A 115,343-nucleotide genomic window follows, 5' to 3' on the forward strand; every position below is an offset into this window, starting at 1 on the left:
GGGCCGGCCGTCTCCGTGGCCGTCGCCGTGGCCGGCCGGGTGGACGCCGTGGGGGCCGGGGCCGCCTTCCAGGTCAGCTCGAAGGTGGTCAGGCCGGGCGCGGCGGGCAGCCTCATCGTCCCGGCGGGATGAGTGGTCCCGGCGCAGCGGAACTCCACGGCGCGGACGCCGCCGGGCAGCCCGGACGGGATGAACGCGTGCAGGTCGATGAGCTCCCAGCCGGCCGCTCCCCCGCGCCCCTGCCGTGCTTCGTCCAGCCAGGTCTCCAGTCTCCTGCCCCCGATGCTGATCAGACCGGAGCGGCAAGCCGCCGGATAGCCGTGCAGGTGCACGGTGACCTCGGGTTTTCCCGATGGCCGGTCGCCGCCGGGCGAAGGCGTGGGCTGCGGCGTGATCGTGTCCGTCTTCGGCCGGACGACGATGCTGACGGTCGCCTCGGCCGCGTCGTTCTGCGGGTCCACCGCCCGATAACCGAACGAGTCCGTTCCGGTGAAGCCGGACGGTGGCGCGTAGTCGAAGGAGCCGTCCCGCCGCAGGACGACCCGGCCACCTCGTGCGGTGAAACCGTTGCCCGCCTTGGCTTCCGCCGTCATCGGCTCCCCCGCGGGATGGGTGTCCCCGGTCAGCACACCGGGCGCGGGCACCTTCAGCAGCACCCCCGAGGTCGCCTGGTAGCCGTCGTCCCGCGGATGCGGACCGAGCCGCACCCCCACCGACACGGCCGCGGTGGCGCTCCGGTTCCCCGCCGTGTCGACGATCCGGTAACTCCAGCGCGCGGTCAGTGAAGATCCCCTTCGCCAGCGGAACCCGACCGGCCGCGTCGTCGGCTCGACCACGCCGTCGGTCGGGCCGGACACCAGCTCGACCGCACGGACCTCCGTACCGCGCGGGGTGTCGTTGGCCAGGACGTCGACCGTGAACCAGCCGTTGACCGCCTGGCCACTGGAGAAGACGAAGTTGTCGTCCACCGCGGACGGCGGCGCCGCGGCCAGGGTCAGGAAGACGCCCAGCCCGGTGACGAGCAGCACCAGGGCGCGTTTCATGGGCGCGTCAGAAGTTCCAGATCCGGACGGTGAGGTCCCACCGCCCGCTGTTGTCGACGGTCCGGTCGTCGTTCTGCGCCAGCCACAGCCAGGTCTGCGGGCCGCGGTAGACCACGCACCCGCTGTCGGTCCCGGCCGGGAACGCGGCCCCGGTCGAGTTGAAGAACCCGTAGAGGCCGTACGTCGGCGCCGAGATCCCGCCCCAGAACGTCCTCGTCCGCTCGGTCGGATGGCCCGCCGGGGAGAAGGACGGGCCCCACGGCCAGGAGTCGATCTTGATCGACCCGCTCGCCCGGATCCGCACGACATCCCCGTCCTGGAGCGGGATGCCCGGTCCGATGACCGTCCGGTCCTGGTAGCCGAAGCTCACCGGCCGGCCGTCCACGATCGTCAGGGCCGTGTCGCGGATGGAGCCGATCTGGTTGTTCTGGCACAGCCTCTGGGACAGCTCCGTGCCCGCCTGAGCCGGCGTCGCCAGGCACAGCGCGAGGGTGGCCACACCGGCCGCGATCAGGCCGGTGGACCGGATTCCGGTCATGGTCGGTGAACTCCCGTCGTGACGTCCGTTTCCTCGGTGTACTCCGAGAATCGGGCCACGCACCCGGTCACGTCGAAGTCGTGGTGACTATGCGCCGATCGGCCGGGGCTATAGCGGCAGCTCCGCCGCGACCTGGGCCGCCAGCTCGCAGAACAACCGGGGCAGCGCGCGGCGGTCGTCCCGCCGCCGGGCGACACCGGTGGACGAGCAGGGACCGTCGCGCAGCTCCAGGGCACGGAATCCGTGCACGGCGGCCGTCTTGACGTACAGGTACGGGGCCGGGCAGACCACCTCGTTCAGGACGACGGACAGCGCCAGCTCCGTCACCGTGGTGACCGGCTCGCCCACCGCCTTCGGATACTCGCCGTTGCGCGCTTCGGGCATCAGCCACCACCGTTTCATGGACTCGGGTACCGCGTCCCCCACGTTCGGCATCGGTTCCTCGAGCACGTCGGCGACGTCGACGGAATCGAGTTCCCACAACGGGTGCCCGACCGGCACCGCCAGGCCGCAGGGCTCGTCGATGATGGGTTCCCACAGCACGCGCTCGGCGTCCACGGGCAGCCGCACCAGCGAGACGTCGACCTCGTCGTCGAGCAGCGGGCGTTCCGGATCGGGCAGGGTGGTCTCCTGCCACGTCAGCCGCACATGCGGGTACGCCGCCGAGAACGCGCTCGCGATCGGCACGTGCACCGCGTGCGGGATCGGCGGGCTCCACCCGATCCGCAGCACGCTCGGCTCGGCCGCGGCGCGTCTCGTCGCGCGGGCGGCCTCGTCCACCATCCGCAGCACCGCCTCGGCGTGCCCGTAGAAGACCTCTCCGGCGGCGGTCATCCGGACCCCGTCCGGGGCGCGCAGCAACAACGGCACGCCGAGTTCCCGCTCCAGCGCGCGGATCTGCTGACTCAAGGTCGGCTGGGAGACGTACAGCATGGCCGCGGCCTTGGTGAACCCACCCTGTTCGGCGACGGCCGTGAAATACCGGAAATGACGCAGCTCCATGAATCCCCTCCCGCGTTCCGCCCGCGTTTCCGCGGACGCGTCAACGATTCCGCATCGAGGCCGCGCGAGGACACGCCCAGGAGGATGAAGCCGTCAGGAAAGTTCGGCCGGTGAGTATTTTTCGTAATGCAGTACGGCGTCGAGCGGGAGCCGTTCCCGCCAGCCGTGCCGTTCCAGATCGGGGACGCTCGGCAGCTCTCGCACCGGTCCGAGGCACAACCACGCCACCGGGCGGATGTTTTCCGGCATACCGACCAAGTCGCGCAGGAATTCTTCGCGGTAAAAGCTGACCCAGCCGACACCGAGTCCTTCGGCGGTCGCCGCCAGCCAAAGATTCTGAATGGCAAGGCACACCGAGTACAAACCGGCGTCGGCGATCGAGTGCCTGCCCAGTACCCCGGGCGCACCGCGTGACGGGTCGTAGCCGACCACGATGCCCACCGAAGAATCCACGATTCCTTCGATCTTGATCGGCGCGAAAACCCGTGCTCGTTCGGCGTCCAGCCGACCTTCGAATACCTCGCGCTCGTCCAGCACGTGTTCCCGAAACCTCTTACGAACGTCCATATCGGACACCACGATGAAATCCCAGGGCTGCGACAGGCCGACACTCGGTGCCGCGTGCGCGGCGCTCAGCACGCGGCGCAGGACCTCCGCCGGGATCTGCTCTCCGGTGAATTCACCCCTCGTGTCCCGGCGCCGGAAGATGGTCTCGTACAGCGAAGGCTTGCCTGTCTCACTCGTCATGGCTAGATCGTGCCCCGGCAGGCCGGGATTGCCTCGGCCGGACGCTCCGCTGGATCGAGATCACATCTACTTAGTAGTTAGTAACTGGTAACTTACCGGTATGGCGGAACGGACGAGGAGCGACGTCTCGGGACGGCTGAGCACCGCCCTGATCTGCACGGCGCTGGCGGGAGCGGTGATCGGCAGCGTCGGGGCGCCCCTCATCACCCCGGTCGCCACCGGAATGGACGTCTCGCTCGACGCCGCGCAGTGGACCTTGACGGTGACCCTGTTCAGCGGCGCGATCGCGGGCCCGGTTCTCGGCAGGCTGGGCAGCGGCCCGTACCGCCGCGTCACGATCCTCGCCACGCTGGCCCTGGTCATGGTGGGCGGACTGCTGACGGTGCTCCCCCTCCCCTTCGCGGCGTTGCTGATCGGCCGCGCCCTGCAGGGGCTCGCGGTCGCGGGCGGGGCGCTGTTGATGAGTGTCGCCCGCGCACATCTGCCGCCCGATCGCTCGGCCTCGACGATCGCCACGCTGTCGGTCGCGTCGACGGTCGGCATCGGGTTCGGCTACCCGGCGATCAGCCTTCTCGACCAGCTCGCGGGCCTGCGCGCCGCGTACGGGCTCGGCTTCCTGCTGTCGGGCGTGGCGCTGGTCATCGCCTGGCGGACGCTGCCCGCCGAGGCGCCCGGCGAGGTGCCGCGGATCGACGTCACCGGAGCGCTGCTGCTGGCCGTGGGCACCCTCGGGCTCCTCCTGGTCATCGCCGAACCCGGCATCTGGGCGGCGGTGTGGCCCGCGTGCGGCGTCCTCGCCGGGTCCGCCGTGGTCCTGGCCGTATGGGCGTTCATCGAACTGCGCGCCAAGGCGCCGCTGGTGGACCTCCGGCTGCTCGGCCACGGCCCGGTCCTGCGGGCGAACCTCGCGGTGCTCGTGGCCGGGGCGGGGCTGTATCTGCTGTTCAGCGTGTTCACCCGTTATGTGCAGACGCCCGCCGTCGCCCGCTATGGATTCGCGCTCCCCGGTGTCGCCGCGGGTGCCGCCCTGATCCCGTTCTCCGTGCTCGGCTTCGTCGCGGGGAGGGCGATTCCGCGGCTCATCGCCCGCGTCACCGAACGCTGGACGTACGCGCTCGCGATCATGATCGCCGTCGCCGCCGCACTGCTGTTCGCCGTCGGCAACCGGTCCCTTCTCGCCACCCTCTCCGCGATCTCGCTGCTCGGCTTCGCCGTCGGGGGTGTCTTCGCGGTGATGCCGAAGCTCGTGCTTCCCGTTGTGCCCCAAGGGGAAACGGCCAGCGTGCTCTCGATCAACCAGATCGCCCGCAGCATCGGGATGAGCGTCGGGAGCGCGCTCGCCGGCTTCCTGCTCGCCGCCGCCACACCGGGTGGAAGTATGTTCCCCACCCAGGACGGCTACGTCGCCGCCGCGCTGTGGGCGCTCCCCGCCCTTGTCGGCAGCGGGCTCGTCATCGCGACCGGCCGATCCGCCCCCTGACCGAGCGAGGACGGGTGAGCAACGATGCCGAAAGGTCGCCGCCCCGGCCCCACGGGCTCCGTGATCGGTCGCGCGTTCCGGGTGCTGGACGCGTTCAGCGCGCGGCGGCCGACGCTCAGCCTCAGTGAGATCGCCCGCCGGTCGGAGCTGCCACTGTCCACTGTGCACCGTCTGCTCACCGAGCTGAGCGCGTGGGGAGCGGTCGAACGGGGCGAGGACGGGCTGTTCCGGATCGGCCTCCGGCTCTGGGAGGTCGGCGCGCTGGCACCACGCGGGCAGGGCCTGCGGGAGCGCGCCCTGCCTTTCCTCGAAGACCTTTCCCAGATCACCAAGGAGAACGTGCAACTCGCCGTGCGGGAGGGCGCCGAGGTCGTCTTCATCGAACGTATCGCCGGTTCCGGGGCGGTGCCCGTGCTCACCCGGGTCGGCGGCCGGTTCGCGCTCACCGCGACGGGTGTCGGCCTGGTCCTGCTCGCGCACGCCCCCGCGGAGGTACAGGACGAGGTCCTCGGCGGCCCGATCGAGCGCTACACCCGCCGGACCGTCACCGATCCGGCGGACCTGCGGCGGATGCTCGCCGACGTCCGTGCCAACGGTTTCGCGGTCAGCGACCGGCAGGTCACCATGGACGCCCTCTCGGTCGCCGCGCCGATCGACGACGGCCGTGGACACGTCGTCGCCGCGGTGTCCCTCGTCGTCCACCACGGCGGCACCCGGCCGCACACGCTGGCACCGCTGGTGCGCACCAGCGCGCGGGCGATCTCCCGGGCCCTGCACCCGCCGATCTGACCGCGCCGCCTCTCGGCGAAAGTCTTCCATCTTTTGGAAAGCCTGTTCGGCGCGCCCGGTCGTTCCCCTCAGGCTGGGTCACAGTTTCCGGCCGACCTCAAGGACGAGGGGACATCGACCATGACCACCACCATCCCGCGGGACCAGTGGTACGTCGCCGCGTACGGCTCCGAGATCGGGCAAGAGCTGTTCTCCCGCACGATCTGTGGTGAGCCCATCCTCTTCTGGCGCACCCGCGCCGGCGAGGTCACGGCGATGTCGGATCGCTGTGTGCACCGGCGTTTCCCGCTTTCGCAGGCCCCTTCCCGGCTCGTGGACGATCAGGTGATCTGCGGCTACCACGGGTTCACCTACGGCACCGACGGCAACTGCGTCTTCGTGCCGGGCCAGCACCGCGTCCCGCGCACCGCCCGGCTGCGGTCGTATCCCCTGGCCGAGCAGGATTCCCTGATCTGGGTCTTCATCGGCGACCCGGCCAAGGCGGACACCTCTCGCATCCCGCGAGCGCCTTATCTCGCTTCGCCGGACTACACCACGGTTCGCGGCATGGAGCCGCTGAAGGCGCGCTATTCGCTGCTGGTCGACAATCTCCTCGACCTGTCGCACGAGACGTACTTGCACGGCGGGTACATCGGCACCCCCGAGGTGGCCGCGACGCCGATCACGACGGAGGTCGACGAGGACGCCGGGATCGTCTCCGTCTCGCGCCATATGGACGACGCCGAATGCCCGCCGTTCTACGCGAAATCGACCGGGCTGCGGGGCAGGATCGCGCGCTGGCAGGACATCGAGTACACCCCGCCGTGCCTGTACAAGCTGCACAGCCGCATCGCGGCGCCCGGTTCGGTCCCCCGCCCCGACGGGAGCGACCCGGACGCCTTCCACGTCGAGGTGGTGTACGCGATCACCCCGGAGGCCGAGCACAGCACCCACGATTTCTGGGCCGTCGCCCGCGACTTCGCGCTCGGCGACGACGAGGTGTCGGAATTCCTCGCGGAGAACAACCGCACCGTGGTGCTCCAGGACGTCGTGGCGCTCGATGTCCTGGAGAAGGTCATCGCGAACGAGGCCGAGGGCTATCAGGAGCTGTCGATCAACATCGACACCGGTGGACTCGCGGCGAGGCGGATGCTCCAGCGCATGGTGGCGCCGGAGCGGCACCCCACGGCCACGCCATCCCGCCGGGCATGACACGACACCGGAAAGCGGACGTTCCCGATGAAGACCGCACCCCACACCGAAGACGAACTCGACCTGGTGCTCGACCGCAAGGAAACGCTCGCCGACGACGTCGTCCGGCTGACCTTGCGGCATCCGGACGGGCTCCCGCTGCCTGGCTGGGCACCGGGCGCGCACCTCGACCTCGTCCTCGACGACGGACTCACCCGCCAGTACTCGCTGTGCGGCGATCCGCGGGATTCGTCGGTGCTTCAAGTGGCCGTGCTCCGCGAGGCGGACGGCCGCGGCGGATCGCGGTATGTGCACGACGACCTTCCCGAAGGACGACGGCTCCGGGTCCGCGGTCCCCGCAACCATTTCCCGTTGGTGGAGGCCAAAAGCTTCCTGTTCATCGCAGGCGGGATAGGGATCACGCCGATCCTGCCGATGATCGAGCGGGTGGCCGCGTCCGGCGGCGACTGGCGCCTCGTCTACGGCGGCCGGACCCGCTCCTCCATGGCCTTCCGCGAAGAACTCGAAGCGCGCTACCCCGGTCATGTCGAGATCCAGCCTCAGGACGAGTGTGGACTGCTCGACCTGCCCGGCCTGCTCGCCGAGGACGAGACCGACGCCGACACCGCGATCTACTGCTGCGGACCGGAAGGCCTCCTCACCGCTGTCGAAGGACTGTGCGCGGAACGACCGTCCGGGTCCCTGCACGTCAAACGCTTCGCGCCGAAGGAGGGCGCCGACGCCGGTCCCCGCGCGGCCTTCGAGGTCGAGCTGGCGCGGACCGGCACGGTCCTCGAGGTTCCCGCAGGCCGCTCGATCCTCGACGTTGTCGAGGAATCCGGGGTGTCCGTGCTGTCCTCGTGCCGGGAAGGCACCTGCGGCACGTGTGAGACGCCGGTGCTGTCCGGAACGCCGGATCACCGCGACTCGCTGCTCACCGACGAGGAACAGGACGCGGGCGACACGATGATGATCTGCGTATCCCGCTCGCGCACGCCCCGCCTGGTCCTCGACCTCTGACCGCGCCGATCACCGCCTCCCGGGAGTCGTGAGTGGTAATGACGGTTCTAACCGTCATTACCACTCACGACCAAGAGCACCTGGTGAGGCGCGCCCTTACTGCTCAGACCGGGATGTCGCCCGACGTCCCCCATTGGGTGGTGAACAGGTTGAGCCCGTACCAGGTCCCGTTGGACGGGCGCCACACCACGAAGTCCGCCCGCGGGTCGCCGCCGAAATTGCCGGCCAGGGGAACATCTCCCGCGACACCCCATTGCTGGGTCGCGATACCGAGTACGTACCAGACGCCGTTGCCAGGGCGCCAGACGGCGAAGTCGGCGCGTCCGTCGGCGTTGAAGTCGCCCGCCACCGGAATGTCGCCCGCGGTGCCCCATTGCTGGGTCGCGATTCCCCGCACGTACCAAACACCGTCGCTGGGGCGCCACACCGTGAAATCGGCGCGTCCGTCCGCGTTGAAATCACCCGCCACCGGCACGTCGCCGGCCGTACCCCACTGCACAGTGGCGATTCCGAGCACGTACCAGGTCCCGTTGGACGGGCGCCACACGGTGAAATCCGAGCGGCCGTCGCCGTTGAAATCGCCGGTCAGCGGAACGTCGCCGGGCGTCCCCCACTGCTGGGTCACCACCGCGCCGGTGCTGCTCTGGATGATGTACCAGACGCCGTTGCTCGGACGCCACACGGCGAAGTCCGCCCGGTGGTCGCCGTCGTAGTCCGCGGCCACCGGTACGTCACCCGAGACACCCCATTGCTGCGTGACCACACTGCCGTTGCTGCTGCGGATCACGTACCAGACGCCGTTGCCCGGGCGCCACACCGCCTTGTCGGCGAAACCGTCGCCGTCGAAGTCCGCAGCGGGTTTCTGCGACGCGGGCGAGGCGGTGATCCCGACGTCACCGTCGTCCGCGTTCGCGACCGGCGGCATGACGATCAGACCCGCGAGCAGGCCCGCCATCGCCGTCCCCAGCCGAATGGTTCTTCGCATTTGCCGGAACCTTTCCGTTCGATGGACGCACTCTTCCCAGTTCGGCCGTCTTGACCGAGGATAAGAACCGGGAGGCCCGCAGTCTGGCACCGAAAACCCGCCATTGTCAGCAAGGGTTCCGTCCAGTGGACCGTGCGAGGGGATTTCAATGGACACCAGGAAAAGACCGAGAAGCGTACTCGAAGGCGCCTTCACCCTATTGGATGCCTTGGTACGACATCAAGGTGAAGCAGGATTGACCCAGCTGGCGAATTCCTGCTCATTACCTAAATCGACGGCACACCGGCTACTCGAGCAATTGACCGAGCTGGAGGTTGTCCACCGCAGCGAGAACCGCTATCGCGTCGGCGTGCGCGCATTCCGGCTCGGCCAATCGTGGCAGCCCTACCCGCGGCTGCTGGAACTCGCCGGCAACCGCCTTCCGCGGCTGGCCGCGGCCACGCGTGCGAGTTCGGTCCTCGCGGTGCCCTGTGACGGTCATATCCTCATCGCCGCGGCCAGTCTCACCCGTCCGGAGCACGAACTCCTTCTGCGGCCCGGATCCACCGTGCCGCAGCACATCGGCCGCTTCTCCCCTGGCTGGCAGGCCGCGCACGGTCTCGTCGTCACCGAAGCGCCCATCAGAGTGCCGCCCGGCGAGACGGTCGGTTCGATCGCGGCCGCCGCGCCTCGCTCGTCCACCGCGCTGACCGAGGCCGTCGCCCACACCGCCCGCTCCCTCGGCACGGCACTGGTACCCCAGTCCGTGGCGGGCCCTTGAAAGGAGGGCTGAAGGGCGCTTTCCTCGCATGCGACGCGGGGAAAGCGCCCTTCACCGCGTCAGATGCGGTGAAGGGCCCCTTCAGCCCGTCCCTGGATCGTGACCGATTCGGACGAACGGGTTCGACGGGGACACCATCAGGTGATCCACTCTTTTCTCCGGCGAACCCGGGTTTCCCGAATGGCCGTACGAGTGTCGCGGAGTGTCGTGTTTCGATCGACGAATCGGGGACGGTAAATCGGGCAACCTCCACTCACAAGAGTGAGCAATTCCCGAGAACGCCGCCGCCACTGAGCCGGAAAGGCGAATCGTCGGCGCTACTCCAATGGCGGAATCGGCGGGTATCCCTTTGTCGTAACGTCGAATGAGGAGCACCTCTCCAGTACACATCCCGCACCGAATTCCGCAATCCATGGAGGTTTTCGTGATCCGACGTCCCTTGCGCATCATGACCGCCCTGGTCGGCGCCGCCGCGGCCGTCACCGCCTTCGCGGCACCGGCCTCGGCCGCGGCACCGGCGCTGAACGAAGCGGCGGGCACGGCCGCGCTGGCCGCCGCACGAGAGCACCTCGGTGGCTCGCTCGGCGCCTCGTTCGCCGGCTCCTGGCTGGACACGACGACCGGCACGCTGGTCGTCGGCACTACGGACGCGGGCGGTTCCGCCCGGATCCGCGCCGCGGGCGCGGTGCCGAAGGTGATGCGGCACAGCGTCGCCGAACTGAAGCGCATCCAGTCCATATTGGACGGTAGAACCGGTGACCTGCCCGCTTCGGTCGCCGGCTGGTACGTCGACACGCCCGCGAACGAGGTCGTGGTCAACGTGGTGGGCGGCGACCCCGCCGGGCGGGCCTGGGCGGCGGCCGCCGGGGTCCCGGTCCGGGTGGACCACGTGAAGAGCGCGCCACGGCCGCTGTGGGCGGTGATCGGCGGGCAGGGTCTCTACTTCAACGGCGGCGCCTGTTCCGTCGGGTTCAACGCCTACGACGATGACGACCACTACGTGATCACCGCGGGACACTGCACCGAACTCGGCGGCACGGTACGCGGCGTCGGCGGAACGATCGGCAACGTCGCGAGATCGTCCTTCCCCGGCAACGACTACGGGACCGTCAAGGTGACGCATTCGGACGTCTCGACCCCGCCCCGCGTCGACCGGTACGGGGACGGTTCGGACGTGCGGATCGAAGGCGCCGACGTGGTCGGGGTCGGTGGCCGGATCTGCCGGTCCGGGATCACCACCCACTGGCAGTGCGGGCGGGTCGAAGCCCTGGACCAGACCGTGAACTACGGCAACGGGAACATCGTCAAGGGCCTCACCCAGACCGACGCCTGCGCCGAACCGGGCGACTCCGGCGGTTCGTTCGTCAGCCGCCCCACCGCGGGTTCCGGCACGAAGCTGGTGCAGGCACAGGGAATGACTTCGGGCGGTTCGGGTGACTGCCAGGACGGCGGCACCACCTTCTTCCAGCCCGTCAAGGAGGTGCTGAACCGCTACGACCTGACGCTCGAAAAGGACTGATCCCCCGGCGGGGCGGCCGAATGCCCGGCCGCCCCGCCGTCACGGGCAGGAGGCCGCGGTCTGCCTGCCGAGGAACTCCGTGACCTCCCCGGCGAGGTCACAGGCCTCGCGGACCAGCACCTCGATCTCGGCCCACCGACGGCGGACCCGCTCGTCGTCGGCGACCAGCGTGCCGGAAACCATGCTCAGGAACAGATCCGTGTCCACCGCGACCTCGGCGAGCCGCAGGAAGGGACGGCGGTCCTGTTCGGACCCCGCTCCGCGCGCGGCCGCCCATTCACGGGCACGCATCCCGGCGTCGTGGCAGGCGTCGACGAGGAAGGACCGGATCTCCTCGGGCCGGTTCCCCGGCCGCGCGGGCGGCCTGCCCATCAGCGGGAAAAGGTTCCACGCCACCGAGAGCAGGCAGTCGGCCACGTCATCCATCGACTCCACGTCCACCGCGGGGAGTGTTCCCGCCGGTGCCCGCGACCGGCCGGAATGACTCGCGCGAACGGCGGGATAGACCCGATCGGGTCATGGCGGGCCTCACGACGAAGCGGCCACTGCGGACGGCACAGGGATCCCCCGGCGAAGGAGATCGGCGCCGAAGCGATGGACGAGTGGATCGTTCGGGGTGAGGGTGAGGAGGACGACGTCGCGGCTCAGCGGCGGGTCGAGCCGCCGCAGGCTTCCGGGGAACGACCCGGACAACGCGGTGGCCGGGACGAGCGCGACGCCGAGGCCCGCGGCGGCGAGCTGGGCGGCGGTGGTGGTACTGCGGGTGCGGGTGGTCGCGCTCAGCGTGACGCCGTGTTCGGCCGCGACCGCGTCGAGCCAGCCGCTCAAACCGTTGTCCGGGTGGTAATGCACGACCGGTTCGGCGGCGAGGCGCGCGAAGGGGACCTCGCCGGGCAGCTCGTGGTTCTTCGCCGCCGCGACGACGATCTCCTCCCGGCCGATCAGCTCGGCGGGCCCGGTCCAGCGGGTCGGCCGGGGGCAGATCGCGAGATCGGCCAGCCCGGATTCGACCAGCCCGGCGAGCTCGTCGGCACTGGACAGTTCGGTGAGCGCGATCCCCAGCGCGGGACGGCGCCGCCGCCAGACCCGGAGCACCGGCGCGAGGAGGGCGACGGTCATCGACTCGGCACACGCGACGCGCAACAGTCCGTCGGACCCGTCCGCCACCGCCCGGCCGGTGGCCACGACCCGGTCCGCGGCGGCGAGCGCGGCGCGCGCGTCCGCGGCGACCGCGCGTCCGGCGGTGGTGGGGCGGACCCCGCGCGGAAGCCGTTCGAGCAACGGCGTCCCGATCTCCTTCTCCAGCGCGGCCAGCTGATGCGACAACGCGGGCTGCGACAGATGCAGCCGAGCGGCCGCTTCCGTCACCGAACCGGCGTCGAGGACGGCGACCAGGCACTCGAGCGAGCGCAACGTAGGCATTCGCCAAATCTATCGGTAGACGCGAAAACCTTCATATCGCGACGGGATTGTTCGCGGCCCCCGCCGCGCTGACGTGGATATGACATTCACGATGCGGGACAAGAAGATGGTCATCATCGGCGGCGGCTCGGGCATCGCCAGGCGGCTGGCCGCCGACGCGGCCGAGGCGGGCGCCACCGTGGTGCTGGCAGGGCGCGAACCGCGCACCCTCGACCTGTCGGGGGTGACCACCGCCCGGGTCGACCTGGGCGACGAGGACTCGATCCGCGCGCTCGCCGCGCAGGTCGGTTCCTGGGATCACCTGGTGTCACTGGCCGCGAACCACGCCAACGGCCCGGTGACCGCGTTGGCACGGGAAGCGATCACCAGCGCCTTCGACGCCAAGGTGATCGGGCCGCTGCTGCTCGCGAAGCATTTCGCGCCCGCCGCCCGCGACGGCGGTTCGATCCTGCTGTTCTCCGGCTTCGCGGCCTGGCGGCCGGCGCCCGGCCTCTCCGTGATGGCCACGACGAACGGCGCCGTCGGTCACCTCGCCGAAGCGCTCGCCGTGGAACTCGCGCCGGTGCGGGTCAACGCGCTGTCGCCGGGCATCGTCGACTCCGGATCGTGGGACCGGCTCGGAGCGGACCGGGACGCCTTCTTCGCCGACACCGCCGCGCGTAATCCCGCCCGCCGGGTCGGGCGGCCCGCCGATATCGCCTCGGCCGCGCTACTGACGCTGGCCAATCCCTTCCTGACCGGGAGCACCGTGCACGTCGACGGGGGCGGCCGGCTGGTCTGAGGTGCCGATCGACCGTGCGTCGACCACCCGCAAGCCCGCGAGGAGACCGGACAGTCCCTGGTGGTCTTGAGGCCGGATCGCGAGGACGCCGCTGGCGAAGAACAGCAGGTTCGCCAGCGGCTCGAATCCGCCGTTGACCGTGGAAGCCAGGGTGAGCAAGGTGAAATAGCCGCCGGAGCCGGCGAGGAAACGCACGATCATCCGCCACCCGGCGGGCTTCCCGCCGGATGGCCCGACGGGACGCAACAACACGACCCGCTGGCCGAAGCTGGCGCCGTCGCCCGCGAGCGGGACGGCGAACAGCAGGAGCACCGCGGGCAACAGGGTGCCGACCAGTGCGGTGACCACGGTGCCCGGTTCGCCCACCAGCACCGTCGTCACGATCCCGATGGTGGTGCCGAGCAGGACGACCGAGACGACGTCGACGGCCATCCCGAGCAGACGACGGCGCGCGGTGACCGGTCGCGGGATCCCCGGCGGCGCGGACGGCTCGTTCCCCGGCAGCAGGCGCAGCAAGGGGGCGAGCCCGAAGCCGACCGCGGCACCGAGGGTGTTGGTCAGCAGGTCGTCGACGTCGGCCAGCCGGTACGGGCAGTCGAACAGGAACCAGACCCCGGTCAGCTGGGTGCACTCGATGAACAGCGAGACGGCGAACCCGATCGCGACGGTGGCCGGGAAACCCCGCCGGAAGAGGTGCCGCGCGAACATCCCCAGCGGCACGAACAGGGCGACGTTGAACACCGCCTGCTGGACCGCGGGGTTGCGCAGGAACGCCCGCAGGCCGCCGCCGACCTGCTCGCGGCGGATGTCGGCGAGGAACTGGAAGGGGCGCAGCTGCAGATGACTCGCCGCGTGCTCAGCGCACCACGTCGCCGTCATCCGCGGGATGGGCAGCAGGGTGTACGTCCACAAGGACATGGCGTAGACCAGGAAGCCGAACACCAGAAGGACCCGCCAGAGCCCGAGTTCGCCGCGGCGCCGGTAACTCGCCGCGATGTACGGGATGGCCAGGAGGCCCGCGAGCACGAAACCCGCGAACACCGCGATGACCGCGGAGACGGTCGGATCAGTCACTCGCGGAAGCTAACAACGCTCGCTCCGGGGCACCCGTCACGCCACCTGGCCGGGTGACGGCGTCGGCCGGGGCGAGGGCGCGCTGATGGGCGAGCGCGGCGATGGCGAAGGTCAGATGGACGACGACCCAGTTGCGGTCTTCCCGGTGGACACGCTGCAACAGGTCGAGGGTGGCGTCGCCGGGACTGCGGCCTTGACGGCAGGCGTCGATGAACGCCTGGGTCAGTTCGTCGACGTTGCGGCGGAATTCCGCGAAGGCGTCGGCGGGATGGGAGCTGGAGCAGAGATCCGCGGTCACGTCACTCAGCGTTTCATAACGCGACACAAAGTTACGAATCGGTGGAGCGGGAATCACTCACGTGAGGTAGTCACACGCGCACTCTGTGCTCTGCGTCACGCCGAAGCGAGGCTGCCGGCGGGCATCCGGTGTTCCCGTTCGGCCACCTTCGCCCGGCGGACAGCCGGGAAGCGCTGATCGAGTTCGACCAGCAGCGGGGTCACCGCCATCAGCACCAGAAGGGCGAACCCGGCGTAAGCACCCAGGGTCTCGATGATCGTCATTGCGGCCTCCTCGTTCCTGGCGCCGTCTGTTCCGGCGGCCTGGAACCAGGATCGCTCCCCGGTGGGGTGCGGCGGATCGGTCATCCGGCGGGTACACCTCGACCGGTCGGCCTTTTCGGCACCGGCCTTTCGGCCGACCCGGGACGGCGGTGCAGCAGATCGAACCGCGACCACATCGCTTCGGCCGCCTCGATGGATTCACCGGTCCGGACCGGGTCGACGGCGGCCAGTTGCGCGACGATGGCCTGCACCAGGCTCATTCCCGCGGTCAGCGACGGGAAGAAGGTGACCCCCTCGGCAGGCACCATCAGCACCTGCTCCACGGCCCCCGCGAGCGCAGGGCTGGCCGCGTCGGTGATGGCGAAGGCGCGGGCCCCCCTGGCCTTGGCCTCGTTCGCGGCGAGCACCGTACTTTCGTACAGCCGCCAGAAACTGATCGCGATGAGCACGTCCTCATCGGTGAGTTTCGCCGTGGCGTTGGCGAGTTCGGCGTCGCCCGCGGTGATGGCGTGGACGTCGTAACCGGCGAGCCGCGCGTTGTGCGCGAAGGCGATCCCGACGGCGGCGTAGCTGCCGTCGGCGATGACGACCGTGCGGCGCGCGGCGGCGACGGCCTCGGCGACGTTGCGGATCTCGTCCTCGTCGAACCGCCGGTTGAGCAGAGCGAGGCTGTCGAGGTCCCGGCGCAGCGACGCCGAGCCCGGCGAATCGACGTCACGGTGTTCCTCGGCGACCTGCGGCGCGCTCAGCGACGACAGGTACCGCGCGCGCAGTTCCTGTTGCAGCGCGGGCCACCCGGCGAACCCCAGCGCCTGCGCGGTCCGGGTCACGGTGGCGACGTTGACCCCGGCGAGCTGCGCGAGCTCGGCCGTCGAGCCGAACGACGCCCGGCGAGGCTGGGAGACCAGCACTTCGAGCACGGCCGCCGATTTCGGCCGCAGCCCGCGTTCCGGTGTCCGTTCCCGAAGCCACGCCTCGAAACCGTCGTCGGCCGCCGTCTCTGTCACGCACACCCTCCCTCGATCGCGTCACGGTAACGCATCGTGCCCGGAGAACCACTTGCAACAAGCATTGCAGTTTTGACGAAACGCAGTATACGTTGTCCGCACTCCTCGTCGCCCGAACCACGGAAGGCGTTCCCCATGACGCTTCTGGCCAGGCTGGACCGGCTCCCGTTGAGCCGTCCCCACTACAAACTCCTGCTCATCGGCGGACTCGGCTACACCTTCGACGGGATGGACTCCGCCGTGGTCGCCTTCCTCCTGCCGAGCGCGAAAGCGGCCTGGGGCCTCGACAACGGGCAGCTCGGGCTGATCGGTTCCGCGACGCCGTTCGGTTTCCTCTTCGGCGCGATCGCCGCCGGCCTGCTGGGCGACCGCATCGGCCGCAAGAAGGTCATGATGTACGCGCTGGCCTTCTACGCGGTGTTCTCGGTGCTCGCCGCCTTCTCCCCCGACTACGAGGTCTTCCTGGGCGCCCGGGTGCTGGCCGGAGCGGGCGCGGGCGCCGAAAGCGCGATCATCGCGCCGTTCCTGTCCGAGTTCGTGCCCGCCAAGCGGCGCGGCTGGTTCGTCGGCGCGCTCGCCGGGTTCTTCTCCTTCGGGTTCGTGGCCGCCGCGCTGCTCGGGCGGTTCGTCGTCCCCACCGTGCCGGAGGGCTGGCGGGTCGCCCAGCTGATCACCGCGCTGCCGATCGTGATGCTGCTGTGGTGGCGCCGGTCCCTGCCGGAGTCACCGAGGTTCCTCGTCGCCAACGGGCGGCACGCGGAGGCCGAGAAGATCGTCTCCAAGCTTGAGCGGGACGTCGAAAAGGCGACGGGACAAGCACTTCCGGCGGTCGCCGAGACCGACGCCCAGCCCGCGACGGAGACGCCCAAGGTCAACCTCCTCAGCGCGCTCAAGTTCCTCTGGAGCCCGGCGATGGCCCGCCGTACCGCGGTGATCTGGACCGTCTGGTTCGTGATCACCTTCTCCTACTACGGTTTCTTCTCCTGGATCCCGACGCTGCTCGTCGAGCGGGGGATCACGGTGACCAAGAGCTTCGAGTTCTCGATCATCATCTACCTGGCGCAGATCCCCGGATACTTCTCCGCCGCCTGGCTCTCCGAACGGCTCGACCGCAAGCACACCATCGCGCTGTACCTGGCGGGTTCGGCGGTAAGCGCGTTCTGGCTGAGCCAGATGGACGCGCCGTGGTCGATCACCCTCGCCGGAGCGGTGCTGTCGTTCTTCCTCAACGGCACCTACGCCGGCGTGTACTCCTACACCCCCGAGGTGTTCCCGACCTGGATCCGCGCCAGCGGGACCGGGCTGTCCAGCGCGTTCGGCCGGGTCGGCAGCATCCTGGCCCCGACGATCATCGGCCTGTCCGCCGCGAGCCTCGGGTTCGCCGGTGTCTTCGGCCTCACCACCGCCGTCCTGGCGGCCGGGGTGGTGTGCGTGGTCGTGTTCGGCCTGTCCACCGCCGGCCGCTCACTGGAAGAACTCACCGAACACGGCGCGCCCGTGAAGACCGCGAAGGAGATGACCAAGTGACCGTGTCACTGTCCACTGTGGAGGACAAGACCCGCGCCACCATCGGCGTGCGCTTGTTCACCGTGCTGGCGTGGGTGCCCGAACGGCAGGCGCTGCGCCGGGTGCACAGCAGCCACCCGGCGGAGTACCCGGTGGGCGGCGAGAAGACCGTCGAGGTGGCCGCGGGCTGGCTGGACCGGTGCATCACCGGACAGGAACCCTACTTCGGCCCGGACAGCGCGGCGGTGCGGGAGATCTTCGCCGACCACGAACTCATCGACCGGCTGGGCTGCGGCGCGGTGATCAACGTGCCGGTGGTGGACGACGGCCGCACCCTCGGCGTCCTCAACATCCTCGACGCCGAAGGCAGCTACGACGACGCTTCCGTCGAAGCGGCCCGATCCCTGGCACCGTTGGCCGTCCCGGCCCTGCGCGAACTCCTGGAGACCCGATGACCGGCTCACTGCTGCTGCGCGACGCCCGCCTGCTCGACCCGGTCACGGGCGAGTACACCGAGGGGGACCTCCGGTGCGAGGACGGCCGCGTCGTCGAGGTCGGGACGGGGCTCACCGCCGGCGACGTCCGGACGCTGGACCTGCGGGGCGCGTTCGTCCTGCCCGGCCTCATCGACGCCCACGTCCACGTGACCGCGTCGACCGCGGATCTGGGGTCGCTCCCGGCGTCGTCACCGTCCTATGTGGCCGCGCACAGCGCCCGCACCATGAGCCGGATGCTGGACCGGGGCTTCACCACGGTCCGCGATGCCTCCGGTGCCGACTACGGCCTCGCCGACGCGCAGGCCGAGGGGCTGTTCCGGGGGCCGCGGCTGCTGTTCTGCGGGCGCGCGCTCAGCCAGACCGGCGGGCACGGCGACAGCCGGACCCGCGGCGCCAACGCCAGCGACGACCATCCGTGCTGCGCGGGCCTCGGCCGGGTGGCCGACGGAGTCGACGCGGTCCGTGCGGCGGCGCGCGACGAACTCCGCAAGGGGGCGCACCACATCAAGGTGATGGCCTCCGGCGGCGTCGCCTCCCCCACCGACCGGATCGACTCGACGCAGTACTCCGCCGACGAACTGCGCGCGATCGTCGAGGAGGCGGAGTCGGCCAACCGCTATGTCGCGGCGCACGCCTACACCGCCCGCGCCGTGAACAGGGCGCTGGAGCTGGGCGTGCGGTCGATCGAGCACGGCAACCTGATCGACGACCTGAGTGTCGAGCTGTTCCTCCGCCACGACGCGTATCTCGTGCCCACCCTGGTCACGTACTGGGCGTTGAAGGAGGAGGGGCGCGAGCACGGGCTGCCGGAATCCAGCTGGCGCAAGGTGGACGAGGTGCTCGGCGCGGGTATGGCCGCGCTGGAACGCGCCGCGCGGGGCGGGGTGAAACTGGTGTACGGCAGCGATCTCCTCGGCGGGATGCACCGGCACCAGAACCACGAATTCCGCCTGCGCGGCGAGGTGCAGCCCGCCCTGGACGTCATCCGGTCGGCGACGTCGACCGCCGCGGATCTGCTGAACCTGACCGGCGAGATCGGCACGCTCGCCCCCGGCGCGCACGCGGATCTGCTCGTCGTGGACCGCGACCCGCTGGAGGACATCGGCGTCCTGGCCGAGCCGACGGCGTTCCGGTACGTCGTCCAGGGCGGGACGGTGGTCTCCCCCTGACGCGTTTCGTCCTCTGGTTGCGATGCTTGCGCCCGCAACTACCGCAACCAGAGGACGAAACGCGGGGTCAAAGGACGAAACCCTCGGGGAACGGATCGTCCGGGTCGAGCAGGTAGGTGGCGTTGCCGGTGATCCAGGCGCGCCCCGAGAACTCCGGCACCACCGCCGGAACGCCGCCGACGGTGGTCTCGGCCACCAGCTCGCCGGTGAAGGTGGTGCCGATGAACGAGCTGTTCTCGAACGGCGTGTGCAGCGGCAGCTCACCGCGGGCGTGCAGCTGCGCCATCCGGGCCGAGGTACCGGTGCCGCAGGGCGACCGGTCGAACCAGCCCGGATGGATCGCCATGGCGTTGCGCGAAGCGCGGGCGTCCGACCCCGGGGCGAGGAACTGGACGTGTTTGCAGCCGCCGATCAGCGGATCGGCCGGATGTTCCGGCGGGCGCTGGTCGTTGATCGCCGCCATGATGTCCAGCCCCGCGGCGAGGATCCGGTCCTTTTCGGTCCGCTCGAACGGGATGTCCACTTGGGACAGTTCGAGGATGGCGTAGAAGTTCCCGCCGTAGGCCAGGTCGTAGCGCACCTTCCCGAATCCCGGCACCTCGACGACCGCGTCGCGCTCGGCCAGGAAGGACGCGACGTTGCGGAGCCTGACCCGTTCCGCGCGCCCGTCCCGGACCTCGACCTCGGCGTGCACGAGCCCGGCCGGGGTGTCCAGGCGGACCACGGTCTTCGGCTCGGTCACCTCGACCATGCCGGTCTCCACCAGCACAGTCGCCACCCCGATCGTGCCGTGCCCGCACATCGGCAGGCAGCCCGACACCTCGATGTACACCACGCCCCAGTCGGCGTCGTCGCGCGACGGCGGCTGCAGGATCGCGCCGCTCATCGCGGAATGGCCGCGCGGCTCGTTCATCAGGAACCGCCGCAGATGATCCAGGTGCTCCATGAAATACCGGCGGCGTTCGGCCATGGTGGCGCCGGGAATGAGGCCGACCCCGCCGGTCACCACCCGGGTCGGCATCCCCTCGGTATGCGAGTCGACCGCGGTGATCGAGCGGATCGACTGCACCTACTTCACCCCCAGCGAGGCCAGCGCGCGGCCCATGTCGGCACGGACCTGTTCCTGATGCCCGCCGGTCAGCGGCCCGCGCGGCGGACGGCACGGCCCGCCGTAGCGGCCCACGAGATCCATGCCGAGCTTGATCGCCTGGACGAATTCGGTGCGCGAGTCCCACCGGAACGCGGCCACCAACGGCTCGTAGAGCGCCCTGGCCTCTTCGAGCTTGCCGGACGTCGCCAGTTCGAACAGGCGCACGGATTCGGCGGGGAACACGTTGGGGAAACCGGCGAACCAGCCCGTCGCGCCCATCAGCAGGCTTTCCAGTACGACGTCGTCGGCGCCGCTGATCACGTCGAGGCCCGGCGCCCGCTCGCGGATCTCCAGCACCCGCCGGACATCGCCGGAGAACTCCTTGACCGCCACCACGTTGTCGATCGCCGCGATCTCGGCGAGAAGGCCCGGTGTGAGGTCGACCTTGGTGTCGATGGGGTTGTTGTAGACCATCACCGGCAGGCCGACCGAGGCCACCGCCTCGAAGTGGGCGAGCACCTCGCCGCGGTTGGCACGGTACATCGTGGGCGGCAGGCAGAGCAGGCCGTGGGCGCCGCCCTCAGCCGCGATCTCGGCCCAGTGCCTGGCCTGATGCGACCCGGGTCCGTGCACGCCGACGACGACGATCCCGTCCGCGCCGACGGTTTCGATCGCGGTGCGGGCGACCCGGCGGCGTTCGTCGTCGGTGAGCGAGGAGTACTCGCCGAGGGAGCCGTTCGGGCCGACGCCCCGGCAGCCGTTGTCGATCAGCCACCGGCAGTGCGCGGCGTAGGCGTCGTAGTCCACGGCCAGCCCGGCGGGCGCCGACGCGTCCGCCCGGTACGGGAGAGCGGTCGCGACGACGACGCCACCGAGGTCCGGGGTGCTCATTCAGGTTCTCCTTCGGGTCGGGAGGCGAGTTCGCCCAGCCGGATGGGCTGCGCGATCGGGCGGTGATGCCGTTCGGCACCGCCACAGAGTTCGGCCACGGCGGGGCCGCACATCCGGCCCTGGCACGGACCGAGCCCGGCACGGGTGCCGAGCTTCAGCGCGTGCGGGCCCGGACAGGCGGGGTCGCGGGCGGCGCGGGTCAGTTCGCCGTACGTGGTTTCCTCGCAGCGGCAGACGATCGTGTCCGCACGCAGCCAGCCGGGCCAGGCCGGGCCGATCGGATGCGCGGCGGCGAGCCGTTCGGCGAAGGCCAGCGCCCGGTCTCGGGTGCGGAGCAGGGCCCGCGACGGAGTCCCGCCCGCGGCAGCGCATCCGGCCACCGCACCTTCGGCGGCGGCGGTGCCCGCTCCGCCGATGCCGGTGATCTCGCCCGCGGCGAAGACACCGTCCACTGTGGTCCGTTGTTCGCCGTCGACCCGGACGAAGCCACCGTCGAGGACGCAGCCCGCCGCGACGGCCAGTTCGGGCCGCGGGACGAATCCGTGCCCGACACAGACCGCGTCGACCTCGTACACCCGCTCGGTGCCGGGAACGAGCGACCAGTCCGCACGCACCCCGGCGGTCACGACCTCGCGGACCTTGCCGGCGCCGCGTGCTTCGATCACGGCCCGGCCCGGCCGGTACGGAACGCGGTGGCGGGCGAGAGTGACGGCGTAGCGGGCCAGCTCGCCCGCTTTGCCGGTATGCGCTGCCAGCCGCCACGGACGAGCCGACCATCCTTTTCGGACGGTGGCGAACGGGTTGGCCTCCAGCACGGCGACCACCTCCGCCCCGACGCCCAGCAGCGAGTCCGCGACCGGCAGCAGGAACGGTCCGGCCCCGGCCACGAGCACGCGCTTGCCGATCGCGACCCGCTCCCCCTTGGCCAGTGCCTGCGCCGCGCCCGCGGTGTACACGCCGGGCAGTTCCCAGCCGGGGAACGGCAGGGTGCGGTCATGCGCGCCGGTCGCCAGGATCAGCGCGTCGGGCACCAGGGTCAGCCGCCGTCGTCCACCGCCGTCGGACTGTCCTCTGAGGACATGAACACGGTTCTCCGCGTGATCGAACGCCCACACGGTGGAACCGGGCCACCACCGGCAACGCGGATGCGCCAGCAGACGACGGCGCCGCTCGAAGCCCGCCCGGCCGGAGTTCCGCGCCTGGTAGGCCTCGGGCGGCATGCGGTGGTATTGGCCGCCGGGCGTGTCCGCCTGGTCCAGCACCGTGACCCGGGCGCCCGCCCGCAGCGCGTGCTCGGCCGCCGCCAGCCCGGCCGGTCCGGCACCGACGATCACCACCTGCCTGCTCAAACCCTCTCCTCCCGGGTCTGGGTGCGGATCTCGTCGCCGTCGGCGGCCTGGCGAAGGCACGCGCGGACGTCGGGCACGTCGTTGACCGTGAGCAGGCAGTCGAAACAGACGCCGATACCGCAGAACACGCCGCGGGGCGCGCCGGAACGGGTGGTGCGCCAGGAGTTCCGACCCGCGGCGAGCAGCACGCCCGCCACACTCTGGCCCGCGATCCCGGCCACCGGTTCGCCGTCGACGGTGATCCGGACCGGCCTGCCGCTCATGCCGCCACCTCCGCCAGTACCGCCGGACGGTCCACAGTGAACTCTTCGACTTCCATGGCTGGCTCGGTCCCGGTGAGCAGTTCGCGCAACAGCCGCGCGGTGCCGACGCTCAGTCCGATACCGGCGCCTTCGTGTCCGGTGGCGTGCCACAGGTTCGCCAACCGCGGATCCTCGCCGAGGACCGGGAGGTGATCGTCCACATAGGGCCGGAAACCGCCGTAAGCCCGCATCACCGCGACGTCGGCGAGCGCCGGGAACAGCCGCAGCGCCTTGACGGCGATGGCACTGAGCACCTCGGGGCGGATGGCGTCGTCGAAGCCCACCCGGCGGCGCGACGAACCGATCAGCACGGTGCCGGCCCAGGTCGACTCGACGACAGCGGAAGTTTGCAGGTCACCGGAATCCGCGCCGACCGCGCCGACGTAATCGGCGTCGTAGACCTTGTGCCGGACGACGCCGGGCATCGGGGTGGTCACCAGTACCTCGCCCCGGCGGGGGCGGACCGCGATCGGGGCACCGAGCCGCGCGGACACCTGCCCGGCCCACGGGCCCGCGGCGTTGACGACGACGTCGGCCTCGATCCTCCCGCCCGGCACCCGGACACCGGTGATCCGTCCATTCCGGACGATCGCGCCGACGACCTCGGTCCCGGCGCGCAGCCGGGCGCCGTGGCGCAGCGCGGAACCCAGCAGCGCCAGAGCCGCGCCCGCGGGCTGGACCTGGGCGTCCTCCGGATAGTGGAAGGCGGCGGTCACCGCCCGGGTCAGCGCGGGTTCCGCGATCGCGAGTTCCTTGGGCGACAACGGTTCCGCGCGGATTCCGGCAGCGGCCTGCGCCTCGGCGAACGCGGCGAGGGCGCCGGTACCCTCGCCGGTGGTGGCGACCACGATGCCGCCCTTGGGGTCGTATTCGATCGCCGACGCGGCCGACGCGTCCTCGTCGGCGATCTCGGCGACGACTCGCGGCCACAGAAGGGCCGAAAGCTTGGCGAGTTCGAGTTCGGCGCCGGGTCCCTTGTCCGAGACGAGGACGTTGCCCTCCCCGTGCGACGTGGTCCCGCCCGCGGGGTGGCCACGATCCACGACGACGACGTCGAAGCCCGCCCGGCTCAGCTCACGGGCACACGCGGCGCCGATGATGCCCGCCCCGAGGACGACCACACGCGTTCGGTTCATCGACCCTCCGCCGTTCGGTAAAGCGAACGATCGGAGCGTAGGTTCCACCCCGGAAGGGTGTCAATACCCGGCCCCGGTCAGCTCTTCAGCACGGGATGTGGCTTGCCGTCGAGCCGCTCGTCCGCGCGGTATTGCAGCAGCAGGACCGAATGCACCGGCCCCTCCGGAGCGGTGTAGCGATGCGGCTCACGGGCGTCGAAGGCGACGTAATCGCCCGGGCCGACGTCGACGGTCCGGCCCGCCACCTCGACCCGCAACGAGCCCGACTGCACGATGGTGTGCTCGATCCCGACGTGGCCCTGCGAACGCTGCGGCGCGTCCCCGCGCACCACCTGGTCGTACACCTCGAAGACGCCGTCACCGGTTTCGATCCGGCGCAGCGGCCGGAGATCCACCCCTTCGCCGCGGAGCACTTCGACGTCGGCCCCGCGCACCACGGTGAGCGCGCCGCCGGCCCGGTGGTCGAGCAGATCGGAGATCGCCACCTCCAGCACCCTGGAGAGACTGAACACGGTCTCGATGGTCGGATTGCCGCCGCCGGACTCCAGCTGCGACAGCGTCGCCTTGCCGATACCCGACCGCCGGGCCAGCTCCGACAGCGAAAGCCCCCTCGCCGACCTCGCCGCGCGAAGGTTGACCGCGAGCATGTCCCGGATCGAAGGCGCCTCGTCCTCCACCGCTTCTCCCCTGCGTTCGTCAAACCGTACGATCGGCGGGTGAATCGTTCGCTTTGCCGATCGAGTTCGCGAACATCATGACACGCCTTTCGCCGCGACGGCGGTCCGGTCAAGAAGCCTCGTGAGTGGTAATGACGGTTCTAACCGTCATTACCACTCACGAGGCACGCGGCCCGCCCTGACGAACTCAGCCCCTGGCCGCCCGGACCCAGGCGGTGACCTCGTCGGCGGTCGAGGGGAACCCGCCGGAAAGCAGCTCGTGGCCGGATCCGGTGACCACGACGTTGTCCTCGATCCGGATGCCGAGGCCGCGGAGTTCGGGCGGCACGGTGCGGTCGACGGCGTGGAAGTACAGACCCGGCTCCACCGCGAGCGCCATGCCTTCGGCGAGCGTCCCCTCGCGGTAGGCGCCGGGGCTCGCGGCCGCGCAGTCGTGGACGTCCAGCCCGAGGAAATGGCCGGTACCGCAGACGATGTACCGCCGGTGCTGCTGCCCGTCCGGCGACAGCGCTTCCTCCACCGAGACCGGGAGGAGACCCCAGTCGTGCAACCCCTCCGCGAGCACCCGCAGCGCCGTCGCCTGGAAAACGCCGTAGTCCCGGCCGGGACGGACCTCGGCCAGCGCCGCGAGATGCGCCTTGTGCACGAGGTCGTACACATCGCGCTGCGCCGTCGTGAACTCCCCGCCGACAGGGAAGGTCCGGGTGATGTCGGCCGTGTACAAGGACTCCAGCTCGACTCCGGCGTCGAGCAGCAACAGGCTGTCGTCGGTCACCGGCCCGTCGCAGCGCGTCCAGTGCAGGATCGGCGCGTGCGGCCCGGCCGCGACGATGGAGGTGTAGCCGGGGCCCGTGCCCTCGGTCCGGGCACGCCGGTCGAAGGTGCCCTGCAGCCAGCGTTCCCCGCCGCCGCGGACGGCCTCGGGCAAGGCGGACAGCACGTCGGCGAACCCGAGGGCGGTGGCGTCGACGGCGTCGCGCAACTGGCCGATCTCCCAGTCGTCCTTGATCCGGCGCAACTCGGCGAGGACCGTCCGGAGGCGTTCGCTGTGGCCGAAGCCGAATCCGTCGAGCACGGGGTCGACGCCGGCACCGGTCAGCACACCCGGGTTCCGCCCGCGCAAACCACGCGGAAGGTCTTCCAGGGGACGGCATTCGATGCCGAGCGCCTCGCCGTACGCGGCGGGTCCGGCGGCGGAGCCGACCCACAACGGGCTGGTGTCCGCGTCGCCCACGAAGTCGGGTTCGTGCGCTTCCGCCGGGCGCGGGACGTACAGCGTGGCGTGGTGGCTGTCCCCGGCCGGGGTCAGCACCAGGATCGCGCCTTCGCGCTGGCAGCCGGTCAGCCAGACGAAGTCGCTGTCGGCCCGGAAGCCGTGGAAAGTGTCGTTGGAGCGCACCACGGCACGGCCCGCCGCGAGCGCGATCCGCTGCCCCGGCAGTTCCGCCGACAGCCTGCCGCGATGGGCGGCCGCGGCCTCGGCGGTGCCCGGCGGCACCTCCACCACGTCGTCGACGGGCTCCCAGCCGTCGCTGATCCAGTTCCGGAACCCCTTGGCGGCCAGCAGCGCGCGCAGATCCGGCCGGGTTCGGTCGCCGGTCATCGGCTCCCCCTTCAGATAGTCGGAGTCCTGGCCGTACCTTCACACCGGAAACGGCCCGGCCGTAATGACCGGCGGCGATAGACTCCGGCTATGGCCCTGGAGATCCGGCACCTCCGGGCGATCTGCGCGATCGCCGAAGCGGGCAGCCTCTCGCAGGCGGCCGCCGCGCTGGGCATGTCCCAGCCGTCGCTGACCTCGCTGCTCCAGCGGCTCGAACGGCAGATCGGCGCACCGCTGTTCGTCCGCAGCCACACCGGCGTGACCCCGACACCGGTCGGCGAGCAGACGCTCCGCCGCGCGCTGACCCTGCTCGTCGAGTTCGACCGGTTCGAAAGCGATCTCCTCGGCGCGCTGGGCGACGGCCCGGTCCGGCTCGGATCGTCCCAAATGGACTGTCTGCCCGCGTTCGTCGAGCTGCTGGACGACGCGCTGCCGGGGCTCGACGTGACCGTGTACGTGGAGCCGTCCAGTTCCGTGCTGGCGCAGGGCCTGGCGCGCGCCACCCTCGACATCGCCGTCATCGCCATGTCGGACGACCAGGAAGTACCACTGGCGAAGCATCTGGGGCACCGGGTGCTGTTCTCGTGGGTGCCCGTCTTCGTCGGCCTTCCCGCCCGGCACCGGCTCGCCGGTGCCTCCGAAGTCGACCTGGCCGATCTCGCGGACGAAGCGTGGATCGGGCCCCCGGGCCCCGAAGACGGCTCGCTGACGTCGTTGCGCGCCGCGACGCATCGCGCCGGGTTCACGCCGCGGATCCGCTTCGAATGCCCCAACGGCGGCGGACGGCAGCTGATCGCCGCCGGGCAGGCGGTGCAGCTGGTGGAACCGACCGCGCCCGAGCTGCCGGGGATGGTCGTCCGGCCGCTGAAGGACGATCCCCTGCGGATGCGGCTCGTGCTGGCGTGGCGCAAGGAACGGCTGACCTGGGATCAGGCGGAGAACGTCTATCGCGCGGTGATGACGTCCTACACCCGGCACGCGATGGCGTCCACCCCGTTCCGGACCTGGTGGGACCGGCGGCGCGATGCCCAGGCCTGGGACGGTTTGGCGGACTTCTTCCGGGCGGCCGGCTCGTCCTCGTGAGTGGTAATGACGGTTCTGACCCTCATCGCCCCTCACGAGACCTAGCGTGGGAGCCATGATGATCGATGACCTGGCCGCCGGGCTGCCGCCGGACCGGCTCGTCCGCGACCCGGACGGCCTGCGGAGCTTCGCCCACGACGAAGCCGAGTGGGCGCCTCACGGCCTCCCCCTCGTAGCGGTCCGGCCGCACACCGCCGAAGAGGTCCAGACGGTGGTGCGGCTCTGCCTGCGTCATCGCGTCCCGCTCGTCACCCGCGGCGCGGGCACCGGTCTCTCGGGCGGCGCGAACGCCCTCGACGGCTGCGTCGTCCTGGTCACCGACAAGCTCACCGCGATCAAGGAGATCGACGAACTGGAGCGGATCGCGGTCGTCGAGCCCGGCGTGGTCAACGACGATCTCGGCGCCGCCTGCGCGGAACGCGGGCTCTGGTATCCGCCGGATCCGGCGAGTTCGCCGTGGTCGACGATCGGCGGCAACGTGGCGACCAACGCGGGCGGCGTCTGCTGCGTGAAATACGGCGTCACCCGGGACTACGTACTCGGCCTGCAGGTCGTGACCGGCACCGGCGAACTCGTCCGGCTCGGCCGCCGCACGGCGAAGGGTGTCGCGGGGTACGACCTCGCCGGGCTGATGGTCGGCTCCGAGGGCACGCTCGGCGTGATCACCGAGATCACCGTCCGGCTGCGGCCCGCGCGGGCGGCGGAACGGACCGTCGCCGGCTACTTCGACACCACGGTCGCGGCCGGGGAAGCCGCGGCGGCGGTGGCGGCGCGCGGGGTGGTCCCGTCGGCACTCGAACTCGTCGACAGGCACTGTCTCGCGGCGGTGGACGCGTGGAAGAACATGGGGCTCAGCGCGGACGCCAACGTCGTCCTGCTCGGCCGCACCGACACCCCCGGCGCGCTGGGCGAACACGAAGCCGCCGTGCTGCTCGAATGTTTCGAGAACGCCGGGGCGACCTGGGCCGCCCAGTCCTCCGACGAGACCGAGGCCAACGCGCTGTTCGCCGCACGGCGACTGGCGTACCCGGCGCTCGAACGGCTCGGACCGGTGCTCACCGAGGACGTCTGCGTGCCGACGCGGCGCGTCCCCGAGATGCTCGCGCGGATCGACGCCGCCGCCCGGCGCCACAACGTGGTGATCGCCAACGTCGCGCACGTGGGCGACGGCAACCTGCACCCGCTGCTGGTGACGCCACCCGACGACGAGGACGCCCGGAAAGCGGCGCAAGCGGCCTTCGAGGACATCATCTCCGGCGCGCTCGACCTCGGCGGCACGGTCACCGGCGAGCACGGCGTCGGCCTGCTGAAACAAGCCGGGCTCACCCGCGAACTCGGGCCGGCGGTGCTCGGCCTGCATCGCGCGGTCAAACAGGCGCTCGACCCGCACGGCATCTTCAACCCCGGCAAGGTCTTCCCCGCGAGTGCCGCCTGACGGCCTCCGGCGTTCCGCCAGGAAGACGCCGCTTTCGAACACCCTGTAACCAGAGCCCGCCCCGCCGCGATGGACCCGGTACCTGGGGAACGGAGACGGGAGATGATGACGCAACGGCTGTGGCTGGGTCTGGCGGTCGTCTACGCGTGCACGGCCGTGGTCCAGCTCTATCTGCTGGCCAGTACCGGTGCCGTCTGGGCGGGCACCCTCACCGCGGTCGGCTTCGTGGCGGCGTTCCTGTGCTCGCTCGCCGCCAGGAAGGCCACGAAACGGCGTCCGGACTCGTGAGTGGTAATGACGGTTAGAACCGTCATTACCACTCACGAGGCGGCACCGACCTGGGAAAAGGCGTTGCGTGAGTGACCATGCGCCGTCGTGAATCATGCGGTGTTCACCCGGTGCCGTCTTGCCAGACACGGTGAGCGGCGTACGGTTACGGGTACGTGAGGTTGAGTCCACCAGCCCGCGCGAACGACCCGCATGTCCGCGGCCCCAGAACTTTTCATCGGGCGACGCGGCGGCGCGTTGACTTGCGCAGCAGTTGTGCAGGCTTGCCCGTTGTCCGTCTCGTCCCCGGCCATCCGGGAGACCAGCTCATGACCGACCGAATTTCGTTGTCGAGGGAAAGCCGCGACGGATCCACCGGCCGATCCGTCGCCCGCGCTTCCATCCCCCAGCCACGGCCGTCCGAAGATCATTTGTTGCAGGTCCGGAGAACCCGGTGGAACGACGACGTCCTCGTCGTCTCCGCCGACGGCGAGATCGACCTCGCCACCGCCGGACGGCTCGAACGCGAGCTGTGGCACGACCTTCCCGCCACCACGGTGCTCGACCTCACCGGGGTCACCTTCCTCGGCGTGGCCGGGCTGCGGGTCATCGAATCCGCCGCCGCCCGTGCCCGCGCCGAACGCCGGGCGGTCGGGGTCGTCGCCCGCACCCGGCCGGTGCTGCGGTTGCTGCACCTGTTCGGCGTCGACGCCCACATCCCCGTGTACCAGTACCTCGCCCACGCGATCCGCGAAGTACCGAAGGCCTCACCGGTGCCGCATCGGTGAGCCCGGCTCAGTTGCCGTCGAACGGCAGCAAGGTGGAGAGGCCCGTCTTCAACGCCAGCCGCTTGATCGTCGGTGACGGGAGGAAACTCAAGGGGACTCCCTGGCTTCCGCACCGGTCGTTGATCCCGACCAGGGTGGCCAGCCCGGTGGAATCGCAGAACTCCACGCCTTCGAGGTCGACGACGAGCTTGCCGGGCACGGGTTCGAGTGCTTCCTCGAACGTCTCCTTGAGATCCTCCGACGTCGTCAGGTCGATCTCTCCCGCCACCGCGATGACGACCTGCGCACCGGGCCTGGCCACCGTCACCGAGAACGGAACCTCCTTGGTGTCGCCGTCTCCGCCAGTCACCGTCACCCTCCCTCACGATCGGAACACCGAGAGTTCCGAAGATATCGGATGACGGCCTCCCTCCGCCCGGTACACGCGCCCCGGCCACCGCCTTGCCTTAGCCTTGACGGTGGATCCGGCGGTCGTGGACCGCGGCGGACGACGAGGAGAGCTCCGTGATGCCGATCGACGAGCCGGTGCGCCAGAGCGCGGACGAACTGGTCCACGAAGTCGCCGCCGTCCCGGCCGAGGCCGCCGCCTTGCGGGACGTCCTGGCGGACTGGGCCCTCGAACGGGGTCTCCCCCGCGAACTCGCCGAGGATCTCAAGCTCACCGCCTACGAGGCGATGACCAACGTCGTCAAGCACGCCTACCCCGACGGCACCGACGGCAACGTCATGACGGTCACCGCCGCCCACGCCGACGGCTCGATCATGGTCACCGTCGCCGACGAGGGCCGCTGGCGCGACGGCCGCCGCCCGGACGGCGGACGGGGCCTGCCGATCATCCGCGCCTTCGCGCCGGAAGCCTCCGTGACGAGCACGCCGACCGGCACCGTCGTCCGGCTTTCCTGGCCCTGCCCCGCTGCCTGACCCCGCCCGCGGGCCGCCGGCTCAGCGGACGACGTCGTAGACCAGCTTCTGCACGCCGTTGCCGTAAGCCTCGCTCTCGACGAGCTTGAGGTTCTGCTTGTCCTTGTCGGTGTCACTGAACAGCTTCTTGCCCGCACCGAGCAGGACCGGGAACATCAGCAGGTGATAGCGGTCGACGAGCCGGGCGTCGGCGAGATTCCGGTTCAGCTCCGCACTGCCGTGGACGATGATCGGCCCGCCCTCGGTCTCCTTGAGCTCGGCGACCTCGTCCAGCGAACGCAGGATCGTGGTCTCGCCCCAGTTGCCGACCAGGTCCTCGTCCCGCAGCGTCGTCGAAACGACGTACTTGGGCATCGTGTTGTAGCCGGCGAACTCCTCGGTCATCCCGGGCCACACGGGCGAAAACGCCTGGTAGCTGACCCGGCCCAGCAGCATCGCGGTGGCCTCACCCTGCTCGCGGCCCTTGAGTTCATAGGCCGCTTCGTCGAACTCGATGCCGTTGAAGGTCCAGCCGGAGTTGCGGTAGCCGGGCTCCCCGCCGGGCCCTTCGACGACGCCGTCGAGCGAGACGAACGCGGTGGCGATCAGGGTGCGCATCTGGTTTCTCCTTGGTCGTGCCGATCTGCTTTCGATACCGCGTCGACCGGGAACCGGCGGATTCGACATCGCGCCGGAAAAATATCCCGGCGGAATCCGGCGGCCGGGGTCAGCCCTCGGCGTCGCGGACCAGCAGGGCGATCTGGACCCGGTTCTCCACACCGAGTTTGGCGAGCATGCTGCTGGTGTGGGCCTTCACCGTCGCGACGGTGACGTCGAGCCGCCGCGCGACGTCGGTGTTGGACAGCCCCTCGGCGATGGCGGCAGCCGTCTCGCGTTCACGGTCGGTCAGCGTGGCGAGCAGCTCCCGTGCCGCGGCACGGGACGCCCTGCGCGCGTCGGGCGAATGCGGTCCGGTGGCCGCGGCGATCAGCCGGGCCGTGGCGGCGGGCGAGAGCGCGGGTTCCCCGGCGGCGACCGTCCGGACCGCTTCCAGGATCCGCGGCGGCGGGGTGTCCTTGAGGACGAATCCGAGCGCGCCGACGCGCAACGCGCCCAGCACCAGCTCGTCCGAGTCGAACGTGGTCAGCACCAGGACCCCGGGCGGCTCCGGAAGTCCGAGGATCTCCTCGGTCGCGCTCAGCCCGTCCCGTCCGGGCATCCGGACGTCCATCAGGACGACGTCGGGCCGCTGCTCGCCCACCACGGTGATCGCGGCGTCGCCGTCGGCGGCCTCGCCGACCACGACGAGGTCGGGCTCGCCGTCGACGATGAGGCGCAACGCCATGCGCACCAGGTGCTCGTCGTCGACGAGCACGACCCGCACCCGCTCGCTGTCCATTCACTCGCTCCCTTCGCGGACCGGCCACGGCAGCCGCGCGGCGAGGACGAACCCGCCGCCGGGTTCCGCATGGTGGTCCAGTTCGCCGCCTGCCAGCTCGACCCGCTCGGCGAGGCCGAGCAGTCCGAAGCCCGAGGACGGCGGACCCGCGATCGCCCGCGACGCACCGGAATCCCGGATCGTCACCCGCAGTCCGTCGCCCGCTTCCCCCTCGACGGTGACCGCCACCCGCGCTCCCGGCGCGTGTTTGCCCGCGTTGGTCAGCCCTTCCTGGACGATCCGGTACACGGTCCTCGCGATCGCGTCGGGCGGCTCCCCCGTCGTCGAGGCCGTCAAGGTGACGTCCAGGCCGAGTCCCCGCGCGTTCGTGACGAGCGCGGGCAGGTCGGCGACCGAGGGTTGCGGTGGCTCCAGGCCCTCCGGGCTCGCCCGGAGCACGCCGAGGACGTCCCGCAGTTCCTCGAGCGCCTGATGGGAGCCGTCGGCGATCCCGCGGGCCAGTTCCGTGACCTGCTCGGCGGGCAGGTCACGGCGGTGTCCCAGCACCCCGGCCTGCATGGCGACCAGTGACACCCGGTGCGCGAGGACGTCGTGCATCTCGCGGGCGATCCGGTGCCGCTCCATGATCCGCGCCTCGGCCGCCCGCGCCGTCTGCTCCCGTTCCGCGCTCTCGGCCCGTGCCCGCAGGGAGCGCAGCTCCTCGCGGCGCGCCCCGACCGCGGCCCCCACGGCCACCACGATCCCCACCGTCAGGACGGGGACACTGAGCAGCAGCCACAGCGGTTCCGCCAGGTCGCGGCGAGGGTAGAGCCCCGACGTGAGCAGGCTGGTGACCACGCACAGCACCGCCGCGACCGACGTTTCCACCGGACGCCGCCGGGTGGCCAGCGAGCCGAGGGCGTACGTCGCGGCACCGACGGCCAGCACCGAAGCCGTCGACACGACGATGACCGCCATCGCGACCACGACCGGGAAACGGCGGCGCCACAGGAGCGCGACCAGGCAGGCCACCGCCACCAGTGGGTCGCCGGTGACCAGCCACTCGACTTTCGGCCCCTCGGCTCCCGGCGGCACCTGGGCCGCGGTCAGGACCCAGAGCACCAGCCCCAGCGCGGCCGCCGCCAGCAGCCGCCAGGCCTGCTGCCACGACCGGAGGGGCGGCGGGGCGCCGTCGTCGGTGATCACCGGGCCATCATCGTCGACCCGCGCCCGGCGGCGCAGCCGGACGCGGGACGATTCCGGCCCCGACCTCGGTCGCCGCCGGATTCGACTTTGGTCGAACCCGGGGCGCGACGCGACGCCGATGTGGCCGCCACCCGGCCCGGCGATGCTGGGTTTCACCACGCGACAGGAGGCAGGGAACATGACCAAGGGCGGCTATCTGGCGCACGATCGCGCCAAGCAAGTGTCCCGCTAGCGGAAGACCGGTCCGCTAGGATCCGCAGCCGGGCGTTTTCCCGTCTACATCGGACGGAGATCGCGGGTCTGGTCGAGTGCGGGAGAGTGCATGGCGGACGGAGTTGGCTCGCTTTCGGGATGGTCGGCCGAACCCACCGAAGTGACCAGCTACGTAGGCCGTGACGCCGAGACCGGCGAGGCGCGACGGCTGCTGGAAGCGGCGTCGCTGGTCACGTTGACCGGCCCCGGCGGGGTCGGGAAGACCAGGCTGGCGTGGCGCATCGCGACGGCACACCGCGAAGCCACCGCCGACGAGGTCGCCTTCGTCTCGCTGGCCGAACTACGGGAACCCGCGTTGCTGGTGCCGACCGTCGCGAACGTCCTCGGCTTCGGCGATCGCTCGGCGAAACCGGCCATCGACGTCGTCGTCGAAGCGCTCCAGGCCAGCCGGTTGCTGCTCGTCCTGGACAACTGCGAGCATCTGGTCGACAGCTGCGCCTGGTTCGCCGACACCGTGGTCAGGGCCTGCCCCCAGGTGACCGTGCTCGCCACGAGCAGGCAGTCCCTCGGGGTGGCGGGCGAGCGGATCCTGCCGGTGCCCCCGCTGGCGGTGCCGGAACAGGGCGACTCCTTCGAACGCGCGATGAGCTACGAGTCCGTGCGGCTGTTCGTGGACCGCGCGACCGCCGTCGCGCCGTCCTTCCGGCTCACCGAATCCGACACCGAACCGCTGATCCGGCTGTGCCGCAGGCTCGACGGGCTGCCGCTGGCGATCGAGCTGGCCGCCGTCCGGGCGCGGGCGTTGTCCCCGCACCAGCTCGCCGACCGGCTCGACCGGCAGTTCTCCGTGCTCACGAAGGACCGGCGCGGACGGCCGGAACGGCACGAGACCATGCGGGCGCTGATCGACTGGAGCCATGACCTGTGCACCGGGCCCGAACGGCTGCTGTGGGCGCGCGCGTCGGTGTTCTCGGGCAGTTTCGACCTCGACGCCGCCGAACAGGTCTGTTCCGGCGGGGACCTGCCGCGCGACCAGGTCCTCGAAGTCGTCGACGGGCTGCTCGACAAGTCCATCCTGCTGCGCGAGGAGTACCCGGGCGGTGTGCGGTACCGGATGCTGGAATCGGTCCGCGAGTACGGCGCCGACAGGCTCAGCGAAACCGGCGAAACGGCGGAGTACCGGAAACGGCACCGGGACTGGTTCGCCGAACTCTCCGGCCGGTACGCCGCCGAATGGCTCGAGACCGATCAGCTCGGCTGGATCGGGCGGCTGCGGCGCGAGCACGCGAACCTGCGCGTCGCGCTCGACTACTGCACCGGCGGCCCCGAAGACGCGGTCGTCGGGCTGCGGATGTTGCGCGACATCAAGGAGTTCTGGATCTTCCGGGGGCTGAACACCGAAGGCCGGATGTGGGTCCGCAGGCTCGACGAGGCCGCGGCACCGGGTATCCCGGAACGGGCGCGGGTGCTGTGGCTGTCCGGTTTCCTGGCCGTGGTGCAGGGGGACATGGACGCCTACCGGTCCGTGATGGACAGGGCGGAGGCCGAAGCCGAGGCGAGCGGCGACGAACTCGCCGCCGCGTACGTACTCCATGTCCGTGCCTACGCCGCCCTGATCGGCAACGCCATGACCGAGGCGGCGCGCCTGTTCGGCGCGGCCATCGCACTGTTCCGCGCCAACGGCGACGAGGGCGCGGAACTGTGGGCGAGCTACAACCACGGGCTGGCCGTCTGGCTGGACGGCGACATCGACCGCGGCCGGGCGGTGCTCGCCGAGTCCGTCGAGCGCTGTGAACGGCGGGGCGAGGTCTTCTGGCGCGGCTGGGCGCTGTGGTCGCGCGCCGCCGCCGAGTACCTCCAGGGCGATCTCGCCGTGGCGAGCCGCTGCTGCGAACAGGTCCTGCGGCTGCACGCGAAGGTGGACGACCGGGTCGTCGTCGGGTTCACGCTCACGGTGCTGGCGGGCTGCGCGGCCCGCACCGGACGGCCCAACCGGGCCGCGATCCTGCAGGGCGCCGCGATGAACGTCTGGCGCACGGTGGGCGCGTGGCCGACGCGGTACGAGGCGTTCACCGAACCGCTGCAGGCCGACACCGACGTCGTGACGGCGGCGCTGGGCTGGGAGGTCGCGGTGAAGGAGTTCGCCGACGGCGCCGCGATGCCCACCGGTGACGCCCTCGCGTACGCCCTCGAAGAGCGGGCGCCCGAACCCCGGCGACAGACCGCCGGGGTGCTGACCAGGCGCGAGACCGAGATCGCGCACGTGATCGCCGAGGGACTGACGAACCAGGAGATCGCCGACCGGCTCGGCATCGCCCGGCGGACGGTGGACACGCATATCGACCACATCCTCACCAAGCTCGGCTACTCCAACCGGGTGCAGGTGGCCACCTGGGTGACCCGGAGCGCGGACCAGGCCTGACGTTCACGCCGCCCTGATCGGGGTGGCGGGCCTCGCCGGTCCGGGGTCGGGCGCGAGCAGGTCCGCGCGCAAGGCGATGCGCAGGTCGAGCCGCTCCTGGGGGTCGTCGAGGCGGTCGCCGAACAGCACCCGGAGACGGCGCAGGCGGTTGCGGACCGTCTGGGGATGCACCCCCAGGTTGTTCGCGATCTCGGGGGCGCCGCCACGGGCGGAGAGCATCGCGTCGAGGGTCTCGGCGAGCTTCGTGCGCTCGTTCGACGGCAGTCCGGCGATCGGTTCCAGGCTGCGCCTGACCAGCGCGGTCGTGAGCACCTCATCGGCGAAGAGCCAGTGCGTGGTCAGGTGATCCGACCAGCGGACGAGCGGGCCGTCCTCGATCACCTCACGCCGGACCAGTTCCAGCGTCCGCCGGGCCCACCGCAAGGAGGTCGCGGCGTCGGCGGGCGCCACCGCGGGACCGACCGCCGCCCGCGTCCCCGCCAGCACGCGGCCGATCTCGATGTCGTCGGGCACGAGCAGGTGCGGGTACTCCCCGGTGAGGTCGGCCAGTACCTCCGGGCCGAAGGAGGCGCGGACCGCGCCGGGCTCCGCGGCGATGGCGACCACCTTGGCGGGCGGCACCCAGCCCGCGTCAGCCGCGAGTCCCGCCCACTTCGCGGGCGGGCGGCCGCTCAAGATCTCCTGGAGCAGGTCGCGGCGCAGCTCGGCCATCGACGGCGTGTGCGCGGCGCGGTAGGCGGCGGTGGACAGCCGGATCAGGACATCGACGCAGCGGAGCAGGGCCTCCACCCCGGTGTCCATCAACGCGGGCCCGGCGCCGGGCTGCCGCGACAGCGAGGCCAGGACGGGCAGCGCGCACCGGCCCGCCGAGTGGAAGGCGCGGGAAAGCCGGTCGAGCCCCTTGCCTGCGGCGTACTCCGCGACCCCCATCCGCCGGAAGGCGTCCGCCCCGGCGGCGATCCCGAGCGCGGAGTCCCTCCCGTCGTGCTCCAGGACAGACGCGACGAACTCGGTGGCCCGCGTGTCGAGCAAGGGCGCGTGCTCGGGCAGGAGATGCCGGACACCGTCGACGACGGTGCGGGCGATCACCAGGGCGGCGGAGCGGGCTGGAGCTAAGGACGCGGTCATGTCGACCTCCGGGCAGCGAATCGTCGGGGCGCCGAGTCTGCTGCTCCGAGGTGGCGGGCACATCGGGTGAATTACGTAGTCGGGCCTCCCGGGCCTACGCATCACCCGTTCGTGACGGTTCAGCCGGGCCAGGTGGCTCGTGAGTGGTAATGACGGTTCTAACCGTCATTACCACTCACGAGGCTGGAGCACCTGCCGCGGCGGCTTATTCGCAGACAGCGCCGTGTGCGGCGCTCTGAACGACCTTCGCGTACTTGCCGAGGACACCGCGCGTGTACGCCGGGGCCTTGGGCGTCCACCCTTCCCGCCGCGCCTCGAGGTCGTCGATCTCGACTTCGAGCGTCCGGTTCGCGACGTCCAGCGTGATCGGGTCGCCGTCGCGTACGAACGCGATCGGCCCGGCGTCGACGGCTTCAGGCGCGATGTGACCGACGCAGAGGCCGGTCGTGCCGCCGCTGAACCGGCCGTCGGTGATGAGCAGGACGTCCTTCCCGAGTCCGGCGCCCTTGATCGCGCCGGTGATGGCGAGCATCTCGCGCATCCCCGGTCCGCCCTTGGGGCCTTCGTACCGGATGACGACGACGTCGCCCGCGACGATCCGGCCCTCCGCGAGCGCGTCGAGGGCGGCCCGTTCGCCGTCGAAGACGCGCGCGGTGCCGGTGAACGTCGATTCGTCGAAGCCCGCCGACTTCACGACCGCGCCTTCCGGGGCCAGCGATCCCTTGAGGATGGTCAGCCCGCCGCTCTTGTGGATCGGGCGGTCGAGCGGGCGGATGATCTCGCCGTCGAGCCCGGCGGGCGCGATGCCTTCGAGGTTCTCGGCCATCGTCCTGCCGGTCACGGTCAGCACGTCGCCGTGCATGAGCCCGGCGTCGAGCAGCGCCTTCATCACCACGGGGATGCCGCCGACCTTGTCGACGTCGTTCATCACGTACTTCCCGAACGGTTTGAGGTCGCCCAGGTGCGGGACCTTGTCGCCGATCCGGTTGAAGTCGTCGATGCGCAGGTCGACCTCCGCCTCCCGCGCGATCGCGAGCAGGTGCAGGACGGCGTTGGTCGAACCGCCGAGCGCCATCACGACGGCGATGGCGTTCTCGAACGCCTCCATGGTCATGATCTGCCGCGCGGTGATGCCCTGCCGGAGCATGCCGACGACGGCCTCCCCCGACCGGTGGGCGAAGCCGTCGCGGCGCCGGTCGACGGCGGGCGGGGCGGCCGAACCGGGCAGTGACATCCCGAGCGCCTCGGCCACCGACGCCATCGTGTTGGCGGTGTACATCCCGCCGCAGGCGCCTTCGCCGGGGCAGATCGCGCGCTCGATCCGGTCCACCTCGGCGCGGCTGATCTTGCCGGCCAGGCAGGCGCCGACGGCTTCGAAGGCGTCGATGATCGTGACGTCCCGGCCGTCGACCTGGCCAGGCATGATCGAGCCCGCGTAAAGGAAGACCGAGGCGAGATCGAGCCGAGCGGCGGCCATCAGCATGCCCGGCAGCGATTTGTCGCAGCCCGCCAGCAGCACGGAGCCGTCCAGCCGCTCGGCCATCATCACCGTCTCGACGGAGTCGGCGATCACCTCCCGCGACACCAGCGAGAAGTGCATGCCCTCGTGCCCCATGGAGATTCCGTCGGACACCGAGATCGTGCCGAACTCGAGCGGGTAACCCCCGCCCGCGTGCACACCGTTCTTGACCGCCTTGGCCAGCCGGTCCAGCGACAGGTTGCACGGGGTGATCTCGTTCCACGAGGACGCCACGCCGATCTGCGGTTTGGCGAAGTCGTCGTCGCCCATCCCGACGGCGCGGAGCATCCCGCGGGCCGCCGCGCGCTCCAGACCGTCGGTCACGTCGCGGGAACGGGGTTTCAAATCCGGCTGGTCCTCCGGCATCGGGACACCTTTCCTTCGTGGTGGGACACCGGGCACGCTGCCAACCGAAGCCGCCCGGCGCAACTCACCGCTCCGCGTCCGGCCCACGGTGCGGCGTCCCACGGTGCAGCGCGATCCGCGTGATCGCGTGGTGCTCCACGCCGAGCACTTCGGCCGTCCAGCCGGAGACCACCACCCGGTCGCCCGGTCGCTCCGGGATCCGGCCGAGGAGCACGAGGATCATCCCGGCGATCGTCGCGTACTCCCCCGGCGGCGCGTCCGGCAGTTCGACACCGACGTCGACGAGGTCGTGGACGGGGAAGGTGCCGGGCAGCACCAGGGAACCGTCCTGGTGCTCGCGCACGGCCAGCACGTCCCGGTCGGTCTCGTCGTAGATCTCGCCGACGATCTCCTCCAGCAGATCCTCCAGCGTCACCATCCCCGCGACGGCGCCGTGTTCGTCCACGACCAGCGCCATCTGCTCCCGTTCGGCCTTGAAGCCGCGCAGCGCGTCCGAGACACGCAGCGAATCGGGGAACACCACGGCCGGCCTGGCCACCTCCGCGAGACTCCCGTGGTCGCCGAGCAGATCACGCAGATGCACGACGCCGACGACGTCGTCCAGATGTCCGCCGCGGGCGACCGGTGCCCGCGAATACCCGGCCTCGGCCAGCTGCCTTCGCGCCGATTCGAGGTCCTGTTCCAACGAGAGCGTCAGCACCGCCCGCCGCGGGACGAGCACTTCACGCAGCCGTCGTTCGTGGATCTCCAAGGCGCCGTTCATGATCATGCGCTGTTCGGCGTTCAGTCCCCGTTGCGCCGACACCAGTTCCCGCAGCTCCTCGGGCGACATCTGATCCGGATCGGCCTCCGCCCGGCCGCCCAGCATCCGGACGATGAGGTTCGTCGCCGCGCTCAGCGTCCACACCGCGGGCCTCGAGATCGCCGACAGCAGGTTCAGCGGGCGCGCCACCAGCAACGCCCACCGCAGCGCGTTCTGCATGGCCAGCCGCTTCGGCGCCAGTTCGCCGAACACCAGGGTCAGGAACGTGAGGACGACGGTCACCAGCGCGACGGCCACCGCCCCGGCGGCGTCGCCGAGGAAGCTCAGCAACGGCACCACGGGTTCGGCGAGTGCCACCGCCGCGGTCGCCGAGGCCAGGAACCCGGCGAGCGTGATGCCGATCTGGATCGTCGCAAGGAAGCGGTTCGGGTCGCGCGCCAGCCGCACCAGTGTCCGCGCCGAGGCGCGGCCGTCCCGTTCCAAGGCCCGCAACTGCCCCTCGCGCAACGAGATCAGCGCCATCTCGCTGCCCGCGAACACCGCGTTGAGCACCACCAGCACCGCGACCAGCGCGATGTCGAACCCGTAGTCGCCCACAAGCACTCCCCCGGCCCGCCGGAAGAGCAGAACTTTACCGAGGCCGAAGCGGGTCCGCAGAGGTCGGACGGGTCGATACTGACACGTCGTTCCGCTACCTTCGAAGGACCCGCACGGACGGAGTCCTGATGTTCACACTCAAGACCGCTCCCGCACGGACGTTTCTGCGCCGGGCGGAGGAGATCGCCAAACCGGTCGCCCGCTGGAGCATCGGCCACGCGCTCCCCCGCGTCGCCTTGCGGGCCGCGGCGCGCCGGGGCGATCTCCAGGGCAGGCTCTCCGTCGAGGCGAGCGGCGGCGCGGACCTGACCGGGCTCTTCGACGAGATCCGCGCGCACGGCGCCATCGCCACCACCCGGGTCGGGCATGTCACCACGCGGCACTCGGCCTGCAAGGAGATCCTGACCAGCGACGCGTTCAAATCCGTCCGGTTCGTTCCGGACAACCCGCTGCTCAACCGGCTCGTCACCTGGTCGGCGTCCGGTCTGATCCATCCGATCGAACCGCCGTCGCTGCTCGCCAGCGAACCGCCCGACCACACGCGCTACCGGAAACTCGTCACGCGCGTTTTCACCGCCCGCGCTGTCGAGCAGCTGCGGGAACGCACGCAGGCGATCACCGACGAACTGCTCGACGGCCTCGACCCGGCGAACCCCGTCGACCTCATCGAGTCCTACTGCGGCCTCCTGCCGGTCACCGTGATCAGCCAGATCCTCGGTGTCCCACCGGAAGAGCGCGACAAGGTGCTCGCGCTCGGCGGTGCCGCGGCCCCCAGTCTCGATCTGGGCCTGCCGTGGCGGACCTTCCGGACCGTCGAAGCGACACTGGCCGAGTTCGACACCTGGCTCACCGAGCATCTGGAGAAACTGCGCGCGAACCCCGGCGACAACCTCCTCAGCAAACTGATCGCCGCCCGCGAGGACGGCGTCGGGCTGACCGAACGGGAACTCAAGGCCACCGCGGGACTGGTGCTGGCAGCCGGGTTCGAGACGACCGTCAACCTCCTCGGCAACGGCATCGCCCTGCTCACCGCGCATCCGGACCAGCTCCGGAAACTGCGTGAGGATCCGGGTTTGTGGAGCAACGCCACCGACGAGATCCTCCGGTACGACCCGCCGGTCCTGCTCACCGGCCGATTGTGCGCACGCGACACCGAAGTCGGCGGAACGCCGGTCGCCCGCGGGGCGATCGTCAGCACGGTCCTCGCCGGCGCCAACCGGGATCCGGAGATCTTCGAAGACCCGGGCGCGTTCGACGTCACGCGCGCGAACGCGCGGGACCACGTGTCGTTCGGAGCCGGGCGGCACTACTGTCTCGGCGCGTCGCTGGCGCGGATGGAAGGGGAGATCGGGCTGCGCTCGATCTTCGAACGGTTCCCCGGGCTGCGGCTCCGGGACGGGGCGCGGCGGCGGCAGACGCGGATACTGCGCGGTTTCGAACGGCTTCCCGCCACCCTCACCTGAGTGCCTCGTGAGTGGTAATGAGGGTTAGAACCGTCATTACCACTCACGAGGCGACCGGGGACTCGCCGCAAGCGGGCATTTTTACCGGACCGGGCTCCCGGGGCGGTCACTACTGTCGCGCCGGTGACGACCACTCCGGACCGCACCGGCAAGGAAGCCCCGGAGCTGCCCGTCTTCACCGGCATCGGGTGCCTGATGGGATTCTTCATGACCGTGCTGGCCCTGATCGGCCCGGCCATGCTGTGGCTCAGCACCCGGTTCGATCCCGCCGACGACGATCGCCTGGTCGTCATCGCGATGGGCGCCGTGTTCACGATCGGCGGCCTGGCGACCATCGGCTCGCATCTGTGGCAGAACGCCAGGGCGCGGGAGACCCACCGGGAACTCGACCGGACCGGCGTCCGCGCGGCCGCCGAAGTCGTCTCCAGCAGGCGGATCTGGGTCGGCGAGGTGACCACTCCGGCGGACGACGTCGATCTCGTCGTCACCGGGCCGGGGGTGACGCCGTTCAGCGCACGGCTCCTCACCGAGGACGTCGGCCGTTACGCGACGGGCAAGGTGGTACCCGTCGACGTGGACCCGGGAACCCTGCTGTTCCGCCTCGCCGACTGACCTCGCCGCGATCATTGCCCGGCAGCATCGTATCGCTTATCGTATATGAAATTCACCCCCCGATGCTGCGAGGTGACGTCTTGACCACCGCCACCGCCGACCCGACCACCACCACGGTCGCGCGAGATTTCACCGATTTCCGCACGGTGGTGTCGCATTCCTTCGTGCCGTTGCACGTGACGAGCGAACACCGCGACCAGTTCCGCGGCCGCATCCGCTCGTGCGGCGCCGACGACGTCCAGCTGACCGAGGTGACCGCCTCGGCCCACAAGGTCGAACGGACGCCCGAACTCATCGCCAGGGCGGACAGGCACTACTACAAGCTGAGCCTCATCCTGTCCGGGACCGGGCTGCTGGTGCAGGACAACCGCGAGGCGATGCTCCGTCCAGGGGACGTGGCGCTGTACGACACGCACCGGCCGTATTCACTGGTGTTCGAAGAGGATTTCCGCACGCTCGTGGTGATGTTCCCGCAGCGGCTCATCGACCTCCCCCGCGACCTGGTCGGCCAGCTGACCGCGGTCCCGATGTCGGGCAAACGGGGCATGGGCAACGTGGTGGTGCCGTTCCTCGCGCAACTCGGCAGCAACCTCGACCAGCTCGGCGGGCCGGCGGGCGTCCGGCTCGCGCATACCGCGGTCGACCTGCTCGCCACGCTGTTCGCGAGCGAACTCGACCTCGCCCGCGCCACGGCCGGACCTCATCACGAACTGATGCGCCGCGTCCTCGCCTACATCGACACGAACCTGTCCTCCACCGACCTCGGCCCGGCGCAGATCGCCGCCGAGCACTACATCTCCACCCGGCATCTGCACGGCCTCTTCCACGAACAGGGAACGACCGTCTCGGGCTGGATCCGCACGCGGCGCCTCGAACACTGCCGCCGTGAACTGCTCGACCCGGTGCACGCCTCCCGTCCCGTCGCCGCCATCGCGGCGAAGTGGGGTTTCGTCGACGCGCCGCATTTCAGCCGGGTGTTCAAGACGGAATTCGGCCGCTCGCCGAGCGAACTGCGCCGTGGCTTGACCGTGAGCGAGCGGTTGTTGCCACCCAGCGCGTGACAGCTGGCCCTCCTCCTGGCCTCGCCCCGACGATGACCGCATGTCCGAAGCACCCGAGGAACAATGGCGTACCTATGACGAGTTCGCCGCCGGAATCGCCACCTACCGCCTGCCGAACGCGGACCTGTCGGGCCGCGCACTAGCCGTCACCCTCGACGACGGGACGACGCTCGCGTTGCGGTTCGAGGACGCGGAAACCGTCACCTGCAACGGCATCAAGGATCCCTACGACGCGGTGGCCGTCCGGGAAGACGTCATCTTCGTCAATCTCCCCCACACCAGCGTGGACGGTGAAGCACTCACCGTCGTCTTCTCCACGACGACCCATCGCGCGCTGGCCGTGCGCTCGGTGATCGGCGCGGAGGACGTCGAGGGCGTTCCCCGTGTCTCCCAGACCTTCTGGTCCGGCACCACCGACGGTGGCACGCCGACCGGCGAGGTGCCGGGCCCGTCGCGCGACCTGATCGGCAAGCGCAACATCTACCGCTACAGCCCGGAACACCTCTACGAACACGTGTACGTGTCCTCCCAGCGCTATGCCTGGCAATGCCTCGAAGGCGTGCAGCGGGGCCACGGGGACATGGACCTGTCGACGGTGTGGAAGTTCCAGGACGGGCTCTACCTGTTCTGCTTCCGCGAATTCCGCATCGCCGTGGCGAGTGTGTGGCTGCACGACCTCGGCTACGCGTTGAAGACCACCGGCGTCTTCCTCGGCCTGACCGGCGACGGCCGGTCGGAGCATTCCCGCGCGGGCGGGCACATCTACCCACTCGGCGCCGTCGCCTATCCCGACGCGCAACCGGTTTAGAGGAGATCGAATGTCCCATGTAGACGTCATCGCCGCGCATTACGCCGCGAGCGACCGGGGTGACCTGGCGGGCATGCTGGCCCCGCTCGGTCCCGACACCACCTGGACGGAGGCGGCCGGTTTCCCTTACGCCGGTACCTACACCGGTCCCGAAGAGGTACGGGACAACGTCTTCGGCGCGATCGCGAAGGATTGGGAGGGCTACTCCTTCACCCTCGGCGACCTCCTCGACGCGGGTGACACGGTGGTCGGCGTCGGCACCTACCAGGGCAAGCACCGCGAGACCGGTCGTTCCTTCACCGCCCGCGTCGCGCATGTCTGGCGGTTCGAGGGCGGCAAGCTCGCCTCCTTCGAGCAGATCGTCGACTCCGTGCCCGTCGTGAACGCCGCGGAAGACCGGTGAAGCGCGCCCGGCGCGTCCTCGCGCTCTCCGCCGCCGTCCTGCTCGCGACCGCGGGCTGCGCGGGCGCAGGCAGCGGTGCCGGCGGGCCGATCGTGGTCGGCTCGGTCAACGCGCTCAGCGGCGCGGCCACCTTCCCCGAAGCCTCCCAGGCGGCCAAGGCTGTGTTCGACGCGGCCAACGCGAGCGGCGGCGTGAACGGAAGACAGATCCAGTACAAGGCCCTCGACGACAAGGGCGACCCGGCGGCAGCGGCGGCGGCCGCCCGCGAGGTCGTCGGCCGCGACGAGGCCGTGGCGCTGGTCGGCTCGTCCAGCCTCATCGAATGCGAGATCAACAACAAGTACTACGAGCAGCAGAAGATCCTGTCCATGCAGGGCATCGGCGTGGACCCGGCGTGTTTCTCCAGCCCCAACATCGCCCCGGTCAACGTCGGCCCGTACCACGACATGACGCTGACCCTGCTCTACGGCTCGGAAACGCTGAAACTGAACGACATCTGCGCGCTGCTGGAGATCGCGGGCAACACACTGCCGTCGTACCAGGCGGCCATCGACGAGTGGTCGGCCATCACCGGCAAGAAGCTCAAGTACCTCGACGCGACCGTGCCCTACGGCGGTTCCGACTACACCTCCTACATCGTCAAGGCCCGCAACGCCGGCTGCAAGGCGATCACGGTGAACCCGGTCGAGCCCGATTCCATCGGGCAGCTCAAGGCCGCCGCGGCGCAGGGCTGGAACGACGTCACGTGGCTGCTGCTGACCAGTGTCTACAGCGAGAACTACGCCAAGGCCATCACCAACGCCGGTGCCGGCGTGTACGTGCCGGCCGAGTTCTACCCGTTCACCGACGCGACCAGCCCGCAGAACAAGGACTGGCGTGACCTGATGACGAAGAACGGCATCCCGCTGACGTCGTTCAGCCAGGGCGGCTACCTGGCGGCGAAGTACTTCCTCGACGTCGTGCGCGGGATCGGCGGCGACATCACCCGCGAGTCGGTGACCAAGGCGTTGCGTGAGATGAAGCCGGTCAGCGACCCGATGGTCGGCACGCCGTACGTCTTCGGCCCCGGCGAAACCCACCACGACAACACCTCGGGCTGGCCGATCAAGCTCGCCTCGGGCACCAACAAGTGGGAGCTGGTCGCGAACGACTGGCTGCGTATCCCGAAGAAGTAGGAGGAAGCGATGCTGCAGGGAGCGCTGGCAGGCCTGGCCGCCGGCGGACTGTACGCGGTGTTGGCGGTGTGCCTGACGCTGATGTCGCGGCTGGTGCGGGTGGTGAACTTCGCGCAGGCGGCCACCGGGATGTTCGGGTGCTACGTGGCGGTGTTCCTGTCCGTCCACCTGGGACTGCCGACGTGGCTCGCCACGGTGGCGGGGATCCTGCTCGGCGGGCTGCTCAGCGCGCTGCTCGGCTGGATCGTGTCGACCTGGCTCGCCGAAGCGGACACCGGCACCCGCTCGGCGGTCACGGTGGCGGTGCTGCTCCTGCTGATCTCGCTGTCGTTCATCCTGTTCGGCAACAAACCGCAGCCGTTCCACCCTCTCCTCGACGGTCCGGCGCTCACCGTCGCGGGTGTGGTGATCAGCCAGGTCACCGTGGTCACCGTCGCACTGGCGGTGCTCGTCGCGGTGGCCAGCCGGATGGTGCTGAGCCGGACCCCGGCCGGAGTCCGGCTCAGGGCGCTGTCGGAACGCCCGACGACGGCGGAACTGCTGGGCATCCCGGCGAAACGGCTCAGCATCGCGGTGTGGGCGGCCACCGGGGTGGTCAGCACGCTGGTCATCTCGATCGTCGCGCCGTCGCAGTCGAACGACGCGACGTCGCTGGCGATGCTGGTGGTCCCGGCGGCCGCGGCGGCCCTGCTCGGCGGGTTCCGCCGTCTCGACCTCGCGGTCGCGGGCGGGCTGGCGCTCGGTCTGGTGCAGGGCGCGGCCGCCCAGGTCGACGGCCTTTCGGTGGTGCGGTACTTCCTGCCGTTCGCGGTGATCGTCGCGCTGCTGCTGTGGTCGCAGCGCAAGGAGGTGTGGGATGCGGCTCGCTGAACGAGGGATCCCGTTCGCGGTGGCGCTGGTGGCGGTCGCGGCGGGGTACGGCCTGAGCGTCGGGCTCGACGGGTATTTCGTCTACCTCGGCATGAGTGCCGTCGTCGCCGGGATCTCGCTGCTCGGGCTGGGCGTGGTCACCGGCAGCGCGGGGATGATCTCCCTGTGCCAGCTGACCTTCGGCGCCGTCGGCGCCTGGACGGTGTCCGCGCTCAACGAGGCGGGGGCGCCCGGCGGGTTCCTGACCTGGCTGCTGCTCGGCGGGCTCGCGGCCGGGGTGGTCGGGATCCTCGTCGGGCTCCCGGCGTTGCGGCTGCGCGGGATCAACCTCGCCGTCGTCACGCTGGGACTCGCGGCCGCGGCCGATCTCGCGCTGGTGCAGCTCCAGTTCCCCGGTGTCTCCGGCGGGATCTCGGTCGAACGGCCGGACGCCTTCTCCGACGACCGGTCGTATTTCCTGCTCGCGGTGGTGGTGCTGGTGCTGTGCTGCCTGGCCGTGTACTTCCTGCGCCGCGGGCGCTGGGGCAGCGCGTGGCAGGCGGTGGCGTTCTCCGAACGCGGGACGGCGGCCGCGGGGACGAGCGTGCGGACGTCGAAGCTGACCGCGTTCGCGGTGAGCGCGACCCTGGGCGGGATCAGCGGCGGCCTGCTCACCGGGCAGGTCGGGCTCGCCTTCCCGGCCAGTTTCACCGCGATCCAGTCCCTGGCGCTGTACGTGCTGGCGATCATGTCCGGCGCGCACCTGATCGACATGGCGGTGTTCGGCGCGGTGCTGTGGGTCGGTGTGCCGGAACTGCTGAAGCGCTGGGGAGTCCCGCAGGACTGGGGTTTCGTGGTCTTCGGGGTGCTCGGGGTCCAGGCGCTGGCCAGTGGCGGGAACCTGGGCACCACGGTGCGGCAGATCTGGTACCGGCGGTCCCGGAAGGAACCGGCGAAACTCGCTCTAACTTCCGGGGCTGGGGACGTCGACCCCGTCGCCCCCGGCCCGCCGGTGCTGACCGTGCGCGGGCTGAGCATGAACTTCGGCCACGTGGCCGCACTGTCCTCTGTGGACATCACGGTGCCGGAACACGGCGTGCTCGGCGTGATCGGGCCCAACGGGGCGGGCAAGTCGACCCTGGTCGACGCGATCAGCGGGTTCCTGCCGGACGCGGACGGCGTGGTCGAACTCGGCGGGAAGCCGTTGACCGGATCACCGTCGGACCGGGCCCGCGCGGGACTGCGCCGGACCTTCCAGCAGGACCGCGTCCCACCGGGACTGACGGTCGGCGCGTACGTCAAGTTCCTCGCGAGGCGCCGCCTCACCATCGGCGAGATCGGCGACGCGCTGGACTTCTTCGGCTGCCCCGCCGCCCGCACCCCACTGTCGCAAGTGGACGTCGGCGCGCGCAGGCTGGTCGAGGTCGTCGGGCATCTGCTGGCCGGACCGCGGGTCCTGCTCCTCGACGAGCCGGCCGCGGGACTGCCGCACGAAGAGCATGTCGCGTTCGGGGAGCGGCTGCGGCAGGTTCCCGCCCGGTTCGGGGTGTCGGTGCTGCTCATCGAGCACGACCTCGACCTGGTGCGCTCGGTCTGCGACACGATCACCGTCCTCGACTTCGGCCGTGTGCTGGCCTCCGGCCCCCAGGCCGAAGTGCTCGCCGATCCGGCCGTGCTCAAGGCGTACATGGGCGAAACGGAGCTGCTGTGAACGCTTTGCGGATAGCGGGGCTGACAGTCACCCGCGGTGCCGGGCCGGTGATCTCCGGCGTCGACCTCACCCTCGAACCGGGCCGGATCACCGCGCTCGTCGGCCCCAATGGTGCCGGGAAGACCAGCCTGCTGGAGGCCGTCTCCGGCGTGGTCGCCGCTTCGGCCGGAACCATCCACATCGGACCGGACGAGATCACGAAGCAGTCGAGGGTCTCCCGTGCCCGGCGCGGGCTGGCGCATATCGAGCAGGGGCGCGCGGTGTTCGGCGGCCTGACCGTGCTGGAGAACCTGATGCTGACCGCCCGCACCCGCGCGCGGGCCGACGAGCTGTTCGAGTTGTTCCCCGAACTGGAGAAACGCCGCGACTCACCGGCGGCGCTGCTCAGCGGCGGCGAACAGCAGATGGTGGTGCTGGCCCGCGCGTTCGCCGCGCGGCCGTCGTTCCTGCTGATCGACGAGATGTCGCTGGGCCTCGCTCCGGTGGTGTTCACCCGGCTGCTGCCGCTGGTGACCCGGTTCGCCGAGGAGGGCGCGGCGATCCTGCTCGTCGAGCAGTTCACGCATCTCGCCCTCGGCGTGGCGAGCGACGCGCTGGTGGTGTCCTCGGGCCGCGTCACCTACTCCGGCGACGCCCGGAGCCTGCTGGACTCGCCCGGCACCCTGCACACCGCCTACCTCGGCGAATCCTGACGCTCCCAGGATAGTCGTGAGTGGTAATGACGGTTTATTGAGGAGCAAGGGCAAAGGTGGCGCGGTTCTGGGCTGAACGACGGGAATCAGCCGCGCACTGGAGTGCCTCGTCGAGGAGTCTCTCACCAGCGGCCGGGTAGTGAAGTACATGATGGCCCCCTTCCTTGCGCCTGGCGCAAGGAAGGGGGCCATCATGTACTTGGGGAAGGTGTGTGAAGGTCGAGTTTCCTCGGCTCAGTCGAGGGAAGGGGCCTTCACGCGCGGCGGGCTAAGAGCCCATGCCGGCGCGTTCGAAGGCCAGCGTCGGCAGATCGACGGCGTGCGCGCCGCCGTCGGCCACGATCACCGCACCGGTGATGTACGACGACTCCGCAGAACCCAGGAACCGCACGATCGACGCGATCTCCTCGGGTTCGGCCGGACGGCGCAGCGGCACCTCGGCGGTGACCCGGCGGTAGCCCTCGTCGTGGCCGCCGTCGAAGCCCGCGGCCTCGGCGAACTGGTCCATCTCGCCGTCCGCCATCGGGGTCCGCACCCAGCCGGGGCAGACGGCGTTCGCCCGGACACCCTTCGGCCCGTAGTCGCGGGCGATCGAGCGGGTCAGCCCGATGAGCGCGTGTTTCGCGACGGTGTAGCCGGCGACGTTCGGCCCGGCGAACAGCCCGGCCAGCGACGACACGACGACCACCTGACCGCCGGTTTCGATCAGCGAGGGCAGCATGGCCCGGCAGAACACGAAGGCGCTGGACAGGTTCGAGCGCAGGGCGAGTTCCCATTCCTCGTCGCCGGTGTCGACGACCGAGGAGAGGCCGTGCCCGCCCGCGTTGGCCACCACGACGTCCAGCCTGCCGAACTTACCCGCGATCTCCGCCGCGGCCGCTTCCGCGGCCTCGCGATCGCTGGCGTCACAGGCGATGACGTGCGCGCCGGTTTCGGCGGCCACCTTCTCCAGCGGTTCGCGCCGCCGTCCGAGTACCACCACCTGGGCGCCCTCGTCGGCGTACCGGCGGGCCACCGCCGCGCCGATACCGGTACCGCCACCCGTGATCGCGATGACCTTCTTCACTTGCGGAGTCCTTTCTAAGCGGGAAAACCGGAGCGGGCCGAGACGCCGAAGTCGGCGAGGACGGCCTGGCCGTTGACGGCCCGCGAACGCGCGGACGCGAGGTGGAGCACCTGCCAGGCGACTTCCTCGGGATCCTGCACGGGGAACGCGGGATCGTCGAGCGTCTCGCCGAGGTCGCCGCGCGCCATCGGGGTGTCGACCACCGACGGGCAGACGCAGTTCACCCGGACACCGGGGAGGTCGACGGCGAGCGCCCTGGTCATCGCGACCACGGCACCCTTCGAGGCGCAGTAGGGCACCATCCCGGGCGCGCTGGTGAACGCCGAGTCACTGGCCAGCAGGACGACCGAGCCGTGCGCCGCGGTGAGCCAGGGCGCGGCGTGTTTGACCAGCAGGAACTGGCCGGTGACGTTGACCGCCATCAGCGCGGCGAAGTCGGCCGCCGAGGTTTCGGTGACCGGTGTCCCCACCGGTCCGGAGATCCCGGCGCAGCCGACGACGACGTCAAGCCCGCCGAACCGGTCCGCGACGGCGGCGACCGCGGCGGCCACCGAACCCTCGTCGGTCACGTCGGCGTGCACCGCCAGGACGTCGTCGCCCAGCGGCGGCACAGGTGCCCGGTCGAGGGCGCCGACCCGGGCGCCTTCGGCCAGGAACGCCCGGGCGCAGGCAAGGCCGATACCGGACGCCGCGCCGGTCACCAGCACGGCCTTGCCCGCGAGATCCAGTCGCATGGCGCCATCCTGCGGTCCGGCGCTCGCGAGGGGGTTGGCCGTCAGCGCAGCCTTCTTGTCCGCAGCCGCATGGCGGCCGCGTGGTCTTTCCACCCGCGGGCGGACCGGCAAGACTGCGAAGCATGACCAGGCCGCACGCACTCGATCCGCTGACCGCCGACGAACTCACCGCAGGCCGGGCGATCCTGGCCGCCGAGGGCCTGCTCACCGCGACCACCCGGTTCCCGGCGGTGCTGCCGGTGGAGCCGGACAAGGGCGACGCCGCTCCCGACCGCCGCGTCCAGTACACGCTCCTGGACACCGCGACCGGCCGTGCCCGCGACGTGGTCGTTTCGCTGGCGAAACGCGAGGTCGTCTCCGACGACGACTGCGGTGACGGCCAGCCCGCCTACCTGTTCGAGGAGTACGACCTCGCCGCGTCGATCACCAAGGCCTCGCCGGAGTGGCAGGCCGCGATGGAGCGGCGCGGGCTCGGCGACCGGATCGGGCACGCCTTCTGCGCTCCCCTGGCGCCTGGCTTCTTCGGCAGGCCGGACGAGACCGGCCGGGTCATCCGTTCGCTGACGTTCCTGCGCGACGACGAGTCCGACAGCCCGTGGGCGCATCCGGTCGAGGGCCTGATCGTGCACATCGACCTCACCGGGCAGCGCGTCATCCGGGTCGAGGACGAGGGCGACGTCCCGGTCCCGCCGGAGCACGGCCGCTACGGCGGCGTCAAGGCCCGCACCACGCTCAAACCCATCGAGATCACCCAGCCCGAGGGGCCGAGCTTCACCGTCGAGGGCAACGAGGTCACCTGGGAGGGCTGGCGGCTGCGGGTCGGCTTCAACGCCCGCGAAGGCCTGACGCTGCACCAGATCTCGTTCCAAGACCGCTCGGTGCTCTACCGGGCCTCGGTCCCGGAGATGGTGGTGCCCTACGGCGACACCGCGCCCGGCCGGTTCTGGATCAGCTACTTCGACGCGGGCGAATACCTGCTCGGCAAGAACGGCAACGACCTGCGGCTGGGCTGCGACTGCCTCGGCGTCATCCACTACTTCCCCGCGTTCGTCGCCGACGACCACGGCCACCCGGTCGAGATCCCGCGCGCGATCTGCATGCACGAAGAGGATTACGGGATCCTCTGGAAGCACACCGATCTCGACGGCCGCGCCGAGGTCCGCCGCTCACGGCGGCTGGTGATCTCGTCCATCTCCACCATCGGCAACTACGACTACGGTTTCTTCTGGTATCTCTACCTCGACGGCACCGTCGAACTCGAGGCGAAGGCCACCGGCATCGTGTTCGCCGGCGCCGCGCACACCGGGACGAAGCACCCGCACGCCAACGAGATCGCGCCCGGTCTGTTCGCCCCGGTGCACCAGCACCTGTTCTGCGCGCGGCTGGACGTGGCCATCGACGGCGAACGCAACTCGCTCGTCGAGATCGACGTCGAGGGCGTGCCGACGGGTGAGCGCAACCCGTACGGCAACGCCTTCACCTGGAAGGAAACCCCGCTGCGGACCGAACGGGAGGCGCAGCGGCACGCGGATCCGGCGAAGGCGCGGGTCTGGGAGATCCGCAGCGCGGAGCGGACCAACCGGCTGGGCGCGCCCACGGCGTACCAGCTCGTGCCGCGGCCGTCCGCGACCCTGATGGCGCAACCGGAGTCGACCGTCCACAAGCGGGCGACGTTCGCCACCCGGCATCTGTGGGCCACGCCGTACCGGGCGGACGAACGCTTCCCGGCTGGAGACCGGCCGAACGCGCATCCCGGCGGGGCAGGCCTGCCGGCCTGGACCGCCGCCGACCGCGACCTCACCGACACCGATCTCGTGCTGTGGCACGTCTTCGGCCCGACGCACATCCCGCGGCCGGAGGACTGGCCGGTCATGCCGGTCGACTACTCGGGGTTCTCCTTGCGCCCCTATGGCTTCCTGGACCGCAACCCGGCGCTGGACCTGCCTTCCGGCGCCACCGACGAGCACTGTTCCGCCCACGAGCACTAGGACCCCTCCATGCCCGAACTGACCCTGTCCGACACCTCCACCTGGCTTCCCCTGGACGGTCTCGCTCCCGGTTTCGACGCGAACAAGGCGCCCACGGTCGGCGACCTGCACGGCCGCGCCTTCGAACTCGCCTGCGAAGACGGCACGACGTTCAGGGTCGCCTTCACCGGCACCCGGATCGAGTGGACGTACCACGGCTCCGGCATGGACCGGTGCGAGACCTTCCTGGTCGACGACGACCTGTACTACGTCCAGTTCCATCCGCAGGCGCGGCGGGAAGAGGCCTTCACGCTGCTGCTCGACCTGCGGCGCGGCCGCGCGCTCCTGGTGCTGAGCCGGATCGGCGACACCTCGCCGCGGGTCACGCAGACCTTCCTGGCCGCCACGATCGGCGGTATCGAACCCCGCGGCGAGTCACTGGCGCCCAGCACCTCGCTGGTCGGACGGCGGGTGCTGTGGGTGTACAGCACGGCGCACGCCTACGAGCACGTGTACCTCAGCCCGCACTGGTACACCTGGCAGTGCCTGGCCGGGCCGGAGAAGGGGCTCGCCGACACCGACGAGAACTCGGTCTACGAGGTGCGGCCCGGCATCTACGTGTTCGCCTGGCGCGAGAAGGTGATCCCGTGCGCGTCGGTGACCGTCGCCGACCACCGCGACGCGAAGCGGCTGCGTTCGCACGGTGTCCTTTTCGGACTGGACGCCACCGGGACCACCCCGACCCACTTCACCTTCGGCGCGCACGGCAAGCTGCTGAGCACCACCGTGCACCCCGAGGCTTACGACCCCGCCGGGAGCTGAGCCTTGACCGCGGACCTCATCCTCACCAACGCCACGGTGTACACAGTGGACGGTGTCCGGCCGTGGGCGTCGTCACTGGCGATCAAGGACGGCCGCGTGCTGTCGCTGGAGGACATCGAACGCGGCCCGGCCACCGAGATCGTCGATCTCGAAGGCGCGTTCGTGATGCCCGGCCTGGTCGACGTGCACAACCATCACGCCCTCGCCGGGCGCGCCGCCCTGTTCGAACTGAACTTCGGCCTCGACGCGGGTCTGGACGACATCCTCGCGGCGGTCCGTTCGCGGGCCGAGGGGCTCGGACCGGACGAGTGGGTGGTCGGCGGCGCCTGGGCGTCCACTTTGGTCGGTACCCTCTCACGGTCTTCGGCGCGGCACGCGCTCGACGAGGCCGCGGGCGGGCGGCCGGTCATGCTCGCCGACGACAGCAGGCACAACCGCTGGGTGAGCAGCCGGGCGCTGGAACTGGCGGGCATCACCGCCTCGACCCCCGATCCGGAGGGCGGGGAGATCGTCCGCGACCCTTCGACCGGCGAGCCGGTCGGCGTCCTGCTCGAAGCGGCAGGCGTCGCCGTCGAACGGGCGCTCAGCGAGACGCGGATCCTCACCGCCGAGCAGCATGTGGCGGCGTCGCGGCACGGGATCGGCACGCTGCATTCGTTCGGGGTCACCGCGTTCCAGGACGCCGGCGTCTCCGCGGACATCCTGCGCGCGCTGAAGTCGCTCGACGACGCGGGCGAACTGCACGCGTGGGTCGTGTCGTCGCTGCTGATCAACGACCCGATCTTCGGCTTCGACCCGATCGGCGCGCCGCTGCTGGAGATCGCCGGGCAGTACCGCGGCGAGCACCACCGGCCCGACTTCGTGAAGATCTTCCTCGACGGCGTCCCGCCGACCCGGACGGCCGCCTTCCTGGAGCCGTACCTGCCGGACGACGTCCACGGCGCCTGTCACCACGGCGCCACCACCATGCCGGGCGACGAACTCGTGGGCTGGCTGCGCACCGCGGCCGCGGCCGGGCTCTCGGCCAAGGTCCACTGCACCGGCGACGCGTCGGTGCGCGCGACGCTGGACGCCGTCGAGAAGGTGCGTGCCGAAGGCTTCGGCGAAGCGCGTTTCCAGGTCGCGCACGGCCAGTTCGTGCACCCGGACGACCTCTCGCGGTTCACCGCGCTCGGCGTCGCCGCGGACATCTCGCCGTTCCTGTGGGTCCCCGGGGTCATCCCGGCGGCCATCGCGGAGGTCCTGCCCGGCGAACGGGCCGGGCGGATGCAGCCGAACCGGTCGCTGCTGGACGAGGGCGCGCTGGTCGCGGGCGGTTCCGACTGGCCGGTCAGCGAGTCCCCGAACGCGTGGGAGGGCATCCACGGTCTCGTCACCCGGCAGGACCCGACCGGCGCGTTCCCGGGAGCGCTGTGGCCGGAGCAGGCGATCACGCTGGCCGAGGCGGTCGAGGTCTTCACCCTCTCCGCCGCCCGCGCGATGGGCGTCGACGACGTCACCGGCTCGCTGGTGCCGGGGAAGTCGGCCGATTTCGTCGTCCTGGACCGGGATCCGTTCAAGACAGACCCGTCGGCGCTCGTCAAGACCAAGGTGACGGAAACGTGGTTCGCCGGGCACCGCGTGTATCGGCGCGACTGATCTCCTACACTGGTAGAAGAACCAGTGCGGGAGGTCTGCCGATGCCGAAGATCATCGACCACGACGAGCGGCGCAGCCATATCGTCGACGTCACCTGGGAGCTGATCACCCAGGGCGGGATCGAGGCCGCCACCATGCGCGAGATCGCGGCCGCCGCCGGTTTCGCCAACGGCGCGCTCAAGCTGTACTTCCCGAGCAAGGAAGACATCATCCAGGCCACCTACGAACGCGCGCTGGGGATGATGCGCGAGTACGTCGAGCTGGACGAACTACGTGGGCTGACCGCGCTCCGCGAGCTGTGCGTCTCGTCGATGCCGATCGACGAGGACCGCATCGCCGCGGGGCGGGTCCTGCTCACCTTCTGGCAGCTTTCGCTGACCAACCCGAAGCTGCAGGACAAGTACCTCGAGCACATCCGCTCGTGGCGCGGGCTGCTGCACCGGTATCTCGCCGAGGGCCGCGAGGACGGCGACATCGTCACCGAGACCCCCGACGAGCAGCTGGTCGACGAGGTCGTGCTGATCAACGCCGGGGCGAACGTGATGAGCCTGGTCGCCGGCGAGTTCTCGACGATCGCCTTGCAGCGCCAGCACCTCGAGTCGTTCTTCGCCCGCCTGACCCGCCCCTGACCCCCTACCACCGCATTTCGTCCTCTGAACGCGATCGTTCGCGCCCCGCACTAAAGCATCCAGAGGACTAAATGCGGTGGTCGTACGCATTTAGTCCTCTGGATGCGTGGTCAGGGGGTGAAGACGCGGGTGAGGAAGCTGGCCACGTGCTGGTGAGAGCGCGGCGAAGCGGGAAGATCCGTGTAGAGGCCATAGAAGCCATGGATCTGGCCTGAGTACCGCGTCATCTCCACCCTGGTCCCGGCGTCGGTCAGGCGGCGCGCGAACTCCTCCCCCTCGTCCCGCAGGACGTCGTATTCGGCCGTCAGCACCAGCGCGGGCGGAAGTCCCGTCAGGTCCGAGGCCCGCAGCGGCAGCAGGTACGGATCGTTCAGCTGCGCCGGATCCGAGACGTACTGGTCGAAGAAGAACCGCATCGCCCCGGCCGTCATGCCGAACCCCTCGGCGAAGTCCACATAGGACCGGAAGCCGTCGTCCGGATGACCGTAGACCGGGCAGATCAGCACCTGCGCGGCCAGCGTCGGCCCGCCCCGGTCGCGGGACATCATCGACACCACGGTGGACAGATTGCCGCCGGCGCTCTCCCCGCCGATCGCGATCCGCCCCGGGTCCACCGCCGACCCGGCACCGCCCGCGGCGAGCCATTCGACGACGGCGTAGCAGTCGTCCGGTGCCGCCGGGAAGGGATGCTCGGGCGCGAGCCGGTAGTCCACGGCGACGACGGCGACGTTCGCCGCGTTGCACACCGCGCGCGAAGCGACCTCGTTCTCGTCGATCGAGCCGATCGTCCACCCGCCGCCGTGGATCCACACGAAGGCGGGCACCGGCGTGGTCACGTCGGGCAGGTAGATCCGCACGCGCACCCCGGACGGGAGTACGTGGTCGGTGACCGAGGCGACCTCCTCGACCGTGTCGGGACGTCGCCACGAGGCGGCGAACGCGGCCCGCAACTCGGCGGCCGTCGGAGGCATGGCCGGCGCTTCCGGCGCGACGCTGCGGGCGAGCAGCTCCTTGACCGCGGGATCGAGGGTCACCGTCACACCGCTTCCGCGACGAGCACCCGCGGGCTGCCCGGCAGCGTGAGCCGGTCGGTGACCCGCCAGCCCGCCCCGCTCAGCCACTCCCGGACCTCGGCCTCGGGGTAGACGACCGTCCCGTCGATCACCAGGTACTCCCCCGCGTGCAGGGCGTCGATCGGCCGCTGGGCCGCGTCGTCGTCGAGGAAGAAGTCAAGCAGGAGCAGGCACGCTCCCGGCGCCGCGGCCGCGCGGGCGTTGCCCAGGATCCGCGCGTTCTGCTCCGCGTCGAACCGGTGGACGACGTGGTTGACCATCACCAGGTCGAACTCGCCTTCGGGACGGGCGGAAGGCGTCTCCGCGCCGACGACCGTCGCGCGGTCCGCGAATCCCGCCTCGGCCGCCGCGGTGGTGACCGACCCGGTGAAGCCCGGGTCGAAGACGAACGTCGTGTGCAGCCCTTCGTTCGCCTTCATCGCTTCGATCGCGAACGCGCTGGAGAGCCCGCCGAGGTCGAGCAGCTTCCGGTAGGACCCGAAATCGAACGCGCCGGCCAGCATCCTCGCGTGCAGGGCGTTATACGTCATCACGCCGGACATGAAGGTGCCCCAGCGCGTGTCGTCCATCTCCAGCTTCCCCGGCTCGCCGCTGTCGGCCGTCTGCCCGAACTGTAGCCAATGCGGGTAGCTGATCGAGTCCAGGAAGGTCAGGAACGGCGCCAGGTCGAGGTCGCCGCCGCCGAGGTACTCCGCCGCGTCGGCGGCCAGCCCGTACCGTCCGTCCACACGGGACAGGAGACCGAGTGATGACATGGCGTCACCGAGGATGCGGGTGATCTTCTCCGGCTTGCCGGTCTTCCCCGCCAGTTCCACGGCCGTCAGCGGGCCGTCGGCGAGCGCGGTGAACAGGCCGATCCGGCTCGCCGCGAAGAGTTGCTTGGCCGCCATGTACCCCACGGCGATGTCCACGATGCGCTCGGGACCGGCTGTCTTGGTCGACCCGCTCACGGGTGCCCTCCTTAGCTCGTTTCCGCCGAGAGTCTACAGATGTAGATAAAAGAATCCAGTGCGAATTTTCGCCCACTGCCAGGCAAAACCGGCCGGATATCAACTTCCTACATTCGTAGAATATACCCATTGACAGGCCACTCCCCCAGTGTCAACATGCGTAGAACTACCCCCGCCGGCGGCCCGTTCCCCGGCAGTGCGGTCCGCTTCGGGCGGGCTCGGGAAAGGGGATTCATGACCCTGCTCGAATTACGAGAACTGACCGTCGGCGTGATCGCCGACGAGACCGAACGCGAACTGGTCCGCGAACTCTCGTTCGACCTCGACCAAGGCCGGACACTCTGCGTGGTCGGCGAATCCGGCAGCGGTAAAACGGTGACGGCCTTGTCGATCATCCGGTTGCTGGAGTTCGTCGCCCCGGTGTTCACCCGCGGTGCGATCACCGTCGACGGCGTGGACGTGACGCGGCTGTCCGCCGACGAGATGCGCGCGTACCGCGGCCCGCGGATCGGCATGATCTTCCAGGAGGCCTTGGATTCACTGAACCCGAGTCAGCGGGTCGGCAAGCAGCTGATCGAGGCCTACCGGAAACCCGGTTCACTGCCGCGCCAGGCCGCGCGCAAGGGCACGCCGTTGCACCGCGAGGCCGAAACCAAGGCTCGTGGCCTGCTGGAAGAGGTCGGCCTCACCGACACGGACAGGGTGCTTTCGCTGTACCCGCACCAGATGTCCGGCGGGATGCAGCAGCGTGTGATGATCGCGCTGGCCCTGATGGCCGACCCGGCCCTGCTGATCGCCGACGAACCGACCACGGCACTGGACGTGACCACGCAGGCGGAGATCCTCACCCTGTTCGACCGGGTCCGCCGCGACCACGGCACCGCGTGCGTCTTCATCACGCACGACATGGGCGTGGCCGCCCAGGTGGCCGACCGGATCGCGGTGATGTACCGCGGCGAACTGGTCGAACTCGGGTCCAAAGAGGACATCCTGGGCGCGCCGAAGCATCCCTACACCAAGGCGTTGCTCGACTGCGTGCCGAGGCTCGGGGTGAGCAGGCGCGACGGCTTCCCCACCATTTCCGAGGCACTGCTCGAAGCCGCGATGAACGGCGAATCGCCGGTCGCGACGGAGACCAGGACCTTGAGCCGCGTCACCCGCGACGACACGGGCGAGGGCACCGCGCTCGTCATCGACTCGGTGTCCAAAGTGTACGGACGCTCGCGCCGGTTCTCCCTGAGCCGCACCCCCGAGGTGCACGCGGTCAAGGACGTCTCGCTGGAGATCGCACCCGGCGAGTTCTTCGGCCTGGTTGGGGAATCCGGCTCGGGCAAGACCACGCTCGGCCGTCTGGTCAGCGCGCTCGAACCGCCCACCGAAGGCAGCATCACCTTCGGAGAGCACCGGTGCACGCCGTCCGGTCTCGACGGCGACGAGCGGGCGTTCCGCCGTCGCGCGCAGCTCATCTTCCAGGACCCGCAGAGTTCGCTCGATCCCCGGCACACCGCCGCCAGGATCATCGCCGAACCGCTGCGGGAACTCACCGGTCTCCGCGGCGCCGAACTGGACCGCCGGGTCACCGAACTGATCGACGAGGTCGGCCTCCCCTCGGACACCGCGAAGAAACTGCCCTCGCAGCTCTCCGGCGGACAGCGGCAGCGCGTGTCGATCGCCCGCGCGATCGCCGCCGAACCCGACCTCATCGTCGCCGACGAACCCACCTCCGCCCTCGACGTCTCGGTACAGGGCCAGGTGATGAACCTGCTGCTCGACCTGCGGCGCACCCGCGCGCTCAGCTTTCTCTTCATCACGCACAACCTCAGCCTGGTGCTTTCGGTCGCCGACCGCGTCGGCGTGATGTACCGGGGCGAACTGATCGAAATCGGCGACCCGGACGAGATCCGGCTCCGTCCCCGGCACGACTACACGCGCCGCCTGCTCGCGGCGAACCCCGACACAGGAGTGCGGAACCCATGAGACGAACCCTGACCACGGCCGCGCTCGGCCTGGCGACCGTCCTGCTGCTCGGCTCCTGCATGGGCGGGCAGGCGGGCGGCGGAGCGGCGGACGGCCCGCCGGTCCGCGGCGGCAACCTGAACGTCGCCGTGCCCACCGACCCGCAGTCCCTCGACATGGTCGCGAATCCCGGCCAGGTGACCGCGCATATCGGCAACATGATGTACGAGAAGCTGTTCGAGGTGGACCGCGGTTTCACCGCCCGGCCGATGCTGGTCGAGGACTACACCACCAGCCCGGACAGGCTCATCTACACCTTCAAGCTGCGTCAGGGTGTCACCTTCCACGACGGCAACCCGCTGACCGCCGAGGACGTCGTCGCGAGCCTCAAACGCTGGCAGCAGGTCCACCGCACCGGGCAGCTGGTCACCCCGGACATCGAGGCGATCACCCCGGCCGATCCGGCGACGGTGACCATCAAGCTCAAGCAGCCGCGCTATCCGCTGATCAACGAACTCGCCGGCGCCGGCACGGAGATCTACGAGGCGAAGAACCTCGCCGGTGTCCCGCCGACCGGCTTCGGCAAGGACAAGGCGATCGGGACCGGGCCGTACAAGCTGAAGAGCTGGGACATCGGCCGCGAACTGGTGCTGGAGCGCCACTCCGGCTACAAGTCCCGGTCCGAAGAGGACTGGGGCGGCCAGGCGGGTGCCAAGCACGCCTACCTCGACACGGTGACCTACAAGGTGGTCTCCGATCAGGACGCGCTGATCAACGGCCTGCAGACCGGGCAGTGGGACCACATCATGCCCACCAACGACCAGTACGAGACGTTGCGCGCCAACCCGGCCGTCGTGGTGCACAACCTCCCCGGCGGCAACGAGAACGTCGTCATCCCCAACTTCAACACCGGCTCGAAGTTCGCCGACCCCCGGGCCCGCGAGGCGCTGAACCTGGTGCTGGACAAGGCCGCGATCAACGCGGCCACCGGCGGCAGCAAGGACCTCACGCTCGAGACCGGTGCCTTCGCCTCCCCGGACAACAAGCAGTTCTATTCCACCGCGGGCGAAGAGGTCTACAAGAGGCACGATCCCGAGAAGGCCAAGCAGCTGCTCGCCGAGGCCGGGATCCCCGCCGGCGCGACCATCCGCATCGTCACCACCAACTCCTATCCCGAGTTCGGCAAATGGGCCGTGCTGATCCAGGACGGGCTGTCGAAGATCGGCATCAACACCAAGATCGACACGTTCGACTTCGCCACCATGCTCGGCACGCTCACCAAGGAACCGGGTGGCTGGGACATCACCACCCTGTTCTTCGACTCGGCGCTGACCTCGCCCGCGCAGATGCCCGCGCTCACCCTGGGCACGCTGAACGGCTCCTCTTCGCCCGAACTGGACGGGCTCATGGCGGAGTTCAACGCCTCGACGACCCCCGAGCAGGCCAAGGCGGTGGTGGACCGGATGCAGGCGTTCACCTGGAAGCAGCTGTCGGTCATCACCCTGAGCCAGTCCAGGCTGTACGCGGCCTACTCCCCCAAGCTCAAGGGCTACGGCGACTTCTACCGCGTCTTCTGGAACACCTGGCTGGCGTCATGACGGGTCTGCTGCTGCGCAGGCTGCGCGATCTGCTGATCATCCTGGTGATCGTCGGGACGATGATGTTCTTCGTCATCCGGCTCATCCCCGGCGATCCGGCGCAGGCCATCCTCGGCCCGACCGCACGTCCGTCCGATGTGGACGCGCTGCGGGAGAGCATGGGACTGAACGGAACACTGTGGGAGCAGTACCTCGGCTGGGCCGGGAACGTGCTTCAGGGCGATTTCGGTACCTCGATCACCTACCACGCTCCGGTGCTCGGCGTGGTCGCCGACCACATCCTGCCGACGCTGACCTTGGCCGTGCTGTCCACGGTGATCAGCTTCTTCCTTTCGGTCGCGATCACCTCCTGGCAGGCGGTGTCGCCGCGCAATCCGGTGGCGCGGGCGCTCAACCGGCTCTCCGCGCTCGGGATGGCGATGCCGGACTTCTGGATCTCGCTGGTGCTGGTGCTGGTGTTCTCGGTGACGCTGCGCTGGTTCCCCTCGAGCGGCTACGAGAACCTGTTCACCGATCCGGCGACGGCGGTCCCCGCGCTGGTGCTGCCGCTGACCGTGCTGGTCATCGGGCAGACGGCGTTGTTCGTGCTCACCCTGCGCGAAAGCCTGCTGGGTGAGCTGCCGCTGGCGTATCTGCGCACCGCGCGGGTCAAGGGGCTCTCCGAGCGTCAGGTCATGACCAAACATGTCCTGCCGAACGCGCTGATGCCGCTGATCACCCAGCTGGGCAGCAACTTCGCCATGCTGGTCGGCGGGATCGTGATCATCGAGTCCATCTTCGTCGTCCCCGGTCTCGGCCATCTGCTGATGGGCGCGGTGTCCACTCGCGACTTCCCGCTGATCCAAGGGGTGACCCTGTTCGTCGCGGTGCTGTTCGTACTGGTCAACCTGCTGGTGGACCTGTCGTACGCGCTGCTCGACCCGAAGGTGCGTGTTTCGTGAGCGTGGCCCTGGTGGAAAAGACGTCGCCGGTGCGGGAAACGCCGTCGGCCGGGCGTGCGGCGCGGGTGTTCCGGCGCAACCGGATGCTGGTGATCACCTCCGCGTTGCTGGCGCTGATCGTGCTGGCCGTGCTCGTGCTGCCGTTCTTCCTGCCCAGCGTGAGCGCGACCGACCCGGTCAACCGGCTGCTGCCGCCGTCGGCCGCGCATCCGCTCGGCACCGACTCGTTCGGCCGGGACGTGCTCGCCCGGCTGGTCTCCGGCGGACGGGCGTCGCTCGGGCTGTCGGCGCTGATCACCCTGTGCGCGGCCTTCACCGGCCTGGTGATCGGGCTGATCAGCGGGTTCTTCCGCGCGGCCGACGCGGTGCTGATGCGGGTCATGGACGCGTGGATGTCGTTCCCGGCGATCATCCTGGCGATGGCGCTGGCGATCTCGCTCGGCGCGAGCATCTGGACCGAGCTGATCGCGCTGACGGTGATCTTCACCCCATTCACCGCCCGCGTCATCCGCAGCCGGGTGCTCGGTATCGCCGGCCGCGCCTACATCGGCGCGGCGCGGGTTTCCGGCATGAGCAAGGGGAAGATCCTCGTCGTGCACGTGTTCCCGAACGTGCTGCCGCTGGCGCTCGTGCAGGTGGTGATCCTGTCCGCCGCGGCGATGCTGGTCGACGGCGCGATGAGCTTCCTCGGTCTCGGCATCGCTCCCCCGACCCCGACCTGGGGCAACATGATCGCCGAGGGGCGGTCGTATCTGGTGCAGGCGCCCTGGCTGGTGATCGCGCCCGGCGTGACGATCATGGCGTGCGTGTTCCTGCTGAACCTCATCGGCTCGTCGCTGCGGATCGCCGTCGACGCCCGCGCGCGGACGCTGAGCGAACTGCAGCGCCTGCGCACCCGCCGTCCCTCCGGCAGCTGAGAAAGGATCTCCTTGTCTGTCAACACTTCCTTGACCGTGCGCCGTTTCTCCCCCGAAACCGTCTCCGGGCCACCGGTACTGCTGGTGCACGGATTCGCCTCCGACGGGCACACCGACTGGATCACCACCGGCTGGCCGACCGCGCTCACCGCCGCGGGCCGCGAAGTGCTCGTGCCCGACCTGCCCGGCCATGGCTCGAGCCCGGCGAACGGCGGCTCGCAGGGCGCCAAGGCGATCACCGCCGAACTGACACGGCTCGTCTCGGGTCTGTCCGAAGTGGACGTCGTCGGCTATTCGCTGGGCGCCCGGCTCGCCTGGGAACTCCCCGCACAGGCCCCGGTGCGGCGGCTGGTGCTGGCCGGGGTGAGCCCGTTCGAACCGTTCGGCGCCGTCGACGTCGTGGCCGCGATGGCCTTCGCGGAAGGCGGGAAAACTCCTGCCGACCCGCTGACCGCCATGATCGCGCACATGATCACCGCGCCGGGCCGGAATCCCGCCGCGCTGGCGCGGTGCATCGAGGACCTGCGCCAGGAGCCGTTCGCGCCCGTGGCCGGTGCCGTCTCGGTGCCGACCCTGTTCGTGGCGGGGGTGGACGATCCGGTGAGCCAGGGCATCGAGACGCTGGCCGGACTGGTCCCGGGGGCAGGCCTCGTGCGGGTGCCCGGTGACCACGGCGGGGCTTTGCGGAGCCCGGAGTTCAAAGCGGCCGTGCTGGACTTCCTGCGGTAAAGCCTCGTGAGTGGTAATGACGGTTAGAACCGTCATTACCACTCACGAGGCTGGGCGGGTGTCAGAGCGTCCCATCGGCGGCGACACCGCGGTCCAGCCAGAGGTCCTCCAGCGCGGCCCGCACCTCCGCGCCGTGCTCGGAAGCCAACGTGACGGCGCCCAGGTTGTCCTCCAGTTGCCCGAGGCGGCTCACCCCGAACAGCACGTTCGCCACCGGCCCGTACGCGAGGCAAAAAGCGATCGCCAGCCGGGACGGGCTCACTCCGAACTCCCCGGCCACCCGGGCGACATCCGAGGCGGCGTCTCGGATCGCGTCGCGGATGCCGCCCGGGTCCGCGCCGATCTTCCGGTCCGGCGTCTTGCCGAGCAGCACGCCGCCCTCGAACACGTCCGAAGCCTGCAAGGCCAGCCGTCCGGCCGCGAAATGCGGTCCGTAGAAGGGACCTTCGGCCATCGAGCGCCGCGCCACGCTGTATTTCAGTTGCGCGAACGCCGGCGCCGGGAGGCCTTCGCGGGCCGCGAAGTCCAGCGCTTGGTCGAGGTCCGAGGCGATCCAGTTGTTGACGCCCCAGACGTCGAAGCGGCCGAGCCGGATCTGCTCGGCCACCTCGGTGACGATCCGCGGGATGTCCGGCCGCCCGAAATAGTCGCCGACGACGACCGCTTCCGCGCGGTCGACGCCGACACGGTCGAAAGACGTCGCCAGCTGCTCGGCGAAACCGGTGTTCGGGTAGTCCCAGAGCCAGAGCTTCCCGCACAGCTGGTACTCGTCGCGCTTGATCCCGGCGGCCCGGACGGCTTCACCGAACAGGAGATCCGTGCGCGACTGCTCGGAATGCGGACCCATGTTGTAGTGAGCCACGTCGAACAGCGTCACCCCGGCGTCGATCGCGCGCCGGATCAGGCGCACCGCGTCGTCGAAATCCATGCGGTCCCAGGTGTTCCAGGATCCGAGGCTCAGCGCCGAGGTGGCGAAGCCCAATCCGTTCTGCTTCTCGTCCACGAGATTTCCTTTCGCTGGCAACGGAAACCAGTTTTAGTCTACGATCGTAGAATGAACAAGAGACTTGTCATGGTGACCGGCGGTGCCAGCGGCATCGGCCGTGGCGTCGCCGAAGCCTTCCAGTCCGCGGGCGATCGCGTGGTCATCGCCGACGTCGACGCCCGCGCGGCCCACGACCTGGCGCGCGAACTCGGTGCGGAGCACGTCGAACTCGACATCTCCGACCCGGGCTCGGTCGACGCGGCGCTGGCGCTGGTCACCGACCGGTTCGGCCCGGTGGAGGTCCTGGTCAACAACGCCGGGCTCGCGGGAGGCGGCGGACCGTTGGTGGGACTGGACATCGGCGTCTTCGACCTGTGCATGCGGGTCAACTTCCGGGGCACCTTCCTGATGACCCGCGCGGTCGGCGCGCGGATGGTCGAGACGGGCACCCGCGGCGCGATCGTCAACATCACCTCCATCGGCGCCCGGCAGCCGACGCCGGGACTCGGCCATTACGAGGCCACCAAGGCCGCGGTCGAGGCGCTCACCCGCTCGGCCGCGCTCGAACTCGCGCCGCACGGCATCCGGGTCAACGCCGTCGCACCCGGCCCGGTCCTCACCCCGATGACCGCGGGATTCGCCTCGGACACCGCCGCCCGCGCGGCGTGGGAAGCGAGGATCCCGCTGGGGACCATCGCTTCCGTCGCCGACGTGGTGCCGTCAGTCCTGTTCCTCGCCTCCGCCGACGCCGGCCATCTCACCGGGGTGAGCCTGCAGGTCGACGGCGGGCAGCTGCTCACCTGAGTAGACGACGCGGCCGCCGGACACGGTGAGTTCGACACCGACGCCCGGCAGGTCCGCGAACGCGACTTCGCGCGGATTCTCCGCCAGCACGCAGAAGTCGGCGACGTGCCCCACGGTCAGCGATCCCTTCCAGCCCGCCGCTCCGTCCTGCTCCGCGGCCGCGGTCGTGTAGCAGCGCAGCAGCCGGTCCATCAGCCGTGCGTCCACTTCGGACACTTCCAGCATCCGCGCGGCCGCCGCGACGTGCACCCGCCAGTCCGGGGTGACCACCGGCGCGTCACTGCTCAAGGTCAGCGGGACACCGGAGTCGAGCATCTCCGCCAAGGGCCACGCACGCGCGGCGATCCCGGCGCCGAGGGCTTCGGCCAGCATCCCCCGCATCGCCACCGCGATCGCGGGTTGGGTCGTCAGACCGACACCCGCCGAAGCCATCCGCGCCAGCTGCTCCGTGGTCACCAGGTCGCCGTGCACCACATGGTCACCCCGGCGCAGCGTCCCGAGCGCGGCCTCGATACTGCGATCCCCCGTGGCGTGCACGGCGACGACCATCCCGGCGTCGTGGGCGAGGCGGATCATCGCGGCGAGGTTGCCCGCCCGGTCCGGATCGTCGTCGCCGTCGACGAGCAGCGCGCCGTGCGAACCGTCGGCGTAGCAGTGATGCGTCCACGCGGACCGCATCGGCGGGATCCCGTCGGCGAAGATCTTCACGCCGGGCACGGTCAGCCACAAGGGATCCGCGAGCGGCACCGGCGTGGCCAGTCCGCGTTCGAAGTCCGCCAGCGAACTGACACCGTCGAGCAGACCGAACAGCCGCAGCACCGTCACCCGGGCACGCAGGAGACCTTCCGCGGCCAGTGCCGCGTAGTCATCCAGCACCTCGGCCCCGAAGCAGCCCGTCTCCCCCGGGCCCAGGCCGGGCTCGGTGTAACTCGTGATGCCGAGCGACGCGCACAGGTCCCCCGCGCGCAGGATGGCGGCACGCCGCTCCGCCGAGGTGCGCACGGTCTTCTCCTCGCCGCCGGTGAAACCCGCGCCACCGATGAGCGTGTCCGGCCACCGGGCGCCGAGCCAGGTCGCGTGGAGGTGCGCGTCGTTGATACCGGGCAAGACGGTCCGGCCCGCGAGGTCGACCACCTCGGTGTCCGGGCCGATGTGGTCCAAGGCGACATCGCCGAGGGCGACGATCCGGCCCTCGCGCACCGCCATCGCCCGCACGACGGTTCCCGCCGGGTCGAAGGTGAGCACGGGACCGTCGCGAACCACGAGCGATGCGGGACGAATACGGTGCGACGCCATGGTTTCCTCCAGGATCTGGACTTTTTCTCCTACGACTGTAGACTAAAAAGATGGTCGACAGAACCGAAGCGGCGGTGCTCACCGAACACGGCTCCCCGCTCACCTTGCGGGAACTACCGCTGCCGGAAGAACCGGAACCCGGTGCCGCACTGGTCCGGATCACCTGCACCACGTTGTGCGGCACCGATGTGCACCTCTGGTCGGGTCAGATGACCTTCCCCGGCATGCTGCCGATGGTGCTGGGACACGAAATGGTCGGCGAGGTGGTGGCCGTCGGCCCGGGCACCACCGACGCTCTCGGCCGTGAGATCGCCGAGGGCGACCGGATCGGCTGGTCCGAGTCGACGTGCGGGAAGTGTCACGGCTGCACGATCCTGCGAGAACCGGTCGCCTGCGAGAAACGCGGGTACGGCTTCCTCCAGCGTTCGGACGTCTTCCCTTACGCCACCGGCGGTCTCGTCCGGTACTGCTACGTAACCCCGGGCGCGGCCAAGCTCCTGCTCCCCGACGACGTCAAGGACACCTGGGCCTCGATGTCGGGCTGTGCGGGCAAAACCGTGCTGCGGGCCGTCGCCCGCTCGGGCGGGATCCGTCCCGGTGCGACGGTCGTGGTCCAGGGCGCCGGCGCGCTCGGCGTGTTCGCCACCGCCGTCGCGCGGATCTCCGGCGCGGGCGCGGTGATCACCCTCGGCGGACCCGCCGACCGGCTGAAGACGGCCGTCCGGTTCGGGGCCACCGCGACGATCCCGGTCGACGGCAGCGTCGAAGACCGCGTCGAACGGGTCAAGGAACTCACCGATGGCCGCGGCGCGGATCACGTCTTCGATTTCGCGGGCGGCCCCACCGTCGGCGAAGAGGCGGTCGCCTTCGCCGCGCAGCGCGGCACGATCGCGATCGTCGGTTCCACCGGGCCCGCGCCCTCCCCGATGGCGCTGGGCACGGTGATGGGCAAGGAACTCACGGTCGTCGGGTCACTCAACGGCGACATCGCCGACTACCACCGCTCGGTGGACTTCTTCCGCACCTTCGCCGACCGGCTGCCCTGGGACGAACTGTTCAGCGCGCCCGTCGGCCTTTCCCAAGCGTCGCGCAGCGTCGAGTCGATGTCGCGGCTCGGCGAACTCAAGGCCGTCATCGATCCCCGCCTCCCCTAGGAGTCCTCATGCCCGTCATCCCCCAGCGCCGCATCGGCCGGGACGGCCCGCTCACCGGCGTGCTCTCGCTCGGTTCCTGGCACACCTACGACCGGATGGACTTCCGCGAGGCGGTGACCCTGGTCCGCACCGCGGTCGACTCCGGGATCACGCTCTTCGACGTCGGCGTCTACGGTTTCCCCGGCAGCACACCGGTCTTCACCGACGTGCTGTTCTCCGCGATGGTCCGCGCGGCCGGGCTCAAACGCGAGGACTACCTGCTCTCGGCCAAGCTCTGGCTGGAAGGTTACCCGGAGCACAACCTCCGCGGTCAGCTGGACAACGCGCTGTTCCGCGCGGGAGTCGAGCACGCCGATCTGGTGGTACTGGGCGATCTCCGGCGTGACGACACCGATCTGCACCGGCTGGTCCTGGACCTGAACGAACTCCGTGAGGCCGGGCTCATCCGTCACTGGGGCGTGAACAACTGGTCCGCCACCACGATCCGCGCCCTGCACGACTTCGCCGCGGCGGAGAACGTACCCGGACCCGCCATCGCGCAACTGAAGTACAGCGTCGCACGACGGTCCATTCCGGACGGTGAGCCGTTCGGGAAGGTGTTCGGCGAACTCGGTGTGACACTCCAGTCCTCGGACATCTTCGAGGGCGGGATCCTGCTGGGCAAGAACAGCGGCGCCCGCCAGGTCGGGCGCGACCCCGGCGACATCCGTGAGCGCATCGCCGCCTCGGCTCCGGAACTGGCGAAGATCGCGACCGAACTGGGTGCGACACCGGCGCAGCTGTGCCTGGCCTTCACGCTCACCCATCCGGCCAACACGACCACGCTCTTCGGCGCGACCAGCACCGAGCAGCTCGAGGACAATCTCGGCGCGGTCGACCTCGTCGAGCGCGTGGGCACGGAGAAGCTGCGCGAACTGGTCGAGCCGTACTGGGCGGACCGGGGCGTCGTCGATCCGGAGGGACCGTGACGGACTTCGACCCCGAACTCGCCGAGGCCCTGACCGGGCTGCCCGCCGGGCCTCCGTTGAGCGCCGAATCACTGCCGGCCGTCCGGCGGGCGATGGCCGACGGGAACCTGACCTGTGCCGAGGCGATCGGCGACCGGGATCTCGTCTGGGAAGACCACGAGGTCCCCGGCACCGACGTGGTCGTCACCGTGGTCAAGCCTCGGAACGCCCGGGACGCGCCGGGGTTCTACAACATCCACGGCGGCGGCATGGTGCTGGACGACCGGTTCGCCGACCTGCCCCGGATGGTCGCCCTGGTCGAGGAGTTCGGCTTCGTCGCGGTCACCGTGGACTACCGGCTCGCACCCGAACACCCGCATCCGGCACCGATCGAAGACTGCTACGCGGGTTTGACCTGGATGGCCGGGAACGCCGGTGCACTCGGTTTCGACCCGGCGAAACTGATCGTCGGCGGCGGCAGCGCGGGCGGTGGGCTCAGCGCGGGAATCGCCTTGCTGGCCAGGGATCGCGGCGGTCCGGCGCTGGCCGGTCAGCTGCTGCTGTGCCCGATGATCGACAGCGGCAACGATTCGGCGTCCACGGTGGAATTCGCCGAACGCGGAGTCTGGGGGCGGGAAGCCAACGAGTTCGGCTGGCGATCGCTCCTCAATGGACAGACCTCGCCCTACGCGGCCCCGGCCACCGCGGAGGATCTCACCGGGCTGCCACCCGCCTTCATCGAGGTCGGCGCGGCCGAGATCTTCCGTGACGAGGACGTCGACTACGCCCGCCGCCTCTGGCGCGCGGGCGTGCCCACCGAACTGCACGTGTGGGCGGGCGCATACCACGGTTTCGACCGGATCGCGCCGGACAGCGAGGTGACCCGGGCCGCGCTCGCCGCCCGGGCCTCCTGGCTGCGCCGCGTCATCGGCCGAGCATGAACCGGGCGGCCTGCTCGCCGACGAGCACCGCCGGCGCGTTGGTGTTGCCCGTGGTCACCCGCGGCAGCACCGACGCGTCGGCGATCCGGAGCCCGCCGATCCCGTGCACGGCGAGCTCCGGGTCGACCACCGAGTTCTCGTCGGTGCCCATCCGGCAGGTCCCGACCTGGTGGTGGTAGGTGATCGCGGTCCGCCGGACGTACTCGCGGACATCCGCCTCCGGCCCCGGATACAGCTCGCGGGCACCCCAGTCGTCGGCCAGCGCGGACGCGCGGCCGATCTCCCGGCACTGCTCCACCGACGCGACCAGGCTCTCGAAATCGGCCGGATCCTCCAGCGCGGCGAGGTCGATCAGCGGCTCGTCGAGCGGGCTCGGCCCGGAAAGCCGCAGGCTCCCCCGGCTGCGGGGCGTGACCATGCCCGCCATCAGCGAGAACCCGGTCTCCGGACCGGTCATCCACGCTTCGTACATCGGCACGCTGAAGTGGATCGGCTGGGTGTCGGGCACCGGCAGACCGGGACGGCTGCGCCAGAACAGATGGGTCTGCGTGACCGAGCGGCCGGGCGCGGGCGGGTCGACCTGACGGCGATCGGTCGCGAAGATGACCGGGGAGAGCAGATGGTCGTGCAGGTTCTTCCCGACTCCCGGCAGCTCCGCGACCACGTCGATGCCGTGCACCTCCAGCTCGTCGACCGGGCCGACCCCGCTGCGCAGCAGGATCGCCGGTGACGCCAGCGCGCCGGCGGCGAGGACGACCTCGTCGGCGAAGACCTTGCGCAGTTCACCGTCCACCTCGGCCAGCACACCGGTCACCTTGTCGCCCTCGAAGAGCAGCCGGTGGACGAGCGCTCCCGTGTGGATGGTCATCCGCTCGGCGGCGGGCCGCCCGTAGGCGAGCCAGGTGTTGAGCCGTTTGCCATCCCGGGTGGTGACCCGCTGCACCGAGACGCCGTCGAGTTCGCCGCTGTTGTAGTCCGGGTTGAACGGCAGCCCGATCTGGGTCGCAGCATCCACAATGGACCGCTGGATCGGATGCAGCGGCTCGTTCGGCACGACGTCGAGCAGATCCTTCTCGATCCGCTCGAACACCGGGCGCACGTCGTCCCACCGCCAGCCGGGCAGCTCCCAGCCGTCGTAGTCGGCGGGGGCGCCGCGCACCCAGATCATCGCGTTGAGCGAATGCGACCCGCCGAGCACCTTCCCACGGGGCAGGTGCAGCCGCCGGTTCGCCGCGTGCGGCTGCGGCACGGTGTAGTAGTCCCAGTCCTCCGGGCCGTGCCACAGCTCCCCGGCCCGCGACGGGTCGTGGATGGCCGGATTGCCGTCCGGCCCGCCCGCTTCGAGCAGGGTGACCCACACCCCGGCGTCGGCCAGTCTCCTGGCGACCACCGATCCGGCCGAACCCGCTCCCACCACGATGACGTCCATGTCCCCCACCCTCGCAAGGCGAGCGGACCTCCGGCGGATTCGGTTCGCTGGCCGACAATCGGCGTGCCCTGGCGGGCAAGACCGGGGACCGCGTGGCGCCCGATACTCGATCACACACCGGTCGAGGAGGAGCTAGCCATGGCCACACGCCTGTTCATCGACGGACAGTGGACCGCCGCCGGAGGCGGATCCCTGCCGACGTACGATCCGGCCACCGGCCAGGTGATCGAGGAGGTCGGCACCGCGTCGGCCGCCGACGTCGACGCCGCCGTCGGTGCCGCCCGGAGGGCACTGGACGACCCCGCCTGGGCGGGACTGCTCCCGGTCCAGCGGGCCGCGCTGCTGTTCAAGCTGGCGTCGCTGGTCGACGAGCACCACGAGGAACTGGCCACCCTCGAAACCCGCGACCAGGGTCAGCCGATCGGCATCTCCCGCCAGGTCAGCGTCACCGGCGCGGCCGAGCATCTGCGGTACTTCGCGGGCTGGGTGACCAAGATCCAGGGCACCACCAACCCGGTGTCCTTCCCGGACACGCTGCACTACACCCGCCGCGAACCGGTCGGGGTCAACGCGCTGATCACGCCGTGGAACTTCCCGCTGATGATCCTGGTGTGGAAGCTCGCGCCCGCACTGGCCACCGGGAACACCGTGGTGATCAAGCCCAGCGAGGTCACGCCGCTGACCAGCATCCGGCTGGTGGAACTGGTGCACGAGGCCGGGTTCCCGCCGGGCGTGGTCAACCTGGTCACCGGCGACGGGGCGGTGGGCGCGCTCCTGAGCGGGCACCACGACGTCGACCACCTGTCCTACACCGGGTCGACCGCGGTCGGGAAGCTGATCACCGCGGCCAGCGCGGAGTCGAACCTCAAACGCCTGACCCTCGAACTCGGCGGCAAGGCGCCCAGCATCATCGCCGGTGACGCCGACATCGACGCCGCCGTCGCAGGCAACCTCGCGGGCGCGACGCTGAACAGCGGGCAGGTCTGTGCCGCGTACACCCGGTTCTTCGTGGACCGCAAGCGCGAACAGGAGTTCGTCGCGAAACTGGCTGCCGGGCTCGACGGCCTCAAGCTCGGGCCGGGCCTGGACGAGACGACCCAGCTCGGGCCGCTCGTGTCCGCGAAGCACCGCGAGCACGTGGACTTCCTCGTCTCGACCGGTCGCGAGCAAGGCGCGGACCTGGTCACCGGCGGCGAGGCCGTCGATCGCGACGGCTACTTCTACACGCCGACGCTGTTCGCCGGGGTCGCCGACGACATGACGATCATGCGCGAAGAGATCTTCGGGCCGGTCCTCGCCGTCACCGCCTACGACGATCAGGACGAACTGCTGGCCCGCGCGAACGACACCGAATACGGGCTCGCGGCCACCGTGTGGACCCGCGACCTCGGTGTCGCGCACCGGTTCGCCAACGGCATCCGGGCGGGCGCGGTGTTCGTCAACATGCCGTCGATCCCCGACATGGCCGCGCCGTGGGGCGGGTACAAGGCGTCGGGCTGGGGCCGCGAGATGGGACCGTGGGCGATCGACGCGTACACCGAGATCAAATCCGTCTGGCTGCACTACTCGTGACCGCGGGCGACGCGGTCAACTCGACCGCGATGAGCAAGTCGCAGATCGCCTACCACTGGATCAAGGCGCGGATCGACGACGGCACCTTCTCCCCCGGCTACCGTCTCGTGTTCGGGCAGATCGCGCAGGAACTCGGGGTCAGCACCGTGCCGGTACGCGAGGCGGTGCGGCGGCTGGAGGCCGAGGGGCTGGTGACCTACGAGCACAACATCGGCGCGCAGGTCGCGATGGCCGACGAGAGCGACTACCAGCACACCATGCAGACGCTCGCCCTGGTCGAGGGCTACGCCGCCGCGCTGGCGGCGCCGTCCCTGCCCGGCGCGGCACTCGAAGAGGCCAAGGGGCTCAACGCGGAACTGACCGCCTGCCTGGACAACTTCGAGCCGTCGCGGTTCACCGCGCTGAACCGCGACTTCCACCGCGTCCTGTTCGGCACCTGTCCCAACCCCCAGGTGCTCGACCTGGTCAACCGCGGCTGGAACCGGCTGGCCGGACTGCGCACGTCGACGTTCAGCTTCGTGCCCGGCCGCGCGCACGAATCCGTGCTGGAGCACCAGAAGATCCTCGACCTGTTCGACCGGAGCGCGCCGGCCGGGGAGATCGAGCTGGCCGTGCGGGAGCACCGGCTGACGACGCTGGAGACCTTCCTGGCCTGGCGGTCCTCGTGAGTGGTGATGACGGTTCTAACCGTCATCACCACTCACGAGGACGCCGCAATCAAGCGGGGACGGCCTCGGGCGGCGGGAAGGCGTAAAAGCGCACGGAAAGTTCCTGCTCGCCCGCCGCCGGGCGCCGTCGGCGTTGGCAGTACCGCGCGATCAGCTCGCGATATTCGGCGTCCAGTTCGCGGAACTCCTCTTCGGTCAGCCGTGTCGACGTGCGCTGGGCCGTCGCCCACGGGCCGAATTCCTCGCGATGCGTCGCGGCCCAGGACAGCAGGGCGACCTCGTTCTCGTACTTCGCGTCGAGGAACGCGGCGATCCGCTCCCGCTCCTCGCCGTCGTAGTCCTCGGGCCTCGGCTCACGCAGGTCCTGCGGGAGCGAGATCCACTTTCCTTTTCGGTCACGGCGTACGAAGCCGTTGTCCTGCAAGGTTTTCAGGCACCCCTCGACTTCCGCCTGCTGGAGACCGGTGGTCCGCGCCGCCTGCTCGGCGGTGGCCGGGAGCGCGCGCGTCACCCGCTGGTATCGCGGGTCCTCCCGCAGCGCGATGTCCCGCAACGTCACCGTCCGCTGGGGTGTCGTGTCGCTCAACAGCCGCCGTGCGGCGAGGGCCAGGACGACGGCGACCGGGATCTCGACCAGGGCGGCGAGCGCGACACTGGCCCATCGCTCGTCCGACGTCCAGCCGAGCATGACGTCGAACCACGCGTCGCAGCACAACAGCGCGGCGGTGGCCGACAGCAGCGGGACGGCCGCGCGGCGGCGGCGCATCCCGAGCCACGCTCCGGCCGCGAAACAGAGCAGGAGGGCGATGTCGAATCCGACCCAGGCCGCGCGCCACTGCCCGGTGTCGTACCGGTCGGGCAGAGTGTGCGCGAGGTAGACGGTCCACGGCACGAGGCAGACCGCCGCCCCCGCGAGGAGGGCTAGGAGTATCCGTCGGATCATGATCACGAGGCTAGGAGCGGGCGGCGCCGCCGACATCCGGGCTTTTCCCTGGTCCGGTCTCAGGGTCGGTCCAGCGGCCTCGTGAGTGGTAATGAGGGTTAGAACCGTCATCACCACTCACGAGACCGGTGTCTTCTAGGACTCGCGGCGCCTCGACCGGATGGTGACCGCGACCAGCGCGCCACCGAGGAGCAGCAGGAACAGACCGGGGGCGAGCAGGCCCCGGACCTCGCTGCCCGTCGAGGCCAGCGGACCGCTGTCGGACGGCCCGCCGCCCGGCGTGGTCGCGCCCGGCTGCCCCGGGGTGGCATTGGTCGTCCCCCCGGGGACCGCGGCGGTGCTCGAACTGCTGCTGGTCGACGTACTACTCGAAACCGCACTGCTGGTGGCGGTCGTACTCGAAGATGTCCTGCTCGAAGTGGTGCTCGTCTGACCGGACGAAGTGGTCGTGGTCGGACTGCTGCTCGTCGGGCTCGACGAAGTGGTCGTGGTGCTGCTGGACGTGGCACTGCTGCTGGTCGTCGTCGAGCTGCTGGTAGTCGTCGAACTGCTGGTCGGGCTGGTGGAACTGGACGAAGACGATGAAGAAGACGAAGAGGTCGAGCTGCTCGGCGTCGTGGTCGGCGCGGTCCCGCATTCGGGCAGGTCGCCGGTGAACGGATAGGCGTGGAACTCCTGCCCGCCACCACCGGTCGCCTCCGATGTGTGCACCAGCGAGCCCGTGGTGAAGAAGCGGCCGTTCATCCCGGACGCGGTGACCGTCGCGGTGCTCCCCGGCTCGCCGATCAGCACACTTCCCTGGAACTGGGCACCGCCCGCGATCTTGACCTTGGTGGCGTCCGGGAAGTTCCACAGGAGCCGTTCGCGCAGTTTGTTCAGCGGGTCCTGGTCGCCGAGGTCGCCGGTGTAGGTGTTGATCGTCCGGGTGGCGCCCACCATGTTGACCAGGATCGTCGCCCCGGCCGGGATGCCCTGGAACTCGATTCCCTGCATGCCGCCGTTGCGGGCGGTCAGGTCGAAGTCCACGGTGAACACCTGCAGCGCGGACTTCCCGTCCCCGGTGAACAGGGTGCGGAATCCCTCGTTGACCGCCGTGCCGGTCGTGGGCCGCGGGGTGGCGTTCTCCCGTGCGTAACACTGGCTCGCCACCCGGAGATCCTCACGCAGGCTCAGATAGGGCTTCGCCGCGTCGGGATCCTTCTTGAGCGTGCCGATCACCGTCCCGGTGGCGGTTCCCGCGTGCCGGACGACCCCGCCCTCGGCGAGCAGCCGCTGCTCCGCCGCGATGCTCACGTCCCCGCCGGTGGTCAGGAAGTCCGCGCCGTCCGGCGGCGGGACCCGCGAACCGACGCCGGCGACACCGACGTTGTACACAGAGGACGCACCGGCTCGTTTCGCCATGTCGAAATCACCGAGGACGACGACGCGTCCTTCGGCTTCCGCCGCCGCTTCGCGTACCTGGAATTCGCCGCCGACAAAGACATTGATGCCGTTGTCCCGGCCCGCGTAGTCCTGGTTGTTCACCGGCGGGTATTTGTCCGGGCAGGCCGGGCCGACACACGGCCCGAGTCCACCCGGTAAGGGAGCGGCGACCGCTCCATCGGTGACCACCAGGGCCGCCACGCACACCGCCGCGGCGGCACCGGCCGAAATCGAGGCGAACCGCCTTGCACGCATGGGGCGATTCTTGTGCCCACCGGAGCGCCGGACACAATCGAAATCCCGAAATACCCCCGACCGGGCGAGGCGGGTAACCCACCCCCGATCGTGGTCGTCCAGCGTTGTCCAGAGAAGGAAATTCCTGGTGGAACGCGGAAACCCTAGAGTCGGTCCGGTGCAGACCGAAGTGGACAGGCGCATCGGTTCGGTGGAAGTGCTCGCGGGCCTTCTCGTTGTCGTTCTGCTCGTCCGAGGTCCGCTCGATGACGTTCTCAGGACGCCGATCGTGCAGACCTGGACCACGGTCTTCGTTTCGGTCGTGCTCCAGGCCGTTCCCTTCCTCGTCTTCGGTGTGACCCTTTCCGCCGCGATCGCGGTCTTCGTCCCGCGGGAATTCTTCGCGAAGGCCCTTCCGGAACATCCCGCCCTCGCGGTCCCGGCCGCCGCGGCGACCGGAATGGTGCTGCCGGGCTGCGAATGCGGTTCGGTCCCGGTCGCCGGCGCCCTGGTGCGCAAGGGGATCACGCCCGCCGCGGCGCTGGCGTTCCTGCTCGCCGCCCCGGCCCTCAACCCGGTCGTGCTGGCCGCCACGGCGATCGCCTTCCCGGATCGGCCGTCGATGGTCTTCGCCAGGGCGGCGGCGGGCCTCGCCGCCTCGGTCCTCATGGGCTGGCTGTGGCTCGCCCTCAGCCGCACCGAATGGATCAAGCTGCCCGAGCACTCCCCCGGCGACCCGCGGTGGCGGGCGTTCACCGGCGCGGCGGGGCACGATCTGGTGCACGCGGGCGGGTTCCTGGTCGTCGGCGCCCTGGCGGCCGCGACGCTCAACGTCCTGATCCCCGGCCGCTGGCTCCAGGCGGTCGCGGACGACCCGGTCCTCAGCGTCCTCGCGCTCGCCGTGCTCGCGGTCCTGCTGTCGATCTGCTCCGAGGCGGACGCCTTCGTGGCGGCGTCGCTGACCCAGTTCTCCCTCACCGCCCGCCTGGCGTTCCTGGTGGTCGGACCGATGGTCGACCTGAAACTGTTCGCCATGCAGGCCGGAACCTTCGGCAGGCGGTTCGCCGTCCGGTTCGCCCCGGCCACTTTCGTCGTCGCGCTCGGCTGCGCGGCCGTCACCGGCACGGTGCTCTGGTGAACCGCACCGCGGCGACCGTCGTCCTGCTCCTGCTGGGCGTGGCCGTGGTCAAGGTCTGCCTGACCGGCCACTACCTGCGTTACGTCAAGGAAGGGCTGTGGCCGTTCCTGCTCGCCTCGGGCGTCCTCGTACTGGTGCTGGCGGCCACGAACCGCCACCGGCATCCGAAGGTGGCCTGGCTGCTGCCGCTCCCGGTGCTGGCACTGCTGCTGGTCGCCCCGCAACCCCTCGGCAGTTACGCGGCGGGCAACGCGGGCACGGCGCTGACCCGGTCCGACGAGTACCCGCCGCTGCCCGACGGCGACCCGGTGAAGGTGACCGTCCTGGACTACGCCTCGCGCGCGGTGTTCGACGAGGGCCGTTCCCTCGGTGCGCGGCGGGTGGTGCTCACGGGTTTCACCGCCACCGGCCCGGACGGCGCGGCTCTGCTGGTCCGGATGATCCTGACCTGCTGCGCCGCCGACGGGCGGCCGGTGAAGATCGTCCTGGACGGCCGCGTCCCGGCCGAACCCGACACCTGGATCGAGGTCACCGGCACCTTCCGGCCGGGTTCCGTGGTGGACGCCGTCAACGGCGAACGCATCCCGTACCTCAAGGTCGAAGCCGTCACGCCGGTGGCCGCGCCCGAACGCCCCTACGAATAGGCCAGCTCCACTGGATCCCGTACTGGCCGGGCTGCGGGTCGAGGGTGATGAACTGGAACGTACTGGTGTCATGGTCGAACGTCGCCTCGCAGCGCTCCTCGGGTGGCTGCGAACCGCGCGGCCGGAAGAACCCGGCACACCGCTCCGGCAGGCGCCCCGGATCGAAGGTGACCTGCACCGCGACATCGCGGGCCGGCCGGTAGAGCGCGATCTGCACGTGCTTCTTGGCCTGACCCGGCGGGAAACGCACCCCGAATTCCACGACGGCGAGTTCTCCCGCGGCCAGTGTGCGGTCGAGGGCGAATTCGAAGACGCACGTCGACGACGGGACGTCCGCGCGGAACCGTGCCGGACGGCAGCCTTCGGTGAACAGCACCACGGGCGGCCGCGTGATACTGCTGCACCGGTTCACGAACACGAAGCGCGAGGTGCCGTCGTGATCGGCGCGGATCAGCCGCCGGACCCGGATCGATTCCTGATGCCCGTCACCGTCGACGCGGTAGGAAAGGAATTGCGAGAGCCGGTGCGGGGTGTCCAGCTCGTCCGGGGTCACCTCCATTTTGGCCAGTGCGCGCGCCACCTCCTCGGGCCGCCGCCAAACCTGGTCGTAGGGCAGGGCCGCGCCGCCACGAAGGGTCCAGCGGCCGCGGGGCCGCCGGGGACCGAGCAATCCGGTCAGGGTTTCCGGCCGCTGGCCGAGAATGGTTTCCAGCGCGGTGAGCGCGGCGAGTGAACTGGCCCGTTCCGGCCGGTTTTCGCCATTCTGCCAATAACTCAGCGCGCTGACGCTCACCGGTGTCTCCTGGTCGCGCAATCGGCGGCTGATCTCGTTGAGACTCAGCCCGCTGCGTTCGATCGCGGCGCGCAGGGCGGCGCCGAATTCCGCCGGAGCGAGACTCGTCATGAAGGCGCAGCGTACCGTCCGCAACGCCCGACTTTCGTCGGTGAACCGGGCCTCGTTCAGAGTTATCCAGCGTCCCTCGCGACTTTTCGTTGACCCTCCCCCGGCCGTGATTAGGGTCGAAATCGAATTCCGAATCGCACCTCCTCCCGTCAATGACCGAAGAGGGTTCCCCATGCGTTCAACGACAAGACGATGGCGCCGCCGGACGCTCGCCGTCGCGACCTCCACCCTGGCGGCCGGGGCCTTCCTGGTCGCCGCGGACCCCCAGGCGGGCGGGACCCCGCCGCCCGCCGTACCCGCGCTGGCCGACGAGGTCCCGCAACTGACCGAAACGGGCGTCACCGCCGGTCCCTCCTCGGTGTCCGCCGGCGGCACCTCCACCATGGCCGCGTCCGCCCGGTCGGTCTGCGCCTCCGGCGCACAGTGGCTCCGCGTGCGGTTCACCGAACTTTCCCTACGCGGCAACGATTCGGTGACGCTCACCGGCAGTAGGGCCGGTTCGTTCACGCTCACCGCGCGGCATTGGCCCGGCAAGGCGTTCCACACCCGCGCCTTCGAAGGCGACTGTGTCCGGGTCTCGGCCGCCCTCGCCGATCCCGCCAGCCGCTTCGTCATCGACGCCTACCAGGCGGGCGACCGGCCGCTCGCCGCGGCGACCACGACCGTCGCCGCGGTCGGCGACGTCTGCGGATCCTCGTGCAACCAGACCGCGCCGCTGGTCAAGAACATGAACCCGCAGGCGCTGATCCTGGCCGGGGACAACGCCTACAGCTCCGGCACGCTGACCGAGTACAAGAACAACTACGACCCGAACTACGGCCAGTTCAAGGCGATCACCTACCCGACGCCCGGCAACCACGAATACAACACCTCGGGCGCCTCCGGGTACTTCGACTACTTCGGCGCGCGAGCCGGTGAACGCGGCAAGGGCTATTACAGCTTCGACGTCGGTGACTGGCATTTCGTCGCGCTCAACTCCAACATCACCCGCACCGCCGGATCGGCGCAGGTGACCTGGCTGAAGAACGATCTCGCGGCGAGCACCAAACCCTGCACGGCCGCGTTCTTCCACCACCCGCGGTTCAGCCGCGGCACCCACGGCGACGATTCGTCGGTGACGCCGTTCTTCCAGACGCTCTACGACGCGAAGGCGGACCTGGTCATCGTCGGCCACGACCACAACTACCAGCGGTACGCGCCGTCGCGGCCGGACGGCACCCGCGACGACGTGAACGGCGTCCGTGAGGTGCTGATCGGCACCGGCGGCCGGGGTTACTACAACTTCGACCAGTCTTCGGCCGCCGTGCAGGAAGCGGGCAACACCAACACCTTCGGCGTCGGCAAGCTGACGCTGACCGCAACCGACTACCGCAGCGACTTCGTGCCCGTCTCGGGCCGCACCTTCACCGACACGGCGACCGGGAAATGCAAGAAGGGCGTCTCCTCCCCCGGTTTCTCGGTCGGCGCCGACCCGGCGTCGGTCTCGGTGAAACCGGGCGGGACGGCGTCGGTGACGGTGACCGTCGGCAGCACGGGCGGTTTCTCCTCGGCCACCGCGCTTTCGGTGTCGGGCCTGCCTTCGGGCGTGACCGGGACGATCTCCCCGTCGACGGTCACGCCGCCCGCCAACGGCAGTGCGACGGCGACGCTGACCCTGTCCGCGTCGGAGGCCGCGGCCGGTACGGCGACCGCGACGATCACCGGGTCCTCCGGTTCGGCCACCCACACCGCTGCTCTCTCGGTGAGTGTGGGCGCGGCGGGTGGTGAAGCCTTCGCCGACGACTTCGAGACCGACAAGGGCTGGCGGCTCGACGCGGCCGGATCCGACACCGCCACCGCGGGCCGGTGGGAACGCGGCGATCCCGAGCAGACCACATCGACCTACAGCAACCAGGTCAAACAGCGCGGCGACACCACCAGCGGCGCGAACTGCCTGGTCACCGGGCGGCTGGCCGGGTCGGAATACGGCGTCAACGACCTCGACGGCGGTGTCTCGTCGATGACCTCGCCGCTGTTCACCGTTCCCGCGGGCGGGAAGCTGACCTTCTCCTACACCTTCGCGCACGGGGACAACGCGACCTCCGCCGACTACCTGCGGGTCCGCGTACTCGACGGCACGACGCCGACGACGGTGTTCGAGAAGACCGGCTCGGCCACCGAGGTCGCGGGCGTCTGGCAGACCGCGACGGCCGATCTGTCGTCGTTCGCCGGGCGCGGTGTCCGGCTGCTGGTCGAGGCCGCCGACGCGAGCACCGCGTCGCTGTGGGAATCCGCGGTCGACGACATCCGTGTCACCGCGTAGCCCGGAAGGCCGCCATGTACGTCTCCACCGTCCGCTCCGCCGATCCCGCCCGGCCCGCCGGGCGGGCGAAACACCCGGTGCCCGCCACCGTCCTCGGGCTGGGCGTGGTCAGCCTGATCACGGACCTGTCCGCCGAGATGGTCACGGCCGTGCTTCCCCTGTACCTCGTCTACGGGCTCGGCGTCGGTTACCTGCAACTCGGGGCGATCGACGGGCTCTACACCGGCGCGACGGCGCTCTTGCGGCTGGCGGGCGGCTACTTCGCCGACCGTCTCGGCAGGCCGAAGGCGGTCGCCCTGGTGGGCTACGGCGTGTCGGCGGCGACGAAACTCGCGTTCCCGGCGGCCGGGTCCTCGCTCGGCGCGATCGGCCTGGTGATCGGGGCCGATCGCGCGGGCAAGGGCATCCGGACCGCGCCGCGGGACGCGATGATCACCCTCGCCACCCCCGCCGCCGGTCTCGGCCGCGCGTTCGGCGTGCATCGCGCGATGGACACCGCGGGCGCGCTGCTCGGGCCGCTCGTCGCGTTCGGCCTGCTGACCGTGCTCGCCGGCGACTATCCGGCGGTGTTCGGGGTGAGCTTCTGCCTGGCCGTGATCGCGGTGATCGTGCTGGCGGTGTTCGTCCGTGCCCCCGCCGGGGCCGTCGAGCGCTCGCGAGTGCGGCTGCGGGCGGGATTCGCCCTCGTGCGGCGGCCCGGGCTGCGCGGAACCTGCCTGGCCGCGGCCCTTCTCGGTGTCTGCACCGTCGGCGACATGTTCCTCTTCGTGGGCGTGCAGCGGTCCGCGGGGCTGCCGCCGGGCGCGCTTCCCCTGCTGCCCTTGGCGACGGCGCTGGCGTTCATGGCGCTGGCGTCCCCGATCGGACGGCTCGCCGACCGCGTCGGACGCTGGAAGGTGTTCCTCGCGGGCCACGTCGTCCTCCTCGCCGCCTATGCCGTCCTGGCGGTCTCCGTGAGCGGATGGCCGGTCGCGGCGGTCGTCCTGGCGGCGCACGGCGTGTTCTACGCGTGCACCGACGGCGTCCTGATGGCGCACGCGTCACCGCTGGTGCCGGAGTCCTTGCGCGCCACCGGTCTCGCTTTCGTCCAAACAGGACAGTCGGTGGCCAGGGCGGCGGGCGCGGTGCTGTTCGGCGCGCTGGCGGCCGGGACGGCGTTGCGGCCCGCGTTCGCGGTCTTCGCCGTCGTGCTGCTGGTGTCGGTGCTGGCCGGAACGAGGGTGAAATGATCGCGAGGCGGACACTGGCGGGTATCGCGGCGATCGTGGTCACGGTGGTGGCCGGGGCGGTCTTCGTCGGGCTGCGCACCGGCGACGCGGTGGCGGAACAGAGGCTGGACCTCGCCCACGGCGGCCTGCTGTACGTGGACGACGCGGGCCGGGTACGGCAGGACGACCGTGTCGGCCCGTCCTGTCAGCGGGTCGACGTCGCCGCGGGTGTGCTGGCCTGCCTGCGTGCCACGGCGGTGCCCGACCAGGCCGAACTGGTGGTCACGAAACCGGGGGCCGAACCGCGGCGGATCTCCGAATGGGGCATGCCGTCGCGGGTCCGGGTCTCGCCGTCCGGCCGTCTCGTGGGCTGGACGGTGTTCCGCTCCGGTGACTCCTATCTCGGCGGGGTGGGCACGTTCTCCACCACGGCCGGGATCTTCGACCTGGACACCGGCAGCCACTACGGCTCCCTGGAGGATTTCGCCCTCATCATGGACGGAAAGCCTTACCCCGCCAAGGATCTGAACTACTGGGGAGTGACCTTCGCCAGGGACGACCTGACGTTCTACGCCACCGTCAGGTCGGCGGGCGGGACCTGGCTGGTGCGAGGTGATCTGCGCGCCCGCACGCTGACCACGCTGCGGCGCAACGTCGAATGCCCGTCGCTGTCACCGGACGGCACCCGCGTCGCCTACAAGTTCCGCGACGGCGATCGCTGGCGGCTGCACGTGCTCTCCCTCGCGGACGACCGGGACGTCCCGCTCGCCGACCCCGCCCATCTCGACGACCAGCCGCAGTGGCTGGACGACAGGACCGTCGCCTACGGCCGGGACAAGGCGATCTACGCGGTGCCCGCCGACGGGACCGGCGCGCCCACGCTCCTCCGCGCGGCCGCCTCCTCACCGGCGGTGGTGCGGTGATCCCGCGCGACTGCACACCGCTCGGCCTGGCGCTGGCGGTGCTGGCGGCCGTCGCGGTCGTGGTCCTGCCCGGACAGTCCCCCACCCCCGCCTCTCCGGCCGTCCCGTCGCTCACCGACGTCTGGCCGGGGGCGCGGATCACCGAGCATGCCGTCTCCGGAGCGCCTTACACGCCGTTGGCGTACCTCGATTCCGCCGTCTCCGCCGGTGTCACGCGAGCGAGCGACTCGATCCGGCTGACGGTGGGAGATCGCGTGCTCCGCGAGGTCCCGTCGTCGGGTTCACCCCGGTTCGTCGTCGCCACCGCGCCGGACGCGCTGGTGTGGCTCGAACTGTCCGACATCGCCGGCACCGGCTCACTGTGGCGCGCCGGGCCACGCGGCGAGAACCCCGTCCTCGTCACCGCCGACACCGGGCGGGTCGTGCTCCTGGACTCCCAGTACGACCTCGTCGTGCACGACGGGCAGGCCGGGTGGGTGGCCACGCGGGGTGACGCCACCGAGGTGCGGACGGTGGCGTTGTCCGGCGGCCCGGTGACCGCCACGCCGCTGCCCGGCGACTTCGCGCTGACCGCGTGGCCGTTCGCGACGTCGGCGGCGGTCGAGCAGGCCGGACCTTCGGACCTCGTGGACGTCCGCGACGGCCGGGTCACGAAGGTCGGCGGGCAGAGCGCCGAACTGGTCGACTGCACACCGTCCTGGTGCCGGGTCCAGGTACTGCGCCAGAGCGGGACAGCGCGCTTCGACCTGATGAGACCCGACGGCTCCGAGCGCAGGCGGGTCGGCGGGAAGGGGATCCGGCCGGCGTTCGGCGACGTCGTCGTGCTCGACCGGTTCGCCGTCGTGGTCGACGACGACCGCGGCGCGCTCGTCCTCTACGACACCGCCACCGGGCGGACGGCGGACCTGGCGGCGGAGTTCGGCACCGTGCTGGCGCGGGGGCCGTTCGTCTGGTGGTCGGCGGGCGGGAACGAGGCGCTGACCTGGCGGGTGCTGGACCTGCGCACACTTGAGGCATCTGCTTGACTGCTGCCCGTGCCGCCCGATCGTGAGACCTCCGTCGAAGCGGAGTTCTTGACGGTGGTCGGCCGGTTCGCCGGACCCGCCCGGGGCGCGGGGCTGGTGGTGATCAGCGTTTTCGGGGTGCTCGCGACGCCGCCGGACGCGCTCCCGCTGGGTTTGGGGCTGCTCGCGCTGGCGCTGGGCACCGCCGTGGCCGAGCACCTGGCGGGGAAGACGGGCCGGGGCAGGCCGGTGGCGTTCGCGCTGACCCTGGTGCGCGCCGCCGCGATCTGCGGCACCCAGTTCCTGACCGCGCCCGAAGCGGGCGAGCTGAACCAGTGGGCGCTGAACGTCCTCACCATCACCGCGATCACCCTGCAATGGGAATGGCCGCCGAAGATCACCGTGCCCGCCGTCGCCTGCCTGCTGGCGATCGAGGTACCGCCGCTCGGGTTCGAGGACGGCCTTCCGGTGGTGCTGCGGGTGGTGCTCGAAGCCGCGCTCGCCAGGGGCGCCTTCCTCCTGCTGTTGCGCACGACGCGCCGGATCGACGACCTGCGCGAGCGGCGCGCCCGGCTGGCCCGCGAGGAATCCCTTGCCGTGGAACGACGACGGCAGGAACGGGAGTATCTGGCGGTCCTGCACGACACGGCGGCGGCAACCTTCCTCACGGTGGCCCAGCGCGGCGAAAGCACGGAACCGGCCGAGGTCGCCGAGTACGCCCGCCGGGATCTCGCGATCCTGACCGGTGAATCCGGCCCCGGCGGGATGGTCGATCTCGAAACGTCGCTGCGCGGCGTGCTCGCGGAAAGCCCGGTGAAGGTCGAGACGCGGTGGTCGCCGCTTCCGCCGATGCCGGCGTCGGCCGCGCTCGCCCTGGTCCGGGCCGTCCGCGAGGCGCTGGTGAACGTCGACCGCCACGCGGGTGTCGGCGAAGCCCGGCTGACGGTCGAAGACGGCGTCCGGGTGACCGTCCGGGACGAGGGCCGCGGGTTCGATCCGGCCGCGACCCCGGCACAGCGGCGGGGTGTCCGGGGCTCGCTCGTCGAACGGATGGCCGCGGTGGGCGGCCGCGCGCGGGTGACCTCCGCACCCGGCGCGGGGACCACGGTGGAACTGGTGTGGCCCGATGGATGAGACCGCGGACCGGGTCCTCGGTGGCTGCCGGATCGCGATCCTGGGCATCACCGTGGTGATCCAGCTCGGTCTCAGCCTGCCCCGGGTGGCCGGGGCCGAAAGCCGGGCCGCGTTCACGGCGCTGGGTGTCGTCCTCGTGATCGCGTCGTGGTGGGTGCTGCGGGGCAGGCCGGTTCCGTGGCCCACCGGGGTGATCGGCACCGTCGTCGCACTGACCGCCTCGGCGGTGGCGAGCTGGGCGGTACCGCCGGGTGAACTGTTCGGCGAACAGCACTGGGTCTTCGGCCTGGTCGGCTGGCATCTGCTGGTCCTGCTGCTCGACCGGCCGGTGGCCGCGGTGGCCGCGCTCGGCGCGCAACTGGTGCTGGACGTCGTCCGGCTGGTCACCGCCGCCCCCGCCGACCGGGCCGAGATCAGCGGTGTGGTGATCGGCGGGCTCAGCGTGATCACCTTCCAGCTCGCCACGCTGGCGCTGGTGCGGGTCGTGTACCGGCGGGCGGGGGAAGCCGCGGCGGCGTCGGCCGAGCGGGACCGGCTGCTCCACCGCAGGGCACTGGCCGAGCAGCGCGAGGCCGATCAGCGGAGCCGGTTCGCCGGTCAGCTGGGCACCACGCTGCCGTTGCTCGCCGGACTGGCCGACCGCACATTGGATCCGCGTGACGAGGCCGTGCGGCGGCGGTGCGCGCTCGCGGCGACGCAGTTGCGGCGGTTGTTCGCGGAGAACGACGATGTCCCCGATCCGCTGGTGCACGAGGTGTCGGCGTGTGTCGATCTCGCCGAACGGCGGGGGCTGACGGTGGCCTTGGCGGTCAGCGGCGAACCGGCGCCGGTGCCGACGGAGGTCCGCCGGGAACTGACCGGACCGCTCATGGCCGCGCTGGTCGCCGCCCGGTCACAGGCGCGGGTCAGCGTGCTGCGTGCCGGTGACGAGATCCGGGTCGCGGCGATCACCGACGGTGAACCGGAGCCGCCGGTGAACGGATCGGGCTCCGTCGACGTCGAATGGCACACGCTGGGAGAACGATCGTGGATGGAGGCGAAATGGCGTTCGCGACCGAACTGACCGCGGTGGTCGTCGACGACCATCCGGCCGTGCGGGCCGGGGTCGTGCACTGGTTGTCCTCGGGGACCCCGCCGGTCACGGTGGTGGCCGAGGGTGAGGACGTGCGGGCCGCCTGGATCGGCGAGGGCGCGGAGGCCGACGTCGTCATCCTCGACCTGCACCTGAACAGCACCACCCCGGCGATGGGCGATCTGCGCCGGCTCACCGAGGTGGGCAGGCGGGTCGTCGTCTACTCGATGCGGGCCGACGACGAGACCGTGCTGCGGTGCCTCGAACTCGGCGCACTGAGCTATCTCACCAAGGCCGAAGGCGCGGAGCACCTCCTCGAAGCCGTGCGCGCGGCCGCCGCGGACCGGCCGTACACGCCGCCGTCGCTGGCGGGGGCGCTGGCCGGGGACCGCTCGGACCGGCGTCCCGCCCTCTCGGCGCGGGAGACCGAAGTGCTCATCGAGTGGTTCCAGTCGGAGTCGAAGGAGTTCGTCGCGCACCGGCTGGGGATCTCGCCGAACACGGTCAACTCGCATCTCGAGCGGATCCGGGTCAAATACGCCCAGATCGGCCGGGAGGCCCCGACGAAGGCCGCGCTCGTCGCGCGGGCGATCCAGGATGGACTGATCGGCTTAAGCGACTTGTGATCGACTGTGGTGCGAATGGCCCACACCGCGCTACTCCCGTATGGACTACGGTGCGTGGCGAGAACGCCGGTACCGGTCCGGCGGAAGTCCGAGGAGATCCATGAAGACCGCCCGCATCGCCCTGTCCGCCACCGGCTGCGCCGCCGCGCTGCTGCTGTCCGCCTGCGGCGGTGAACAGGGCGGCTCCCCGGCGCCCGCCCCCGCTCCGGCGCCGACGTCGGCTCCCGCGTCCTCACCCGCGACCAGCGGCACCGTCCCGGTCTCGAACGCCGACGCGACGGCTCCCGGCTCCGAACTCAAGGTCGGCGACCGCGCCGTCGTCCCGTTCAAGTACGGCAACGACAAGGCCGGCACCATCGCGATCACCGTCAAGTCGATCGAGCTGGGACCGAAGGACGACCTCGCGGCCTACGGCGACAAGGCCAAGGGCATGACGCCGGTATACATCCGGATGACGGTGGAGAACGTGGGCGGCACGGACCTCACCTACAGCACGGTGCGGCTGCGCGCGGTGGGCCCGGACGGCAAGGGCACCGGCGTGATCATCACCGGCGAGACCCCGAAGTGCCAGTCCGAGACGGCGAAGAAGGACTTCAAGACCGTCGGCGCCACCTACGAGACCTGCGAACTCCAGGCCGTGCGCGACGGCGGCGAGGTCGGCGGCGCGACCTACGGCGACGGTGACGGCTACAAGGACGACCCGATCATGTGGAAGAAGTAGGGAGCTGAAGGGCGCTTTCCCCGCATGCGATGCGGGGAAAGCGCCCTTCACCGCGTCAGATGCGGGGAAAGGGCCCTTCAGCTCCGCACCACACTGCGGGTACCGGGAAGCCTGCGTACCGTTGGGCAGGTGGTTGACGTGCACCGGACGATCACCGTCCGCACCCCTGTCCAGACCGTGGTCGAGTACCTGCGCGACTTCGCGCACGCCGAGGAGTGGGACCCCGGCACCGTGTCCTGCACCCGGGCGGACACCGGCCCGATCGCCGTCGGGGCGCAGTGGCGCAACGTGTCCGAGTTCCGCGGCAAGAAGACCGAGCTGACCTATCGCCTCGACCGGCTGGACCCGGGGCGGATCGTGTTCGTCGGCAGCAACAAGACCGCCACCTCCACCGACGATCTGACGGTGACCGAAGAAGACGGCACCACGACCATCAGCTACCACGCCACCATCAAGTTCCACGGGCTGGCGAAACTCGCGGATCCCTTCCTCAAGCGGGAATTCGAGAAGATGGGCGACGACCTCGTGCCGACGATGACCAAGGTGCTGGAAGGCCTCCGCACCTGAAGGTCTTCGCGCTTGAAGGTCTTCGCATTCAGAGGACTGAACGCGAAGAGCGCCGAGGGGCGCTGATCCGCCGCACCGCGTTCGCGCAGGCCAGCGTCTCCAGAAGCGGCACCGTCCGCTCCCAGCCCAGGCAAGCGTCCGTGATGCTGAGGTCCGGCCGGGGCGGCAGGGAACCGACGTCCTGCCTGCCGTCGGACAGGTACGACTCGATCATCACCCCGGCCAGCGCGTCGTTGCCCGCCGAGATCTGGTCCGCCAGATCCGCGACGACCACGGGCTGCCGGTTGTGGTCCTTGCCGCTGTTGCCGTGCGAGGCGTCGACCACGAGCCGGTGCGGCAGGCCGGCGGCCGTCAGCGCGTCGAGGGCGTCCGCGACCGCGTGCGCGTGATGGTTCGGTTTCGGGCCACCGCGGAGGACGAGGTGGGCGTCGGAGTTCCCGGCGCTGCGCAGGATCCGCGGACGGCCATCCGCCGCGGCCCCCGGGAAGACGTGGGGCAGCCCGGCCGCCCGGACCGCGGCGACCGCCGTGTCGAGCCGTCCGGAGACGCAGTTCTTCATGCCCACAGGCATCGGCAGCCACGACGACAGGTGCCGGTGCGGCTGGCTGGCCACGGTCCTCGCCCCGATCGCGCCCCAGCTGACGGTGTCGGCGAAGTAGGGCGCCAGGAACGGGTCGACGAACTCGTACGCCAGCGGCAGCCCGGTCGCGGCGGCGTCGACCAGGAACCGCCGTCCGATCCGGACTCCGGCCGCGAGATCGCCCTTGCCGTCCAGGGTGGGGTCGGGCACCAGGCCGGTCCAGCCCGCGATCGTCCGCGGTTTCTCCAGGTACGCGCGCAGGACGACGACGAGGTCGTCGGCGAACCGGCGCGACGCCTCGGCGAGCCGGTGCGCGTAGTCGAGCGCACCGTCGGTGTCGTGCACCGAACAGGGTCCGACGACGACGAGCAGCCGGGAGTCGCGACGGGCGAGGACGTTCGCGACGGTTTCGCGATGCCGGGCGATCTCCGCCGCGACGACGTTGTCCGTGCCCACCTCGGCTGGGCTGGGCAAGGTGTCCTGGTCAGGCATCCGCGTGACCTCTCTTCTTGTCGGGGGCGGCCGCCCCGGCCCGGGGCAGCCGCGTCGCACCGGCCACCGCCACGACGGCGAGGCCGAGCACACACCAGAAAGCGTCGGCGAAGGCCGTGGCGACGTCCTGGCCGCGCGCGGCCAACCGGGCCTGCAGCACCACGGCCAGCACCGCGGTACCGATCGAGCCGCCGAGTGTGTTGAGCAGGTTCAGTGCCCCGGCCGCGCGGGGCAGCCGGGCGGGTTCGACGCGGCGGTAGACGATCGTCATCACCGGCGCGCCGATCATCGCCGCGCCGAAACCGCGCAGCAGCAGGGAAACCACGATCACCCAGTCCGGGAGACCGTGGCCCAGTTGTGTGAAGGGTGCGGTACCGAGGGCGACCAGTCCGATGCCGCTCAGTACCAAGGTGCGCGGTGCGAGGCGGTCGACGAGCCGGTTCACCAGCACCGAACCGGCCGCCGCGCCGATGCCCTGTGGCACCAGCAGCAAACCGGTGTCCCAAGTGGACAGTCCGGCGCCGCGCTGCAGATAGAGCGGGAGCAGGAACATCGTGCCGAACACCGACGCGCCGAGCAGCACCAGCGCGAGCGCGGCCACCCCGAACGGCGGCTGGGTGACCAGCCGCGGATCGAGCAGCGGCGCTTCGGCCCGCAGACCGTGCCGGAGGAACGCCGCGAGCATGACGACCCCCACCGCGACGGCCGTTCCGGCGACCACCGGCGCCCCCTGCTCGAACCACGTCAGCCCGAACACCAGGACCGCGAGTCCCGGGGACAGCAACAGCGCGCCCCGGAAATCGAACCGGTCACCCCGCCCGCCCGGTTCGCCTGCCGGGACCCAGCGCCGCGCCAGGAGCACGGCCACCACCCCGACCGGGAGGTTGACGTAGAACAGCCACGGCCAGTCGGCGACCGCGAGGATCGTGCCGCTCGCCAGCGGTCCGAGTACCGGCGACAACAGCGGCACGAGACCGACGACGCTGATCACGCGGCCGATCCGGTCCGGTCCGGCCGCCCGCGCCAGCAACGCCTGCCCGGTCGGCGGCAGCAGGCCGCCCGCGAGTCCTTGCAGGACACGGAAGGCGATCAGCGCGGGCAGGCTCGGCGCCAGCGCGCACAGCAGCGACGCCAGCAGGAACACGACGACGGCGGTGAGCCAGACGCGGCGGCCGCCGAACCGGTCGGCGAGCCAGCCGGACGCGGGCACCGCGGTGACCACGGCCAGCAGATAGGCCGTGGTCACCCATTGGACGCCGGTGACGGGCGCGCCGAACTCCTCGGCGAGCGTGTCGACCCCGACCGAGACGATCGTGCTGTCCAGCGTCGCCATGAAGGTGCCGAGTACCAGCACCGCCGCCGTGCGCCACAGCGCGGCGTCGACCGGACGCGCGGTCATCGCTTGCCCACGAACCCGGCGGCGTCGCCGTCCAGCCAGGACGGCAGCTCCCGGAGGAACCGGACCAGCTCGTCGGCCAAGGCGCGGGCGTCGGTGTCCCGCGCGTACAGAACGCCTTCCCAGCCGTGTCCGCCGGGGATCACGGTGACGCTCACCGGATGGTGCGTCCGTTCCCGGAACCGCGTGCCGGTGACGGTCAGGCCGGGCGCGGGTTCGCGTAGCTTCGCCGGATCCACCGGGTAGTTCTCGAACACGAGCAGGCTGTCGAACAGCCGGTCGCGTCCGGCGAACGACGCGAGTTCGGGCAGGCCGATCCGGTGGTGGCCGGCCATCGCCTGCTGCCGGGCCTGCAGGTCGGCCAGCGTCCCGGCGACCGTGCCGGTGAACCGGGTGCGGACCGGGACGCTGTTGGCCAGCAGGCCGATGATCTCCTCGACACCGTCCACTTCGGATGCCCGGTTCGAGGTCATGATCCCGAAGCAGACGTCCGGCCGCCCGGCGCGGGCCGCGAGCACCGCCGCCCAGGCACCCTGCAGCAGGGTGTTGACGGTGAGTCCGCGTGACGTGCCCAGCCGGGTCATTTCCGCGACGAGCGCGCCGTCCACAGTGAACAGGGCGGGTGCGGCGCTCCCGCCGGTACGCGGCAGGTGGTCGCCTTCGGGCAGGCCGTCGAGTTCCGCCCGCCACGCCCTGACGTCCGCGGCGTGATCGGCCGCGGCGAGCAGGCGGGTGTACCGGCTCAACGGGACCGGATCGGGTAACGGTTTCCCCGCGTACAGCGCGAACAACTCGCCGAGGATCCTCGGCGCGGACCAGCCGTCGGAGAGCAAGTGGTGACTGGTCAGCACGAGGGTCTGCCTGCCGGGCCCGCCGCGCAGCACCGTGACCCGCCACAGTGGACCGTTCGCCAAGTCGAACGGTTCCGCGAGTTCTTCGTCCAGCGCGGTGTCCACTTCGGACACCTCACGGACACGGAATCCGGCCTCCGGTTCCGCCGGGATCACCTGGACCTCGTGGGACGGCGGGAAGACCGCGCCCAGGTTCGGATGCCGTCGCACCAGTGCGGCCGCCGCCGTCCGCAGTGCCTCGACGTCGAGGTCGCCGGACAGCGTGAACGCGGCCTGCACCGGGTACGGATCTTCTTCCGCGGTCCGGGACTCGCGCAGGATCACCTCCTGGAGCGGCGTCAGCGGCAGGACCTCGCCCGGCCCCGGCACGTCGGCGGCGAGCGCGTCCAGCTCACGACGGAAATGCTCGCCCAGCACCGCGATCTCGTCCTCGGTGAACAACGCGGACGGCCAGGTGAAGCGGACGCCGAGCGTGCCGCCGTCCGGGACCATCGCGTTCACCGTGAGCGCGTACGGCAGCGGCAGTTCCGCGCCGCCGCCCGAACCGAGCGGATCGGCGTCCGGCGGTCGCTCCCACAGGGTTTCCCCTGCCGGGGGCGCGGGAAAGCGGCCGAGGTAGTTCCAGGCGACGTCGGGCCGCGGGCCGCCGGCGCCGAGGATTCCGTGGCCGAGGCCGTCGCCCGCGGCGCGCAGGTGGTCGCGCACGGCCCGCAGCGCGTCCGGCAGCGGCCCGGCGGGCGGGGCGATCCGCGCCGGATGCACGGCGGTGAACCAGCCCGCGGTCTGGGCCAGATCGACCCTGCCCGCGAAGTCCGGGGTGTGCCCCGGACGCCCGTGGCTCTCGACGGCGACGAGCAGATCGGCCGGTGTCCCGCGCCAGGCCGCGACCGCGCGGGCGAGCGCGGTCAGGAGCACCGTGTCCGGCCCGGTGCGGTAGGCCGAGGGCAGCGCGGTGAGCACGGCGTGGGTGGTGTCCTCGCCGACGTCGATCCGGTGATGCCGGGCGGTCGCCACGGTGTCGCGCACCGGATCGAGCGGGGCGCGGCCGAGCGGGGCCACCGGCGCCGCCGCGATCCCCCGCCAGTACGGCATTTCGTCCTCTCGATGCGGTGCGGCGGCACGCAGCGACCGCGCCCAGCCCAGGAACGACTGCCCGCGCCGGGGCAGGGTGGTGCCGTGGAAGGCCTGTTCGAGGTCGTCGACCAGCACGCGCCAGGTCACCGCGTCGGCGACGAGATGGTGTGCCACCAGCAGCAACCGTCCCGGTCGGTCCTCCCCCGCGTCCAGCAGCACCGCGCGCAGCAGCGGTCCGGTCCGCGGGTCCATCTGTGCCACGATCTGCTCGACCTGCGCGTCCAGCACCGAGCGCGGATCACCGGCCGTGCGGACGGAGGTGAGCACGTCGGCACCGGTCACCGCGCCGATGTCCGGGATGCGCAGCGCGTCCTCGATCAGGTGCGCGCGCAGGACGTCGTGACGGGCGAGGACGGCGTCGAGCACCGACAGCCAGCGCGGCACGTCGTCCGCCGAGGGCACGCAGATCTCGACCCACTGGCAGAACCCGTCCGCCGCCTTTCCCGCGCGCCGCAGGAGATCGCGCATGATCGGCGTCAGCGGGGCGTCCCCGACCGCGTGGGCCTCCTCGGCCCGTTCCGGTTCGCCGCAGCGCGCGGCGATCCCGGCGACCGTGCCGCCTTCGAGCACGTCACGCGCGGTCAGGTGCAGTCCCTCACGACGGGCGCGGGAGACCACCCGCAGCGAGGCGATGCTGTCGCCGCCCGCGTCCAGGAAACCGTCGTCCAGTCCGACGCCGGGACCGAGCAGCTCGCGGACCACCCGCAGCAGCACGGCTTCCGCCGGGGTCGCGGGTTCCCGGCCGCCGCCGGAGCGGGCTTCCGGCGCGGGCAGCGCGGCCCGGTCCAGCTTGCCGCTCGGGCCGAGCGGCAACCGGTCCAGCGCGACGAACGCGGTGGGCACCATGTACGCGGGCAGTTCCGCGGCGAGGTGCTCGCGCAGCACCGCCGGATCGGGCTCGGCCCCGTCCACGGGGACGACGTAGGCGACCAGCCGCTCCTCCCGGACGATCACCGCGGCGGCGCGGACGTCGTCGTGCGCGGTCAGCGCGGTCTCGATCTCGCCGAGCTCGATCCGGAACCCACGCAGTTTCACCTGGTGATCGGCCCGGCCGAGGAACACGATCTGGCCGTCCGGGCGCCAGCGGACCAGGTCACCGGTCCGGTACATCCGCTCCCCCGGCTCGCCGAACGGATCCGCGACGAAGCGTTCGGCCGTCAGCGCCGCCCGGCCGACATAGCCTTGGGCCAGCTTCGGCCCGGCCAGGTACAGCTCACCGGTGACGTTCGTGCCGACCGGCAGCAGCCCGCCGTCGAGCACGTACGCGCGGACCTCGGGGTCCGGGCGGCCGATCGGCAGCGGACCGGGATCGGCCGGGTCGTAGTGCCAGGTGACCGAGTTGATGGTGACCTCGGTCGGGCCGTAGGCGTTGAACAGCGCCCGCCGGTCCCCCCAGCGCCGGGCCAGTTCCGGGTCGAGCCGTTCGGCGCCGACGACGAAGAACACGTCCGGATCGACGGTCGCGTCGTCGGGCATCGCGGAGAGGAACGACGGCAGCAGGTTGAGCCCGGTGACGCGGTGTTCGGCGGCGTAGGCCAGCAGGTCGTCGCCAGAGACCCGCACTTCTTCCGGCGCGATGACCGAGGTGCCGCCGGACAGCAGCGGCAGCATGAACTGCCAGAAGGCGACGTCGAAACCGGTCGAGGCGAAGTGCAGGTACCGCTCGGCGGTGCCGATCCCGACGATGTCCTCCTGCAGCGCGATCAGGCTCGGGACGCCGCGGTGCGGCACCGCCACGCCCTTGGGCTTGCCGGTGGTCCCGGAGGTGTAGATGACGTACGCGAGCGCGTCCTCGCACGACGGCACGGCCGGATCGGTGTCCTCAGTGGACAGTTCCGCCGGGTCGATCACCGGAAGACCGCCGACGTCCGAAGTGGACACTACGACCGCGGGCCTGATGTCGCCGAGCATGTAGGCCAGCCGGTCGGCCGGGTAGTCCGGGTCCATCGGCACGTGCACCGCGCCCGCCTTGATCACGCCGAACAGCGCGACCACGAGGTCGACGTCGCGGCGCAGCAGGACCGCGACCGGGTCCTGGGGTTTCACGCCGGCGTCGATCAGGGTGTTCGCGAGCCGGTTGGCCCGCCGGTCCAGTTCGGCGTAGGTCAGGCTCCGGTCCCGGCAGACGACGGCTTCGGCGTCCGGGGTCTCCCGGACCCAGCGGCCGAACTCCGCCAGCATGCCACCGCGTTCCCGTTTCGGTTCCGGGCCTTCGCCGAGGCGCAGCATCTCCCGTTCCTCATCGGCGTCGAGCGCACGGAGCCGGGCCACCGGCCGCGCCGGATCGGTGACGATCTCGTGCACCAGCGCGCGCAGCCACCGGCCGAAGGACTCGGCCTCGTCGCGGGTGAACGCCTGCGGCTGGTAGCCGAGCCCGACGGTGAACTCGTCGCCGGGCAGCACGATCACCGTGAGCGGATAGTGCGTGGCGTCGGTGATGTCGACGCCGACGAGATCCAGTCCCGGTGCCAGGGTGGTGCGGGCACGGCTGGAGAGCGGGAAGTTCTCCATCACCAGCATCGTGTCGAACAGGTCGCCGACACCGATCGCGCGCTGGATGTCCGGCAGCCCGGCGTGGTGGTGCTCGGTGAGCCGGACGCTTTCGGTGTGCACGCGGTCCAGCACGGTCACCGCGGTGTCGGCGGGATCGAAGCGCACCCGCACCGGGATCGTGCCGCCCAGCTGCCCGATCATCCGCTCGACGCCGGGGACCTCGGCCGGGCGGCCCGAGACCGGGCAGCCGAAGACGACGTCGCGGCGGCCGGTCAGCCTGGCGAGCAGGACACCCCAGGCGGTCTGGAACACCGTCGTCGGGGTGACCCCGCGTTCGCGGGCGAAGGCGCGCAGCCGTTCGCTGAACTCCCCTCCCAGTTCCACGGTGACGCGCTCCGGACGCTCCACAGTGGACTCGACGCTCGCCGGGGCGAGCCGGGTACCCTCGTCGAGCCCGGCCAGCGCCTCACGCCATGCCGCCAGCGCCGCGTCCGGGTCGCGTTCGCCGAGCACACGGTGGTACTCCGAAAGCGGAGGCGCGACCGGCGCCGCCGGGCCGCCGCCGAGTTCGGCGTAGGTGGCCAGGAGCGTCCTGCCGACGAGTGGCATCGACCAGCCGTCGAGGAGCGCGTGGTGGTTGGTGAGCACCAGGCGGTGCTCGTCCGGGCCGAGGGTGAGCAGCAGGAACCGGATCAGCGGCGGGGTCGCCGGATCGAACGGCCGCGCGAGTTCGGCACGGCATTCCTCGTCGACCCGCTCCGGTGACACGTTCGCGAACCGCCAGTCGAGCGTGACCTCGGCGGGCACCACCTGGACGACTTCGCCCGCGTCGGTGGTGTGCAGGTGGACGCGCAACGCGGGATGCCGTCGCAGCACCTCCGCCGCCGCCTCGCGCATGCGCCCGGCGTCGAGCGCGCCGCTGAGCAGGGTGACGGCCTGCACCACGTAGACGTCGGTGTCGTCGTCGCCGCGCGCCAGGGTGTGGAACGCGAGCCCGGTCTGCAACGGGGTCGCGGGCAGGACGTCCTCGACCCGGCCCTGGCGTTCGAGCGTGTCGATGTCGGCCTGGCCGAGGCCGACCAGCGGCAGATCCGACGGCGTGAGTCCCCCGCCGTCCGGTCCGATCCGGGCCGCGTGCGCGGCCATGGCGTCCAGCGCTCGCGACCACGCTTCTTGGAGTGCCGCGACGCTTTCCTCCGGCAGGACCTCGCCTGCCGCGGTCCACTCGACGGCGAGCCGGGGACGGCCGTCCTCGCGGACGAAGCAGTTCAAGGCCAGGACCTGCTCCAGTGACTTGTCCTCGGGTTCGGTCACCGCGAACGGATCTTCTTCGGGCAGCCGCCAGCCGGTGCCGGGCAGTGCCGCGAACCGGCCCAGATAGTTGAGGACGACGTCCGGCGGCGGGACGGCGGCGAGTTCGTCCCGGGTGAGCGGGTCGAGGTACCGGAGGACGCCGAAGCCGACGCCGTTGTCCGGGACGGCGCGTTTGGCCTCCTTGGCGGCCCGCAGCAGCTTTCCGGCCGCGTCGCCGCCCGCGAGCGCGCTCTCGAAGTCCATCGTCGTGGCCACCGCGGTGGCCGGTACGCGCAGCGGATGCTCGGTGGTGAACCAGCCGATGGTGCGCGACAGGTCCAAGCCGTCCTGGTCCCGGCCATGTCCTTCGAGGGACACGGTTTCAGCCTCGACCGGGGCGGCTCGCCACGCTCGGAGGGTGAGCACGAGCGCGGCGAGCAGGACGTCGTCCGGTCCGGCGCGGTAGGCCGCTGGCAGGCTGGTGAGGACCGCCTCGGTCTGGTCCGGCGAGGCGACGGTGACCGAGCGCCGCGCAGTCGCGACCGTGTCGACGGCCCGGTCGAGCGGCCGGTCGCCGAGCCGCGGACCGGCGAGCGCGCCACGCCAGTGCTCGAGTTCGCTGCGCCGAGCACCCGAAGTCCCTTGTCCGGCAAGGCGGAGCGCGTGCCGCCGCCACGACGTCGTAACCGGTTCGAGCTGTTCCCCGGCGCAAGCCGCGTGGAGGTCCGGAAGGAGGACGCGCCAGGAAACGCCGTCGATCGCCAGGTGGTGCACGACGATGACGAGGTGTTCCGGCAGCAGGGCGACCTTGAGCACGCCGGTCCGGAGATCGAGTGAGTCCGCGAGACCCGCGGCGACCTCCGCCGGATCGCCCGTCGTTTCGATGACGACGTCGGCCGCCTTCACCGCACCCCGTTCGCGCACCCGCATTTCGTCCTCTGAATGCAGCCGGAAGACGTCGTGGTGGTCCAAGATCGTCTGGACGCCGGTGAGGAGCCGGTCGAGCGGAAGGTCCTCGTCGAGCCGGAGTGCGGTCCACTGGGTGTACCCGGCGATGGCCGCGACGTCCGGATGCGGGTCGAGCAGGGCGCGGACGATCGGCGGGGCGGGCACCTCGCCCATGGGCTCGTCGGGCGGATCCGCCGGGCCGCCGAGTTCCGCGCTCGCCGCCGCCAGCGCCTCGAAACTGCGACGGGCCAGCAGATCGCGCGGCCGCAGGTCGAGGCCGTGCGCGCGCAGCCTGCTGCTGACGCTGATCGCGGTGATGCTGTCGCCGCCCAGCGCGAAGAAGTCGTCGTCGACGGCGACCTCCTCGACGCCGATCACCTCGGCGATGGTCGCGCACAGCAGCCGTTCGCGTTCGGTGGCGGCGACGCGCCCGGCCGCCGCGCGCGGGGCGGGCAGCGCCGCCCGGTCGATCTTCCCGTTGACGGTCAACGGAAGCGTGTCGAGCACGACCACCGCGGCGGGTACGAGGTGCTCGGGCACCCGTCCGGCGAGGTCCGCGCGGACGGCATCCGGGACGACCTCGCCGACGACGTAGCCGACGAGCCTCGGCCCGCGCACCGCGGCGGCCGCCGCACGGACGCCGGGCACGGCGGCCAGCGCGGCCTCGACCTCGCCGAGTTCGACGCGGTGGCCACGCACCTTCACCTGGCCGTCGCGGCGGCCCAGGTACACCAGCCCGCGACCGGGCACCCAGCGCGCGAGGTCGCCGGTGCGGTACATCCGGTCGCCGGGCGCGCCGAACGGATCGGCGACGAAGCGTTCGGCGGTCGCGCCGGGCCGTCCGAGATAGCCGCGCGCCAGATGCGGTCCGGCGAGGTACAGCTCACCCGGCGTTCCCACGGGAACCGGACACAGCGCGGCGTCCAGCACCCGGACCGCCGTACCCGGTACCGCGGTCCCGATCGTCGGTCCCCCGGCGTCCAGCCAGGATCCGGCACCATCCACAGTGGCCTCGGTCGGCCCGTACATGTTGCGGGCACGGACACCGGACTCCGCCACGCGGCGCCACAGCGCGGGCGGTGTCGCCTCGCCGCCGAGGACGAGCAGCGACGGCGGATGCGGACCGTCGAGCAGTCCGGCCTCGATCAGGGGCGCGGCCATCGACGGCGTGGTGTCGACGACGTCGATCCGGTCGCGGGCGAACGCCGCGAGCAGCGCGTCGGCGTCCCGCGCCACCTCGGTGCCGTAGACGTGGAGTTCGTGCCCGAACAACAGCCACATCAGCTGGTCGAGCGCGGAGTCGAAGGCGAACGAGTAGGTGTGCGCGACCCGGAGCCGCCTGCCCGCGGCGCGTTCGGTCTCGGCGACCGTGGTCGCGCGGTGGTGGCGCAGCAGCGTCGCCAGTCCGCCGACCCGGCCGAGGACGCCCTTGGGACGTCCGGTGGAGCCGGAGGTGAAGATGACGTACGCGAGCTGTTCCGGGTGACGCGGCACCGGAAGCGGCGATAGATCCACTGTGGACAGATCGGTTTCGCCGAGCAGCAGATGCGGTCCCGGCAGGATTTCCGGGTCGTGGGTGACCGTGAGCACCGCGCCGGCTTCGGCGGCGAGTTCACGCAGCCGTTCGACGGGATGGGACAGCTCCAGCGGCAGGAACGCGGCACCCGCGTCGAGGACCGCCAGGAGGGCGACGACCAGATCGGCCGAGCGCGGCAGGGCCAGCGCGACGACGTCGTCGGGCCCGATTCCACGCGCACGTAACACCCGCGCCAGCCGGTGCACCCGTTCGACGAGTTCGCCGCCGGTCAGCCGTTCGTCACCGAAGACCAGTGCGGTCTGTTCAGGATCGAGCCGAGCGAGAAGTTCCGGTACATCAAGGAGTTCGGCGTCCGGGGCGGGCGTGGACCACGACCGCAGCAACGCGTCCCGCTCCCCCGCCGGGACCAGGTCCGCACCGGCGACCGCCGGACCGTCCCGTTCGGTCAGCGCGGTGATCAAGCAGCGCAGCGCGGTCAGCTTGGCGTCGACGGCGGCCTGGTCGTGGGTCCGCGCGTCGACCTCGAAGCCGAGCAGCAGCCCGCCGTCCGAGGTCGGGAGCACGGACAGGCCCATGTCCTCGGGCGGGCCGCCCGCGACGTTGCGCATGGTGCCGGGCGAGCCCGCGAAGTCGAGCTTCAGGTCGAACGCCTTGAGATTGATGCCGCGGCCGTGCAGCAACGCGCCCGCCCCGGGCACCGCCAGATCCTGCGGCAGGTCCTCGCCGCGATAACGCTGATGCGCGCGCATCTCCTTCAGCGCGCCCGCGACCCGCGCGGTCAGTTCGGCGCCGGAGTCCTCCGGCAGCACCGTGACCCGCAGCGGCAGCACGTTGACCGCCATCGCCGGGGTCCGCAGCGCGGCGCCCTCGCGGCACATCAACGGCATCGCGAACACGACGTCGGACCGGCCGAGCACGCGGTACAGGAAGGCGGCGTAACAGGCGATCAGCGCGTCGCCCCAGGTCGTTCCCGCGCGTTTCCCCAGTTCGCGCAGGCGAGCCACGTCCGAAGCGGGCAAGACCGCCCTCGCGGTGACGGTGTGCTCGGGTGGGCCCGAAGCGCTGCCGCCGTCGTCGAGATCCGGCAACGGCGTGAACCGCTCGCGCCAGTAGTCGCGGTCTTGGTCGAACCGGTCACTCTCGCGATAGGAGCGATCGGCCTCGACGAGATCGGCGAAGCGCGCGAACGTCGAGGGCGGTGTCTCCTTGCCCAGTGCCGAAGCGGTGTAGCGGGCGGCGGTGCGGCGCGCGAGCATCGCCGCGGTGTAGCCGTCGAACACCAGGTGGTGCCCGAGCTGGGTGAACCACACGTGCGACTCCGAAAGCCGCAGGACGAGGTGGGCGAACAACGGCCGGTCCACCATTTCGCGGCACGCTTCGGCGACCCGGCGGCGCTCCGCGTCCACCCGCTCGTGCGCGGCCGCGACCGGATCGACCTCCCCGCGCAGATCCACCACCCTCGGCGGCGGCACCGGCTCGTCCGACACCAGCTGGCGGGGCCCGTCCGGCGTGTCGAAGACGCGCAACCGCAGGCTGTCGGCCTCCTCGGTGGTGGCCCGGATCGCGTCGATCAGGGCGCCGAGGTCGACCGGCCGGTCGCCGTCGATCTCGATCACGTCACCGACGACGTAGTACGGCGAGTCGGGTTCGAGCCGCTGCGCGGTCCAGATACCCCGCTGGGCTCCGGTGAGGTTCAGCATGAGGGCACCACCATCGGGGTTCCGGTCACCGGGTCGGGTACGACGACACTGGGGAGATCGAAGACCTCCTTCATCAGCTCCGCGTCGACGATGTCGGCGGGCGCGCCTTCCGCGACGATCCGGCCGTTCCGCAACGCGACGAGATGATCGGCGTACCGGCAGGCCTGGTTGATGTCGTGCAGGACCGCGATCACCGTGCGGCCTTCGTCGCGCAGCCGCGCCAGCAGGTTCAGCAGCTGGTACTGGTGCGCGATGTCGAGGAACGACGTCGGTTCGTCGAGCAGCAGGTACGGCGTCTTCTGCGCCAGCACCAGCGCCACCCACACGCGCTGCCGCTGGCCGCCCGAGAGTTCCTGCACCGGCCGGTCGGCCAGTCCCGCCACCCCGGCCGCGGTCATCGCGTCGAGCACCGCCCGTTCGTCCTCTTCGGACCACGACGCGAACAGCGACTGGTGCGGGAACCGGCCGCGCGCGACCAGCTGCCGGACGCGGACGTCCTCCGGTGCCACCGGATCCTGCGGCAGGAAACCGAGTTCCCGCGCCAAACCCTTGCCGGGGAAGGAACCGACGTCCTCGCCGTCGAGCAGGACCGCGCCCTCCGCGGGGCGCAGCAGCCGGACGAACGCGCGCAGCAAGGTCGACTTGCCGCAGGCGTTCGGTCCGACGACGGCGGTGAACGCGCGGTCGGGCACGTCGAGGCTCAGCCGGGTCGACACGATCCGGTCGCCGTAGCGCAGGGTCAGTTCCCGCGCGGTCAAACGGGCACTCATGTGCGCCGCACCTCCTTGGTGAGCAGCCAGATCAGGTAGCCGCCGCCGATCACGGTGCTGACCACACCGACCGGCAGCGCTTCCGGCGCGAGCAGCATCTGGGCGGCCAGGTCGGCGGCGGTCAGCAGGACGGCGCCGGTGAGCGCGGCGGGCAGCAAACCGATCCCGGGCGTGCGGGCCAGCCGCCGCCCGATCTGCGGGGCCGCCAGCGCGATGAACGCGATCGGCCCGGCGACGGCGGTGACCGTGGCCGTGCAGCCGACGCCGATCAGCACCAGCTGCAGCCGCAGCCGGTCCCACCGGACGCCGGTGGTGACCGCGAGCGCGCCGCCGAGCGCGGCCTGGTGCAGCGACGGCGCCCGGGTGGCCAGCACGGCGAACAGCATCGCCAGTACCGCGAACGGGATGGCGACGTCGTCCCAGCCGACCCCGTTGAGCGAACCGGCGTTCCAGCCGACGGCCGCGATCGCGATCTCCAGTTCGGCGCGCAGCACGATCCACGAGTTGAACGCGGTCAGCATCGCGTTGATCGCGATCCCGATGACGATCAGCCGCAATCCGGACAGGCCGCCGCCGAGCGACAACGCGTACACGATCGCGGCCGTGACCACGCCGCCCGCCACCGAGCCGATGGTCAGCTGCGTCGAAGTCCCCGACAGCACGGTGATCGCGAACAGGGCGCCGGTGTAGGCGCCGGCGTCGAGGCCGATGACGTCCGGGCTGCCGAGCGGGTTACGGGTGACATTCTGGAAGATCGCGCCCGCCAGCCCGAGCGCGGCGCCGAACACCAGCCCGGCCAGCACCCTGGGCAGCCGCCATTCCCGGATGACGACCCCGGGGCCGCCGCCGGATCCGGTGAGCGCGGCGAACACGCGGGCGGGACTCGCCCACGCCGCGCCGTAACAGAGCCCGAGCAGCGTCAGGCAGGCGATGACCGCGACCATCGCCACGAGGAAGAAGAGGGTGCGGCGTTCCAGCCGGGCGGAGAACCGCCCGCGCCGCACGACGAAGGCGCTCGCTTTGTTCATGGTGTTCACAGCGGCGCCGCCCCGTATCTGCGGACGGCCCAGATCAGCACCGGGCCGCCGAGGAACGCGGTCACGATGGCGACCGGCACCTCCCCGGTCGGCAGCAGGACCCGGGAACCGACGTCCGCGGCCAGCATCAGGACCGGGCCGAGCAGCGCGGCGAACGCGATCAGCCACGGGATCGACGCACCGGCCACCCGCCGCGCCAGATGCGGCACGATCAGCCCGACGAACAGGATCGGCCCGGCCAGCGCGGTGGCCGCGCCCGCCATCAGCGTGATCAGCAGCAGGGTGACCGCCCGGACGCGGGCGACGTTCGCGCCGAGGGTGTGCGCGACCGTCTCGCCGAGCGCGATGGCGTTCAGCTGACGGCTCACCGCGAACGCGCCCAGCAGGGACAGGCCGATGATGACCAGTGGCACGGTGGTCGGGGCCTGTTCGCGCCCGGCCAGCGAACCCACCGACCAGAACCGGTAGACGTCGAAGGTCTCCGGGAACAGCAGCCGCAGGCCGAGGGTGAGCCCCAGCAGCACGGCGCTCAACGCGGTCCCGGCGAGCACCAGGCGCAGCGGCGACCGGCGGCCGACCGCGTACACCAGCACCGAAGCCCCGGCCGCGCCCAGCACCGCCAGGCCCAGTTCGGCGGGCGCCGAGGCGGCGACGCCGAACGCCGAACCCACCGCGATGGCGAACCCGGCGCCCGCGGTCACGCCGAGCACCCCGGGTTCGGCCAAAGCGTTGCGGGACAAGGCCTGCACGAGCACTCCCCCGACCGCCAGTGCCGCGCCGACCCCGATCGCCAGCACCGCCCTCGGCGCCCGGATGTCCAGGACCACCGCCCGGTCACCCGGATTCCCCTCGCCCAGCAGGGCGCGCACGACCTCGCCGGGGGCGATGGCGTGCGCGCCGATGCCGACGCTCAGCACGGCGACCACGAGGAGCCCGAGCAGTGCGGCGCCGAGCAGCGCGGACCGCCCGGTGGTGGTCACTGCTTGAGCAGCGGCGCGAACGCCTGGTCGACGGCGTCCAAAGTGGACGTCGCGGCCCGGTAGGTGGCGGCCTCGGTGTAGCGGAACGGGTAGACCTTGCCCGCCTTCACCGCGGGGAGTTCCTTCCACAGCGGCGAGTCGAGGACGTACTTGACCGGCGCGGGCACCGCACCGTCGGCGCTGACCGAGTAGGTGATCGCGTCGGCCTGGGCGAACGCGGTCGACAGCTCTTCGATCGACGGGTACTCACTGACGTCCTTGGAGCCGCCGCCCTTGACCTTGACCTGGCCGTAGTAGGTGGCGCCGATGTCCTGCGCGACGTTGGTGCCCCAGGAACCGTTGAACTCGCGCTGGAAGTTGCCCTTGGCGACCTCGCCGTACGCGCCGACGTGGCCGAGCTTCAGCTGCGGCAGCACGGCCTTGTACTTCTCGGCGAGTCCCTTGGCCTTGGTCTCGTAGGCGGTCTTGATCGCGTCGAACCCGGCGGCCGCACCGGCGGCGTCGGCCTGCTTGCGGGACAGCTCACGCCACATCGACGGCACCGACGGGCCGATCGCCACGACCGGCGCGATGGCTTCGAGCCGCTTGAGGTCGATGTCGGCGAGCACCGGCTTCGGCACACCGATGACGATGAGGTCCGGATCGGCCTGCGCGATCGCCTCGTAGTTGGTCTCGGACGCGGATTCGCCCGCGACCTTCGCCAGCTCGTCGTACTTCTTGCGCTCCTGCTCGTTGAACAGCGGGATCCCGCGCTTCCAGCTGGACACCCCGACCAGCGGCGCCCCCGCTTCGAGCAGGGCGGGCACGGCGTAGCCGGTGGCGATGACCCGCTTCGGCGAGACCGGGATGGTGATCTGGCCGTTGTCGGCGGCGAACACGCGGGTCTGGCCGCCGTCGGCGGCCTTGCCGTCTTCGCCGGAACCGCAGGCGGTCGCCGCGGTGACGACGGTGAGGGCGAGCGCTATCGCTCCGGTGAGACGGCGGGTTCTGGTGGTGCGCATGGATTTCCTCGTTCTTCGGGGGTGGGTCAGTGGGAGTGGTCGTGGTCGTCGTCGAAGTCCGCGACTCCGCGTTTCCAGTAGCCGGTCACGTCGTGGTCGTCCTTGCCGAGACCGAGCTCGTTCTTGAGCCAGCGGCGCAAGGGTTTGATCTGCCCGGCTTCCCCGGCGACCCAGGCGTAGAGCCGTTGTCCCGCCGGGACTTCGATCGTCTGGACCGCGCGGGCGAGGACGTCGGAGGAGCCCGCCGGGACGTCGCCACGGTGCAGCCAGTGCACGTCGACGTCTTCGGGCGCGGACAGCTCGATCTCCTCGCTCGCGCCGGTGACCTCGATGAACGCCCAGCCCGCGGCGGTGCGGGGCAGTTCTTCGAGCCAGCGCGCGATCGCGGGCAGCGCGGTGAGGTCGCCGGCGAGCAGGTAGCGGTCGTAGGTGTGCGGCACGATCAGCCCGCCCGGCGGACCGGCGACGTGCACCGGCGTACCCGGCGTGACGGCCTGGGCCCAGCCGGAACCGAGCCCGCCGTCATGCAGCGCGACGTCGAGGTCGAGCTCCCCGGAAACCGGGTCGTAGCGGCGGACCGTGTACTCGCGCGACGTCGGCGACGGCTTCGGCCACCGCAGCATGTCGCCGTCCTGTACCGGCAGCCTCGGCTCGGGATCCAGCTCGGGGAACAGGACCTTCACGTGCTCGTCCGGGGAATGCGCCTCGAATCCGGCCGTGCCGTCCCCGCCGAGCGTGACGCGGAGCAGTCCGGAGCCGATCATCGTGGTGCGCACGACCTCGGCCCGGCGGACGCGGATCGGGTAGGGCACCTTCTCCGCGTGCTCGCCGCCGCGGACCTCGGCGATGCGTTCGAGGTGCCGGTGCCGGTGGTCGGCGCGGCTCACGGGGTGTTCCCGGACAGGATCTTCGTCCAGTGGCCCAGATTCGGCTGCTCGGCGAGGTCGGCGTACTCGAGGGTGTCCGCGCCTTCGGAGCGCCACTGCTCGACCAGGCCCATGATCCGCATCGAATCGAGGCCGAGGTCGGTCAGCTCGGTCTCCGGCGTCAGCTCGGCCGGATCGCAGCCGAGCAGTTCCGCGATGTCCGACCGGATCTTCGCTGGGGTGAGACTCATTACCGCGCTCCGGCGTGGATCGGGGCCAGCGCGGCGAGCGCGGCGGCCGTGGTGGTCAGTGCGCCGCAGCGCTGGGCGACGTACTCGCAGGCCTGGTCGTGGCGTTCGCGGGAGAAGTCCGCGACCGCGTCGCCGACCAGGAACGGCTGGATGTCGCGCATGAACGCCTCGACGGCGGTGGCCTGGCAGCCGATATGCGCGTAGACGCCGGTGATCAGCAGCTGATCGCGGCCGGCCTCGGCGAGCTGTTCGGTGAAGGTGCTGCGCTGGAACGCGCTGTAGCGCCACTTCGTCAGCACGGTGTCACCCGGTTTCGGGGCGAGTTCGCCGACGACGTCGGCGGCGGCGGGGTCGTCGTCGATGACCGCGCCGATGCCGTCGCCCCAGAACTCGGTGAGCAGCCCGCGGTCCTCGGCGGCCTGGTAGCCGGGCTGCGCCGTGTAGAACACCGGCACTCCCGCCGCGCGGGCGGCGTCGGCCAGTGCGGCGATGTTCGCGACCATCTCCGGGACCGGCGCCCCCTCGTACGGCGCGAGGAAGTACCGCTGCGCGTCGTGCACCAGCAGCGCGGCGCGGGCGGGGTCGGGTTTCCAGCCGACCCGTCCGGCGGGCAGCTCGGCCTCCGTCGGCAGGGGGTACGGCTGGATCTTGGGCAGTGACACGTTCACTTCTCCTTCGCCAGGGCGGCCAGTGCCGCCCGCAGCTCGCGTTTGCTGGTCTTTCCGACGCCGGTCACCGGGAACTGGCGCACCACTTGGACCAGATCGGGCACCTTGAACGCCGCCACCCCGCGTTCGCGCACGAACCGGCGCAGTTCCGCCGCGCCGGGTTCGGCACCGGCCGCGGGTACGACGTAGGCGCAGGTGCGCTCGCCCAGGTACGGGTCCGGCACCGCGACGACGGCGGCGTCGAGCACGCCGGGGTGGGCCATCAGGTGGTTCTCGACCTCTTCGGCGGCCACCTTCTCGCCGCCGCGGTTGATCTGCTCCTTGGCCCGGCCGACCACTTCCAGATGTCCCGACGGGTGCTGCCGCACCAGGTCGCCCGTGCGGTAGAAGCCGTCTTCGGTGAACGCGGTCCGGTTGTGCTCGGCGGCGCGGTAGTAGCCGCGGATCGTGTACGGGCCGCGGGTCAGCAGCGCGCCGACCTCCCCCGGCGCGACGACGTCGTCCGAAGTGGACAGTGGATCGCCGGGGTCCACGACGCGGATCTCGTCGTCCGGCGAGATCGGCCGTCCCTGGGTGGCGAGGACGTACTCGTCCGGATCGTCGAGCCGGGTGTAGCAGACCAGGCCCTCGGCCATGCCGAACACCTGCTGCAGACGGCAGCCCAGCGCGGGGCCGATCTTCTCCGCCAGCTCGCGGGCGCATTTGGCGCCGCCGACCAGCAGGATGTCCAAAGAGGACAGATCGCGGGTGGTCCTCACGGCGGCCTGCGCCCACGCGGCGGCCAGCGGCGGCACGAGTCCGGTGATCGTCACGCCTTCGGCCTCGATCAGCCGGAACGCGGTGTCTGCGTCCGGACGCGGCGCGAACACCGTGGCCGCGCCCGCGTGCAGCGCGCCGAGCAGGCCCGGCGAGCTGAGCGGGAAGTTGTGCGCGACCGGCAACGCGGCCAGGTACACGCTTTCCGGGCGCAGTCCGCAGATCCGCGCGCTCTCCCGGACGCTGTAGAGGTAGTCGTCGTGGGTGCGCGGGATCAGCTTGGGCAGGCCGGTGCTCCCGCCGGAGAGCTGGAGGAACGCGACACCGGCGGGATCCGGATCCGGCAGGGCGCGAGGCGTGGTCGCTTCGAGGGCGGCGAACTCATCCGTGCCGACGACGAAGACCTCTCGTACCGACGGGACTTCGGCCGCGACCGCGTGCGCCATGGCCGCGTGGTCGAACCGTTCGTGCTCGCCGACGGTCAGGATCGCCGCGGCCTCGCTCTGTTCGGCGAAATGCCGCAGCTCGCTGGCCCGGTGCGCGGGCAGCGCGAACACCGGCAGCGCGCCGGCCCGCCACAGTCCGAAGACGACCGACGCGAACTCCGGCACGTTCGGCAGTTGCACGACGATCCGGTCGCCCGCCTGGATCCCGGCTCCGGCGAACCCGGCGGCGAGCCGGTGTGCCCGCTCGTCCAGTTCGGCGAAGGTCCAGCGCGCGGTCTCGCCGATCACGGCGGGACGTTCGGCGTAGGCCTCGGCGAGACTGGTCAGCAGCGCGCCGAAGGTCTGGCCGCGCCAGTATCCCGATGCCCGGTACCGCGCGGCGGTTTCCGGCGGCCAGGGCACATGGTCGGGGTTCACGCCGCTCCCTCCAGCCCGAGCGCCCGCAGGAGCGTGCCGAACTTCGCGCCGGTTTCGGCGAGTTCGGCCTCGGGATCGGAACCGGCCACCACCCCGGCTCCGGCGAACAGCCGCACGGTCCGGTCGCGCACCTCGGCGCAGCGGATGGTGACCACCCATTCGCCGTCCCCGCTCGGATCGGTCCAGCCGACCAGCCCCGCGTAGTAGCCCCGGTCCTCCGGTTCGAGGGCCGCGATGGTGTCGCGGGCCAGCCCGGTCGGCACCCCGCAGACGGCGGGCGTGGGGTGCAGGGCTTCGGCCAGCGCGAGCGCGGACGAACCGGCGTCATCCGCGTCGGCGAGCCGTCCGCTGATCCGGGTCGACAGATGCCACATCGTGGGCGTGCCGATCACTGCGGGTTCGGCGGGTACGTCGAGGTCGGTACAGAACCGGCCCAGCACCTCGGCCACCTGCGCGGCGACATGGGCGTGTTCGGCACGGTCCTTTTCGGACTCCAGCAGCTCGCTGATCCGGCGGGCGTTCTCGGCGTCGTCCCCGGCACGCGGCCGGGATCCGGCCAGGGGATTGGCCGTGACGATCCGGCCGCGCCGGGAGACCAGCAGTTCGGGACTCGCGCCGAGCAGGGTGCGCGTCGCGGGATCGCCGGGCGCGCTGACGTCGACGGCGAAGGCGTGCGCCGCCGGGTCGGCGTGGACGAGGCGGGCCAGCAACCGCGGCACGGCGACGGGATCTCCGCCGGTGACGTCGAGACAGCGGGCCAGCACGATCTTGCGCAGGTCACCGCCGCGGATCTCGTCCAGTGCCCTGGCGACGGCGGTGGTGTAGACCTCCGGCGCGGGTCGCGGCGCCACCGACCACGTCTCGCCGAGCGGGGGCACCGGACCACTCGCCTTCGGTGGTCCTGCCCGGCGCACCACCGCGGGGACCACCAGGCTGCTCGGCGCGTCGGGCCGGAACCCGATCGCACCGGCGACTACGGGCTCCGCCACTCCCGCCACGAGGGCGGCGTCGAGGATTTCGGCGGCGGCGCGGGCACGTCCATCCGGTGCCGCGTGGACCGGCGAGTACACCCCGTCGGCGAGCAGCGAACCTCGGGCCGAGGAGTAGTAGAACGAGCCGGGCAGATATGCCGCCAGCAGATCGGCCGCCTGGTGGACCGGTCTCGGCCGGGGCGGTGCGGGTGAGGACACGACAGTATTCCCTTTCGCAAATATGCCTGACCAGGCGAGCGAGTCGACCCTAACTTCGGTTAGCCTAACCTAATCATACGGGTCCGAAAAGTCTTCGTTGCGTCATCGAGATCACCCGCGGAGCGTGGCGCCCCCGTCGACATAGAGGTTCTGCATGGTGATGTGCCGCGCGCGATCGGAGGCCAGAAACAGGACGGCGTCGGCGATGTCGGCGGGATCGGCTATCCGGCCCAGTGGTATGCCGACCCGGTATTGCTCCGGATTTCCCGCTATGACTTGGTCCGCGCCGTTCTCGTCCGTCCACAGTAGACGTTGCATCTCGGTGTCGGTCGAACCGGGCGACACGATGTTGCAGCGGATGCCGGAGCCCGCGAGTTCGAGACCGAGACAGCGGGTCAGCATCGTCGCGGCGGCCTTGGAAGCGGCGTAGGCGGCCATCCCGGTCCTCGGGACACCCGCGGCGTTCGACCCGACCGTCACCAGCACCCCGCTCCGGCGGGGCAGCATGCGGCGGGAGATCTCCCGAAGCACCGTGAACACGCCGGTGGAGTTGACCGCGAAGGTCGCCGCCCAGTCCTCGTCACTGGTCTCGCACACCGACCCCGGTTTCAGCACGCCCGCGACGGACGCCCCGATGCCGATCGGCCCGAGTTCCCGTTCGACCTCGCCGACCACCCGCGCCACGGCCGCCGGATCCCCGACGTCCGCGACGAACGGGGTCACCCCGTCACGGGAAGGCCCTTCCGCCAGGTCCACCGCCGCCACGATCGCGCCCGCCTCGGCGAGCCCGGCCACGACGGCCGCCCCGATCCCGCGCGCGCCTCCGGTGACGAGCGCGACCTTGCCCTCGATCCCTTCCACGCCACAACCACCCCACGTCTCATTGCTTAGCCTTACCTAAGCTAGCGGGACGTTCCGGGCAAAGCGAGGGACCGACACCGGTGATTCAGACCACTCAGCGCTGACCTGCCACGGGACAGGACAGCGGACCGCGTTCGGACCCGCCGCCCCGCAAGGTGATCCTCGCGGTGCCGTCGAGCGCGTCCCGCACGGTGCACACGAGCTGCTCGGTGGCGCCCACCGACAGCCCGGCGACGTCGACCGAGAGGGTCACGGTGACGCCGTCCCCCGCCGCGGTCTGGCCGAGGACCGCGGTACCGGCGGGGACTTCGGTGGTGTAGCCCTGCCGTCCTTCGTTCCCGTCCGGGCCGGCGGCGAGCAGATCGATCGTGCGCGCCAGGGTCACGCCACCGGGATGCGGGCGCTGCGGCACCCGCACCGGTTCCCCGCCGGACAGGAAGTAGAGCACCACTCCGGCGGCCGGGCCCTCCGGCGCGGGCGCCCCGAGGATCACGCCGCTGGGCCGGACACCGCATCCGGCGGCCACCGGAGCGAACAGGGCCAGGGCGACCAGGCGCGGGACGAGCCGGGGGTTTCTCATCCCGTCACCCCCTGACGCGGCAGGCGCAGCGTGAACACCGCGCCGCCGTCCGTGCCGTTCGCGGCGATCAGCGTTCCCCGGTGCAGCCGGGCGTTCTCCCAGGCGATCGCGAGACCGAGCCCGCTGCCACCGGACCGGCCTCTGGCCGAATCCGCCTTGTAGAACCGGTCGAACACGTGCGGCAGCACCTCGTCCGACAGCCCGGGTCCGCGATCCGAGACCTCCAGCGTGATCCACTCCCCCGCTTCGGAAAGCCGGAGCGTCACCGGTTTTTCCCCGTGCCGCACCGCGTTCCCGACCAGATTCGCCACGATGACGTCGAGGCGCCGCGGGTCCAGCGTGGCGAAGATCCCGGTGGGCAGGTCCTTCTCCACCTCGGCGGACCAGCCGCGGATCCGCAAACTCGCCGTGACCACTTCGGCGACGTCGACCTCCTCCGGCGCGAGAGCGGCGGCACCGGCGTCGAACCGCGACACCTCGATGAGGTCGTTCACCAGCCGGGTCAGATGGTGCGTCTCGTCGATGCTCATCCGCACCGCGCGGCCGGCGTCGCCGGACAGCCGCGGCGCCTCCTGTTCCAGCACGTCCGCGACCGCGGTCATCGCGGCCAGCGGGGTGCGCAGTTCGTGGGAGACGTCGGCGACGAAACGCCGCGCGTCGGCTTCCATCCGTTCCAGCTCCCCGACGTGACGTTGCAGTGCTTCGGCCGTCTCATTGAACGTCCGCGCGACCCCGGCCAGTTCGTCGGACCCGCGAACGCCGATCCGCGTGCGCAGGTCGCCCTCACCCAGCCGCTGCGCCGCCTGCCCCAGTTCCCGCACCGGCCGCAGGACGCCGCGCGCGGCCAGCAAGGCCAGCCCGACGGCGAAGACGAGCGCCACACCGCCGATCAGCCAGGCCCGGGTGGCGAGTTCGCCGATGCTCTGTTCCTCGGCGAGCATGTTCCGGGCGACGTAGGCTTCGATGCCCGACGCCTGCCGCTGCCCGTCCGCGAGGGTGAGGGTGAACCTGGTACCCAGCACCAGCATCGGTGTTCCCCGGACGACGACCCGTTGCCAGGCCACGTTTCCCGACCGCACCTGCTCGCGGAGTTCGGGCGTGATCAGCGATCGGAGCTGCTCGTTGCCGCTCGTCCTGTCCGCGTAAAGGACCAGGGAACTGAGGTTCCGGTCGGACAGCTCGCCGCTGATCCGGCTCAGCGTCCCGTCGCTCGGCGGCATCGGCCCGAGCGGGTACAGCGCACTGGCCTTGTCGACCAGGACGCGGGCGGTGGCGTCCTGCGCCTGCTGGAGGATCAGGGTGCGGGACAGGACATAGGTGCCGCCCGCCACCGTCGCCGCGGTGACCACGACGAGCAGGCTGAACGCCAGCAGCAGCCGGGTACGCAGACCCCAGAGCTTCACAGGGGCCCGAACCGGTAACCGAATCCGCGGACCGTCTGGACGTACACCGGCGCGGAGGAGTCGTCCTCGATCTTCGCCCGCAGCCGCTGCACGCAGGCGTCCACCACCCGGGAGTCACCGAAATAGCCGTGCTCCCACACGCTTTCCAGCAGATACTGACGGCTGAGCACCCGGCCGGCGACCTGCGACAGTTCCAGCAGCAGCCGCAGTTCGGTCGGGGCGAGGCCGACGGGCTCGCCGCCCTTGGTCACCGTCAGCCCGGCGCGGTCGATGCCGATGTCGCCGTGCTGCTCGATCCCGGGCGGCGCGGGGCCGGGGCGCGACGGCTGACCGCTGCGGCGCAGGACCGCGCGGATCCGCGCCTCGATCACCTGTGCCCTGGCGGGTTTGACCACGTAGTCGTCCGCGCCGGCGGCGAGCCCCGCCACCACGTCGATGTCGTCGTTGCGCGCGGTGAGCATGATGATCGGCAGATCACCCGCGGCCCGGATGCGGCGGCAGACCTCGAATCCGTCGAGTCCGGGCAGCATCAGGTCCAGCACGACGACGTCCGTCGTCCGCGACGAGAGCCTGGCCAGCCCTTCCTCCCCGGTGGCCACCGCGTCGACCACGAGCCCGCGGCCGCCGAGCGCCATGCTCAACCCGTCGCGCACGGCCACGTCGTCCTCGATGAGCAGCACCCTGGGCATCCCGGCGGCCGGTCCGGCGCCGGGCGGAATCCGCTCGTCCATGACTGATCATCATGCCCGCCCGGTTTCCGCGGGAGGTCCGCGGAATGTCATTGTTTCGTCACAGTGTGCTCCGTGCGGAACGGTGACATATTCGTCGGCGTCCGCGCACGTGGCCGCGATCGGGCCAGGACAAGCGGCGCCGACCGTGAACGGTATGAAGGAACTCGTTCTCGCCGCGATCACCCGCGTCCTCGCGGTACTGCTGCTGATCCCGGCGTGGCTGCGGTCCCCCGGCCACGCCCGGCGGCTCGCCTGCGGATGGGCGCTGTCGCTGCGGTTCCCGGCCGAGGACCTCGCCGGGCTCACCGGCGGGACGCGCGCCGCGTTCACCGCCGCCAGGACCGAGGCGTTCTGGCGGCACCGCACGCTGCTCGGCCTCACCTCGGGCCACCGCGACGCCGCCGAGCAGCATCGCCTCTTCCTCGACGAGGCCGCCAAGGCGGGCCCGGACCGCAAGCGGGTCCTCCCGGCCGGGGAATCCGCGCACGTCCGCGGTACCGCACTGGACATCCGGCCGCGCGAAGGTGCGCAGTGGCTGGAGGACCACGGGGCCCGCTTCGCGCTTTACCGGATCTACGACAACGAGTGGTGGCATTTCGAGTACCGGCCCGGTGAGGCACCGCCCGCGCGGCTGCCGTACCCCGGCTGGCGGGCGACCGGCCAGGCCCCCTCGCTCACGCGACCGTTTCCACGGTGACGTGCGGGGCCAGCGCCGCCAGGAAGCCCGGCGCGTCGAAGACCTCCCCCGCCGAGACGACCCCGGTCGCCTTGGTCCGCCCGTCGAGCACCCGCTGGACCGCCTCCACCACCAGCGGTGCCGTGACCGCGTAGATGTCCTGCCCGCGAGCGACGATCCGCCGCTCCTCCCCGCCGGACCGCACGACGACGTCGACCACGAACTCCTGTGAGGACGGGCCGTCCGCGGGCGGTGCGGGCGTCTCCGGCGTCACCACCTCGCGCGCCGCGTCCACCGTCATGTACGTGGTCACTTCGGGAATCGCGAGATGGCTCGGGACGGTGACGACGTCGGCCATCGTGAACTCGCCGAGCACCGCACGCGTCCCGAGCGGCGCGGGGAAGTCCCAGTCCAAGGTGGGCAGCGCGTCTTCGCGGTGCTCGATCCGCCCGCCGGAGAACCGGATCCGTTGCCCGTTCCGGCGTTCCCGCGAGACCTTGCCGGCCGCACGGGTCCCGCCCGTCGGATGCCAGCTACTCAGCGCGTAGGCGACGTGCGCCTCGTCGGCCGAGGTCCAGTCGCCCATCGCGGCGGTGACCATCAGGTCGCCGAGACCGCCGAAGAACGCCATCGCCGGGATCACCGTCGCCCCCTCGGCCCGGTCACCGAAGTGCGCGAAGGTGTCGATGTTCGCTTCGATCTCCGCGGCCACGTCCAGGTACGGCAGGCCGGCCCGCAGCGCCGCTTCGATCACCGGCGCGGCGGTGCCGGCGAACGGACCGGCGGCGTTGATCACCGCGTCCGCGCCCTCGAAGGCGCGGTCGAGCGAGGCCGGATCGTCGACCGAGGCCTGCCGGATGTCGAGGCCCTGCCAAGGCAGGCCACGCAGTTTGGCCTCGTCGCGGCCCACGGCCAGCACACCGAATCCCCGCTCGCGCAACTCCGCCACGACGAACCGGCCGGTGTGCCCGTAAGCCCCGAACACCGCGACGTCAAATCCCTTGCCCATGGGGTTCTCCTGCCCTCGTTGATCCACTGTGGACCATCCTGCCGACGGGGGCCGCCCGCCGAAAGTGTCCGGAACGCCATCATGCGTACACTTTCGGACATGACCACGGTCGCCCTCGCCGCCACGGACGGAATGCTGCAGTTCGAGCTGGCCATCGCCCAGGAGGTCTTCGGCACGGGCCTGCCGGGATTCCCCGGTTCCTGGTACGCACTGTCCGTCTGCGGCCCGGCGCCGGTGAAGGTCGGCCGGTTCCTCCTCGAACCGGACCATGACCTCGGCCGGCTCGCGCGCGCCGACACGGTCATCGTCCCCGGCTGGGCCGATCTCGACGTCGCCCCGCCCGCGGACCTCGTCGACGCCGTGCGCGCCGCCCACGAAGCGGGCGCGCGGGTCGCGTCCCTCTGCACGGGCGCGTTCGTGCTGGCCGCCGCCGGGCTCCTCGACGGCCGCCGCGCGACGACACACTGGGCGCACACCGACCTGCTCGCCGCCCGGTATCCCCTGGTGGAGGTCGATCCGGACGTGCTCTACGTGGACAACGGCAGTGTGCTCACCTCGGCGGGCAAGGCGGCGGCGATGGACCTGTGCCTGCACCTGGTCCGTTCAGATCATGGTTCGGCGGTCGCGAACACCGTCGCCCGCCGCCTGGTCGTCCCGCCCCA

Annotated in this window: 105 protein-coding genes (2 of these 105 running past the window's edge); 53 read left to right on the forward strand and 52 right to left on the reverse strand. The window is 71.0% G+C overall.

Features of this window, described 5'->3' with window-relative positions:
- The 4 genes from L324_RS42700 to bluB form a co-directional block, all read right to left on the reverse strand.
- Window positions 1-1,043, reverse strand: partial view of an Ig-like domain-containing protein gene (locus L324_RS42700; RefSeq protein ID WP_037305231.1) — the 5' portion only. 1,069 nt of this gene lie to the left of the window's left edge; only the first 1,043 of its 2,112 coding nucleotides appear in the window; the start codon lies at window positions 1,041-1,043; its stop codon lies beyond the left edge, outside the window.
- 7 nt (window positions 1,044-1,050) lie between these two features.
- Entirely contained in the window at window positions 1,051-1,581 is a 531-nt protein-coding gene (locus L324_RS07265) for a hypothetical protein (RefSeq protein WP_037305232.1), read from the reverse strand.
- Between the two features lie 108 nt (window positions 1,582-1,689).
- Window positions 1,690-2,583, reverse strand: coding sequence for a LysR family transcriptional regulator (locus L324_RS07270; protein WP_051173722.1), 894 nt, complete (start codon window positions 2,581-2,583; stop codon window positions 1,690-1,692).
- A gap of 93 nt (window positions 2,584-2,676) precedes the next feature.
- Window positions 2,677-3,330 (reverse strand): 5,6-dimethylbenzimidazole synthase, encoded by a 654-nt coding sequence (bluB, locus tag L324_RS07275; RefSeq protein WP_037305235.1) that lies wholly within the window; start codon window positions 3,328-3,330, stop codon window positions 2,677-2,679.
- 100 nt (window positions 3,331-3,430) lie between these two features.
- Here bluB and L324_RS07280 point away from each other — a divergent pair, with 100 nt between their 5' ends.
- The 4 genes from L324_RS07280 to L324_RS07295 all read left to right on the forward strand — a co-directional run bounded on the left by L324_RS07280 (window position 3,431) and on the right by L324_RS07295 (window position 7,789).
- A complete protein-coding gene (locus L324_RS07280) occupies window positions 3,431-4,810 on the forward strand; it encodes an MFS transporter (RefSeq protein ID WP_037305236.1) in 1,380 nt (459 codons plus the stop codon).
- A gap of 24 nt (window positions 4,811-4,834) precedes the next feature.
- Entirely contained in the window at window positions 4,835-5,599 is a 765-nt protein-coding gene (locus tag L324_RS07285) for an IclR family transcriptional regulator (protein WP_081736225.1), read from the forward strand.
- A gap of 120 nt (window positions 5,600-5,719) precedes the next feature.
- Window positions 5,720-6,790, forward strand: a complete 1,071-nt coding sequence (locus L324_RS07290) for a Rieske 2Fe-2S domain-containing protein (RefSeq protein ID WP_037305237.1) — start codon at window positions 5,720-5,722, stop codon at window positions 6,788-6,790.
- A 27-nt stretch (window positions 6,791-6,817) separates the two neighbouring features.
- Window positions 6,818-7,789: a PDR/VanB family oxidoreductase gene (locus L324_RS07295; protein ID WP_037305238.1), complete on the forward strand. Its 972-nt coding sequence runs from the start codon at window positions 6,818-6,820 to the stop codon at window positions 7,787-7,789.
- Between the two features lie 103 nt (window positions 7,790-7,892).
- On the opposite strand, the gene L324_RS07300 is transcribed toward L324_RS07295, so the two are convergent.
- Complete coding sequence (locus tag L324_RS07300; RefSeq protein WP_037305240.1) at window positions 7,893-8,774, reverse strand: FG-GAP-like repeat-containing protein; 882 nt, start codon at window positions 8,772-8,774, stop codon at window positions 7,893-7,895.
- 148 nt (window positions 8,775-8,922) lie between these two features.
- Here L324_RS07300 and L324_RS40825 point away from each other — a divergent pair, with 148 nt between their 5' ends.
- Both L324_RS40825 and L324_RS07310 read left to right on the forward strand, forming a co-directional pair.
- Complete coding sequence (locus L324_RS40825; RefSeq protein WP_081736226.1) at window positions 8,923-9,534, forward strand: helix-turn-helix domain-containing protein; 612 nt, start codon at window positions 8,923-8,925, stop codon at window positions 9,532-9,534.
- A 424-nt stretch (window positions 9,535-9,958) separates the two neighbouring features.
- Window positions 9,959-11,053 carry a S1 family peptidase gene (locus L324_RS07310; RefSeq protein ID WP_037305462.1) on the forward strand — a complete coding sequence of 365 codons (1,095 nt, stop codon included), beginning with the start codon at window positions 9,959-9,961 and terminating at the stop codon, window positions 11,051-11,053.
- Between the two features lie 39 nt (window positions 11,054-11,092).
- Here the strand turns inward: L324_RS07310 and L324_RS07315 are convergent, their stop codons facing one another.
- Window positions 11,093-11,479, reverse strand: coding sequence for a hypothetical protein (locus L324_RS07315; RefSeq protein WP_037305463.1), 387 nt, complete (start codon window positions 11,477-11,479; stop codon window positions 11,093-11,095).
- Between the two features lie 102 nt (window positions 11,480-11,581).
- Window positions 11,582-12,475, reverse strand: a complete 894-nt coding sequence (locus L324_RS07320) for a LysR family transcriptional regulator (RefSeq protein ID WP_037305242.1) — start codon at window positions 12,473-12,475, stop codon at window positions 11,582-11,584.
- 91 nt (window positions 12,476-12,566) lie between these two features.
- Here L324_RS07320 and L324_RS07325 point away from each other — a divergent pair, with 91 nt between their 5' ends.
- Window positions 12,567-13,256, forward strand: coding sequence for an SDR family oxidoreductase (locus tag L324_RS07325; RefSeq protein WP_235783432.1), 690 nt, complete (start codon window positions 12,567-12,569; stop codon window positions 13,254-13,256).
- On the opposite strand, the gene L324_RS07330 is transcribed toward L324_RS07325, so the two are convergent.
- The 4 genes from L324_RS07330 to L324_RS07340 form a co-directional block, all read right to left on the reverse strand.
- On the reverse strand, window positions 13,185-14,330 hold the full coding sequence (locus tag L324_RS07330; protein ID WP_037305245.1) for a VanZ family protein: 1,146 nt from the start codon (window positions 14,328-14,330) through the stop codon (window positions 13,185-13,187). The genes L324_RS07325 and L324_RS07330 overlap by 72 nt on opposite strands.
- Complete coding sequence (locus L324_RS07335) at window positions 14,323-14,628, reverse strand: hypothetical protein (protein WP_037305247.1); 306 nt, start codon at window positions 14,626-14,628, stop codon at window positions 14,323-14,325. Before L324_RS07335 ends, L324_RS07330 begins: the two co-directional genes overlap by 8 nt.
- Window positions 14,629-14,723: 95 nt before the next feature.
- Window positions 14,724-14,975, reverse strand: coding sequence for a hypothetical protein (locus tag L324_RS42965; RefSeq protein WP_152546722.1), 252 nt, complete (start codon window positions 14,973-14,975; stop codon window positions 14,724-14,726).
- Window positions 14,972-15,898 (reverse strand): MurR/RpiR family transcriptional regulator, encoded by a 927-nt coding sequence (locus L324_RS07340; protein ID WP_037305248.1) that lies wholly within the window; start codon window positions 15,896-15,898, stop codon window positions 14,972-14,974. Before L324_RS07340 ends, L324_RS42965 begins: the two co-directional genes overlap by 4 nt.
- Before the next feature lie 135 nt (window positions 15,899-16,033).
- On the opposite strand from L324_RS07340, the gene L324_RS07345 reads away from it, so the two are divergent.
- From L324_RS07345 to L324_RS07355, 3 genes are read left to right on the forward strand one after another with little or no spacing between them, the layout of a single operon-like run.
- Window positions 16,034-17,425 carry an MFS transporter gene (locus L324_RS07345; protein ID WP_037305250.1) on the forward strand — a complete coding sequence of 464 codons (1,392 nt, stop codon included), beginning with the start codon at window positions 16,034-16,036 and terminating at the stop codon, window positions 17,423-17,425.
- Entirely contained in the window at window positions 17,422-17,859 is a 438-nt protein-coding gene (locus L324_RS07350) for a GAF domain-containing protein (RefSeq protein WP_037305251.1), read from the forward strand. The genes L324_RS07345 and L324_RS07350 overlap by 4 nt, the downstream gene beginning before the upstream one ends.
- The gene (locus L324_RS07355; RefSeq protein ID WP_037305252.1) at window positions 17,856-19,070 is read left to right on the forward strand and encodes a metal-dependent hydrolase family protein; all 1,215 of its coding nucleotides are present in this window, start codon (window positions 17,856-17,858) and stop codon (window positions 19,068-19,070) included. The genes L324_RS07350 and L324_RS07355 overlap by 4 nt, the downstream gene beginning before the upstream one ends.
- A gap of 67 nt (window positions 19,071-19,137) precedes the next feature.
- Here L324_RS07355 and L324_RS07360 read toward each other — a convergent pair whose 3' ends face one another.
- The 7 genes from L324_RS07360 to L324_RS07390 form a co-directional block, all read right to left on the reverse strand.
- A complete protein-coding gene (locus L324_RS07360; protein WP_037305253.1) occupies window positions 19,138-20,139 on the reverse strand; it encodes a proline racemase family protein in 1,002 nt (333 codons plus the stop codon).
- The gene (locus tag L324_RS07365; protein ID WP_037305255.1) at window positions 20,140-21,051 is read right to left on the reverse strand and encodes a dihydrodipicolinate synthase family protein; all 912 of its coding nucleotides are present in this window, start codon (window positions 21,049-21,051) and stop codon (window positions 20,140-20,142) included. It abuts the gene before it with no gap.
- Window positions 21,048-22,400, reverse strand: a complete 1,353-nt coding sequence (locus L324_RS07370) for an FAD/NAD(P)-dependent oxidoreductase (protein ID WP_037305256.1) — start codon at window positions 22,398-22,400, stop codon at window positions 21,048-21,050. Before L324_RS07370 ends, L324_RS07365 begins: the two co-directional genes overlap by 4 nt.
- Window positions 22,397-22,663: a (2Fe-2S)-binding protein gene (locus L324_RS07375; protein WP_037305258.1), complete on the reverse strand. Its 267-nt coding sequence runs from the start codon at window positions 22,661-22,663 to the stop codon at window positions 22,397-22,399. The genes L324_RS07370 and L324_RS07375 overlap by 4 nt, the downstream gene beginning before the upstream one ends.
- Complete coding sequence (locus L324_RS07380; protein WP_037305260.1) at window positions 22,660-23,838, reverse strand: NAD(P)/FAD-dependent oxidoreductase; 1,179 nt, start codon at window positions 23,836-23,838, stop codon at window positions 22,660-22,662. The genes L324_RS07375 and L324_RS07380 overlap by 4 nt, the downstream gene beginning before the upstream one ends.
- A 77-nt stretch (window positions 23,839-23,915) precedes the next feature.
- Window positions 23,916-24,515, reverse strand: coding sequence for a helix-turn-helix domain-containing protein (locus L324_RS07385; protein WP_037305262.1), 600 nt, complete (start codon window positions 24,513-24,515; stop codon window positions 23,916-23,918).
- Between the two features lie 187 nt (window positions 24,516-24,702).
- Window positions 24,703-26,118 (reverse strand): aminopeptidase P family protein, encoded by a 1,416-nt coding sequence (locus L324_RS07390; RefSeq protein WP_037305264.1) that lies wholly within the window; start codon window positions 26,116-26,118, stop codon window positions 24,703-24,705.
- Between the two features lie 90 nt (window positions 26,119-26,208).
- Here L324_RS07390 and L324_RS07395 point away from each other — a divergent pair, with 90 nt between their 5' ends.
- The 4 genes from L324_RS07395 to L324_RS07410 all read left to right on the forward strand — a co-directional run bounded on the left by L324_RS07395 (window position 26,209) and on the right by L324_RS07410 (window position 29,691).
- Window positions 26,209-27,201, forward strand: coding sequence for a LysR family transcriptional regulator (locus L324_RS07395; protein WP_037305265.1), 993 nt, complete (start codon window positions 26,209-26,211; stop codon window positions 27,199-27,201).
- 55 nt (window positions 27,202-27,256) lie between these two features.
- The gene (locus L324_RS07400) at window positions 27,257-28,636 is read left to right on the forward strand and encodes an FAD-binding oxidoreductase (RefSeq protein WP_037305266.1); all 1,380 of its coding nucleotides are present in this window, start codon (window positions 27,257-27,259) and stop codon (window positions 28,634-28,636) included.
- Window positions 28,637-28,738: 102 nt separating this feature from the next.
- Window positions 28,739-28,924, forward strand: coding sequence for a hypothetical protein (locus L324_RS07405; protein ID WP_037305268.1), 186 nt, complete (start codon window positions 28,739-28,741; stop codon window positions 28,922-28,924).
- A 308-nt stretch (window positions 28,925-29,232) separates the two neighbouring features.
- Complete coding sequence (locus tag L324_RS07410) at window positions 29,233-29,691, forward strand: STAS domain-containing protein (protein WP_037305269.1); 459 nt, start codon at window positions 29,233-29,235, stop codon at window positions 29,689-29,691.
- 7 nt (window positions 29,692-29,698) lie between these two features.
- On the opposite strand, the gene L324_RS07415 is transcribed toward L324_RS07410, so the two are convergent.
- Entirely contained in the window at window positions 29,699-30,040 is a 342-nt protein-coding gene (locus L324_RS07415; RefSeq protein WP_235783433.1) for an STAS domain-containing protein, read from the reverse strand.
- A 158-nt stretch (window positions 30,041-30,198) separates the two neighbouring features.
- Here L324_RS07415 and L324_RS07420 point away from each other — a divergent pair, with 158 nt between their 5' ends.
- Complete coding sequence (locus L324_RS07420) at window positions 30,199-30,612, forward strand: ATP-binding protein (protein WP_037305272.1); 414 nt, start codon at window positions 30,199-30,201, stop codon at window positions 30,610-30,612.
- A 21-nt stretch (window positions 30,613-30,633) separates the two neighbouring features.
- On the opposite strand, the gene L324_RS07425 is transcribed toward L324_RS07420, so the two are convergent.
- From L324_RS07425 to L324_RS07435, 3 genes are all read right to left on the reverse strand, one after another.
- Window positions 30,634-31,209: a dihydrofolate reductase family protein gene (locus tag L324_RS07425; RefSeq protein WP_037305274.1), complete on the reverse strand. Its 576-nt coding sequence runs from the start codon at window positions 31,207-31,209 to the stop codon at window positions 30,634-30,636.
- Between the two features lie 109 nt (window positions 31,210-31,318).
- Window positions 31,319-31,990 (reverse strand): response regulator transcription factor, encoded by a 672-nt coding sequence (locus L324_RS07430; RefSeq protein ID WP_037305276.1) that lies wholly within the window; start codon window positions 31,988-31,990, stop codon window positions 31,319-31,321.
- Window positions 31,991-33,334 (reverse strand): sensor histidine kinase, encoded by a 1,344-nt coding sequence (locus L324_RS07435; protein WP_235783434.1) that lies wholly within the window; start codon window positions 33,332-33,334, stop codon window positions 31,991-31,993. It abuts the gene before it with no gap.
- A gap of 163 nt (window positions 33,335-33,497) precedes the next feature.
- On the opposite strand from L324_RS07435, the gene L324_RS07440 reads away from it, so the two are divergent.
- Window positions 33,498-35,810, forward strand: coding sequence for an ATP-binding protein (locus L324_RS07440; protein WP_037305280.1), 2,313 nt, complete (start codon window positions 33,498-33,500; stop codon window positions 35,808-35,810).
- Window positions 35,811-35,813: 3 nt separating this feature from the next.
- Here the strand turns inward: L324_RS07440 and L324_RS07445 are convergent, their stop codons facing one another.
- From L324_RS07445 to L324_RS07455, 3 genes are all read right to left on the reverse strand, one after another.
- The gene (locus L324_RS07445; protein WP_037305282.1) at window positions 35,814-36,938 is read right to left on the reverse strand and encodes a PucR family transcriptional regulator; all 1,125 of its coding nucleotides are present in this window, start codon (window positions 36,936-36,938) and stop codon (window positions 35,814-35,816) included.
- Window positions 36,939-37,143: 205 nt separating this feature from the next.
- The gene (gene ilvD, locus L324_RS07450) at window positions 37,144-38,823 is read right to left on the reverse strand and encodes a dihydroxy-acid dehydratase (protein ID WP_037305285.1); all 1,680 of its coding nucleotides are present in this window, start codon (window positions 38,821-38,823) and stop codon (window positions 37,144-37,146) included.
- A 64-nt stretch (window positions 38,824-38,887) separates the two neighbouring features.
- A complete protein-coding gene (locus tag L324_RS07455) occupies window positions 38,888-40,183 on the reverse strand; it encodes a hemolysin family protein (RefSeq protein ID WP_037305286.1) in 1,296 nt (431 codons plus the stop codon).
- A 128-nt stretch (window positions 40,184-40,311) separates the two neighbouring features.
- Here L324_RS07455 and L324_RS07460 point away from each other — a divergent pair, with 128 nt between their 5' ends.
- From L324_RS07460 to L324_RS07500, 9 genes are all read left to right on the forward strand, one after another.
- Entirely contained in the window at window positions 40,312-41,646 is a 1,335-nt protein-coding gene (locus L324_RS07460) for a cytochrome P450 (RefSeq protein ID WP_051173726.1), read from the forward strand.
- Window positions 41,647-41,769: 123 nt separating this feature from the next.
- On the forward strand, window positions 41,770-42,258 hold the full coding sequence (locus L324_RS07465; protein WP_037305287.1) for a phosphoheptose isomerase family protein: 489 nt from the start codon (window positions 41,770-41,772) through the stop codon (window positions 42,256-42,258).
- 62 nt (window positions 42,259-42,320) lie between these two features.
- Entirely contained in the window at window positions 42,321-43,319 is a 999-nt protein-coding gene (locus tag L324_RS07470; RefSeq protein ID WP_037305288.1) for an AraC-like ligand-binding domain-containing protein, read from the forward strand.
- Window positions 43,320-43,359: 40 nt separating this feature from the next.
- Entirely contained in the window at window positions 43,360-44,127 is a 768-nt protein-coding gene (locus tag L324_RS07475) for a MoaF C-terminal domain-containing protein (protein ID WP_037305289.1), read from the forward strand.
- A gap of 10 nt (window positions 44,128-44,137) precedes the next feature.
- Window positions 44,138-44,530 carry a nuclear transport factor 2 family protein gene (locus L324_RS07480; protein ID WP_037305290.1) on the forward strand — a complete coding sequence of 131 codons (393 nt, stop codon included), beginning with the start codon at window positions 44,138-44,140 and terminating at the stop codon, window positions 44,528-44,530.
- A complete protein-coding gene (locus tag L324_RS07485; RefSeq protein WP_037305291.1) occupies window positions 44,527-45,705 on the forward strand; it encodes an ABC transporter substrate-binding protein in 1,179 nt (392 codons plus the stop codon). Before L324_RS07480 ends, L324_RS07485 begins: the two co-directional genes overlap by 4 nt.
- A gap of 9 nt (window positions 45,706-45,714) precedes the next feature.
- Window positions 45,715-46,575, forward strand: coding sequence for a branched-chain amino acid ABC transporter permease (locus tag L324_RS07490; RefSeq protein ID WP_037305292.1), 861 nt, complete (start codon window positions 45,715-45,717; stop codon window positions 46,573-46,575).
- Window positions 46,562-48,265, forward strand: a complete 1,704-nt coding sequence (locus L324_RS07495) for a branched-chain amino acid ABC transporter ATP-binding protein/permease (RefSeq protein ID WP_037305295.1) — start codon at window positions 46,562-46,564, stop codon at window positions 48,263-48,265. Before L324_RS07490 ends, L324_RS07495 begins: the two co-directional genes overlap by 14 nt.
- Window positions 48,262-48,957 (forward strand): ABC transporter ATP-binding protein, encoded by a 696-nt coding sequence (locus L324_RS07500; protein ID WP_037305298.1) that lies wholly within the window; start codon window positions 48,262-48,264, stop codon window positions 48,955-48,957. Before L324_RS07495 ends, L324_RS07500 begins: the two co-directional genes overlap by 4 nt.
- Window positions 48,958-49,225: 268 nt before the next feature.
- On the opposite strand, the gene L324_RS07505 is transcribed toward L324_RS07500, so the two are convergent.
- Complete coding sequence (locus tag L324_RS07505; protein WP_037305300.1) at window positions 49,226-50,023, reverse strand: SDR family NAD(P)-dependent oxidoreductase; 798 nt, start codon at window positions 50,021-50,023, stop codon at window positions 49,226-49,228.
- Window positions 50,024-50,037: 14 nt separating this feature from the next.
- A complete protein-coding gene (locus tag L324_RS07510; protein ID WP_037305301.1) occupies window positions 50,038-50,757 on the reverse strand; it encodes an SDR family NAD(P)-dependent oxidoreductase in 720 nt (239 codons plus the stop codon).
- Between the two features lie 122 nt (window positions 50,758-50,879).
- Between L324_RS07510 and L324_RS07515 the strand changes: the two genes are divergently transcribed.
- Genes L324_RS07515 through L324_RS07530 form a run of 4 tightly spaced genes read left to right on the forward strand, consistent with a single transcriptional unit; the run spans window position 50,880 to window position 55,813 of the window.
- Window positions 50,880-52,745 (forward strand): primary-amine oxidase, encoded by a 1,866-nt coding sequence (locus L324_RS07515; RefSeq protein WP_037305302.1) that lies wholly within the window; start codon window positions 50,880-50,882, stop codon window positions 52,743-52,745.
- 9 nt (window positions 52,746-52,754) lie between these two features.
- Window positions 52,755-53,546, forward strand: a complete 792-nt coding sequence (locus L324_RS07520) for a molybdenum cofactor biosynthesis F family protein (RefSeq protein WP_037305303.1) — start codon at window positions 52,755-52,757, stop codon at window positions 53,544-53,546.
- Between the two features lie 3 nt (window positions 53,547-53,549).
- The gene (locus L324_RS07525; protein WP_037305304.1) at window positions 53,550-55,184 is read left to right on the forward strand and encodes an amidohydrolase; all 1,635 of its coding nucleotides are present in this window, start codon (window positions 53,550-53,552) and stop codon (window positions 55,182-55,184) included.
- Between the two features lie 41 nt (window positions 55,185-55,225).
- A complete protein-coding gene (locus L324_RS07530) occupies window positions 55,226-55,813 on the forward strand; it encodes a TetR/AcrR family transcriptional regulator (RefSeq protein WP_037305305.1) in 588 nt (195 codons plus the stop codon).
- Between the two features lie 110 nt (window positions 55,814-55,923).
- Here L324_RS07530 and L324_RS07535 read toward each other — a convergent pair whose 3' ends face one another.
- Window positions 55,924-56,853 (reverse strand): alpha/beta hydrolase, encoded by a 930-nt coding sequence (locus tag L324_RS07535; RefSeq protein ID WP_037305307.1) that lies wholly within the window; start codon window positions 56,851-56,853, stop codon window positions 55,924-55,926.
- Window positions 56,850-57,836, reverse strand: coding sequence for a methyltransferase (locus L324_RS07540; protein WP_037305309.1), 987 nt, complete (start codon window positions 57,834-57,836; stop codon window positions 56,850-56,852). The genes L324_RS07535 and L324_RS07540 overlap by 4 nt, the downstream gene beginning before the upstream one ends.
- Before the next feature lie 234 nt (window positions 57,837-58,070).
- On the opposite strand from L324_RS07540, the gene L324_RS07545 reads away from it, so the two are divergent.
- The 5 genes from L324_RS07545 to L324_RS07565 are packed head-to-tail and all read left to right on the forward strand — an operon-like array spanning window position 58,071 to window position 63,977.
- Window positions 58,071-59,813: a dipeptide ABC transporter ATP-binding protein gene (locus tag L324_RS07545; protein WP_037305310.1), complete on the forward strand. Its 1,743-nt coding sequence runs from the start codon at window positions 58,071-58,073 to the stop codon at window positions 59,811-59,813.
- A complete protein-coding gene (locus L324_RS07550; RefSeq protein WP_037305311.1) occupies window positions 59,810-61,390 on the forward strand; it encodes an ABC transporter substrate-binding protein in 1,581 nt (526 codons plus the stop codon). Before L324_RS07545 ends, L324_RS07550 begins: the two co-directional genes overlap by 4 nt.
- A complete protein-coding gene (locus L324_RS07555) occupies window positions 61,387-62,331 on the forward strand; it encodes an ABC transporter permease (RefSeq protein ID WP_037305312.1) in 945 nt (314 codons plus the stop codon). The genes L324_RS07550 and L324_RS07555 overlap by 4 nt, the downstream gene beginning before the upstream one ends.
- Entirely contained in the window at window positions 62,328-63,248 is a 921-nt protein-coding gene (locus L324_RS07560; protein WP_037305313.1) for an ABC transporter permease, read from the forward strand. Before L324_RS07555 ends, L324_RS07560 begins: the two co-directional genes overlap by 4 nt.
- Before the next feature lie 30 nt (window positions 63,249-63,278).
- Complete coding sequence (locus L324_RS07565; RefSeq protein WP_051173728.1) at window positions 63,279-63,977, forward strand: alpha/beta fold hydrolase; 699 nt, start codon at window positions 63,279-63,281, stop codon at window positions 63,975-63,977.
- 61 nt (window positions 63,978-64,038) lie between these two features.
- Here L324_RS07565 and L324_RS07570 read toward each other — a convergent pair whose 3' ends face one another.
- On the reverse strand, window positions 64,039-64,980 hold the full coding sequence (locus tag L324_RS07570; RefSeq protein ID WP_037305314.1) for an aldo/keto reductase: 942 nt from the start codon (window positions 64,978-64,980) through the stop codon (window positions 64,039-64,041).
- 69 nt (window positions 64,981-65,049) lie between these two features.
- Here L324_RS07570 and L324_RS07575 point away from each other — a divergent pair, with 69 nt between their 5' ends.
- Window positions 65,050-65,766 carry an SDR family NAD(P)-dependent oxidoreductase gene (locus L324_RS07575; RefSeq protein WP_037305315.1) on the forward strand — a complete coding sequence of 239 codons (717 nt, stop codon included), beginning with the start codon at window positions 65,050-65,052 and terminating at the stop codon, window positions 65,764-65,766.
- Here L324_RS07575 and L324_RS07580 read toward each other — a convergent pair.
- Entirely contained in the window at window positions 65,683-67,062 is a 1,380-nt protein-coding gene (locus L324_RS07580) for an amidohydrolase (protein ID WP_173426356.1), read from the reverse strand. The genes L324_RS07575 and L324_RS07580 overlap by 84 nt on opposite strands.
- Before the next feature lie 50 nt (window positions 67,063-67,112).
- Between L324_RS07580 and L324_RS07585 the strand changes: the two genes are divergently transcribed.
- The 3 genes from L324_RS07585 to L324_RS07595 are packed head-to-tail and all read left to right on the forward strand — an operon-like array spanning window position 67,113 to window position 70,104.
- Window positions 67,113-68,216, forward strand: a complete 1,104-nt coding sequence (locus L324_RS07585; protein WP_037305316.1) for a zinc-binding dehydrogenase — start codon at window positions 67,113-67,115, stop codon at window positions 68,214-68,216.
- An 8-nt stretch (window positions 68,217-68,224) separates the two neighbouring features.
- The gene (locus L324_RS07590) at window positions 68,225-69,184 is read left to right on the forward strand and encodes an aldo/keto reductase (RefSeq protein WP_037305317.1); all 960 of its coding nucleotides are present in this window, start codon (window positions 68,225-68,227) and stop codon (window positions 69,182-69,184) included.
- Entirely contained in the window at window positions 69,181-70,104 is a 924-nt protein-coding gene (locus L324_RS07595; RefSeq protein WP_037305318.1) for an alpha/beta hydrolase, read from the forward strand. The genes L324_RS07590 and L324_RS07595 overlap by 4 nt, the downstream gene beginning before the upstream one ends.
- On the opposite strand, the gene L324_RS07600 is transcribed toward L324_RS07595, so the two are convergent.
- Window positions 70,088-71,533: a GMC family oxidoreductase gene (locus L324_RS07600; RefSeq protein ID WP_037305319.1), complete on the reverse strand. Its 1,446-nt coding sequence runs from the start codon at window positions 71,531-71,533 to the stop codon at window positions 70,088-70,090. The genes L324_RS07595 and L324_RS07600 overlap by 17 nt on opposite strands.
- Before the next feature lie 138 nt (window positions 71,534-71,671).
- Between L324_RS07600 and L324_RS07605 the strand changes: the two genes are divergently transcribed.
- Both L324_RS07605 and L324_RS07610 read left to right on the forward strand, forming a co-directional pair.
- Entirely contained in the window at window positions 71,672-73,105 is a 1,434-nt protein-coding gene (locus L324_RS07605; protein ID WP_037305320.1) for an aldehyde dehydrogenase family protein, read from the forward strand.
- Window positions 73,102-73,773 (forward strand): GntR family transcriptional regulator, encoded by a 672-nt coding sequence (locus L324_RS07610; protein WP_081736227.1) that lies wholly within the window; start codon window positions 73,102-73,104, stop codon window positions 73,771-73,773. Before L324_RS07605 ends, L324_RS07610 begins: the two co-directional genes overlap by 4 nt.
- A 49-nt stretch (window positions 73,774-73,822) precedes the next feature.
- Here the strand turns inward: L324_RS07610 and L324_RS07615 are convergent, their stop codons facing one another.
- Together L324_RS07615 and L324_RS07620 are read right to left on the reverse strand one after the other, a co-directional pair.
- Window positions 73,823-74,716: a hypothetical protein gene (locus L324_RS07615; protein WP_037305468.1), complete on the reverse strand. Its 894-nt coding sequence runs from the start codon at window positions 74,714-74,716 to the stop codon at window positions 73,823-73,825.
- A gap of 135 nt (window positions 74,717-74,851) precedes the next feature.
- On the reverse strand, window positions 74,852-76,393 hold the full coding sequence (locus L324_RS07620) for a choice-of-anchor A family protein (RefSeq protein WP_051173729.1): 1,542 nt from the start codon (window positions 76,391-76,393) through the stop codon (window positions 74,852-74,854).
- Window positions 76,394-76,550: 157 nt separating this feature from the next.
- Here L324_RS07620 and L324_RS07625 point away from each other — a divergent pair, with 157 nt between their 5' ends.
- Together L324_RS07625 and L324_RS07630 are read left to right on the forward strand one after the other, a co-directional pair.
- Window positions 76,551-77,510 carry a permease gene (locus L324_RS07625; RefSeq protein ID WP_037305321.1) on the forward strand — a complete coding sequence of 320 codons (960 nt, stop codon included), beginning with the start codon at window positions 76,551-76,553 and terminating at the stop codon, window positions 77,508-77,510.
- Window positions 77,507-78,154, forward strand: coding sequence for a TIGR03943 family putative permease subunit (locus L324_RS07630; protein WP_037305322.1), 648 nt, complete (start codon window positions 77,507-77,509; stop codon window positions 78,152-78,154). The genes L324_RS07625 and L324_RS07630 overlap by 4 nt, the downstream gene beginning before the upstream one ends.
- Here the strand turns inward: L324_RS07630 and L324_RS07635 are convergent.
- Window positions 78,117-79,058 carry a helix-turn-helix domain-containing protein gene (locus L324_RS07635; protein WP_051173730.1) on the reverse strand — a complete coding sequence of 314 codons (942 nt, stop codon included), beginning with the start codon at window positions 79,056-79,058 and terminating at the stop codon, window positions 78,117-78,119. The genes L324_RS07630 and L324_RS07635 overlap by 38 nt on opposite strands.
- A gap of 172 nt (window positions 79,059-79,230) precedes the next feature.
- On the opposite strand from L324_RS07635, the gene L324_RS07640 reads away from it, so the two are divergent.
- The 9 genes from L324_RS07640 to L324_RS07680 all read left to right on the forward strand — a co-directional run bounded on the left by L324_RS07640 (window position 79,231) and on the right by L324_RS07680 (window position 88,615).
- Window positions 79,231-81,360 carry a metallophosphoesterase gene (locus L324_RS07640; RefSeq protein WP_037305323.1) on the forward strand — a complete coding sequence of 710 codons (2,130 nt, stop codon included), beginning with the start codon at window positions 79,231-79,233 and terminating at the stop codon, window positions 81,358-81,360.
- Window positions 81,361-81,374: 14 nt separating this feature from the next.
- Window positions 81,375-82,589 carry an MFS transporter gene (locus tag L324_RS07645; protein WP_037305324.1) on the forward strand — a complete coding sequence of 405 codons (1,215 nt, stop codon included), beginning with the start codon at window positions 81,375-81,377 and terminating at the stop codon, window positions 82,587-82,589.
- Window positions 82,586-83,491 carry a TolB family protein gene (locus tag L324_RS07650; RefSeq protein WP_037305325.1) on the forward strand — a complete coding sequence of 302 codons (906 nt, stop codon included), beginning with the start codon at window positions 82,586-82,588 and terminating at the stop codon, window positions 83,489-83,491. The genes L324_RS07645 and L324_RS07650 overlap by 4 nt, the downstream gene beginning before the upstream one ends.
- Complete coding sequence (locus tag L324_RS07655; protein WP_037305326.1) at window positions 83,488-84,516, forward strand: hypothetical protein; 1,029 nt, start codon at window positions 83,488-83,490, stop codon at window positions 84,514-84,516. The genes L324_RS07650 and L324_RS07655 overlap by 4 nt, the downstream gene beginning before the upstream one ends.
- A gap of 9 nt (window positions 84,517-84,525) precedes the next feature.
- Window positions 84,526-85,629, forward strand: a complete 1,104-nt coding sequence (locus L324_RS07660; RefSeq protein ID WP_037305327.1) for a sensor histidine kinase — start codon at window positions 84,526-84,528, stop codon at window positions 85,627-85,629.
- The gene (locus tag L324_RS07665) at window positions 85,622-86,692 is read left to right on the forward strand and encodes a hypothetical protein (RefSeq protein WP_037305328.1); all 1,071 of its coding nucleotides are present in this window, start codon (window positions 85,622-85,624) and stop codon (window positions 86,690-86,692) included. The genes L324_RS07660 and L324_RS07665 overlap by 8 nt, the downstream gene beginning before the upstream one ends.
- The gene (locus L324_RS07670; RefSeq protein WP_037305329.1) at window positions 86,671-87,327 is read left to right on the forward strand and encodes a response regulator transcription factor; all 657 of its coding nucleotides are present in this window, start codon (window positions 86,671-86,673) and stop codon (window positions 87,325-87,327) included. Before L324_RS07665 ends, L324_RS07670 begins: the two co-directional genes overlap by 22 nt.
- 100 nt (window positions 87,328-87,427) lie before the next feature.
- Window positions 87,428-88,048 carry a hypothetical protein gene (locus tag L324_RS07675; RefSeq protein ID WP_037305330.1) on the forward strand — a complete coding sequence of 207 codons (621 nt, stop codon included), beginning with the start codon at window positions 87,428-87,430 and terminating at the stop codon, window positions 88,046-88,048.
- 129 nt (window positions 88,049-88,177) lie between these two features.
- Window positions 88,178-88,615, forward strand: coding sequence for an SRPBCC family protein (locus tag L324_RS07680; protein WP_037305331.1), 438 nt, complete (start codon window positions 88,178-88,180; stop codon window positions 88,613-88,615).
- 28 nt (window positions 88,616-88,643) lie between these two features.
- Here the strand turns inward: L324_RS07680 and L324_RS07685 are convergent, their stop codons facing one another.
- From L324_RS07685 to L324_RS07760, 16 genes are all read right to left on the reverse strand, one after another.
- The gene (locus L324_RS07685; protein ID WP_037305332.1) at window positions 88,644-89,687 is read right to left on the reverse strand and encodes a 3-deoxy-7-phosphoheptulonate synthase; all 1,044 of its coding nucleotides are present in this window, start codon (window positions 89,685-89,687) and stop codon (window positions 88,644-88,646) included.
- The gene (locus L324_RS07690; protein WP_037305333.1) at window positions 89,680-91,086 is read right to left on the reverse strand and encodes a DHA2 family efflux MFS transporter permease subunit; all 1,407 of its coding nucleotides are present in this window, start codon (window positions 91,084-91,086) and stop codon (window positions 89,680-89,682) included. Before L324_RS07690 ends, L324_RS07685 begins: the two co-directional genes overlap by 8 nt.
- On the reverse strand, window positions 91,083-101,039 hold the full coding sequence (locus L324_RS07695) for a non-ribosomal peptide synthetase (RefSeq protein WP_037305334.1): 9,957 nt from the start codon (window positions 101,037-101,039) through the stop codon (window positions 91,083-91,085). Before L324_RS07695 ends, L324_RS07690 begins: the two co-directional genes overlap by 4 nt.
- Window positions 101,033-101,809 carry an ABC transporter ATP-binding protein gene (locus L324_RS07700; RefSeq protein WP_037305335.1) on the reverse strand — a complete coding sequence of 259 codons (777 nt, stop codon included), beginning with the start codon at window positions 101,807-101,809 and terminating at the stop codon, window positions 101,033-101,035. Before L324_RS07700 ends, L324_RS07695 begins: the two co-directional genes overlap by 7 nt.
- A complete protein-coding gene (locus L324_RS07705; protein ID WP_051173756.1) occupies window positions 101,806-102,837 on the reverse strand; it encodes a FecCD family ABC transporter permease in 1,032 nt (343 codons plus the stop codon). The genes L324_RS07700 and L324_RS07705 overlap by 4 nt, the downstream gene beginning before the upstream one ends.
- 5 nt (window positions 102,838-102,842) lie before the next feature.
- The gene (locus L324_RS07710) at window positions 102,843-103,826 is read right to left on the reverse strand and encodes a FecCD family ABC transporter permease (protein ID WP_037305336.1); all 984 of its coding nucleotides are present in this window, start codon (window positions 103,824-103,826) and stop codon (window positions 102,843-102,845) included.
- The gene (locus L324_RS07715) at window positions 103,823-104,827 is read right to left on the reverse strand and encodes an ABC transporter substrate-binding protein (RefSeq protein ID WP_037305337.1); all 1,005 of its coding nucleotides are present in this window, start codon (window positions 104,825-104,827) and stop codon (window positions 103,823-103,825) included. Before L324_RS07715 ends, L324_RS07710 begins: the two co-directional genes overlap by 4 nt.
- A gap of 26 nt (window positions 104,828-104,853) precedes the next feature.
- Window positions 104,854-105,714 carry a siderophore-interacting protein gene (locus tag L324_RS07720; RefSeq protein ID WP_037305338.1) on the reverse strand — a complete coding sequence of 287 codons (861 nt, stop codon included), beginning with the start codon at window positions 105,712-105,714 and terminating at the stop codon, window positions 104,854-104,856.
- Window positions 105,711-105,944, reverse strand: coding sequence for a phosphopantetheine-binding protein (locus L324_RS07725; RefSeq protein WP_037305339.1), 234 nt, complete (start codon window positions 105,942-105,944; stop codon window positions 105,711-105,713). Before L324_RS07725 ends, L324_RS07720 begins: the two co-directional genes overlap by 4 nt.
- Window positions 105,944-106,612, reverse strand: coding sequence for an isochorismatase family protein (locus tag L324_RS07730; RefSeq protein ID WP_037305340.1), 669 nt, complete (start codon window positions 106,610-106,612; stop codon window positions 105,944-105,946). Before L324_RS07730 ends, L324_RS07725 begins: the two co-directional genes overlap by 1 nt.
- Window positions 106,609-108,231, reverse strand: a complete 1,623-nt coding sequence (locus tag L324_RS07735) for a (2,3-dihydroxybenzoyl)adenylate synthase (protein ID WP_037305341.1) — start codon at window positions 108,229-108,231, stop codon at window positions 106,609-106,611. Before L324_RS07735 ends, L324_RS07730 begins: the two co-directional genes overlap by 4 nt.
- Entirely contained in the window at window positions 108,228-109,421 is a 1,194-nt protein-coding gene (locus tag L324_RS07740; RefSeq protein ID WP_037305342.1) for an isochorismate synthase, read from the reverse strand. The genes L324_RS07735 and L324_RS07740 overlap by 4 nt, the downstream gene beginning before the upstream one ends.
- Window positions 109,422-109,532: 111 nt before the next feature.
- Entirely contained in the window at window positions 109,533-110,282 is a 750-nt protein-coding gene (gene dhbA, locus L324_RS07745) for a 2,3-dihydro-2,3-dihydroxybenzoate dehydrogenase (protein ID WP_037305343.1), read from the reverse strand.
- Between the two features lie 94 nt (window positions 110,283-110,376).
- Complete coding sequence (locus L324_RS07750) at window positions 110,377-110,862, reverse strand: GerMN domain-containing protein (RefSeq protein ID WP_051173732.1); 486 nt, start codon at window positions 110,860-110,862, stop codon at window positions 110,377-110,379.
- Complete coding sequence (locus L324_RS07755) at window positions 110,859-112,265, reverse strand: ATP-binding protein (RefSeq protein ID WP_037305344.1); 1,407 nt, start codon at window positions 112,263-112,265, stop codon at window positions 110,859-110,861. Before L324_RS07755 ends, L324_RS07750 begins: the two co-directional genes overlap by 4 nt.
- On the reverse strand, window positions 112,262-112,996 hold the full coding sequence (locus L324_RS07760) for a response regulator (RefSeq protein ID WP_037305345.1): 735 nt from the start codon (window positions 112,994-112,996) through the stop codon (window positions 112,262-112,264). The genes L324_RS07755 and L324_RS07760 overlap by 4 nt, the downstream gene beginning before the upstream one ends.
- A 154-nt stretch (window positions 112,997-113,150) precedes the next feature.
- On the opposite strand from L324_RS07760, the gene L324_RS07765 reads away from it, so the two are divergent.
- Window positions 113,151-113,693 (forward strand): M15 family metallopeptidase domain-containing protein, encoded by a 543-nt coding sequence (locus L324_RS07765; protein ID WP_051173757.1) that lies wholly within the window; start codon window positions 113,151-113,153, stop codon window positions 113,691-113,693.
- Here L324_RS07765 and L324_RS07770 read toward each other — a convergent pair.
- On the reverse strand, window positions 113,671-114,681 hold the full coding sequence (locus L324_RS07770; RefSeq protein ID WP_037305346.1) for a saccharopine dehydrogenase family protein: 1,011 nt from the start codon (window positions 114,679-114,681) through the stop codon (window positions 113,671-113,673). The genes L324_RS07765 and L324_RS07770 overlap by 23 nt on opposite strands.
- Window positions 114,682-114,780: 99 nt before the next feature.
- On the opposite strand from L324_RS07770, the gene L324_RS07775 reads away from it, so the two are divergent.
- Window positions 114,781-115,343, forward strand: partial view of a helix-turn-helix domain-containing protein gene (locus L324_RS07775; RefSeq protein WP_201769637.1) — the 5' portion only. 388 nt of this gene lie beyond the right edge of the window; the window shows 563 of its 951 coding nt (coding positions 1-563); it begins with the start codon at window positions 114,781-114,783; its stop codon lies off the right edge, out of view.

Origin of the sequence: Amycolatopsis orientalis DSM 40040 = KCTC 9412, from assembly GCF_000478275.1 — a bacterium.
In the GTDB taxonomy this organism is placed as follows: Bacteria; Actinomycetota; Actinomycetes; order Mycobacteriales; family Pseudonocardiaceae; genus Amycolatopsis; species Amycolatopsis orientalis.

Coding starts and splice junctions, on each gene's coding strand:
- L324_RS07705 (WP_051173756.1), bottom strand. CDS start 102,837: ATGAACAAAGCGAGCGCCTTCGTCGTGCGGCGCGGGCGGTTCTCCGCC.
- L324_RS07615 (WP_037305468.1), bottom strand. CDS start 74,716: ATGATCCGACGGATACTCCTAGCCCTCCTCGCGGGGGCGGCGGTCTGC.
- L324_RS07265 (WP_037305232.1), bottom strand. CDS start 1,581: ATGACCGGAATCCGGTCCACCGGCCTGATCGCGGCCGGTGTGGCCACC.
- L324_RS07675 (WP_037305330.1), top strand. CDS start 87,428: ATGAAGACCGCCCGCATCGCCCTGTCCGCCACCGGCTGCGCCGCCGCG.
- L324_RS07550 (WP_037305311.1), top strand. CDS start 59,810: ATGAGACGAACCCTGACCACGGCCGCGCTCGGCCTGGCGACCGTCCTG.
- L324_RS07290 (WP_037305237.1), top strand. CDS start 5,720: ATGACCACCACCATCCCGCGGGACCAGTGGTACGTCGCCGCGTACGGC.
- L324_RS07495 (WP_037305295.1), top strand. CDS start 46,562: ATGCGGCTCGCTGAACGAGGGATCCCGTTCGCGGTGGCGCTGGTGGCG.
- L324_RS07670 (WP_037305329.1), top strand. CDS start 86,671: ATGGCGTTCGCGACCGAACTGACCGCGGTGGTCGTCGACGACCATCCG.
- L324_RS07645 (WP_037305324.1), top strand. CDS start 81,375: ATGTACGTCTCCACCGTCCGCTCCGCCGATCCCGCCCGGCCCGCCGGG.
- L324_RS07380 (WP_037305260.1), bottom strand. CDS start 23,838: ATGAACCGAACGCGTGTGGTCGTCCTCGGGGCGGGCATCATCGGCGCC.
- L324_RS07410 (WP_037305269.1), top strand. CDS start 29,233: ATGACCGACCGAATTTCGTTGTCGAGGGAAAGCCGCGACGGATCCACC.
- L324_RS07640 (WP_037305323.1), top strand. CDS start 79,231: ATGCGTTCAACGACAAGACGATGGCGCCGCCGGACGCTCGCCGTCGCG.
- L324_RS07375 (WP_037305258.1), bottom strand. CDS start 22,663: ATGAGCGGCAGGCCGGTCCGGATCACCGTCGACGGCGAACCGGTGGCC.
- L324_RS07285 (WP_081736225.1), top strand. CDS start 4,835: ATGCCGAAAGGTCGCCGCCCCGGCCCCACGGGCTCCGTGATCGGTCGC.
- L324_RS07365 (WP_037305255.1), bottom strand. CDS start 21,051: ATGAGCACCCCGGACCTCGGTGGCGTCGTCGTCGCGACCGCTCTCCCG.
- L324_RS07480 (WP_037305290.1), top strand. CDS start 44,138: ATGTCCCATGTAGACGTCATCGCCGCGCATTACGCCGCGAGCGACCGG.
- L324_RS07460 (WP_051173726.1), top strand. CDS start 40,312: ATGTTCACACTCAAGACCGCTCCCGCACGGACGTTTCTGCGCCGGGCG.
- L324_RS07585 (WP_037305316.1), top strand. CDS start 67,113: ATGGTCGACAGAACCGAAGCGGCGGTGCTCACCGAACACGGCTCCCCG.
- L324_RS07320 (WP_037305242.1), bottom strand. CDS start 12,475: ATGCCTACGTTGCGCTCGCTCGAGTGCCTGGTCGCCGTCCTCGACGCC.
- L324_RS07665 (WP_037305328.1), top strand. CDS start 85,622: ATGGATGAGACCGCGGACCGGGTCCTCGGTGGCTGCCGGATCGCGATC.
- L324_RS07430 (WP_037305276.1), bottom strand. CDS start 31,990: ATGGACAGCGAGCGGGTGCGGGTCGTGCTCGTCGACGACGAGCACCTG.
- L324_RS07770 (WP_037305346.1), bottom strand. CDS start 114,681: ATGGGCAAGGGATTTGACGTCGCGGTGTTCGGGGCTTACGGGCACACC.
- L324_RS42965 (WP_152546722.1), bottom strand. CDS start 14,975: ATGACCGATCCGCCGCACCCCACCGGGGAGCGATCCTGGTTCCAGGCC.
- L324_RS07325 (WP_235783432.1), top strand. CDS start 12,567: ATGCGGGACAAGAAGATGGTCATCATCGGCGGCGGCTCGGGCATCGCC.
- L324_RS07280 (WP_037305236.1), top strand. CDS start 3,431: ATGGCGGAACGGACGAGGAGCGACGTCTCGGGACGGCTGAGCACCGCC.
- L324_RS07515 (WP_037305302.1), top strand. CDS start 50,880: ATGACCAGGCCGCACGCACTCGATCCGCTGACCGCCGACGAACTCACC.
- L324_RS07575 (WP_037305315.1), top strand. CDS start 65,050: ATGGTGACCGGCGGTGCCAGCGGCATCGGCCGTGGCGTCGCCGAAGCC.
- L324_RS07300 (WP_037305240.1), bottom strand. CDS start 8,774: ATGCGAAGAACCATTCGGCTGGGGACGGCGATGGCGGGCCTGCTCGCG.
- L324_RS07295 (WP_037305238.1), top strand. CDS start 6,818: ATGAAGACCGCACCCCACACCGAAGACGAACTCGACCTGGTGCTCGAC.
- L324_RS07355 (WP_037305252.1), top strand. CDS start 17,856: ATGACCGGCTCACTGCTGCTGCGCGACGCCCGCCTGCTCGACCCGGTC.
- L324_RS07605 (WP_037305320.1), top strand. CDS start 71,672: ATGGCCACACGCCTGTTCATCGACGGACAGTGGACCGCCGCCGGAGGC.
- L324_RS07405 (WP_037305268.1), top strand. CDS start 28,739: ATGATGACGCAACGGCTGTGGCTGGGTCTGGCGGTCGTCTACGCGTGC.
- L324_RS07700 (WP_037305335.1), bottom strand. CDS start 101,809: ATGAGTGCCCGTTTGACCGCGCGGGAACTGACCCTGCGCTACGGCGAC.
- L324_RS40825 (WP_081736226.1), top strand. CDS start 8,923: ATGGACACCAGGAAAAGACCGAGAAGCGTACTCGAAGGCGCCTTCACC.
- L324_RS07555 (WP_037305312.1), top strand. CDS start 61,387: ATGACGGGTCTGCTGCTGCGCAGGCTGCGCGATCTGCTGATCATCCTG.
- L324_RS07635 (WP_051173730.1), bottom strand. CDS start 79,058: ATGACGAGTCTCGCTCCGGCGGAATTCGGCGCCGCCCTGCGCGCCGCG.
- L324_RS07690 (WP_037305333.1), bottom strand. CDS start 91,086: ATGACCGCGCGTCCGGTCGACGCCGCGCTGTGGCGCACGGCGGCGGTG.
- L324_RS07490 (WP_037305292.1), top strand. CDS start 45,715: ATGCTGCAGGGAGCGCTGGCAGGCCTGGCCGCCGGCGGACTGTACGCG.
- L324_RS07590 (WP_037305317.1), top strand. CDS start 68,225: ATGCCCGTCATCCCCCAGCGCCGCATCGGCCGGGACGGCCCGCTCACC.
- L324_RS07270 (WP_051173722.1), bottom strand. CDS start 2,583: ATGGAGCTGCGTCATTTCCGGTATTTCACGGCCGTCGCCGAACAGGGT.
- L324_RS07475 (WP_037305289.1), top strand. CDS start 43,360: ATGTCCGAAGCACCCGAGGAACAATGGCGTACCTATGACGAGTTCGCC.
- L324_RS07760 (WP_037305345.1), bottom strand. CDS start 112,996: ATGGACGAGCGGATTCCGCCCGGCGCCGGACCGGCCGCCGGGATGCCC.
- L324_RS07765 (WP_051173757.1), top strand. CDS start 113,151: ATGAAGGAACTCGTTCTCGCCGCGATCACCCGCGTCCTCGCGGTACTG.
- L324_RS07345 (WP_037305250.1), top strand. CDS start 16,034: ATGACGCTTCTGGCCAGGCTGGACCGGCTCCCGTTGAGCCGTCCCCAC.
- L324_RS07440 (WP_037305280.1), top strand. CDS start 33,498: ATGGCGGACGGAGTTGGCTCGCTTTCGGGATGGTCGGCCGAACCCACC.
- L324_RS07420 (WP_037305272.1), top strand. CDS start 30,199: ATGCCGATCGACGAGCCGGTGCGCCAGAGCGCGGACGAACTGGTCCAC.
- L324_RS07425 (WP_037305274.1), bottom strand. CDS start 31,209: ATGCGCACCCTGATCGCCACCGCGTTCGTCTCGCTCGACGGCGTCGTC.
- bluB (WP_037305235.1), bottom strand. CDS start 3,330: ATGACGAGTGAGACAGGCAAGCCTTCGCTGTACGAGACCATCTTCCGG.
- L324_RS07580 (WP_173426356.1), bottom strand. CDS start 67,062: ATGGCGTCGCACCGTATTCGTCCCGCATCGCTCGTGGTTCGCGACGGT.
- L324_RS07685 (WP_037305332.1), bottom strand. CDS start 89,687: ATGCCTGACCAGGACACCTTGCCCAGCCCAGCCGAGGTGGGCACGGAC.
- L324_RS07470 (WP_037305288.1), top strand. CDS start 42,321: ATGCTGCGAGGTGACGTCTTGACCACCGCCACCGCCGACCCGACCACC.
- L324_RS07545 (WP_037305310.1), top strand. CDS start 58,071: ATGACCCTGCTCGAATTACGAGAACTGACCGTCGGCGTGATCGCCGAC.
- L324_RS07750 (WP_051173732.1), bottom strand. CDS start 110,862: ATGAGAAACCCCCGGCTCGTCCCGCGCCTGGTCGCCCTGGCCCTGTTC.
- L324_RS07715 (WP_037305337.1), bottom strand. CDS start 104,827: ATGCGCACCACCAGAACCCGCCGTCTCACCGGAGCGATAGCGCTCGCC.
- ilvD (WP_037305285.1), bottom strand. CDS start 38,823: ATGCCGGAGGACCAGCCGGATTTGAAACCCCGTTCCCGCGACGTGACC.
- L324_RS07600 (WP_037305319.1), bottom strand. CDS start 71,533: ATGGACGTCATCGTGGTGGGAGCGGGTTCGGCCGGATCGGTGGTCGCC.
- L324_RS07620 (WP_051173729.1), bottom strand. CDS start 76,393: ATGCGTGCAAGGCGGTTCGCCTCGATTTCGGCCGGTGCCGCCGCGGCG.
- L324_RS07650 (WP_037305325.1), top strand. CDS start 82,586: ATGATCGCGAGGCGGACACTGGCGGGTATCGCGGCGATCGTGGTCACG.
- L324_RS07520 (WP_037305303.1), top strand. CDS start 52,755: ATGCCCGAACTGACCCTGTCCGACACCTCCACCTGGCTTCCCCTGGAC.
- L324_RS07445 (WP_037305282.1), bottom strand. CDS start 36,938: ATGACCGCGTCCTTAGCTCCAGCCCGCTCCGCCGCCCTGGTGATCGCC.
- L324_RS07510 (WP_037305301.1), bottom strand. CDS start 50,757: ATGCGACTGGATCTCGCGGGCAAGGCCGTGCTGGTGACCGGCGCGGCG.
- L324_RS07530 (WP_037305305.1), top strand. CDS start 55,226: ATGCCGAAGATCATCGACCACGACGAGCGGCGCAGCCATATCGTCGAC.
- L324_RS07400 (WP_037305266.1), top strand. CDS start 27,257: ATGATGATCGATGACCTGGCCGCCGGGCTGCCGCCGGACCGGCTCGTC.
- L324_RS07315 (WP_037305463.1), bottom strand. CDS start 11,479: ATGGATGACGTGGCCGACTGCCTGCTCTCGGTGGCGTGGAACCTTTTC.
- L324_RS07725 (WP_037305339.1), bottom strand. CDS start 105,944: ATGAGTCTCACCCCAGCGAAGATCCGGTCGGACATCGCGGAACTGCTC.
- L324_RS07695 (WP_037305334.1), bottom strand. CDS start 101,039: ATGCTGAACCTCACCGGAGCCCAGCGGGGTATCTGGACCGCGCAGCGG.
- L324_RS07395 (WP_037305265.1), top strand. CDS start 26,209: ATGGCCCTGGAGATCCGGCACCTCCGGGCGATCTGCGCGATCGCCGAA.
- L324_RS07390 (WP_037305264.1), bottom strand. CDS start 26,118: ATGACCGGCGACCGAACCCGGCCGGATCTGCGCGCGCTGCTGGCCGCC.